The sequence below is a fragment of the Streptomyces sp. NPDC053474 genome, assembly GCF_044544845.1.
In the GTDB taxonomy this organism is placed as follows: Bacteria; Actinomycetota; Actinomycetes; order Streptomycetales; family Streptomycetaceae; genus Streptomyces.
In genome coordinates this window covers 57,672-173,014 of the sequence record NZ_JBITXV010000015.1, presented here as the reverse complement: position 1 = coordinate 173,014, position 115,343 = coordinate 57,672, and the positions used below count along the sequence as shown (strand labels likewise).

General features: G+C 74.6%; 57 protein-coding genes, 1 tRNA gene and 1 pseudogene (2 of these 59 cut by a window edge). 38 read left to right on the top strand and 21 right to left on the bottom strand.

Annotated features, from left to right (window positions below):
* The 8 genes and pseudogenes from pabB to ACIG3E_RS31210 all read left to right on the top strand — a co-directional run.
* Positions 1-397, top strand: partial view of an aminodeoxychorismate synthase component I gene (gene pabB, locus ACIG3E_RS31245; RefSeq protein WP_399622922.1) — the final stretch only. Its footprint begins 1,691 nt before the window's first position; only the last 397 of its 2,088 coding nucleotides appear in the window; its start codon lies off the left edge, out of view; its stop codon occupies positions 395-397.
* Entirely contained in the window at positions 394-1,260 is an 867-nt protein-coding gene (locus ACIG3E_RS31240) for an aminotransferase class IV (protein WP_399622921.1), read from the top strand. Before pabB ends, ACIG3E_RS31240 begins: the two co-directional genes overlap by 4 nt.
* A 142-nt stretch (positions 1,261-1,402) precedes the next feature.
* Entirely contained in the window at positions 1,403-2,632 is a 1,230-nt protein-coding gene (locus ACIG3E_RS31235) for a cytochrome P450 (protein WP_399622920.1), read from the top strand.
* A 135-nt stretch (positions 2,633-2,767) separates the two neighbouring features.
* Positions 2,768-13,609: pseudogene (locus ACIG3E_RS31230) on the top strand (type I polyketide synthase); the annotation flags it as partial.
* Positions 13,610-13,628: 19 nt separating this feature from the next.
* Complete coding sequence (locus ACIG3E_RS31225; protein WP_399622985.1) at positions 13,629-20,168, top strand: SDR family NAD(P)-dependent oxidoreductase; 6,540 nt, start codon at positions 13,629-13,631, stop codon at positions 20,166-20,168.
* A gap of 87 nt (positions 20,169-20,255) precedes the next feature.
* Positions 20,256-27,074 (top strand): type I polyketide synthase, encoded by a 6,819-nt coding sequence (locus ACIG3E_RS31220; RefSeq protein WP_399622984.1) that lies wholly within the window; start codon positions 20,256-20,258, stop codon positions 27,072-27,074.
* A 27-nt stretch (positions 27,075-27,101) separates the two neighbouring features.
* Positions 27,102-27,803, top strand: coding sequence for a class I SAM-dependent methyltransferase (locus ACIG3E_RS31215; protein WP_399622919.1), 702 nt, complete (start codon positions 27,102-27,104; stop codon positions 27,801-27,803).
* Positions 27,804-27,962: 159 nt separating this feature from the next.
* Positions 27,963-29,150, top strand: coding sequence for a thiolase family protein (locus ACIG3E_RS31210; RefSeq protein ID WP_399622918.1), 1,188 nt, complete (start codon positions 27,963-27,965; stop codon positions 29,148-29,150).
* Positions 29,151-29,166: 16 nt separating this feature from the next.
* Here ACIG3E_RS31210 and ACIG3E_RS31205 read toward each other — a convergent pair whose 3' ends face one another.
* The 4 genes from ACIG3E_RS31205 to ACIG3E_RS31190 form a co-directional block, all read right to left on the bottom strand.
* Positions 29,167-29,358 carry a hypothetical protein gene (locus ACIG3E_RS31205; RefSeq protein ID WP_399622917.1) on the bottom strand — a complete coding sequence of 64 codons (192 nt, stop codon included), beginning with the start codon at positions 29,356-29,358 and terminating at the stop codon, positions 29,167-29,169.
* Positions 29,359-29,555: 197 nt separating this feature from the next.
* A complete protein-coding gene (locus ACIG3E_RS31200) occupies positions 29,556-31,604 on the bottom strand; it encodes an MDR family MFS transporter (RefSeq protein WP_399622916.1) in 2,049 nt (682 codons plus the stop codon).
* Between the two features lie 65 nt (positions 31,605-31,669).
* The gene (gene cobF, locus ACIG3E_RS31195; protein ID WP_399622915.1) at positions 31,670-32,446 is read right to left on the bottom strand and encodes a precorrin-6A synthase (deacetylating); all 777 of its coding nucleotides are present in this window, start codon (positions 32,444-32,446) and stop codon (positions 31,670-31,672) included.
* Positions 32,447-32,458: 12 nt separating this feature from the next.
* Positions 32,459-32,989, bottom strand: a complete 531-nt coding sequence (locus tag ACIG3E_RS31190; protein WP_399622914.1) for a DUF309 domain-containing protein — start codon at positions 32,987-32,989, stop codon at positions 32,459-32,461.
* 137 nt (positions 32,990-33,126) lie between these two features.
* Between ACIG3E_RS31190 and ACIG3E_RS31185 the strand changes: the two genes are divergently transcribed.
* Positions 33,127-33,200: transfer RNA gene (locus ACIG3E_RS31185), tRNA-Pro, on the top strand.
* A gap of 455 nt (positions 33,201-33,655) precedes the next feature.
* On the opposite strand, the gene ACIG3E_RS31180 is transcribed toward ACIG3E_RS31185, so the two are convergent.
* Together ACIG3E_RS31180 and ACIG3E_RS31175 are read right to left on the bottom strand one after the other, a co-directional pair.
* On the bottom strand, positions 33,656-34,387 hold the full coding sequence (locus tag ACIG3E_RS31180) for a 5-formyltetrahydrofolate cyclo-ligase (protein ID WP_399622913.1): 732 nt from the start codon (positions 34,385-34,387) through the stop codon (positions 33,656-33,658).
* Positions 34,388-34,406: 19 nt separating this feature from the next.
* Positions 34,407-35,642 carry a helix-turn-helix domain-containing protein gene (locus ACIG3E_RS31175; protein WP_399622912.1) on the bottom strand — a complete coding sequence of 412 codons (1,236 nt, stop codon included), beginning with the start codon at positions 35,640-35,642 and terminating at the stop codon, positions 34,407-34,409.
* 399 nt (positions 35,643-36,041) lie between these two features.
* Between ACIG3E_RS31175 and ACIG3E_RS31170 the strand changes: the two genes are divergently transcribed.
* The 7 genes from ACIG3E_RS31170 (at position 36,042) to ACIG3E_RS31140 (ending at position 44,232) form a co-directional block, all read left to right on the top strand.
* Positions 36,042-36,533: an ATP-binding protein gene (locus ACIG3E_RS31170; RefSeq protein ID WP_399622911.1), complete on the top strand. Its 492-nt coding sequence runs from the start codon at positions 36,042-36,044 to the stop codon at positions 36,531-36,533.
* A gap of 214 nt (positions 36,534-36,747) precedes the next feature.
* On the top strand, positions 36,748-37,842 hold the full coding sequence (locus ACIG3E_RS31165; protein WP_399622910.1) for a substrate-binding domain-containing protein: 1,095 nt from the start codon (positions 36,748-36,750) through the stop codon (positions 37,840-37,842).
* A gap of 269 nt (positions 37,843-38,111) precedes the next feature.
* Positions 38,112-39,440 carry an ABC transporter substrate-binding protein gene (locus ACIG3E_RS31160; protein ID WP_399622909.1) on the top strand — a complete coding sequence of 443 codons (1,329 nt, stop codon included), beginning with the start codon at positions 38,112-38,114 and terminating at the stop codon, positions 39,438-39,440.
* Positions 39,441-39,471: 31 nt separating this feature from the next.
* Entirely contained in the window at positions 39,472-40,452 is a 981-nt protein-coding gene (locus ACIG3E_RS31155; RefSeq protein WP_399622908.1) for a carbohydrate ABC transporter permease, read from the top strand.
* On the top strand, positions 40,449-41,312 hold the full coding sequence (locus tag ACIG3E_RS31150) for a carbohydrate ABC transporter permease (protein ID WP_399622907.1): 864 nt from the start codon (positions 40,449-40,451) through the stop codon (positions 41,310-41,312). Before ACIG3E_RS31155 ends, ACIG3E_RS31150 begins: the two co-directional genes overlap by 4 nt.
* 23 nt (positions 41,313-41,335) lie before the next feature.
* Complete coding sequence (locus tag ACIG3E_RS31145) at positions 41,336-42,316, top strand: hydroxyacid dehydrogenase (RefSeq protein ID WP_399622983.1); 981 nt, start codon at positions 41,336-41,338, stop codon at positions 42,314-42,316.
* Entirely contained in the window at positions 42,313-44,232 is a 1,920-nt protein-coding gene (locus ACIG3E_RS31140) for a DUF2264 domain-containing protein (RefSeq protein ID WP_399622906.1), read from the top strand. Before ACIG3E_RS31145 ends, ACIG3E_RS31140 begins: the two co-directional genes overlap by 4 nt.
* 94 nt (positions 44,233-44,326) lie before the next feature.
* Here ACIG3E_RS31140 and ACIG3E_RS31135 read toward each other — a convergent pair whose 3' ends face one another.
* Positions 44,327-45,208 carry an alpha/beta fold hydrolase gene (locus ACIG3E_RS31135; protein ID WP_399622905.1) on the bottom strand — a complete coding sequence of 294 codons (882 nt, stop codon included), beginning with the start codon at positions 45,206-45,208 and terminating at the stop codon, positions 44,327-44,329.
* Between the two features lie 539 nt (positions 45,209-45,747).
* On the opposite strand from ACIG3E_RS31135, the gene ACIG3E_RS31130 reads away from it, so the two are divergent.
* The 6 genes from ACIG3E_RS31130 to ACIG3E_RS31105 are packed head-to-tail and all read left to right on the top strand — an operon-like array spanning position 45,748 to position 50,059.
* Positions 45,748-46,329 (top strand): bacilysin biosynthesis protein BacA, encoded by a 582-nt coding sequence (locus ACIG3E_RS31130; protein ID WP_399622904.1) that lies wholly within the window; start codon positions 45,748-45,750, stop codon positions 46,327-46,329.
* Positions 46,326-47,624 (top strand): DUF6421 family protein, encoded by a 1,299-nt coding sequence (locus ACIG3E_RS31125; protein WP_399622903.1) that lies wholly within the window; start codon positions 46,326-46,328, stop codon positions 47,622-47,624. The genes ACIG3E_RS31130 and ACIG3E_RS31125 overlap by 4 nt, the downstream gene beginning before the upstream one ends.
* A 35-nt stretch (positions 47,625-47,659) precedes the next feature.
* The gene (locus tag ACIG3E_RS31120; protein ID WP_399622902.1) at positions 47,660-48,094 is read left to right on the top strand and encodes a nuclear transport factor 2 family protein; all 435 of its coding nucleotides are present in this window, start codon (positions 47,660-47,662) and stop codon (positions 48,092-48,094) included.
* Positions 48,091-49,020 carry a branched-chain amino acid transaminase gene (locus tag ACIG3E_RS31115; RefSeq protein WP_399622901.1) on the top strand — a complete coding sequence of 310 codons (930 nt, stop codon included), beginning with the start codon at positions 48,091-48,093 and terminating at the stop codon, positions 49,018-49,020. Before ACIG3E_RS31120 ends, ACIG3E_RS31115 begins: the two co-directional genes overlap by 4 nt.
* Positions 49,017-49,745 (top strand): AzlC family ABC transporter permease, encoded by a 729-nt coding sequence (locus ACIG3E_RS31110; RefSeq protein WP_399622900.1) that lies wholly within the window; start codon positions 49,017-49,019, stop codon positions 49,743-49,745. The genes ACIG3E_RS31115 and ACIG3E_RS31110 overlap by 4 nt, the downstream gene beginning before the upstream one ends.
* Positions 49,742-50,059 (top strand): AzlD domain-containing protein, encoded by a 318-nt coding sequence (locus tag ACIG3E_RS31105; RefSeq protein WP_399622899.1) that lies wholly within the window; start codon positions 49,742-49,744, stop codon positions 50,057-50,059. The genes ACIG3E_RS31110 and ACIG3E_RS31105 overlap by 4 nt, the downstream gene beginning before the upstream one ends.
* A gap of 24 nt (positions 50,060-50,083) precedes the next feature.
* Here the strand turns inward: ACIG3E_RS31105 and ACIG3E_RS31100 are convergent, their stop codons facing one another.
* The 3 genes from ACIG3E_RS31100 to ACIG3E_RS31090 form a co-directional block, all read right to left on the bottom strand.
* The gene (locus tag ACIG3E_RS31100) at positions 50,084-53,371 is read right to left on the bottom strand and encodes an AfsR/SARP family transcriptional regulator (RefSeq protein ID WP_399622898.1); all 3,288 of its coding nucleotides are present in this window, start codon (positions 53,369-53,371) and stop codon (positions 50,084-50,086) included.
* A gap of 95 nt (positions 53,372-53,466) precedes the next feature.
* Positions 53,467-53,805, bottom strand: a complete 339-nt coding sequence (locus tag ACIG3E_RS31095) for a nuclear transport factor 2 family protein (RefSeq protein ID WP_399622897.1) — start codon at positions 53,803-53,805, stop codon at positions 53,467-53,469.
* Between the two features lie 71 nt (positions 53,806-53,876).
* Entirely contained in the window at positions 53,877-54,302 is a 426-nt protein-coding gene (locus ACIG3E_RS31090) for a nuclear transport factor 2 family protein (protein ID WP_399622896.1), read from the bottom strand.
* A 436-nt stretch (positions 54,303-54,738) separates the two neighbouring features.
* Here ACIG3E_RS31090 and ACIG3E_RS31085 point away from each other — a divergent pair, with 436 nt between their 5' ends.
* Positions 54,739-55,278 carry an FABP family protein gene (locus ACIG3E_RS31085; protein ID WP_399622895.1) on the top strand — a complete coding sequence of 180 codons (540 nt, stop codon included), beginning with the start codon at positions 54,739-54,741 and terminating at the stop codon, positions 55,276-55,278.
* A 239-nt stretch (positions 55,279-55,517) separates the two neighbouring features.
* Positions 55,518-56,003 (top strand): phospholipase, encoded by a 486-nt coding sequence (locus tag ACIG3E_RS31080; RefSeq protein WP_399622894.1) that lies wholly within the window; start codon positions 55,518-55,520, stop codon positions 56,001-56,003.
* A 31-nt stretch (positions 56,004-56,034) separates the two neighbouring features.
* Here ACIG3E_RS31080 and ACIG3E_RS31075 read toward each other — a convergent pair whose 3' ends face one another.
* The gene (locus tag ACIG3E_RS31075) at positions 56,035-57,174 is read right to left on the bottom strand and encodes an alpha/beta hydrolase family protein (RefSeq protein ID WP_399622893.1); all 1,140 of its coding nucleotides are present in this window, start codon (positions 57,172-57,174) and stop codon (positions 56,035-56,037) included.
* A 315-nt stretch (positions 57,175-57,489) separates the two neighbouring features.
* Between ACIG3E_RS31075 and ACIG3E_RS31070 the strand changes: the two genes are divergently transcribed.
* The gene (locus tag ACIG3E_RS31070; protein WP_399622892.1) at positions 57,490-57,954 is read left to right on the top strand and encodes a hypothetical protein; all 465 of its coding nucleotides are present in this window, start codon (positions 57,490-57,492) and stop codon (positions 57,952-57,954) included.
* 279 nt (positions 57,955-58,233) lie between these two features.
* Positions 58,234-59,058, top strand: a complete 825-nt coding sequence (locus tag ACIG3E_RS31065) for a S1 family peptidase (RefSeq protein ID WP_399622891.1) — start codon at positions 58,234-58,236, stop codon at positions 59,056-59,058.
* A 191-nt stretch (positions 59,059-59,249) separates the two neighbouring features.
* Here ACIG3E_RS31065 and ACIG3E_RS31060 read toward each other — a convergent pair whose 3' ends face one another.
* The gene (locus tag ACIG3E_RS31060) at positions 59,250-59,681 is read right to left on the bottom strand and encodes a VOC family protein (RefSeq protein WP_399622890.1); all 432 of its coding nucleotides are present in this window, start codon (positions 59,679-59,681) and stop codon (positions 59,250-59,252) included.
* 265 nt (positions 59,682-59,946) lie between these two features.
* On the opposite strand from ACIG3E_RS31060, the gene ACIG3E_RS31055 reads away from it, so the two are divergent.
* From ACIG3E_RS31055 to ACIG3E_RS31040, 4 genes are all read left to right on the top strand, one after another.
* Positions 59,947-60,966, top strand: a complete 1,020-nt coding sequence (locus ACIG3E_RS31055) for an alpha/beta hydrolase family esterase (RefSeq protein WP_399622889.1) — start codon at positions 59,947-59,949, stop codon at positions 60,964-60,966.
* 113 nt (positions 60,967-61,079) lie between these two features.
* Positions 61,080-61,877 (top strand): 3-hydroxybutyrate dehydrogenase, encoded by a 798-nt coding sequence (locus ACIG3E_RS31050; protein WP_399622888.1) that lies wholly within the window; start codon positions 61,080-61,082, stop codon positions 61,875-61,877.
* Between the two features lie 60 nt (positions 61,878-61,937).
* The gene (locus ACIG3E_RS31045) at positions 61,938-63,362 is read left to right on the top strand and encodes an MFS transporter (RefSeq protein ID WP_399622887.1); all 1,425 of its coding nucleotides are present in this window, start codon (positions 61,938-61,940) and stop codon (positions 63,360-63,362) included.
* A 27-nt stretch (positions 63,363-63,389) separates the two neighbouring features.
* Positions 63,390-65,324 (top strand): helix-turn-helix domain-containing protein, encoded by a 1,935-nt coding sequence (locus ACIG3E_RS31040; RefSeq protein ID WP_399622886.1) that lies wholly within the window; start codon positions 63,390-63,392, stop codon positions 65,322-65,324.
* Here the strand turns inward: ACIG3E_RS31040 and ACIG3E_RS31035 are convergent.
* Both ACIG3E_RS31035 and ACIG3E_RS31030 read right to left on the bottom strand, forming a co-directional pair.
* Positions 65,305-67,266, bottom strand: a complete 1,962-nt coding sequence (locus tag ACIG3E_RS31035) for an ATP-binding cassette domain-containing protein (protein WP_399622885.1) — start codon at positions 67,264-67,266, stop codon at positions 65,305-65,307. The two genes, ACIG3E_RS31040 and ACIG3E_RS31035, sit on opposite strands and share 20 nt — an antisense overlap.
* Positions 67,267-67,565: 299 nt before the next feature.
* Positions 67,566-68,657 (bottom strand): medium chain dehydrogenase/reductase family protein, encoded by a 1,092-nt coding sequence (locus ACIG3E_RS31030; RefSeq protein ID WP_399622884.1) that lies wholly within the window; start codon positions 68,655-68,657, stop codon positions 67,566-67,568.
* A gap of 191 nt (positions 68,658-68,848) precedes the next feature.
* Between ACIG3E_RS31030 and ACIG3E_RS31025 the strand changes: the two genes are divergently transcribed.
* Positions 68,849-69,736 (top strand): GNAT family N-acetyltransferase, encoded by an 888-nt coding sequence (locus tag ACIG3E_RS31025; protein ID WP_399622883.1) that lies wholly within the window; start codon positions 68,849-68,851, stop codon positions 69,734-69,736.
* A gap of 12 nt (positions 69,737-69,748) precedes the next feature.
* Here ACIG3E_RS31025 and ACIG3E_RS31020 read toward each other — a convergent pair whose 3' ends face one another.
* Positions 69,749-71,869, bottom strand: coding sequence for a glycoside hydrolase family 3 N-terminal domain-containing protein (locus ACIG3E_RS31020; RefSeq protein ID WP_399622982.1), 2,121 nt, complete (start codon positions 71,867-71,869; stop codon positions 69,749-69,751).
* A 316-nt stretch (positions 71,870-72,185) separates the two neighbouring features.
* Between ACIG3E_RS31020 and ACIG3E_RS31015 the strand changes: the two genes are divergently transcribed.
* Complete coding sequence (locus ACIG3E_RS31015) at positions 72,186-74,069, top strand: ABC transporter ATP-binding protein (RefSeq protein WP_399622882.1); 1,884 nt, start codon at positions 72,186-72,188, stop codon at positions 74,067-74,069.
* Positions 74,070-74,147: 78 nt separating this feature from the next.
* Here the strand turns inward: ACIG3E_RS31015 and ACIG3E_RS31010 are convergent, their stop codons facing one another.
* Positions 74,148-74,744, bottom strand: a complete 597-nt coding sequence (locus ACIG3E_RS31010) for a dihydrofolate reductase family protein (RefSeq protein ID WP_399622881.1) — start codon at positions 74,742-74,744, stop codon at positions 74,148-74,150.
* A gap of 172 nt (positions 74,745-74,916) precedes the next feature.
* Here ACIG3E_RS31010 and ACIG3E_RS31005 point away from each other — a divergent pair, with 172 nt between their 5' ends.
* Positions 74,917-75,486, top strand: a complete 570-nt coding sequence (locus ACIG3E_RS31005) for a TetR/AcrR family transcriptional regulator (RefSeq protein WP_399622880.1) — start codon at positions 74,917-74,919, stop codon at positions 75,484-75,486.
* Between the two features lie 190 nt (positions 75,487-75,676).
* On the opposite strand, the gene ACIG3E_RS31000 is transcribed toward ACIG3E_RS31005, so the two are convergent.
* Together ACIG3E_RS31000 and ACIG3E_RS30995 are read right to left on the bottom strand one after the other, a co-directional pair.
* On the bottom strand, positions 75,677-76,423 hold the full coding sequence (locus ACIG3E_RS31000; protein ID WP_399622879.1) for a 4'-phosphopantetheinyl transferase: 747 nt from the start codon (positions 76,421-76,423) through the stop codon (positions 75,677-75,679).
* Positions 76,420-77,760: a glycosyltransferase gene (locus ACIG3E_RS30995; RefSeq protein ID WP_399622878.1), complete on the bottom strand. Its 1,341-nt coding sequence runs from the start codon at positions 77,758-77,760 to the stop codon at positions 76,420-76,422. Before ACIG3E_RS30995 ends, ACIG3E_RS31000 begins: the two co-directional genes overlap by 4 nt.
* 1,276 nt (positions 77,761-79,036) lie before the next feature.
* Here ACIG3E_RS30995 and ACIG3E_RS30990 point away from each other — a divergent pair.
* On the top strand, positions 79,037-81,886 hold the full coding sequence (locus tag ACIG3E_RS30990) for an AAA family ATPase (RefSeq protein WP_399622877.1): 2,850 nt from the start codon (positions 79,037-79,039) through the stop codon (positions 81,884-81,886).
* A 105-nt stretch (positions 81,887-81,991) separates the two neighbouring features.
* Here the strand turns inward: ACIG3E_RS30990 and ACIG3E_RS30985 are convergent, their stop codons facing one another.
* A complete protein-coding gene (locus ACIG3E_RS30985; protein ID WP_399622876.1) occupies positions 81,992-82,738 on the bottom strand; it encodes a hypothetical protein in 747 nt (248 codons plus the stop codon).
* A 561-nt stretch (positions 82,739-83,299) separates the two neighbouring features.
* On the opposite strand from ACIG3E_RS30985, the gene ACIG3E_RS30980 reads away from it, so the two are divergent.
* Positions 83,300-84,928, top strand: a complete 1,629-nt coding sequence (locus tag ACIG3E_RS30980) for a flavin monoamine oxidase family protein (protein ID WP_399622875.1) — start codon at positions 83,300-83,302, stop codon at positions 84,926-84,928.
* An 83-nt stretch (positions 84,929-85,011) separates the two neighbouring features.
* On the opposite strand, the gene ACIG3E_RS30975 is transcribed toward ACIG3E_RS30980, so the two are convergent.
* On the bottom strand, positions 85,012-85,827 hold the full coding sequence (locus ACIG3E_RS30975; RefSeq protein ID WP_242726766.1) for an ABC transporter permease: 816 nt from the start codon (positions 85,825-85,827) through the stop codon (positions 85,012-85,014).
* Positions 85,824-86,768, bottom strand: a complete 945-nt coding sequence (locus ACIG3E_RS30970) for an ABC transporter ATP-binding protein (RefSeq protein ID WP_399622874.1) — start codon at positions 86,766-86,768, stop codon at positions 85,824-85,826. The genes ACIG3E_RS30975 and ACIG3E_RS30970 overlap by 4 nt, the downstream gene beginning before the upstream one ends.
* A gap of 308 nt (positions 86,769-87,076) precedes the next feature.
* On the opposite strand from ACIG3E_RS30970, the gene ACIG3E_RS30965 reads away from it, so the two are divergent.
* From ACIG3E_RS30965 to ACIG3E_RS30955, 3 genes are all read left to right on the top strand, one after another.
* Positions 87,077-102,313 (top strand): type I polyketide synthase, encoded by a 15,237-nt coding sequence (locus ACIG3E_RS30965; RefSeq protein WP_399622873.1) that lies wholly within the window; start codon positions 87,077-87,079, stop codon positions 102,311-102,313.
* 124 nt (positions 102,314-102,437) lie between these two features.
* Positions 102,438-112,073 (top strand): type I polyketide synthase, encoded by a 9,636-nt coding sequence (locus tag ACIG3E_RS30960; RefSeq protein ID WP_399622872.1) that lies wholly within the window; start codon positions 102,438-102,440, stop codon positions 112,071-112,073.
* Between the two features lie 55 nt (positions 112,074-112,128).
* Positions 112,129-115,343, top strand: the beginning of a protein-coding gene (locus ACIG3E_RS30955) for a type I polyketide synthase (protein ID WP_399622871.1). 11,815 nt of this gene lie beyond the right edge of the window; only the first 3,215 of its 15,030 coding nucleotides appear in the window; the start codon lies at positions 112,129-112,131; its stop codon lies beyond the right edge, outside the window.

Here is a 115,343-nt window from a genome sequence, read left to right as displayed (position 1 = left end):
CGCGACGGTCCACCAGCTCGTCACCACGGTCCGCGGGCGGCTGCGGCGCGACGTGGACCCCGTCGCCTGCGTCCGGGCGTGCTTCCCCGGCGGCTCGATGACCGGCGCCCCGAAGCTGCGGACCATGGCCATCATCGACCGCCTCGAACAGGAGGCCCGGGGCATCTACTCCGGCACCATCGGCTACTTCGGGCTGTGCGGCGGCGCCGACCTCAACATCGTCATCCGCACGGCGGTGACCTCGGCCGCGGGCACGGTCATCGGCGCGGGCGGCGCGATCGTCCTCGACTCGGACCCGGACGACGAGTTCGACGAAGTCCTCCTCAAGGGCCAGGCCCTGGTGCGGGCGCACGCCCAGCTCGACGCGGCGGGCGACCCCGAGCGGAGCACCCCGTGACGGCCCCGCGCACCCCCGCCCCGGCCGCCGCGCCCCGGGCCCCCGTGGCCGTCACCCGCGTCGACGGCAGTCCCGCGACCTCCGGCGACCTGGCGGGCCTCGCCCTGTACAACTACGGCCACTTCACCACCCTGCGCGTCGAACAAGGCCGTGTGCGCGGGCTCGGGCTGCACCTGCGCCGCCTCGCCGACGACTGCCGCACGCTCTTCGGCACGGACTCCGACACCGTCACCGGGCTCACCGCACAGGTCCGCGCGGCGCTGCGGCGCGTCGCCCGCGCGCACGAGGCGCCCGTGACGGTCCGCGTCACCGTGTGCGCGCCGGACACCACCCTCGAAGGACCTGGCACGGCCACTCCGACCGCGCTGCTCAGCACCCGGCCCGCGCCCGCCGCGCAGGCGCCACCGCTGCGCCTGACGACCGCCACGTACGTACGGGAGCTGCCGGAGGTGAAGCACACCTCGCTCCTCGGCACGCTGCGCCTTCGCGCGGACGTCCGGCGGCGCGGCTTCGACGACGCCCTGCTGCTCGACCACGAAGGCCACGTCCTGGAGGGCACCACCTGGAACATCTGCTTCTGGGACGGGGCCCGGCTGCTGTGGCCCCAGGGGCGCTGTCTGCCCGGCGTGACCGCGCGCCTGCTGCGGGACGCGGCTGCCGGGGCGGGCGTGACGGTCGGCGGCGCGACCGTCACCCGGGCCGGACTCGGCGCGCTGCGCGGCGCGTTCGCGACCAACGCGGCCTTCGGCGTACGGCCCGTCGCCTCCGTCGACGAGGTGACGTTCGCCCCGGACCCGGACGTCGCGGCCCTGACCGCCACGCTCACCGCCCGCTACGCCGACGTGCCCGCCGACCTCCTGTGACGGGCGCCCCGACCAAGATCCAAGTCGGCTCCAAGAAGGCGCCAAGAGCCCCTGAACACAATGCGGTGCGGCAGCGCGCCCTTCCCCTTCGAAGCACCCCCGAGCAGCCCCGCCTCCCCGATCCGCGAGAAGAGGACCGAGCATGACGACCGTCGAAGAGACCGAGACAGCCTGGGAGAACCTGCCGTTCCTGGACATCACCGACCCGGCGTTCGTGTGGGACTCCGCCGAGGTCGCCGAGGCCAGGGAGCGGTCCTGGATCGCGGGCACCCCCCTCGGCCTGCTCGTGCTGCGCTACGCCGAGGCGCACAGCCTGTCCCGTGACCCGCGCCTGGTCTCCGGCTTCCGCGAGGTCGTGGACCTCGTCGGCCCCTCCGAAGGCCTGGTGCGCGAGTTCATGCGCGACTTCATGCAGAGCCTGGAGGGGCCCGACCACCGCCGCCTTCGCGGCCTGGTCACGCACGGGTTCACCTCCCGCCGCATCAACGCCCTCAAGCCGTTCATCCGCGCCACCGCCGAGCGCCTCGCCGACGAGCTCGTGGCGGCCGGGGGCGCGTGCGAGTTCGTGTCCGCCTACGCCGACCCGCTGCCCGCCGCCGTGGTGTGCGAGATGCTCGGCTTCCCGCCGGAGGACCACGCCGTCGTCGGCCGCTGGTGCAAGAACACCAACCTGGTCCTCGCGCTCGGCCCCGACCAGAGCCGCGTCTCCGAGGTGGAAGAGGGCCTCGCGGGCATGTACGGCTACTTCGAGAAGGTCGTACAGAAGCTCAAGGAGAACCCCGGCGACGACCTGTTCTCCGACATCCTGCGCGCCCAGCGGGAGGACGACGCGCTCGACGACCGCGAGCTGCGCACCCTCATCGCGACCCTGCTCGTCGCCGGGTACCAGACGACGAGCCACCAGCTCGGCCACGCCATGGTGGCGTTCTCCCAGTACCCCGAGCAGTGGGTCCTGCTGCGCGAGCGGCCCGAACTCGCGCCCCAGGCCGTCGAGGAGGTGCTGCGCTGGTGCCCGACCACGACCGTGGTCGCCACCAAGGCGGCGGCCGAGACCTTCACCTTCAACGACCTGCTCATCCCGGCGGGGACCCCGGTGTGGCTGTGCGCCCACTCCGCGCAGCGCGACCCCCTGGTGTTCGAGGACGGCGACCGCTTCGACATCACCGTCAAGCGCGACGCGGGCACCCTGGCCTTCGGCGGCGGCACGCACTTCTGCCTGGGCGCGGCCCTCGCCCGCCTCGAACTCGCCGAGGCCCTCCAGGTGTTGTCGGCCCGGCTCGACGCGCCCCAGGTCACCGGGCCGATCACCTGGCGGCCCTCGACCGGCGTGTCCGGCCCCGACGCCCTGCCGCTGCGCTTCGGCGGGGCGTGACCGCGGGGGCCCCGCTGCGCACACGCCGAAGGCGCCGCGACGGGCCCCGCCCACGAGGTCCGACATCTTCCCGGGAAGGGCAGCACGTTCGACATGACCGATGACGACAGGACGCTCGACTACCTCAAGCGCCTCACCGCCGAGCTGGGCCAGACCCGGGAGCGGCTGCGGGCCGTCCGGGCGGCGGGCCGGGAGCCGATCGCCGTGGTGTCGATGGCCTGCCGCTTCCCGGGCGGCGTGACGTCCCCCGAGGAGCTGTGGCGACTCGTCGGCTCGGGCACGGACGGGATCTCCGCGCTCCCCACCGACCGGGGCTGGGACACCGAGGGGCTCTACGACCCCGACCCGGACCGGCCGGGCACCACCTACGCGCGCGAGGGCGGGTTCCTCGCCGACGTCACGTCCTTCGACGCGGGCCTGTTCGAGATCAGCCCGCGCGAGGCCCTCCTGATGGACCCCCAGCAGCGGCTGCTGCTCGAAGTCTCCTGGGAGACCTTCGAGCGCGCCGGGCTCACCCCCGACGCGCTGCGCGGCAGCCGCACCGGGGTCTTCACCGGGATGATGGGCCAGGACTACACGGCACGGCTCCCCGGCACGCTCACGGAGTACGAGGGGCAGCTGGAGACGGGGCGCGCGGCCAGCGTCGCCTCCGGCCGCGTCGCCTACACCTTCGGCCTCGAAGGCCCCGCCGTCACCCTGGACACGGCCTGCTCCTCCTCGCTCGTGGCCCTGCACCTGGCCGTGCAGGCGCTGCGGAACAACGAGTGCGACCTCGCCCTCGCCGGCGGCGTCACGGTGATGTCGAGCCCGGCCACGCTCCTGGAGTTCAGCCGCCAGCGCGTGCTCGCACCCGACGGCCGCTGCAAGGCGTTCGCCTCGGGCGCCGACGGCACGGGGCTCGCCGAGGGCGTCGGCATCCTCCTGGTCGAGCGGCTCTCCGACGCGCGGCACCACGGCCACCCCGTGCTCGCCGTCGTCACCGGCAGCGCCGTCAACCAGGACGGCGCGTCGAACGGGCTCACCGCGCCGAACGGCCCCTCCCAGCAGCGGGTCATCCGCGCCGCCCTGGCGAACGCCGGACTCACCGGGGCCGACGTCGACGCCGTGGAGGCGCACGGCACCGGCACCAGCCTCGGTGACCCCATCGAGGCCCAGGCCCTGCTCGCCACGTACGGACAACAGCGGGACCCGGGACGGCCGTTGTGGCTGGGGTCGCTGAAGTCGAACATCGGGCACTCCCAGGCCGCCGCGGGCGTCGCGGGCGTCATCAAGACCGTCATGGCGCTGCGGGCGGGCACGCTGCCCCGGACCCTGCACGCCGACGAGCCGAGCCCGCACGTGGACTGGTCCCAGGGCGCCGTGCGGCTCCTGACCGAGGCCAGGCCGTGGCCCCGGGACGACCGGCCGCGCCGGGCGGGCGTGTCCTCCTTCGGCATCAGCGGCACCAACGCCCACGTCATCGTCGAGGAGGCCGCGGACGCGTCCGATGGGCCGGATGTGCCCGATGGGCCGGACGCGCCAGATCGGCCGGACGTGCCGGACGCCGGGAGCGCCGTGGGCACCGGGAGCGCCGCCCCGCCCCCCGTCCCCTGGGTGCTCTCCGCCCGCACCCCCGAGGCGCTGCGCGCCCAGGCGGCCCGGCTGCGCGACCACGTGCGCGAGCGCCCCGGCCTGCGCCCCCTGGACGTGGCGTACGCGCTGGCGACCACGCGCGCGCCGCTGGCCCACCGGGCCGTCGTCGTGGGCCGCCACAGCGACGAACTGCTGCGCGGCACCGCCGCGCTCGCCGCCGGGGAGCCGGGACCCGACCTGGTCGAGTCCGTGGCCCGCGACCTCGGCAAGGCCGTCTTCGTCTTCCCCGGCCAGGGCTCGCAGTGGCCGGGCATGGCCGTGGAGCTCATGGACGCCTCCGCCGTCTTCCGCGAGCGGCTGCTCGCCTGCGCGACCGCGCTCGGACCGTACGTCGACTGGTCGCTGCCCGACATGGTGTCCGCCGCGGCCGACGCCGAGGTCACCGACCGCGTCGACGTGGTCCAGCCGGTGCTGTGGGCGGTCCTCGTGTCCCTCGCCGAGCTGTGGCGCGCCCACGGAGTGGAGCCCGCGGCCGTGGTCGGGCACTCGCAGGGCGAGATCGCGGCGGCCTGCGTGGCGGGCGCACTCTCGCTGGACGACGGCGCCCGCGTGGTGGCCCTGCGGTCCCGCCTGATCGCCGGGAAGCTGGCCGGTGCGGGCGGCATGGTCTCGGTGGCCGCCCCGGCCGCCGACGCCCGCGCCCGCCTGGAGCGGTGGGGCGACCGCGTCGCCCTCGCCGCCGTCAACGGCCCCTCGTCCGTTGTCGTCTCCGGCGACCCGGCGGCCCTGGACGACCTCATGGCCGACTGCGAGCGCGACGGCGTCCGCACCCGGCGCGTCGCCGTGGACTACGCCTCGCACTCCCCGCAGGTCGAGCTGGTGCGCGACGAGCTGCTCGCCCAGCTCGCGCCGCTGCGCCCGCGCGCGGGGAAGCTCCCCCTGTACTCGACGGTCACCGGTGACGTCCTGGCGGGCGAGGAGCTGACCGCCGACTACTGGTTCCGCAACCTGCGCCGGACGGTACGGCTCTCCGACGCCGTCGAGCGCCTCGCCGCCACCGGGCACGGGGCGTTCATCGAGTGCAGCCCCCACCCCGTCCTCGCCCTCGGCCTCACCGAGACGCTCGGCGAGTTCGGAGCGGACGCCCTCGTCACGGGCACGCTCCAGCGCGACGACGGCGGCCTCGACCGCTTCCTGCGCTCCCTCGGCGCCGTGCACGCCAGTGGGCGCTCGCCCGACTGGCAGCGCCTCTTCGCCGGGACCGGCGCCCGCCGCGTGGACCTCCCCACCTACGCCTTCGACCGGCGGCGCTACTGGCTGGACGCCGCCCCCGCCGCCGCCGACGCCACGGCCGTCGGACTGAGCCCGCTCGACCACCCGTGGTGGGGCGCGGCCACCGAACTGCCCGACTCCGGCGCCACCTTGCTCACCGGGCGCGTGTCCCGCGACACCGGTCCCTGGCTCGGCGACCACGCGGTCGGCGAGACCGTGCTCCTTCCGGGCACGGCGTTCCTGGAGCTGGCCGTCCGGGCCGCCGAGCAGACCGGCTGCGACCGCGTGGCGGAACTGACCCTCCAGGCGCCGCTGGTGCTCCCGCCGCGCGGCGGGGTCCAGCTGCGCGCCCTCGTCGGCCCCGCCGACCCGCACGGCGCCCGCGCGCTCACCCTGCACGCCCGGGCCGAGGACGCCCCGGACGCGCCCTGGACCACCCACGCGGCGGGCTCCCTCGCCCCCGCCGAACAGGGCGGCGGCCGGGCCCTGGAGGCCTGGCCGCCGCCGGGCGCCGCCCCCGTCGCGGTGGAGCGGGCGTACGCGGACCTGGCGGAGCTCTCCCTGAACTACGGCCCCGCCTTCCAGGGGCTGCGGGCCGCCTGGCGCCTCGGCGACGCGCTCTACGCCGAGGTCGCGCTCGCCGACGACACGGAGCCGGAGGGCTTCGCGGTCCATCCCGCGCTGTTCGACGCCGCGCTGCACGCGGTGGCCCTCGACGACGCCGGGGCGCGCGCGGGCGCGGGCCCGCGCCTTCCGTTCTCCTGGTCCGGCGTCGAGGTCCACGCGGTCGCCGCCACCCGGCTGCGCGTACGGATCACCCGGCTCGGCCCCGACGCCGTCGCCCTGGAGGCGGCCGACGCGACCGGCGCCCCCGTCGTGTCCGTGGAGTCCCTCGCCGTACGGCCCGTACCCCTGGACGACCTGCGCCCGGCCGAGGCGAAGCCCACGGACGCGCTGTTCGCCGTGGACTGGGCCCCGGCACCCGCTGCCGCCGCCGCGCCGCCCCGGTCGTGGGCGGTCCTCGACGGCCTCGACGCGCTCGCCCCGGCCCTCGCGGCCACCGGCGCCGCCGTGCGCCGCGCGTCGGACCTCGCGGCCGTGGCCGCCGGTCCTGGCGACGTCCCGGACGTGGTGCTCGCCCCGCTGGCGCCCTGCCCCGGCGACCTGCCCACGGCCGCCCGGGAGGCCGTCGGCGCGACCCTGACGCTCCTTCAGGAGTGGCTCGGCGGCGACCGGTTCGCCACCGCCCGGCTCGTCCTGGTGAGCCGGGGCGCCGTCGCCACCGACGACGACGGGACGGCGGACCCCGCCCTCGCGGCGGCCTGGGGCCTGGTGCGCTCGGCCCAGGCGGAGCACCCGGACCGGCTCGTCCTGATCGACTGGGACGGCCAGGAGTCCTCGGCCGCCGCGCTGCCCGCCGCCCTGGGCGGCGACGAGCCGCACCTGGCCCTGCGGGCCGGGCAGACGCACGTCCCCCGGCTCCGCAGGGTCCCCGTGGCCACGGCTCCCGCCGCGGCCGAGGCGCCTGGCCGCTTCGACGGCGACGGCACGGTCCTGGTGACCGGCGCGTCCGGCGTGCTCGGCCGGGCCGTCGCGCACCACCTCGTCGCGGCCCACGGCGTACGCCACCTGCTCCTGGTGAGCCGCCGGGGCGCCGCCGCGCCCGAGGCCGCCGAACTGACCGCGCGGCTCACGGAGTCGGGCGCCTGCGTGCACTGGGCCGCCTGCGACCTCGCCGACCGCGCGGCCCTCGCCGCCGTCCTCGCCGACGTACCCCACGACCGGCCGCTGCGCGGAGTCGTCCACGCCGGTGGCGTCCTCGACGACGGCGTCGTGTCGGCCCTGACCGGGCAGCGGCTCGACACCGTGTTCCGGCCCAAGGTCGACGCGGTGGTCCACCTGCACGAACTGACCGAGGACGCGGACCTCACGGCGTTCGTCGTGTGCTCCTCGGCGGCCGGTACGTTCCCCGCCGCGGGCCAGGGCGGCTACGCGGCCGCCAACGCCTTCCTCGACGCGTTCGCCCGCGCCCGGCGGGCCCGCGGCCTGCCCGCACTGTCCCTGGCCTGGGGCCTGTGGGAGCAGGCCAGCGCCCTGACGGCCCGGATGTCGGACACCGACCGCGACCGGCTGCGCCGCTCAGGCGTCACCGGTCTGACCGCCGAGGACGGCCTCGCCCTCTTCGACGCGGGCCTCACCGGCGGCCTGCCCGTCGTCGTCCCCACCCGCCTCGACCTGTCCGCCGTGCGCGCCCGGGCCGCCGCCGACGGCGTGCCCCCGCTGCTGCGCGCCCTGGTGCGACCCCCGGCCCGGCGCGCCGCCGCGGGCACCGACGACGACTGCGCCCTGACCCGCGACCTCGCCGCGCTCGCGCCAAAGGACCGGGCCGCGAAGGTCCTCGACGCCGTCCGCGCCCAGGTCGCGGCCGTCCTCGGCTACGCGGGGCCGACCGCCGTCGAACCGGGCCTGGCGTTCAAGGAGTTGGGCTTCGACTCGCTCACCGCGGTCGAGCTGCGCAACCGCCTCGCCCGGGTGACGGGCCTGCGCCTGCCCGTCACGCTCGTCTTCGACCGGCCGACCCCGCGGGCCCTCGCCGAGCACCTCCTCGACCGCCTCACCGGGCAGGGCGCACCGGCCCGGACGCCCGTGCGGGAACCGGCCGTGGCCCCGGCCGACGAGCCGATCGCCGTCGTCGGCATGGCCTGCCGGTTCCCGGGCGGCGTCGGCTCGCCCGAGGACCTGTGGGACCTGGTGGACCGGGGCGGCGACGCCATCTCCGCCTTCCCCACCGACCGCGGCTGGGACCCCGGCTCCGCCGCGCACGCCGCGCAGGGCGGATTCCTGCGCGACGCCGCGGGCTTCGACCCCGAGTTCTTCGGCATCAGCCCGCGCGAGGCGGTGGCGATGGACCCGCAGCAGCGCCTCCTCCTGGAGGTCTCCTGGGAGGCCCTGGAACGCGCGGGGTTCGACCCCACCACCCTGCGGGGCAGCCGCACCGGGGTGTTCGCGGGCCTGATGTACCACGACTACACGACGCGGCACGCGGGCGTCCCGGACGACGCGGGCGGCGGCTACCTCGGCACCGGCGGTTCCGGCAGCGTCGCCACCGGCAGGATCGCGTACACCTTCGGCTTCGAGGGCCCGGCCGTCACGGTGGACACGGCCTGCTCGTCGTCGCTCGTGGCGCTGCACCTGGCCGTGCAGGCGGTGCGCGGCGGCGACTGCGACCGCGCCCTCGCGGGCGGGGTCACCGTGATGTGCACGCCGCACGCCTTCACCGAGTTCAGCAGGCAGGGCGCGCTCGCCGCCGACGCCCGCTGCAAGCCGTTCGCGGCCGCCGCCGACGGCACGGTGTGGGGCGAGGGCGCCGGTGTCCTCCTCGTGGAGCGGCTGTCGGACGCGGTCCGCGCCGGGCGCCGCGTCCTCGCGGTGGTCCGCGGCTCCGCCGTCAACCAGGACGGCGCGAGCAACGGCCTCACCGCCCCGAACGGCCCCTCCCAGGAACGCGTGATCCGCCAGGCCCTGGCCGCCGCCCGGCTCGCGGCGGCCGACGTCGACGCCGTCGAGGCGCACGGCACCGGCACCACCCTCGGCGACCCCATCGAGGCCCAGGCGCTCCTCGCGACCTACGGCCAACAGCGGCCCGCCGACCGGCCCTTGTGGCTCGGCTCGGTCAAGTCGAACCTGGGGCACCCGCAGGCCGCCGCGGGCGTCGCCGGGGTCATCAAGACGGTCATGGCGCTGCGCCGGGGCGTGCTGCCCCGCACCCTGCACGTGGACGCGCCCTCGCCGCACGTCGACTGGGCGTCGGGCGCGGTGGAACTCCTCGCCGAGGCCCGCCCCTGGCCGGAGACGGGCCGCCCGCGCCGGGCCGCGGTCTCCTCGTTCGGCATCAGCGGCACCAACGCGCACGTCGTACTGGAACAGGCGCCCGCCACGCCGGACGGCGGAGCCCCGGTGGCTCCCCACGGCCCCGCCGGGCCCGTCCCGCTGACGGTGTCCGCCCGGAGCGAGCCCGCGCTGCGCGCCCAGGCGGCCCGGCTGCGCGAGCGCGTCGCCGCCGACCCGCGGCTCGACCCGGTCGACGTCGCGCACTCCCTTCTGACCACGCGGGCCGCCCTCGCCCACCGGGCCGTGGTCCTGGGCGGCGACCGGGACGCCCTCCTCGCGGGCCTCGCCGCCGTGGCCCAGGGGCGCGAGACGCCCGGCGCCGTGGAGGGGCTCGCCGGTGACCCGGGCAGGACGGTGTTCGTCTTCCCCGGCCAGGGCGCGCAGTGGCCGGGCATGGCCGCCGACCTGTGGGAGAGCGCGCCGGTCTTCCGCGAGCGCCTGGCCGCGTGCGCCGACGCCCTCGCCCCGTACGTCGACTGGTCCCTGGTGGACGTCGTACGGGGCATCCCGACCGGTGTCGACCCGGACCGGGTCGACGTCGTCCAGCCCGCGCTGTGGGCGGTCATGGTGTCGCTCGCCGAGCTGTGGCGCTCCTACGGCGTGGAACCCGCCGCCGTGGTGGGCCACTCGCAGGGCGAGATCGCCGCGGCCTGCGTCGCGGGCGGCCTCTCCCTGGCCGACGGGGCGCGCGTGGTCGCCCTGCGCAGCCGCGCCCTGACCGCGATCGCGGGGCGCGGCGGCATGGTCTCCCTCGCGCTGTCCGCCGCCGAGGCCGAGAAGCTGGTCGCCGCCCAGGAAGGCCTCTCGCTCGCGGCGGTCAACGGCCCCGCGTCGGTGGTGGTCTCGGGCGACACGGCGGCCGTCGACGCGCTCCTCGCCCACTGCGCGGAGACCGGCGCGTGGGCGCGCCGGATCCCCGTGGACTACGCCTCGCACTCGCCCCACGTCGAGGCGGTGCGCGAGCGGATCGGCCGCGACCTGGCCGGGCTGCGCCCGCGCTCGGGCGACGTCGCGTTCTTCTCCACGGTGACGGGCGGCTTCCAGGACACCGCCGGGCTCGACGGCGCCTACTGGTACCGCAACCTGCGCGAGCCGGTGCGGTTCGAGCCCGCCGTGCGGGAGCTGTTCGCCCGCGGCCACGGCGCCTTCGTCGAGGCGAGCCCGCACCCCATGCTCACCGTGGGCGTGGCCGAGACCCTCGCGGAGCAGCCCGAGCGGACGGGCGTGGCCGTGGGGTCCCTGCGGCGCGACCAGGGCGGCCTCGACCGGTTCTCGGCCTCCGTCGCCGAGGCGTACACCCGCGGCGTCGCCGTCGACTGGGCGGCCGCGTGGGCGGGGTGCGCGCCCCGCGCCGTGGACCTGCCGACGTACGCCTTCCAGCGGCGCCGGTTCTGGCTGGACACGCCCGCGGGCTCCGGCGACGTCACCGCGGCGGGCCTGGGCGGCGCGGCGCACCCGTTGCTCGGCGCCCGCGTCGAGCTCGCGGGCTCGGCGGAGACCGTCCTCACCGCGCGCTGGTCCCTGGACACGCACCCGTGGCTGGCCGACCACGCCGTGGGCGACACCGTGGTCGTGCCGGGCACCGCCTTCCTCGAACTGGCCGCCCTGGCCGGGGCCGAGGCCGGGTGCCCGCGCGTCGGGGAGCTCCTCCAGGAGGCGCCGCTGGTCCTCGGCGAGCGCGGCGCGGTGCGGATCCAGGTCCGCGTCGCGGCCCCCGACGACGACGGCACGCGGGCGCTCGGCGTGTACGCGCGCCGCGAGGACGCGCCCCCACAGGACCCCTGGACGTGCCACGCCCGCGGCGTGCTCACCGAGGAGGGCCCCGAGGCGCCCCCCGCCCTCGACGGCGCCTGGCCGCCCCCGGGGGCCGAGCCCGTGGACCTCACGGAGTTCTACGACCGGATGGAGGACATCGGCCTGTCGTACGGGCCCGCGTTCCGCGGCCTGCACACCGCCTGGCGCCTGGGCGGGGAGATCCTCGCCGAGGCGGCGCTGCCCGCCGACGACCAGGCGGGGGCGGACCGCTACCGCGCCCATCCGGCGCTGCTCGACGCGGGGTTGCACTCCTGTCTGCTGCGCACCCCGGACACCGGCGGCGCGGCCATGCCGTTCGCCTGGAACGACGTGGACTTCCACGGCCCGTGCGGACCGGCCGTGCGCGTACGCGTCTCGCCCGGCGCGTCCCAGGACGTGTCGGTCCTGGTGACGGACGCCGACGGCACGCCCGCGGTGAGCGTGCGCTCCCTGGTCGCGCGCCCCGTCGAGCCCGAGCGGCTCCGGGCCGCGGGCGGCGCCGGGGGCTCCTCCCTCTACCGGCTCGCCCGGGTGCCCGCCCCCGCCACCGAGCCCGCCCCGCCCGGAGCGTGGGCCGTGCTCGGTGACGAGGCCACGGAACTGCCCGCCCCGGCGGGCACGTTCGCCGACCTGGCCGCGTACCGCACGGCCCTCGCCTCCGGCACACCCGCCCCCGACACGGTCCTCGTACCGCTGGACGCGGCGGAAGACGCGGACGACGACGCCGCCCGGGCGCGGGCCCTGACCTGCCGGACCCTGGAGCTGCTGCAGGGCTGGCTCGCCGAGGGCGGGGCGGCGGAGGCGGGCCCCGCCCCCGCGGCCCGGCTCGTCCTCGTCACGCGCGGCGCCCCGGCCTCGCCCGACCCCGACGACGAGGGCCTCGTGGACCCCGCCGTCGCGGCCGTCCAGGGCCTGGTGCGCTCGGCGCAGGCGGAACACCCCGGCCGGTTCGTGCTCGTCGAGTCGGACGGTCACCCGGAGTCCACCGCCGCCCTCGCCACCGCGCTGGCCACGGACGAGCCCCACCTCGTGCTCCGGGCGGGCCGGATCCTCGTGCCCCGGCTCGAACGCGTCCCCGCCACGCGCGGGGGAGAGGCGCCCTGGGACGCCGACGGCACCGTGCTCGTCACCGGCGCCTCCGGCACCCTGGGCCGCGCGGTCGCCCGGCACCTCGTCACCACGCACGGCGTGCGGCACCTGCTGCTGGTGAGCCGTCGCGGCGGCGCGGCCGAAGAGGCCGGGCCGCTCGGTGCCGAACTGGCAGAGCACGGCGCGGAGGTGACCTGGGCGGCGTGCGACGTCGCCGACCGGGCGGCGCTCGCCGAGGTGCTGGGCGCGGTGCCCGCCGCGCACCCCCTGACCGCCGTCGTGCACGCCGCGGGCGTCCTGGACGACGGGGTGATCCCGGCGCTGGCCCCCGGCCGCGTCGAGACGGTGTTCCGGCCCAAGGTGGACGCCGCGCTCCACCTCGACGAGCTGACCCGCACGGCACGGCCCGTGGCGTTCGTCGCGTTCTCCTCCGCCGCCGCCACTCTGGGCAGCGCGGGCCAGGGGAACTACGCGGCGGCCAACGCCTTCCTGGACGCGCTCGTCCTGCGCCGCCGCCGACAGGGCCTGCCCGCCTGGTCGCTCGGCTGGGGCCTGTGGGCCGACACCAGCGCCATGACGGCCGGGCTCGACCGGGCGGGCCGGGCCCGCCTGGCGCGCTCGGGCCTGACGGAACTGGCCACCGACGAGGGCCTGGCCCTCCTCGATACGGCCCTGGCGGGCACCGAGCCGCTGCCGCTGCCCCTGCGCCTGGACACGGCCGCGCTGCGGGCGCGCGGCGACGCCCTGCCACCGGTCCTGAGCGGCCTCGTCCGGGCCCGCGACCGGCGCGGCGCGACCCGGGCCGCGGGGGCCGCGGCGCTGCGCCGCCGCCTGGCCGCGCTGGCCCCGGCGGAGCGCGACCTGCACCTGATCGACCTGGTCCGGGCCGAGACCGCCACCGTGCTCGGCCACCCGTCACCGGAGGCGGTGGGGCGTGACCGGGCCTTCAAGGACCTCGGGTTCGACTCCCTGACGGCCGTGGAGCTGCGCAACCGGCTCACCGCGGCGACCGGCCTGCGGCTGCCCGCCACGCTGGTCTTCGACCACCCCACGCCCGCCGCGCTCGCCGCGCGCCTGGCCGCCGAACTCGCCCCGAGGGACGGCGCGGACGAGGCCCGGCGCGACACCGAGGCCGCGGTGCGCGCGGCCCTGGCCGCGATCCCGCTGCCCCGGCTGCGGGACGCGGGCCTCCTCGACGCCCTGCTGGAGCTCGCGGGCCGCCCGGCCGGGCAGGAGGAGTCGCCGCCAGCACCGGACGAGCCGGGCTCGATCGACCGCTTGGACTCGGAGGGGCTCCTCGCCATGGCCCTGGACAACGGAGCGCACGCGAACACGGAGGACCACGATGCCCCCTGGTGACGAGCGGTTCGTCGAGGCGCTGCGGGCCTCCCTCAAGGAGGTCGAGACGCTGCGCGCACGCAACCGGGAACTGACCGCCGCGGCCCGGGAGCCGATCGCCGTCGTGGCGATGGGCTGCCGCTACCCGGGCGGCGTCCGCTCCCCGGAGGACCTGTGGCGCCTGGTGGAGTCCGGCACCGACGCGATGGGGCCCTTCCCCGCGGACCGGGGCTGGGACACCGACGCGCTGTACGACCCCGACCCCGACCGGCCGGGACGGACGTACGCCCTCGAAGGCGGCTTCGTCGACGGCGCGGGGGACTTCGACGCGGACCTGTTCGGCATCAGCCCGCGCGAGGCCGCCGCCATGGACCCCCAGCAGCGCCTCCTCCTGGAGGTGGCCTGGGAGACCTTCGAACGGGCGGGCATCAGCCCCGGCGCACTGCGCGGCGAGCCCGTCGGGACGTTCGTCGGCTCGGTCCTCATGACCGTCGGCAACGGCGTCCCGGCGACCGAGGGCAGCGAGGGCCACCAGGTCACCGGCGGCGCCGCCAGCGTCCTCTCGGGGCGCCTGGCCTACGCGTTCGGCCTCGAAGGCCCGGCCATGACCGTGGACACCGCCTGCTCGGCCTCGCTCGCGGCGGTCCATCTGGCGGCCCAGTCGCTGCGCCAGCGCGAGTGCGACCTGGCCCTGGCCGGGGGAGCCGCCGTGCTGACGACCCCGGGCATCTTCGTGGAGTTCAGCAGGCAGCGGGGCCTTGCGCCGGACGGGCGGTGCAAGGCGTTCGCGGCGGCGGCGGACGGCACCGGCTGGGGCGAGGGCGTGGGCCTGGTCCTCCTTGAGCGGTTGTCTGAGGCGCGGCGCAAGGGTCACCCGGTGCTCGCTGTCGTACGGGGCTCCGCCGTGAACCAGGACGGCGCCTCCAACGGTCTGACCGCGCCCAACGGCCCCTCCCAACAGCGCGTCATCCGCCGCGCCCTGGCCACGGCCCGCCTCTCCGCCGACTTCGTGGACGCCGTCGAGGGACACGGCACCGGCACCACCCTGGGCGACCCCATCGAGGCGCAGTCGCTCATCGCCACGTACGGCCAGGAGCGCGAGGCCGGACGGCCCCTGTGGCTGGGCTCCGTCAAGTCGAACCTGGGCCACACCCAGGGCGCGGCGGGCATCGCCGGGCTGATCAAGATGGTCATGGCGATGCGGCACGGCGTGCTCCCCAGGACCCTGCACGTGGACGAGCCCACCCCGCACGTCGACTGGTCGGCGGGCACGGTGCGGCTGCTCACCGAGAACCGCGCCTGGCCCGAGACCGGCCGCCCGCGCCGCGCGGGCGTCTCCTCCTTCGGCATCAGCGGCACCAACGCCCACGTCATCCTGGAACAGGCCCCCCAGGACGCCGAAGCGGCGCGGGCCGAGGCCCCGGCGCCCGCCGCGACCACGGCCCCCGCCGGACCCGTGCCGCTGGTGGTCTCCGCCCGGGGCGAACAGGCCCTGCGCGACCAGGCTGAGCGCCTCGCCGCACACGTACGCGCCAGGACCGAGGTCAGGGCCGTGGACCTCGGCCTGTCCCTGGCGACCACACGCGCCGCCCTCGACCAGCGGGCCGTGGTGTGGGCCGCCGACCGACAAGAGCTGCTCACCGCCCTCGCGGCCCTGGCCGATGACCGGCCCGCGCCGGGCCTGGTGCGGGGTACCGCGGCCGACGGCGAGACGGCGTTCCTCTTCTCGGGCCAGGGCAGCCAGCGCCCGGGTATGGGCCGCGAACTGGCCGCCGCCTTCCCGGAGTTCGCCCGCGCGCTCGACGCCGTGGCCGAGCACCTGGACCCGCACCTCGAACGGCCGCTGCGGGAGGTCCTGTTCGCCGCCGAGGGCACACCGGAGGCCGCGCTCCTCGAACGCACCGCGTACACCCAGCCCGCCCTGTTCGCGTACGAAGTGGCCCTGTACCGGCTGCTCACGCACGCGGGGCTCACCCCCGGCCTGCTGCTCGGCCACTCCATCGGGGAGCTGGCCGCCGCGCACGTCTCGGGGGTCCTGTCTCTGGAGGACGCGTGCACGCTCGTCGCCGCGCGCGGCAGGCTGATGCAGGACCTGCCCGGCACGGGCGCGATGGTCGCGGTGCGGGCCACCGAGGCGGAGATCGCGCCGTGGCTCGCGGACCATCCGCACGACGTGGCCCTCGCCGCCGTCAACGGCCCGTCGTCGGTGGTCGTGTCCGGCACCGAGAGCGCCGTGCTCGCCCTCGCCGGACACTTCGAGGGCGAGGGCCGCAGGACGCGCAGGCTGCGCGTCAGCCACGCCTTCCACTCGCCCCAGATGGACGCGATGCTCGACGAGTTCGGCCGGGTCGCGCAGAAGCTCACCTTCCACCCGCCGGGCATCCCCGTCGTCTCGGACGTGACCGGCGACATCGCGGGCGCGGACCAGCTGTGCTCGCCCGCGTACTGGGTGCGCCACGCCCGGGCGACCGTACGATTCGACGACGGCATGCGCCGGCTCCTGGCGGCGGGCGCCCGCACCTTCGTGGAGGTGGGCCCGGCGGGGACGCTCACCGCCCTGGCCCAGGACTGCCTCGCCGAGGAACCCGCGGCCACCGGCGCCGTGCTGATCCCGACGGCCCGCTCCCGCAGGCCCGAGGCCGACACCGTGCGCACGGCCCTCGCCACGGCCTACGCGCACGGCGCACGGGTCGACTGGACCCGGTTCCTCGCCGGGGCCCGCGCGGTGGACCTGCCCACCTACCCCTTCCAGCGCCGGAGCTTCCCCTGGACCGGGTCCGGCGCGGCCGCCGACGTGACCGCGGCCGGGCTCACCGGGCTCGAACACCCGCTGCTCGGCGCCTCCTTGGAGCTCGCCGACGCCCAGGGCATCGCCCTCACCGGCACGGTGTCCCGGCGCACGGAGCCCTGGCTCGCCGACCACGTCATGCTGGGCTCCGTGCTCGTCCCGGGCACCGCCGTCGTCGAGATGGCCCTGCGCGCCGGAGCCGAGGCGGGCTGCCACCGCCTGGCCGAACTGACGCAGGAGGCCCCGCTGGTCCTGCCCGAGCGCGGCGCCGTCCACCTCCAGGTGCGCGTCGGCGCGGAGGGCGAGCAGGGCCGCCGTACGTTCGGCGTGTACGGGCGGCCCGAGGACGCCGCGCCCGACGAACCCTGGGTGTGCCACGCGCGCGGCGACCTCGCCCCCGAGGCCGCCCCCGCGCCGCCGGGCCCCGGGCAGACCTGGCCGCCCGCCGGAGCCGAACCCGTCGCCCTCGACGGCTTCTACGACGGCCTGGCCGACGCGGGCTTCGCGTACGGCCCTGCCTTCCGGGGCCTCGCGCGGGCCTGGCGGAAGGACGACGAGCTGTACGCGGAGATCGCGCTCCCCGCCGGTGCGCGGCCAGCCACGGGCGGATACGGCCTGCACCCGGCCCAGCTCGACGCCGCACTCCACGCCGCCCTCCTCCGCGACGGCGCGGCGGGACAGAGCGGCCGCGTGCGGGTGCCGTTCTCCTGGCGGGAGGTGTCCTTCCACGGCCCGGGCGCACCGACCCTGCGGGCGCGTCTGACCCCGGCGGGCACGGACACGGCGAGCCTGTCCCTGTGGGACGAGCGGGGCACCCCGGTGGCGTCGGTGGGCGCGCTGGCGACCCGGACCGTCTCCGCCAAGGAGCTGCGCGCGACCCGCACCCACGACACCCTCTTCCACGTCGGCTGGCTCCAGACGCCCGGTGCCCCGGCCGAACCGGCCCCGCACTGCGTCGTCCTGGGCGACGACCGGCTCGCCGCCGCGCTCGACGTGCCCGCGCACGCCGACACCGGGGCGCTCCTGGCCGCGCTCGACTCCGGCGCGCCGGTCCCGGACCTGGTGCTCCTGCCGAGCCACGGCGAGACCCCCGAGGCCGGGGAGGCCTCAGGGGCCGACGGACCGGCGGGCGCCGCCCGCGCCCTCGCCTCGTCCGTGCTCGCCGTGCTCCGCACCTGGGTGACCGAGCCCCGGCTCGCGCCCGCCCGCCTCGCCGTCGTGACCCGCGGCGCCGTCGCGGCCACCGCCGACGAGCGGATCACCGACCTGGCCGCCGCCGCGCTGTGGGGCCTGGTGCGCTCCGCGCGGTCGGAGCACCCCGGACGGTTCGCCCTGGCCGACGCGGACGGCACGCCCGCGTCGACCCAGGCGCTGCGCACCGCGCTCGCCGGGGACGAACCCGACGTGGCGCTCCGGTCGGGCCGGACCCTCGTGCCGCGCCTCGCCCGCGGCGTACCGGCGGGCACCCTCGTGCCCCCGCCGGGCGTGCCGCACTGGCGCGTCGACCTCACCGACGGGGGCGCGGCCGACGACCTGGCCCTCGCCCCGAGCCCGGCGGCCGCCGCGCCCCTGGCGCCGGGTCAGGTCCGGGTCGCGGTGCGCGCGGCCGGGCTCAACTTCCGCGACGTCGTCATGGCCCTGGGCATGGTCGCCGACCAGCGGGCCCTGGGCGGCGAGATCGCGGGCGTCGTCAGCGAAGTGGGCCCCGGCGTCGAGGGCTTCGCCCCGGGCGACCGGGTGTTCGGGCTCGCCAGCGGCTGTCTCGGCCCGGTGGCGGTCGTCGACCACCGCCTGATCGCCCGGATGCCGCGGGGCTGGTCGTTCACCGAGGCCGCGTCCGTGCCCGTCGCGTTCCTCACCGCGTACGAGGGCCTGGTGGACCTCGCGGACGTACGGCCGGGGGAGAAGGTGCTCGTGCACGCCGCGGCGGGCGGCGTCGGCATGGCCGCCGTGCAGCTCGCCCGGCACCTCGGCGCCGAGGTGTTCGCGACGGCGAGCCCCGCCAAGTGGGACGCCGTGCGCGCCCTCGGCGTCGACGACGCGCACCTCGCCTCCTCCCGCACCGACGCGTTCGAGGCGCGCTTCACCACGGCCAGCGGCGGCGGCGTGGACGTCGTCCTCAACTCCCTGGCGCGCGACCTCCTCGACGCGTCGCTGCGCCTGGTGCGGCCCGGCGGCCGGTTCGTCGAGATGGGCAAGACCGACGTCCGCGACCCCGCCGAGGTCGCCGAGCGCCACGAAGGCGTCGCCTACCGCGCGTTCGACCTGATGGACGCCGGGATCGAACGGGTCGGCGCGATGCTCGCCGAGGTCGTCGGACTGTTCGGGGCGGGCAGCCTGCGCCACCTCCCGGTGACCACCTGGGACGTGCGCGACGCGCCCGCGGCCTTCCGCTTCCTCGCCCAGGCCCGGCATGTGGGCAAGATCGTCCTCACCCTGCCCGCCGCGTGGGACCCCGAGGGCACCGTCCTGGTCACCGGCGCGTCCGGCGCGCTCGGCGGCGCGGTGGCCCGCCACCTGGTCCGCGCCCACGGGGCCCGGCACCTGCTGCTCGCCAGCCGCAGGGGAGCCGACGCGGACGGCATGGCGGACCTCGTGGCCGAACTGACCGGCCCCGTCACGGCGGGCGCGACGACCGTACGGGCCGTCGCCTGCGACGTGGCCGACCGGGACGCGGTGGCACGGCTCCTCGCGACGGTGCCGGACGAGCATCCGCTGACCGCCGTGGTGCACGCCGCGGGCGTGGTCGACGACGGCGTCCTTCAGGCCCTCACCCCCGAGCGCCTCGGCACGGTGTTCGCGCCCAAGGCCGACGGCGCCTGGCACCTGCACGAGCTCACGCGGGACGCCGACCTGGCCGCGTTCGTCCTCTTCTCGTCCGCGACGGCCGCCGTCGGCGCCCGCGGCCAGGCCAACTACGCCGCGGCCAACGCCTTCCTCGACGCCCTCGCCCGGCACCGCCACGACACCGGCCTGCCGGGGACGTCCCTGGCCTGGGGCCCGTGGGCGGGCGGCGGCATGGCGGCCGCCCTCGGGCAGCGGGACCGGGAGCGCATGGGCCGCTCCGGCGTCGGCGAGCTGTCCACCGAGGACGGCCTCGCGCTGTTCGACCTCGCCCTCGCCACCGGCGCGGCGGGCCTCGTCCCGGTGCGGCTCGACACCTCGGCCCTGGGCGCCGCCGCCGCGGCCGGGGAGCTGCCCGCGGCGCTGCGCGGCCTGGCCCGCACCCCCGCCGCGCTCCCGGCGGCAGGCGCGGGGGACGCGCTGCGCGAACGCCTCGGGCCGCTCGCGCCCGAGGAGCGGAGCGCGGCCGTCCGCGACCTGGTGCGCGCCCAGATCGCCCTGGTCCTCGGGCATCTGACGCCCGAGAGCGTGGATCCGCAACGCCCCTTCCAGGACCTCGGGTTCGACTCGCTCACCGCCGTCGAGCTGCGCAACCGCCTGGGCGCCGCGACCGGCCTGACCCTGCCGACCACGCTCGTCTTCGACCATCCGACCCCGGCCGCCCTGGGCGACCACATCGGGGCCGAGCTGCTGCCCGGCCTCGGCTCGCGGGTCGACTCCTTCCTGTCCCGGCTCGACGACTGGGCGGCGTCCTTCGACGGGGACGGGCTCGACGACGACGAGCGGGACCGGGTCGCGGCGCGCCTGCGGGCCCTGGCTCAGCGCTGGGGCGACGGGGCGCGCGGCAGGGCCGAGGAGTCCGGTCGTACGGCCGTCGCGGCCGGTCTCGACGAGGCGAGCGACGACGAGGTCATCGACTTCATCAGCAAGGAGCTCGGCATCTCCTGACGGCGGACACGGCCCCCGCCCACACCGCGGCGCGTCCCGAGCGCGAGCGGACATTCGGTGACGTCTCGACGAGGTGGATTACAGATGGTGACGGAAGACAAGATCAGGTACTTCCTGAAGCGGGTGACCGCCGATCTGCACGAGACGCGCGAGCGCCTGCGCGACGTCGAGGAGGCCGCGGGGGAGCCGATCGCCGTCGTGGCGATGGGCTGCCGCTACCCGGGCGGCGTCCGCTCCCCGGAGGACCTGTGGGACCTGGTCGCCGCCGGGCGGGACGCGGTCGCGCCCTTCCCCGACGACCGGGGCTGGGACGTCGAGGGGCTCTACGACCCGGACCCGGACCGGTTCGGCACGAGCGTCGCGCGCGAGGGCGGCTTCCTCGACGACGTGGCGTCCTTCGACGCGGGCCTGTTCGGCGTGACCCCGCGCGAGGCCCTGACCCTCGACCCCCAGCAGCGCCTCCTCCTGGAGGTGGCCTGGGAGACCTTCGAGCGCGCGGGCATCACCCCGGCAGCCCTGCGCGGCAGCAGGACCGGCGTCTTCGTCGGCACCAGCAGCCAGGAGTACGCGATGCTGCTCCAGGGCGCCGAGGAGAACTTCGAGGGCTACTCCACGGGGTTCCTCGCCAGCGTCCTCTCGGGGCGCCTCGCCTATACGTTCGGCCTCGAAGGCCCGGCGATCACCGTGGACACCGCGTGCTCCGCCTCGCTGGTGGCCCTGCACCTGGCCGTGCAGTCGCTGCGGCAGCGCGAGTGCGCCACCGCGCTGGTGGGCGGCGCGGCGGTGATGCCGACGCCGAGCATGTTCGTGGAGTTCAGCAGGCAGCGGGGGCTCGCCCCGGACGGGCGGTGCAAGGCGTTCGCGGCGGCGGCGGACGGCACCGGCTGGGGCGAGGGCGTGGGCACGGTCCTGCTTGAGCGGTTGTCCGAGGCGCGGCGCAAGGGTCACCCGGTGCTCGCTGTCGTCCGCGGCTCCGCCGTGAACCAGGACGGCGCCTCCAACGGCCTGACCGCGCCCAACGGCCCCTCCCAACAGCGCGTCATCCGGGCGGCCCTCGCCAACGCCCGGCTCTGTCTGTCCGACGTGGACGCCGTCGAGGCGCACGGCACCGGCACCGCGCTCGGCGACCCGATCGAGGCCCAGGCCCTCCTCGCCACGTACGGGCAGGAGCGCGAGGCCGGACGGCCCCTGTGGCTCGGGTCGTTGAAGTCGAACATCGGCCACACCCAGGCCGCCGCGGGCGTCGGCGGCGTCATCAAGACGGTGATGGCGCTGCGCCGGGGCGTCCTGCCGCCCACCCTGCACGTCGACGAGCCGACCCCGCACGTCGACTGGTCCCCGGGCACGGTACGCGTCCTCACCGAGGGCCGCGCCTGGCCCGAGACCGGGCGCCCGCGCCGCGCGGGCGTCTCCTCCTTCGGCATCAGCGGCACCAACGCCCACGTCATCCTGGAACAGGCCGACCACGACGGCTTCCCGGCCCCGGCGACGGACCCCGCGGATCCAGCGGCGGCCGACGCCACCGCCGCAGCCGCGGGCCCCCTGCCCTGGCTGGTCAGCGCGCGCGGCGACCAGGGCCTTCGGGAGCAGGCGGCCCTGCTGCGCGACCACGTACGGGAGCGCCCCGAGCTGTCCCCGGCCGACGTCGGCCACGCGCTCCTCGCCTCGCGCACCGCCTTCGACCACCGCGCGATCGTCCTGGCCGACGACCGCGACGGCTACCTCGCCGGGCTCGACGCCGTGGCCGAGGGCAGGAGCGCGCCCGGCGTGGTGACGGGCGTCGCCCGGGAGCCGGGGAAGCCGGTGTTCGTCTTCCCCGGCCAGGGCGCCCAGTGGGCGGGCATGGCCGCGGACCTGTACCGCGACTCCCCGGTCTTCCGCGACCGGCTGCGCGCGTGCGCCGCCGCCGTCGCCCCCCACGTCGACTTCTCGCTCGTCGACGTCGTGTGCGGGGCCGAGGGCGCCGCCCCCCTCGACCGCGTGGACGTGGTGCAGCCCGCGCTGTGGGCCATGATGATCTCCCTGGCCGAGCTGTGGCGAGCCCACGGCGTCGAGCCGGGCGCCGTCGTGGGCCACTCGCAGGGCGAGATCGCCGCCGCGTGCGTGGCGGGCGCGCTGACCTTGGAGGACGGGGCGAGGATCGTCGCGCTGCGGTCCCGCCTCGTCGCCGAACGCCTCGCGGGCAGCGGGGGCATGGCCTTCCTCGCGCTGCCGCAGGACCGGGCGCGCGAGCGGCTCGCCGCGTGGGGCGCGCGCCTTGCCGTCGCCGCGGCCAACGGCCCCTCCTCCGTGGTGGTATCGGGCGACGCCGAGGCCCTCGACGAACTCCTGGCGGCCGCCGAGCAGGAGGGCGTACGGGCGATCCGCGTCGCCGTGGACTACGCGTCGCACTCTGCGCAGGTCGAGTCCCTGGAGGCCGAACTCCTCGCCGTGCTCGCCGACATCACGCCCCGCCCGGCCGCGATCCCCTTCTTCTCGACGGTCACCGGCGACCTCCTCGACACCGAAGGGCTCGACGCCGCCTACTGGTACCGGAACCTGCGGCGGACGGTCCGCTTCGACCCGACCGTACGCGGCCTCATCGCGGCGGGCCACCGCACGTTCGTGGAGGTCAGCCCGCACCCGGTGCTCGCCGTGTCCGTGCACGAGATCCTCGAGAGCGCCGCCGCCGAAGGCACCGTCCTCACCTCGCTGCGGCGCGGCGAGGGCGACGCCCGGCGCGTGGGCACCTCCCTGGCCGAGGCGCACGTCCAAGGCGTACGCGTGGACTGGTCGGGGCGCATCGGGCCGGGGGCGCGCCTGGTGGACCTGCCGACGCACGCCTTCCAGCGCCGCCGCTACTGGCCGGACGGGGCACAGGCCGCCGTGCGGGGCCGGGAGGGCGACGACAGCGCGGCCGCCGGTTTCCGCCGACGCCTGGCGGAACTGCCCGACGGCGCCGGGGAACGCCTCGTCCTGGAGACGGTGTGCGAGCACGCCGCCGCCGTGCTCCACCAGGACCCGGCGGACCTCGACCCCACCCGGGCCTTCACCGACCTCGGCTTCGTCTCGATGACGGCCATGGAGCTGCGCAACCGGCTCGCCGCCGCGACCGGCGTCCGCGTCTCCCCGGCGGCCGTCTTCGACCACCCCACGGCCGAGCGGCTCGCCGCCCACCTCCGTACGCTCCTGACGGGAAGCCAGGAAGGGCCCGCCGCCCCGGTGATGACCGGGCCCGCCGCCGACGAGCCGGTCGCGATCGTCGCCATGGGCTGCCGGTTCCCCGGCGACGTGGCGTCGCCGGACCAGCTGTGGGACCTGGTCGCCTCGGGGCGCGACGCGACCTCGTCGTTCCCCGCCCACCGCGGCTGGGACGTCGAGGAGCTGTACGACCCCAGCCCCGGCACACCGGGACGCACTTACGTCCGCCGCGGCGGCTTCCTGCACGACGCCGACCGGTTCGACCCGCTCCTGTTCGGGATCAGCCCGCGCGAGGCCCTGGCCATGGACCCGCAGCAGCGCCTCCTCCTGGAGGTGGCGTGGGAGACGTTCGAGCGGGCGAAGCTGGCGCCCGACGCGGTGCGCGGCAGCCGCACCGGCGTGTTCGTGGGCCTCAGCGGCCAGGACTACCTGCCGTTGCTCACCGCCGACCCCGACGAGAGCGCGGGGCACCTGATGACCGGCACGTCGACGAGCGTCGCCTCGGGGCGGCTCGCCTACACCTTCGGCCTCGAAGGGCCCGCCGTCACCGTGGACACCGCGTGCTCGTCGTCCCTGGTCGCCCTCCACCTGGCGGTGCAGTCCCTGCGGCAGGGCGACTGCACGGCCGCCCTGGTGGCAGGCGTCACGGTCCTGTCCACGCCGGGCGCGTTCGTGGAGTTCAGCGCGCAGGGTGCGCTGGCCCCCGACGGCCGGTGCAAGGCGTTCGCCGCGGCGGCCGACGGCACCGGCTGGGGCGAGGGCGTCGGCGTGCTCCTGGTGGAGCCCCTGTCGAAGGCCCGGCGCGAGGGCCACGAGGTCCTCGCCGTGATCCGCGGCTCCGCGATCAACCAGGACGGGGCCAGCAACGGCCTGTCCGCGCCCAACGGCCTCGCCCAGCAGCGCGTGATCCGCCAGGCCCTGGCCCAGGCCGGGCTCGAACCCCGGGACGTCGACGCCGTCGAGGCGCACGGGACCGGCACCACACTCGGCGACCCCATCGAGGCGGAGGCCCTCCTGGCCACGTACGGCCAGGGGCGGCCCGCCCGGTCGCCCCTGTGGCTGGGGTCCCTGAAGTCCAACATCGGGCACACGGCGGGCGCGGCGGGCGTCGGCGGCGTCATCAAGACCGTGCTCGCGCTGCGCCGGGGCGTCCTGCCGCCCACCCTGCACGTGGACGACCCCACCCGGCACGTGGACTGGTCCTCGGGCGCCGTGGAACTCCTGACGGAGGCCAGGCCGTGGCCGGACACGGGCCGGGCGCGGCGCGCGGGCGTCTCGTCGTTCGGGATCAGCGGCACGAACGCGCACGTGATCCTGGAACAGGCACCCACGGAGCCCCGCAGGCCCACGGAGCCCGACACACCCACGGAGCCCGGCACGCCCGCCGAGGTCCTCGCGTCCGGCGAGGAGCCGCGGCCGGTCGCCGCGCTGCCCGTCGTGCCCTGGATGCTCTCCGGCAAGACGGAGCAGGCCGTACGCCACCAGGCCGAGCGGCTGCGGCAGTTCACGGCCGAGCGCCCCGACCTCGCCCCGGCCGACGTCGCGCGCTCCCTGGCGAGCACCCGGGCCGCCCTGGACCACCGGGCCGTCGTCCTCGGCGAGGACCGCGCGTCACTCCTGGCGGGCCTAGCACTGATCGCGGCAGGCGCGGATGGCGCGGAGACAGGGGAGAGCGGCCCGGACGCCCCCCACGTTCTCCGGGGCGCGGCCCGCGCCCGCGGCAGGCTGGCGCTCCACTTCACCGACGGAGACACCCACGCCGACGCGGCCGCCCCCTCAGCCGGGGTGACCTCCCCCGCCGAGACCGCCGCCCCGCCCAGCCCCGCCGACCCCGCGTACGCTCATCTCCCGGTCCACGCCGCCGCCCTGGCGGAGGTCGCCGCCGCGTGTGCCGCGCACCCCGGCGCGCCCGCGCCCGGCGCGTCCCGGGCGCTGGCCCGCTTCGCCGCGGACGTCGCGCTGTTCCGCCTCCTTGAGCACTGGGGCGTCACCCCGGACCACCTCCTTGGCCACGCGGTGGGCGAGGTGGCCGCCGCGCACTGTGCGGGCGCCCTGTCCCTGGCCGACGCGGTGGCCCTGGCCGTCGCCCTCGACCGGGAACCGAGCGGCGCCGAGTCCGGCGACGGCGTGCACCGCGTCACCAAGGAGCTGACGTTCCGCCCGCCGGTGATCCCCCTCGTCTCCGGCCGGACCGGCCGCCCGGTCCCGTACGAGGAACTCTCCACCCCGGAGCACTGGTCCCGCCTCGCCCGGGAGACGGGCACGCCCGACGAGGCGGTGCGGTGGCTCGACTCCCAGGGCGTACGCGACCACCTGGAGCCGGGCCGCGACGGCGCCACGGTGCGCGCGCTCCTGGCCGCCCTGGCCCGGCTGCACGTCGGCGGCACGGCCGTGGACTGGGACACGATGCTCACCGACGTCGGCGCCACCCTCGTGGAGCTGCCCACGTACGCGTTCCAGCACGAGCGCTACTGGCCCGAGCCGACCGGCTCGCCGCTCGGCGCCTCCAGCCCCGGACGCGGCTCCGCACGCGCGGAGCAGGGACGGGAGTTCCGCGCGCGCCTGACCGCCGCGGCCACCGAGGACGAGCGGCGGGAGCTGCTCGTCGACCTCGTGCGCACCCAGGTCGCGGCCGTGCTCAAGCTGGCCGACGCGGCCGAGGTCGCCGACGACAGGAACCTGCCGGAGCTGGGGTTCGACTCGCTGACCGCGGTGGACCTGCGCAACCGGCTCGGCGCGGCCACCGGGCTCCGGCTGCCGCCCGCCCTGGTCTTCCAGCACCCGACCGTCCCCGACGTGGCCCGGTTCCTGGCGGAGCAGGGAGAGCCGACGAACCCCGAGGGCGCGGCCGCGCCCGCCGCCGGGGCGCGGTTCACCCTGGGCCCGCTGCTCGCCCGCGCGGGCGAGCTCGGCCGCACCGAGGAGTTCCACGACCTCGTGCGCGGCGTCGCCCGGTTCCGCCCCACCTTCGACGCGCCCGACGAGCGGCTGCGCCCGGCGCGCGTCCGCCTCGCCCGCGGCTCCGCGGCCGCGGGGCCCGACCTGGTCTGCTTCCCGACGTTCGCCGTCGGCGCGGGCGCGCCCCAGTACGCGCGCCTCGCCGCCGCGGCCGAGGGCGAGCACGACGTATGGGCCCAGCCCGTCCCGGGCTTCGACTGGCGGGAGCCGCTGCCCGCGTCCGTGGACGCCCTGGCGCACCTCCTGGCCGACGGGGTCGGGGCCCGCGCCGACGGCGGCCGGGCCGTGCTGCTCGGCTACTCGGCGGGCGGCTGGATCGCCCACGCCACCGCCGCCGTCCTCGAAGAGCGCGGGGCGGGCCCGGCCGCCGTGGTCCTCCTGGACAGCTACTGGCCCGGCAGCGCGATGATCCCGCGGCTGCACGCCCGGATCGACCGGGCCCGCGCCACCGGCGCGCCGGACGTGCTGTGGACGGAGGACACCGGCGACGACGCCTACCTCACCGCCCTGGCGCACTACGCACAGCTCTTCGAGACGTGGAGCCCGCGCGAGATCGGAGCCCCCACCCTGCTCGTCCGCGCCACGGAACCGGCCTTCGACGCACCGGCCCCCGCCGGGACCGTCGCCGGGACCCCCGACGACTGGCGGCCGCGCTGGCACCTGCCGCACACCGCCGTCGACACGGCGGGCACCCACTTCTCGATCATCCGCGAGCACAGCGAGCCCGCCCTGCGCGCGGTGCGGGACTGGCTCGGCGGCCTTCACTGAGGCACGGCACCCGACCACCCTAGGAGCATGATGACGTCCCACGGCACCGGCGGCAGCAAGCCCATCGACGACCTCGACCAGGCCGTCATCGACGGACAGTCGGGGTACTCCAAGCCGTTCCTCAACCTCTACGACCTCACGGTCTACCGGGGCACCGCCCCCCTCCTGTGGCGGTGCCCGCCCGCCGTCTCCCGGAAGCTGTACGACACCGAGGTCGGCGCGCGCCACATGGACATCGGCGTGGGCAGCGGCTATCTGCTGCACCACGCCCGGTTCCCCGTGCCCGACCCCCGGATCACCCTGGTCGACCTCAACCCCAACTCCCTCGCGCACACCGCCCACCGGCTGCGGCGCTACGAGGTCTCCACGGTCCGCGCCAACGTCCTGGAGCCCCTGCCCGTACCGGAGCGCTCGCACGACTCGGTCGGCATGAGCTATCTGCTGCACTGCGTCCCGGGGAGCCTGCGCGAGAAGGGGATCGCCCTCGCGCACGCCGGGGCCGTCGTCCGCCCCGGCGGTGTCGTCTTCGGCACCACGGTCCTCACCGGCGGCGTCCCGGTGACCCGCTCCGCCCGCCGGGCCCTGCGGGCCCTGAACAAGCGCGGCGCCTTCCACAACGAGGACGACCACCTCGACGACCTGCGCGCACAGCTCGACGAGCACTTCGACCGCTTCGACCTGACCGTACGGGGGTGCGTCGGCATCTTCCGCGCCTGGACGCCCACCTGAGGCCGGGGCGGCGCGAAGGTCTTCCCGGGGCCGCCCGCGCGGGGCCCCGGGGGAGCGGCCGTGCCGTCCGTGCTTCCCCCCTGACCCGGGTGCCACGTACACTCCGAAACTAGCAGCGCTAATTAACCGCTTGTCGGCCGTACACGCTCCGGAGTCGCCGTGCGCACCGTTCACTTCGCCGCCGCCCGCCGCACCCCCATCGGGAGGCTCCGCGGGGCCCTGTCCTCCGTCCGCCCCGACGACCTCGCCGCCACCGTCGTGCGCGGCCTGCTCGACGGCGTGCCGGACCTCGACCCGGCCCGCGTCGACGACGTCTACTGGGGCGCCGCCAACCAGGCGGGCGAGGACAACCGCAACGTGGCCCGGATGGCCGCGCTGCTCGCGGGCCTGCCCGAGTCCGTGCCCGGAGCCACCGTGAACCGCCTGTGCGCCTCGGGCCTCGAAGCCGTCACCACGGCGGCCCGCGCCATCGCCGCCGGTGAGGCGGACATCGTCGTCGCGGGCGGCTCGGAGTCCATGAGCCGCGCCCCGTTCGTCTTCCCGCGCCCCGACGAGGCGCTGCCGCACCGCATGGAGGCCGTCGACACCCGCCTCGGCTGGCGCCTGGTCAACCCGCGCATGCGGGAGCTGCACGGCCTGCTGTCCATGGGGGAGACCGCGGAGGAGGTGGCCGAGCGCCACGGCGTCTCCCGCGAGCGCCAGGACGCCTTCGCGCTGCGCAGCCACCAGCGCGCCGCGGCCGCCCGCAAGGACGGCCACTTCGACGCCGAGCTGCTGCCCGTCAGCACCCCGGAGGGCACGGTCATCGACGCCGACGAGGGCATCCGCGAGGACACCTCGTACGAGAAGCTCAGCAAGCTGCGCCCGGTGTTCCGCGACGGCGGCAGCGTCACCGCGGGCAACGCGTCGCCGATGAACGACGGCGCCGCGGGCCTGCTGCTCGTCAGCGAGGAGGCGCTGCGCGACCTCGGCCTCACCTCGCTCGGCCGGTACGCGGCCGGGGCCAGCGCGGGCGTCCACCCGGACGTGATGGGCATCGGCCCCGTGCCCGCGACGCGCAAGGCCCTGGCGCGGCTCGGCTGGTCCGTCGCGGACGTGCAGGAGGCCGAGGTCAACGAGGCCTTCGCGGCCCAGGCGATCGCCTCCGTGGACACGCTCGGCATCGACCCGGACCTGGTCAACCCGGACGGCGGCGCCATCGCCCTGGGCCACCCCCTGGGCTGCTCCGGCGCCCGGATCCTCACCACGCTCCTGCACCGCATGGGCCGCACCGGCGCCACCCGCGGCCTCGCCACGATGTGCGTCGGCGTGGGACAGGGCAGCGCCGTGCTCGTCGAGCGCGACTGACCCCGGGCCCGCGCCGCTACATGAGCGTGACGGCCACGGTGAGCGCCAGCGCCAGGCAGGCGAGTCCCACCGCCGTCACGCCCCACGGCCGTGCGGGGCGGGCCGGGGCGCAACAACAGCACCGCGGATGCTGGAGGTAGGGGGAGTCGAGCCAGTACGCCCCGACGAGCCGGGCGTGTACCTGGTGGATTGCGCCGTCGGTCTCCATGCCCACCCAACGGCCCGGCCCTTGGCCGGGCCACGGCGGGGTCAATCAGGCCGTCCTGATACCACGGATATGGCGGATGCCCCGCGCGGAAACGTTTGGCGTGGGCGCCGTGGGGAAGGGGTCATCGGTTGTCTGCGGCTCCGTCGTGGCTGGTCGCGCAGTTCCCCGCGCCCCTTCGGGGCGCGTACCCCCGGCCCCTACGGGGTGCTGAGGTCCTCCGCGAGCAGGCGCTTCGCGATCGTGTCGACCGCCGTCGTCAGGGCGGCGTCGTCCTCGCTGGCCCGGCCGTCCTTCGCCAGTTCCTCGGTGAGCCAGCGGGTCCACTCCTTGCCGATGACCCCTGCCTCGCGCTCGCCCGCGGGAGTGTGCTGGAAGAGGGTGCCGCTGCGGCTGAGGTAGCCCTCCTCGACCATGCGGTCGAAGACCGGCACCAGGACCTCGGGCGGCAGCCGCCGCCGGGCCGCGATGAGGTTCAGGTTCGCGTGTCCCACCAGGCGGGTGAAGAGCGCCACCTGCATCACCGCCCAGGCGCCCGCCGGGTCGAGGCGTGTGTCGGACCTGCTGATGACGGCGCGCGCGGTGCCGACGCCCTTGCGCCGCAGGATGTTCCCGACGGCCAGCTCCAGGAGCCGCGCCGAGTCGCCCGTGGACGACGGCGAGGCGAACCCCTCGCCCATGTCGTTGGAGCTCAGCCGCGCGCTGTCGCGCAGCTCCACCTGCTTGAGGAAGAGCGCCACGACGAACCCGACGGCGGCGACCGGAACCGTCCACAGGAACACGGTCTGGAGCGTGTCCGCGTACGCCTCGACGAGCGGCGCCGCCGCCGCGCCCGGCAGCTCGTGCAGCCCCTCCGGGCTCTGCGCGGCCTTCGCGATCGCCTCCCGCGGCGCGGCCCCGGTCCGCGTCGCCTCGGCGATCCCGCCCCGGAGGTTCGGGGCCAGCGTGTTGGCGTAGATGGTGCCGAACACGGCCGTGCCGAAGGAGCTGCCGAGCGTGCGGAAGAACGTGACGCCGGACGTGGCGGTGCCCAGGTCCGCGTAGGCGACGGTGTTCTGCACGGCGATCGTGAGGACCTGCATGCACAGGCCGATGCCGACGCCGAGCACGAACATGTACAGCGACTCCAGCCACGCGCTGGTCGCGCTGCCCATCAGGGACATCAGGAACAGGCCGAGCGCCATCACCAGGGCGCCCACGATCGGGAAGATCCGGTACGTGCCGGTCCTGCTGACCACGTTGCCGCTGAAGATCGAGGCGATGAGCAGGCCGACGACCATCGGCAGGGTCCGCACGCCGGAGATCGTGGCCGAGTCCCCGTCGACGTACTGGAGGTACGTCGGCAGGAACGTCATCGCGCCGAGCATCGCGAAGCCCACGATGAAGCTGAGCACCGAGCAGACCGTGAAGACGGGGTTCGCGAACAGGCGCATCGGCAGCATCGGCTCGGCCGCGCGCGTCTCCGCCCAGCAGAAGCCCGCGAGCGCGGCGAGCCCGCCCGCGAACAGGCCGATGACGACGCCCGAGCCCCACGCGTACTCGTTGCCGCCCCAGCTCGTCGCGAGGATCAGCGCGCTGGAGCCGATCGCGACGAGCGCGATGCCCAGGTAGTCGATGACGGGCCGGGCCGCCGACTTCACCGACGGGATGGTGCGGGCGGCGGCCACGACGACCAGGATCGCGATGGGCACGTTGACGTAGAAGGCCCAGCGCCAGCTCAGATGGTCGGTGAACAGGCCGCCGAGCAGCGGGCCGATGACCGTGGACACGCCGAAGACGGCGCCGATCGCGCCCTGGTACTTGCCGCGCTCCCGCAGCGGGATCACATCGGCGATCAGCGCCATCGACGTGACCATCAGACCGCCCGCGCCGATGCCCTGCATCGCCCGCCAGGCGATGAGCAGCGACATGTTCGTGGCCAGGCCGCACAGGAACGAGCCGGTGATGAAGACGACCGCCGACACCTGGAAGACGACCTTGCGGCCGAACAGGTCACCGAACTTGCCGACGAGGACCGTCGCCACGGTCTCCGCGAGCAGGTACGACGTCACCACCCACGACATGTGCGCGGCGCCGCCCAGGTCCGACACGATCGTCGGCAGGGCCGTGCCGACGATCGTCTGGTCGAGGGCGGCGAGCAGGACGCCCAGCATGATCGTGACGAAGACGACATTGCGGCGGCGCCGGTCCAGGACCGGCGGGCCCTGCTCCGGCGCCCGCGCGGCCTCGGCGTGCTCGGTGACGGTCACAGGCACACCCTCACACCGCTGCCGGGCGTGTGCATGCCGGGCCGTCCGGTCCGGTGACGGACCGCTCAGTCCCGCGGGCGCCGCCGCAGCAGATACGTGTCCATGATCCAGCCCTTGCGCGCGCGGGCCTCGGCCCGCAGCCGCGCGATGCGCCCGGCGGCCTCGGGCAGCGCCCCGGAGACGAGGATCTCGTCGGGCGTGCCGAGGTAGGCGCCCCAGTAGATGTCGAGGTCGTCCCGGTCGGCGCAGCCCTGGAAGGCCTGCCGGGCGTCCAGCATCACCACCACGTCGTCCACGCCCTCGGGGAAGCCCTCGTCGCTCAGGCGGCGGCCCGTGGTGACCTGGAAGGGGCGCCCCACGCGGTTCAGGCCCACGCGGTGCCGGGCGGCGAGCGCCGACACGCTGCTGACCCCGGGCACCACGTCGTAGGAGAAGGCGACGGCACCGCGCCCGATGACCTCCTCCAGGACCGCGATCGTGCTGTCGTACAGGGCGGGGTCGCCCCACACCAGGAACGCGCCGGTGCCCTGCGCGCCCAGCTCCTCGGCGATCAGGCGCTCATAGATGTCGGCGCGGCGGCCGCGCCAGTCGTCGACCGCGCCGGCGTAGGCCACGCGGTCCGCCTCCTGTGCGCGCCGCGGGTCGCGGGCCTCGACGACGCGGTACGCCCCGTCCGGGCGGTGCGCGTCGAGCATCCCCCGGCGCAGCGCGACGAGGTCCTCCTTGGCCTCGCCCTTGTCGAGGACGAAGAACACGTCGGTGTCCTTCATCGCCTTCACGGCCTGCAGGGTGAGCTGGTCCGGGTCGCCCGCGCCGATCCCGATGACATGAATCCTTCGCACGTCAGGAGTCTGTCACCCGTCCCCGGGCGCCGCGTGGGGGGCCAGCGTCGGCGCGGCCGCCGCCGCGTCCAGGGGCACCTCACCCCCCTCGACGCGCGCGGCCAACCCTCGCGCCCACGCCACCAGTTCCGCCACGCCGATCCCGTAGGGCCGCTCGCGCCCCGGCCCGGCCGCGCTCCACTCCGCGACGGCGCCCGCGCCCCTGCGCAGCAGCCGCGCCCCGCCCGTCGCGTTGCCGCGCGCCGCGTGCGTCAGGCCGACGGCCAGCTGCGCGAGCCCCTGCCACAGGCCGCGCTCTTGCTCGGGCCCCGACTTCCAGGCGTCCTCGAAGACCTCGTGCGCGTGGAAGGGGCGCCCGGCGTCGAGCAGCGCCTGCGCCTCCGCGAGGGTCCGGGCGGGCGTGCGGGCCACGCCCTCCGGCTGGCGCGCCACGCCCTCGGCCCCGTACGGCAGCGGCCGCCCGAGCCCGTCCCGCGGCCGCGCGCTGCGCGCCCGGCCCTCCGCGTCCCGGTCCCGGCCACCTGGTCCAAGTGCGCTCGTCATGCGGCGATTCTCCCGCCCCGGGCCCGCACCCCGCCGCCGGGCGGTGACCTGCGACGGCGACGGCCCGGACCACCCCCGCACGTGGGGTAGAGTTCTACCTGCGTGATCACGCGGAACACCCACCGCGAGGAACGCACCGGGACGTGGCGCAGCTTGGTAGCGCACTTGACTGGGGGTCAAGGGGTCGCAGGTTCAAATCCTGTCGTCCCGACTAGGCAGGGCTTATGGGAACCGTTGGCACCAACGGGCGCGGGCCTGCCAAGGTCGGTTACGAGGGCGGCATGCTTCACACGAAGCGTGCCGCCCTCGTTGTTGTATCCGGGCCGCCACCGGGGCCAGCAGCGCCGTAGACGGCTGCGTGTCGGCCTGGCCGGGGTCAGTGAGCACGTACAGGGCGGTCCGGAAGACCTGTCGCCCGGCCTCTGGCGCCCCGTCCACATCAGCCAGTTGTGCGGTGGCGGTAGCCCGTTCTGCCTTTACTTTGCTCATGGCCTTGCCGAGCCGTTCCCGGACCTACTCGGGATTACCAATCAGGTCGTACAAACCGTTTTCGCGGGCATCGAGTTTGAGCGAGCTGTTGTTTTAGCTGTTCGCGGATGTGCTGCGACAGGGACTGCTTGGAGGAAATAGCCTCGTCCACGGCGCCCGCCATGGCGGTACGAGTCTCTAGATCTGGTTCTTTGGGTGACGTGCTTGCAGGGCGGGGATTGCGGCGACGGTTTCCGCTTGGAGGTGTTCCCAGATGATGCCTGTCGGGCGTTGTTGGGGTGGGCATGTGATGGTGTCATCGGGGGTGATGATGAGATCGACGCGGAAGTCGTGGATGGTTTCGGGGATGTCGGTCTGCACGATTTGGAGCGGGTGCACGGTGGTGGCGATGAGGGTGTGTTTGCCGATGAGTCCGGCCTCGGCAAGGAGGGCGACTTCGATGTCGGAGTATCCGGCGCCTTTCCCGAGGCGGGCACCGTCGCGGTTAACAGCCACGCTGCCGCAGACGATGAGGTCCACTGGCCGCATCTCGTCCGGGCCGACTGGTTGGGAGACTGTGGCGGCCGTGCGGTGGGCAGCGGCCTGCTCCGGCGGCACCATCAGCGTCTCGGGGTCCAGGAGATAGAACGGTTTGGCCGCTGCCAGCCGTGGGGCGGCCATGTAGACGGTCTTACCGTCTCGGAGAGCGCGGGCGCGTACAGGTTGCTGTGCGAGGTCGGGGACCGCTTTGATGATGCGGGCGGCCTGCCAGGCGGGCACCTGCGCGAGGCGGGCGGCGGCCTCGTCGGCGCCGTAGAAGGCAGGGATATGGCCTGCCACGCCTTCGGGTGCGGCGCGTTCGGCCTCCAGCAGTTCCCATATCTGGTTTCGGATGCGCTGTTTGGCTCGCTGGGTTGCTCCGTTGGTCACCGGGCCCCCTTTGGCTGGGTTAGGCGGCTGTCATGAGGGTGAGCAGCCTGTCATACACGTCGCCGACGGCCGTGGTGGTCCGCCAAGGCTTGAGGGCTAGCCCGGCCGAGAACGCGACGCTCATTCCCCCGCCGCCGCGATGCTGTTCGACCACGTCCAGGGCCGCGTGCAACGCGGCGACGGCTTCATGAACGTGGCCTTGCCCAGTGTGGGCAAGTGCCAGGTTGGCGTGCACGATGGCCGAGGCTTTGGAGCCGTCGTGGGAATCAGCGGCAGTTTCCTCCAGAAGGGCTTGGGCGCGGGCCGCATCGTTGAGCGCCAGGTAGCAGGACCCGGCCAGACGCCCGAACTGCGTGGAGGCATAGAGCGGCGCCGCCGCGTCACTTCCGTCCACCCGGCCTAGGCGGGTTTCGGCTTGACTCAATGCCCGCTCGCATTGGCTGCGGGCTCCGGTCATGGCGTGGGCTTCGGCGGTGTGCAGCACCGCAAGCCCGGTCAACACGTGGCTTGTCGTGCCGGTGATAGTCGCCGTGTGCTGGGCCAACTCCAAACCGGCTTTTGGGTTTCTGTCTCCGTACAGGGCCACAAAGGAGGTGCGCAGCAGTGCGAGCCCTTCGGCTACCGGGTCGCCCAACTCCCGTGCGGCCGTGGCGGCGTGCGTGAAATAGGCGCGCGCGGTGGCATGGTCCCGGCGTCCGGAGGCATCCCATACGAGCTGCCCCATGAGGGTTGCGGCTTCGGCGTAGGCGGCGTGCAGGTCCCGGCGGACTTGGTGGGTGAGCGGGTAGGTGTGCCAGTGCGCCACCTGTCCCAAATGCTGCCCGCACTGTGCCACGAGCGCCGTACTTGGCTCGGTTTCGTAGCGGGCGTCCAAGTTCTGGATTTCCTTGCGGAGCTGCGCTACGGCCACCAGGTCCAGGGCGCCGGGGTTGGCGTGGATGTAGCTCTGGCGCTCCCGTGCCTCAAAGCCCGGGCCGGACTGGGCGGGAATATCGGCAGCCCTGCGGACCATCCCAGCAGCCAGAGTGTGCACGGGCTCTGTCTCGGATAGCAGGGCGTCCAACTCGCCCAGGCTGAGATGCAGGGCGGTAGCGATTGTGGGACGGGTCCAGGGCTGCGGGTCACGTTCACCGGTTTCCCATCGGCCCACCGTCGTGCGGTCCACCCCCAGAGCGTGGGCGAATTCTTCCTGGCTGAAACCCATCGCCGCGCGGCGTTTCGCCAAAGCGCGTCGTCTGCCCGCACTGGTGCCCATGGTGCGCCTGTACCCGCCTACCCTCCGGATTCACCCCTGGCCGTGAGAGGGTCTTTGGCCTGGTCAAGGGTGCCGATGCGGCAAGTATGCCGCCCAAGGGCCGAGTTGATGCCGTGGAGGCAGACAATGCACTCCGGTTGGGTGGTGGGCCCCAATAGCGAGCTGCCGGAGGCGCTTCGTGTACTGCTCACTCCCCACCGGACTACCAGCCCGGCCCCTCATGCGGGGACCCAGTGCCTGTATGGCCGTGAGGCAGGCCCGCCGCAGGCCCAGCGACCCGCACACCCACCACCCACTCGGCCGGGCCTACCGCGCCCGCTCAGGCATCCCGGCGGCCCTGGTCACTAGGCGACGCACCGGGACCGGGGTTTGCCATGTGCCGCCATGGCGGTACCCGCGATGAGCGCACATCTGTTCGGCAACCCGCCCGGCCCGCACCAGCCGCCGTTTTGTAGCCGCCTGGAACTCGCCGCCCTCGCCGATGCTCCAGGGTGGGCCCGGCGTCACACCCGCCAGGTGCTCCAGGCATGGAGCGTGACCGGAGAGGCCGCTGACATCGCCGTACTCGTGGTGTCCGAACTGGTCACTAACGCCGTACGGCACTCGGGAGGCTCCCTATTCGAGTCGCCCGGGCCAGTGTCGTATGTGGTCATCCACGAGCATGAGCTGGAACGCGTGGTGCTCGCCCTGTGGAAATCGCCGAGCCGTCTGCTGATCGAGGTTGCCGACGCCGACGACTGCCCACCGGTCCCAGAGTGTGATCTGGCGTGGGACGCCGAGTCCGGCCGGGGCCTGATGCTCATCGAAGCCATCGCCAAACAATGGGGCTACTACCAGCCCCCGATCGGCGGCAAAATCGTCTGGGTCGAAGTCGAACTCGACGCCTGCTAGCCACACATGCCAAGGGCCGGAGCCGACCGCAGGGCCCGACCCTTGGCGTGTGTGCGGCTGGGGCTTTCGCCGCCGGATGCCGTTGTGGGCTATGAGCCGCTTCACGGTCCGCAGACCGACGTCGTACCGTTCCGCGACCGCTGGTTATGCTGCCGCCGTGCGAAGCGCTCAGGGAAAGCGCTCAAACGAACGGTCGGGGCGAGGGGGCAGCAGCATGCGCGAACCGGTGGACCTCAGGCGGCAGCGGATCCTCGCCGCGGTGCGGTCGCGCGGTGCGACCCGGGTCAGTGATCTCGCGGCGGAGCTCGCGGTGTCGGTGGTGACCCTCAGGCGCGACGTGGAGGAGCTCGCCCGCGAGGGCAAACTGCGCCGCGGCCACGGGGTGGCCCGGCCGGTCGCGGACGAGGCCGAGCGGTCGGCGACCCCCGAGCCCACGGCCGACGGCGGGCCGGTCGCCGTCGTCGTGCCGGAGCGCCACTCGTATCTGTACGAGACGCTGCACGGCGCCCGTGCCGCCTTCGAGGAGGCGGGCGTCCGCATCGCGCTGCACATCGCCCCGGCCGCGCCCGGCGCCGAACAGCCCCTGGTGGAGCGGGCGTTGGCGGACGGTGCGCGAGGCCTGCTCATCGCGCCGCGCTGGCGCGACCGGGCCACCGAGGAGGCCGACTACGCCTGGCTCGCGCGCGTGCCCGTACCGCTGGTCGTGATGGAGCGCAGGCCCCGCCGCGGCAGCGCGCTGCACGCCGTCGACGCGGTGTGCACGGACCACTGGTACGGCGTCCACCTCGCCGTCGAGCACCTCACGGGGCTCGGGCACCGGCGCGTCGTGCTCGCCGCGCGCGACGACAGCCCGACGGCCCGCGCCCTGCGCGCGGCGTTCGCCGAGATCGCGGCGGACCACCCGGGCGTGGACGAGTGGGCGCTCGCCCTCAGCTCCGCCGGGGCCGTTGCCGACCCGGCGGCACCGGCCGCCGAGCAGCCGGTCGACCTGCCGTCGCTGCTCGCCGAGACGGGCGCGACCGCCGCCGTCCTGCACGGCGACGTGGACGCGCTGATGCTGGTGCAGGCGCTGCGCGACAGCGGGGTGCGGGTGCCCGAGGACTGCTCCGTGATCGCGTACGACGACGTGGTCGCGGCGCTCGGCAGCACGCCCCTGACGGCCGTGTCCCCGCCCAAGGCGGACATCGGCCGGGCGGCGGCCGAGCTGTTGCTGCGCCGTCTCGCGCTGGGCGCGGGGCCTGTGCGGCGCCTTGAGCTGCTGCCCGAGCTGAAGGTCCGCGGCTCCACCCGACCGCTGCGCGGGGCTTGAGCCGTGTGGGGGCTGCCGCGCCGGGTCGTCCTTCGTCTGCGGGCCGCCAGGGGCTGGTCGCGCCCGCGCGGCGGAGCCGCAGATGAGCACAGCCCCGCGCCCCTTCGGGGCGCTCCCCGGTGCGGCGCGCGTGGACGGTCTGGGCGCAACTGCCGCACCGCGATGAGCGTTTGATCGGTTTAGCTTCTTCTGGGCGTTCTATTGACCAGGTCCGCTCAGGCGATCAGTATTCCCGTGACTCGGACACGCAGGAGCCCCGGGAGGCGCCCATGCCTGGTCGACACAGCCGTCCCAGCCGTCGGGGAGTGCTCGCCGTGCTGCCGCTCGCAGGTGCGCTCGCCGCTTGCGGCGGGGCCGAGAGGGGCACCAGGCGCACCAAGGGCGTCACCACCCTCACCTTCTGGTCCGCGCTGCGCGGCAGCCAGCAGGTCGTGGACGCGTTCAACCGGACGCACGACCACATCCAGGTCGACTTCGAGCAGGTGCCGTCCGGCAACCACGGCGGCTACGCGAAGCTGAGCAACGCGGCCCGCGCGGGCAACGCCCCCGACGTCGCCACGATCGAGTACCCCCAGGTGCCGGGCTTCGCGATAGACGGAGTCGCCCGCGACATCACGCCGCTGCTCGGCGCCGGGCTGCGGGCCAAGCTGCTGCCCCAGGCGCTCGGCCTGACCACGTTCGAGCGGCGCACGTACAGCGTGCCGCTCGACGTCGAGCCGATGGTGCTGCACTACCGCCAGGACCTCTTCGAGAAGTACGGCTTCGAGACCCCCGCCACCTGGGAGGAGTTCGCCGAGCTCGCCCGGAGGGTGCCGGGCCGCGGCGAGGGCCGCAGGGCGGCGGTCTTCGCCACGGACGGCGCGACGCACTTCGCGGCCTGGGCCTGGCAGGCGGGCGCCCAGTGGTTCGACACCTCCAAGGGCGCCTGGAACGTGTCCCTCGCGGACGCCCCGACCCGGCGCGTCGCGGCGTACTGGCAGCGTCTGATCGACGAGGACCTCGTCCACGTCAACGCCGTCGAGAGCCGCCTCTTCGACGCCCAGATCGCGGACGGCCTGGTCCTGACCCGGTTCAGCGGCGCCTGGGAGGCGGGCGCGCAGATGAACGCGCGCCCGGCGCAGAAGGGCCTGTGGCGCATCGCGCCGCTGCCCCAGTGGGACCCCGACCGGCCCGCCATCGGCACGCACGGCGGCTCCACGTTCGCCGTGACGAAGGACAGCAGGCACCCCGAGGCCGCCATGGAGTTCATCGAGTGGCAGGTGTCCCACCCCGACGCCCTCAAGGCCCGGCTCTCCAGCGGCGCGAGCAGCCAGTACCCGGCCGCGACCGACCTGGTGGCGGTCGGCCGCGCGGCCTTCGACCGCGGCTACTACGGCGGACAGGACGTCTACGCGCTCTTCGACGAGGAGGCCCGCAAGATCCGCGACGGCTGGGTGTGGGGCCCTCGGATGACCGCCACCAGCAAGGTCATGCAGGACGCCTTCGCCCGCGCCGGAGGCGGCTTGGGCACCGTCCTGTCCTCCGTGCGCGCCGCGCAGGACGCCACGATGCCCGACCTCAAGGCGCTCGGCCTGGCCACCACCCAGCACTCCACGTGAACGCCCGCACCCCGAAAGGCAGGTGACACCCATGACCGCGACCGCCCACGCCCCCGCCGCGACCGCCCCGCGGCGGGCCGCCGAACGGCCCGGGCGGAAGGCGAAGCGCCGGGCCGCGCGCCGCGGACGCACCGCGGCGGGCGTCCTGATGGCCCCCTTCTTCCTCCTGCTCGCCGTCGTCTTCCTCGTCCCCGTGGGGACCGCGGTGTGGCTGAGCTTCTTCAGCGACGACCAGCCGGGCCTCGGCTTCGGCCCCGAACGCACCGTGTTCGTGGGCGCGCGCTCCTACGCCGCCGTGCTCAGCGACCCGACGTTCCTGTCCGGGCTCGGCACGGTCGCGCTGTACTGCCTGCTCTACATCCCGCTGATGGTGCTCGGCTCCCTCGCCCTCGCGCTGCTCCTCGACTCCGGCGTCGTACGGCTGCGCGCGTGGGCCCAGCTCGGCCTGTTCCTGCCGCACGCGGTGCCCGGCATCATCGCCGCCCTGATCTGGCTGTACCTGTACACGCCCGGCATCAGCCCGGTCATCGACGTCCTCAACAAGGCCGACATCACGGTGGACTTCCTCGGCCTGCACACCACGCTCCCGTCGATCGTGAACATCGCCCTGTGGAGCAACCTCGGCTACAACATGGTCGTCTTCTACGCCGCCCTGCAGGCGGTCCCGCGCGAGGTCGTCGAGGCGGCGGTCGTGGACGGGGCGGGGCCCGTGCGCATCGCGCTCCAGGTGAAGACGCCGCTCGTGCGCTCCTCGGTCGTGGTGGTCGCGATGTTCACCCTGATCTGGGCGCTCCAGCTGTTCACCGAGCCGATGCTGCTCAGCCAGTCCTCACAGATGATCAACTCCCGCTTCTCGCCCAGCATGTACATCTACGACGCCGCCTTCACCCGCAACAACTACTCCCTCGCGGCCGCCGCCTCGGTGATCCTGCTCGCCCTCACCGTCGCCGTGTCCTACGGCGTCACCCGCTGGACGAGCCGCGCCGAACCGGCCGAGGGGGCCGCCCGATGAGCGCGTCGCACTCCGCCCCGCCGCGCCCGCGCCTGCTCGGCCGGGCGACGGTCAACGCGGTCGTCGGGCTCTTCGTCCTCTACACGCTCCTGCCCGTCCTGTGGCTGGTGCTCGCCGCGACGAAGACCCGCGACGCCCTGTTCAGCAGCAGCCTGCTGTCCTTCGGCGACTTCTCCCTGGTCCAGAACGTCCAGGACGTGTTCGCGATGGACGGCGGCCTGTACGGACGCTGGTACGGCAACAGCCTGCTCTACGCCGTCCTGGGCGCGGCTCTCGGCTCGCTGATCAGCGTGGCCTGCGGATACGCCTTCGACAAGTACCGCTTCCGGCACAAGGAGAAGCTGTTCGGCCTGGTGCTCGCGGCGGTCATGGTGCCGCAGACGGTCCTCGCCCTGCCGCTGTACCTGCTGGCCTCCGAGGCCGGTCTGGTGAACACCTTCTGGGCGGTCTTCGTCCCGGTCCTCTTCAACCCGTTCGGCGTGTACCTGGGGCGGGTCTTCAGCCAGGGCTACGTGCCCGACGAGGTCCTGGAGGCGGCGCGCGTCGACGGCGCGGGCGAGCTGACGACCTACGCCCGGGTCTGTCTGCGGATGCTCGGCCCCGGCCTCGTCACGGTGTTCCTCTTCCAGCTCACCGCGATCTGGAACAACTTCTTCCTGCCCATGGTGATGCTGTCCGACCAGGACCTGTACCCGGTGAGCCTCGGCCTCTACCAGTGGAACAGCCAGGCGACCGTCTCGCCCGAGTACTACCCGGTGGTGATCACCGGCTCGCTGCTCGCGATCGTCCCGCTCATCCTCGCCTTCGCCCTCCTCCAGCGGTTCTGGCGCTCGGGGCTCACGGCGGGGGCGGTCAAGTGACCGGGCCCCGCACCGCGCTCGCCATGTCCGCGCGGGCCGCGGCGGCCGTCTTCGCCCCGCGCGCGCTCGCCGCGCTCGCCGAGGTGTGCGACCTGGCGCCGCCGCCCGCGCTCGACGACCTGACGACCGCCCGCGCCCGGACCGTGCTCGCCGACGTCGAGGTCCTGGTGACGGGCTGGGGCTGCCCGCCGCTCGACGCCGCCGTGCTCGCGGCGGCGCCACGCCTCAAGGCCGTGGTGCACGCCGCCGGTTCGGTGCGCGGGCACGTCACCGACGCCTGCTGGGAACGGGGCCTCGCGGTGTCCTCGGCCGCCGCCGCCAACGCGCTGCCGGTCGCCGAGTACACCCTCGCGATGATCCTCCTGCACGGCAAGCACGTCCTGGAGCGGGCCCGCGACTACCGCCGCGCCCGCGAGCGCGGCGACTGGCTGCTCACCCCCCACCACGTCGGCAACTACCGCCGCACCGTGGGCATCCTCTCCGCCTCCCTGATCGGCCGCCGGGTCATCGAGCTGCTGCGGCCCTTCGACTTCGAGGTGCTCCTCCACGACCCGTACGTCACCGCCGCGCAGGCCGCCGAGCTCGGCGCGGAGCGGGTGACCCTGCCCGCCCTCTTCGCCCGCGGCGACCTGGTGAGCGTGCACACGCCGCTGCTTCCCGCCACTCGCGGCCTGGTCGACCGGGAGCTGCTCGCCTCGATGCGGCCGGGCGCCACCCTGATCAACACCTCGCGCGGCGCCGTCGTCGACCAGGCCGCGCTCACCGACGTGGTGCGGGCGGGCCGGATCCGGGCGGTGCTCGACGTGACGGACCCCGAAGTCCTGCCCGCCGCCCACCCGTTGTGGGACTGCCCGAACGCCCTGATCACCCCGCACCTCGCGGGGTCCCAGGGCAACGAGTGGCAGCGCCTCGCCGACACGGCCGTCGGCGAGGTGGCCCGCTGGGCCGCGGGCGAGGGCCTCGCCCATCCCGTACGACGCGAGAGGCTGGCGTATCTGGCATGAGCATCCCCTTAGACCTGCCCGCGGAGGACCGGGGCGTGAGCCCGCACACCGGGTACACCCGCGCGCACTGGGAAGCCGTCGCCGACGGGCTGCTCACCGCCGCGTGGCGCTGGGCCACCCCGCGAGGCGCCCTGCTCGGCCTGCCGGGCCGCCCCTCCGCGTCCGGCGTCCGCTCGGACGGCCTCGAGGGCTACGCCCGTACGTTCCTCGCTGCGGGCTTCCGGGTCGCGGGCGCGGGCGGCGCGGACCCGCACGGCTGGCTGGAGCGGTACGCGGAGGGCCTCGCCGCGGGCACCCGTACGCCCGGCCGGGACGACACCGAGTCGTGGCCGCTGATCCTCGACCACCACGTGCGGGGCCAGCCCATGGTCGAGTCGGCGTCCGTCGCGCTCGGCCTCGCGCTGACCCGGCCGTGGCTGTGGGACCGCCTCGACGACGGCGTACAGGACCGCGCGGAGCGCTGGCTGCGCGACGCGCTCACCCATGTGCCCGCGCCCAACAACTGGTACCTGTTCCCCTTCATGGTGGCGTCCTTCCTGGAGTCCGTCGGCCGGGGCGACGCGGCGACCGCCCGCGCCATGGAGCGCGCGCTCGGGCTCCTGGAGACGTGGTACCGGGGCGACGGCTGGTACGCCGACGGCGACGGGCGGGCCTTCGACCACTACAACGGCTGGGCCCTGCACCTGTATCCGCTGCTGCACGCGCACCTGACGGGCGACACGGACCTCGCCGACCGGCTCGGGCCACGGCTGCGCACGCACCTGGAGGGCTACGCGCTCCTCTTCGGCGGGGACGGCGCGCCCGTCCACTTCGGGCGCTCCCTCACCTACCGCTTCGCGGCCGCGGCGGCCGTCGGCGTCGGCGCGGTCACCGGCCACACCCCGCTCCCGCCGGGCACCTCGCGCCGCATCGCCAGCGGGGCCCTGCGCCACTTCCTCGACCGCGGCGCGCTCACCGCCGACGGGCTGCTGAGCCTCGGCTGGCACGGGCCGCACCCGGCCACGCTCCAGCCCTACTCGGGCCCGGCGTCCCCGTACTGGGCGGCCAAGGCCTTCGTGGCGCTGCTCGCCCCCGCCGACGCCCCGCTGTGGACGGCGCCCGAGGAGCCCGCGCCGAGCGAGACCGCGGACCGGGTGCTCGCGCTGCCCGCGCCGGGCCTCCTCGTGCAGTCGACCCGGGCGGACGGGATCGTGCGCCTCCACAATCACGGCAGCGACCACGTCCGGCCGCACGAGGGCGAGGCCGCCGCGGAGGACGACCCGCACTACGGGCGGCTCGCCTACTCCACGCACACCGGCCCCACCGCGCCCCCCGACGCCGCCGACAACCACCTGGCGGTGGTGGTCGACGGCGTGGCCAGCGTGCGGCGCCGCATCCGTCCGCTCGGCGCGGGGCACGGCGACGGGTGGGGCTGGGCGGCCTCCTGGCACCGGCCGGTGTTCGGATCCGGGCCGCCGATGGTGCCCGGGCTGCGCGTCGAGAGCGTGACCGTGGCGCGCGGGCCGTACGAGCTGCGGGTGCACCGGGTGGTGGGGGCACCGCCCGGGGCGCGGGTGACGCTCACCGGGTGGGCCGCGGGGGCGCTGCGCTCGGGGCTTGTCGGGCTGTACGGCTGGGGCGGGGCGGACGAGGTGTCCGCCCCCGCGGGTACCGCCTACGAGCCGTGGGTGCGGATGCCGCGGCTCTCGGCCGCCGTCGAGGGTACTCGGGTGTTCGTGGCCCTGGCCTCGTTGGGCGCGGGGGCGCTGGCGCTCGCTTCCGCCGTATCTGAGGTCGTCCTTTCTGAGGGTGAGGCGTGGGTGGGCTGGGCGGATGGGGAGTGGACCGGGGTTGGCTTCGATCCGCCGCGGGTCCGTCCCGGTGGGGCGGCGGTCGATCGGCCTTCGGCCTCGTCCTCAAACGCCGGACGGGCTTGATCATCGCGCTCCGCGCTCGTCCTCAAGCGCCTCGTCCTCAAGCGCCGGACGGGCTGGGTGGGTGCGCCGCTCGTTCTCCGGTGTCGGGTGGGGCTCAGGTGGTTTCCAGGACCTCGCGGAGCTTCGTCGCGAAGGGCTCCGGCTCGCCGTGTTGGCCGTACTCGCCGCCCATGAAGCCCCCGTGGTGGCTGGGGAAGACCTCGGGGGAGGTGCCGAGGCGCTCGGCGATCGCGAGGCCTGCGCGGGAGGCCAGTTCGCCCTCCGACTCCTTGCCGACCGCGATGACGATCCGCGTCGGCGCGGCGGCGAGGGCGTCGAAGTCGAGCTGGTAGCCGCAGCAGCCGAGGAGGTTCTGGCCGAGGAGGGCGTCGTCGCGGGAGCCGTCGTCCTCGGTCGGGAGGCCGAAGGCGGCGGGGTCGGGCCCCGGCGCGTCGGCGTAGCCGTCCGGAAGGAGCCCCTTCTGCATCGTCAAGGCGATGAACTTGGCCATGGCGGGGCCCATGCCCTGGCTCTGGTACGTCCGGTGGATGCCCTGGACGGCGGCCCACGCCTGCTCGTGGTCCGGCACGGTCCGCACGGCCGGTGGCTCGTGCGCCACGAGCGTGCGCACCAGGCCGGGGTGGCGGGCCACGAGGGCGAGGCCGTTCACCGCGCCGCCGCTGCTGGCGAACACGTCCACCGCCCCGACGCCGAGCGCCTCGATCAGCTGCCGCAGGTCCTCGGCGTGCTGGTCCGGCGTCAGCGGGCCCTTGTCGTCTTTCCGGACACTGCGCGCGGTCCCGCGCGGGTCGTAGGTGACGACGACCCGGTCGGTGAGGTGCGAGGCGAGCGTCGTGAACCCGACGGCGTCCATGGGCGAACCGATCAGGAGCAGGACGGGGTGGTCCGCGTCCGCGTCCCGCAGCTCGCCCCGGACGTCGTACGCGAGGGTCGCGCCGGGCGCGTCCAGGGTGTGGCTCTCGGGCTTCGTGGTCATGGTGTCTCCTCGGGTCTCCTCGGTCGGCTCGGCCGCTCTCCTTGATAAGACCGCCGGACTCGCCGAATCTCATCGCGGACGGAGCGTGAACATGCCGGGGCGGGCGGGTGACCGGCCGGTGACCGGGCCCTCCCTGACGCTCCGGCGTGACGCGATGCGTGCGCCGGAACCCCTATGTGTGGATGAAAGCACGGCCTGCGTCACCCCCAACAGCGGCGTTTGTCGCGGGATTTCGGGACAGCCGGGCGGGCCGAAATGGCCAGGGTGTGGAAATCCCGTCGGTGCGTCACCAGCGCGCTGGCCGCGCCGGGCCGGGGCTGCTTAGGATCGCCGACGCGGGCCAGTAGGCGCGGTGCGCGCACCGCGTGCCGCGCCGGTCGGCACCCGGAGAATTCCGACGCCATGGATATATGCAACCGCTATGCGCCCGAGCCGCACGGGATGCGCGTGAGGCGCGTACGGGATCTGCGCGGTGAGATGCGTACGGGATCTGCGCGGGGGACATTGCGGGGGACATTCAGGAAACTCAGGAGAGTGGAATGATGACGGGGGAACACACATGCGTCGACACGCTCGCGTCGGCGTCGATCGGCGCCATTCGCTATCTGCACACGCTCGGCCCGACCGGCACCAATCTGGAGTCGGCGGCCCACCTCTGGCTCCAGCGCCACGGACTTGAGGACGAGGGGCAGGTCGTCCTGCACCCCTCCCTGGAGGAGGCCATGGCGAGCGTGCCGAGGACCGGCGCCCACGCCCTGGTGGCCTGCGCCGTCTACCCCGAGCTGCACACGCTCGTCTTCGGCAACCTCCACACCTGCCGGATGGTCGACTGCTTCCTGTGGCCCACGTACGAGATGGTGCTCGCCGCCGCGCCCGGCACGCGCGGCGAGCCGCGCACCGTGGCCACCCACCCCGCCCCGGCCGGGCTCGTGACGCCCGTCACCGAGCGGCAGCTGGTGACCAGCAACGCCCAGGCGGCCATCGACTGCGCCGACGGCAAGGCCGAGGGGTGCGTCACCACCGTCGTCGCGGCGCGCGCCCACGGCCTGCGGGTCGTCCGCAGCTTCGGCGAGGTCCCCATGGTCTACACCGTCCACCAGATGCGGGAGGCCGCCCGATGAGCGGCGCGCGCGGCGGGGTGCTCGGCCCGGCGGGCGCCGCCCACGGCCTCCACGACGACCTCCTGGGGGAGGCCGCGCGGCTCGGCAGCGGCCTCCTGCCGCGCGTCAACGCCTTCCGGTGCCGTCAGCGCGACGACGGCACCGTGCCCGCCCCGGACGACACGGACCGCCGCGCCCTGCTCGCCGTCAAGGACGAGGCCACCCGCTTCTTCGCCGGGCACGGCAGGACCGCGCAGGCCGACGCGCTGGCCGCCGACGTCGAGGGCTGGCTGGCCGCCGGGCTCGACACGCCGCCGCACTTCGCCCGCAGCCGTGACGCGCTCACCGCCCCGGCCGACGGGGACTGGGCGGCGTTCCTGGCCCCGGTCCAGACCACCAACAGCGTCCCGCCCGTCGGCAAGCGCCTGGAGTTCTTCCTCGTCCGCCGCAAAGAGCCCGACGCGCTGACCGGCCTCGCCGAGCACTATCCGCACCCGAAGAACAACTGCCAGGCCACCGTGCTCCTCGCGGGCAGCGAAGGAGTGGCCGACGGCAACTGCATCGTCTTCTTCCCGGAGAACGTCGCCGCCCACGACAAGGTCGTCGAACAGGCCTACGCGATCTTCTTCTTCAGCAAGTTCCGCAGGATTCACGAGACGTACGCCGTGCCGTCCGCACGCGCCGTCCTCACTCCCGAATCGGTGCCCCGGGCCTCCACTGGAATGGACCCCGAAGCCTGCTACCAGGCCCGGGCCGTGTGGGGATATCTGCACGACTACTTCCACCACCAGGGGCGGTGGCCGCTCGACCAGCACATCAAACTCAAGATGAACTGGTTCGTCGGCCTCCTGGAGGAGCTGAAGGTCGACGCGAGGACCGCGCTCGCCTGCCACGCCGACCCCGCGGTGCCGTACGCCGACGAGCAGATCGCCATGATCCTCCTGGAGCGGATGTTCCGGTACCCGCTGGACGCCCACGCCGTGCGCAACTTCGACGCGGGCACCGGCGTGTTCCTCTACTCCTGGCTGCGCGAGCGCCGCGCCCTCGCCCCCGGCCGGGCGGGGCTCCTCCACCTGGACCACGACCGGGTGATCGCGGGCCTGCGGGAGTTGGTCGACGCCATCGAGGGTATGGAAGCGGCCGTCAGCACTCCCGCGGAGTACCGCGCGGCCGCCAAGGCGCTCGTACGGACCCGGCTGCGCGAGGGCGCCGAGGGCGACCGGTACGCCTTCACCGACGACCAGCGGGCGCTCCTGCGAGCGCGGGAGCGGCTCGCCGCGGTGCCGCCCCTGCGCTTCGCACCGGCCGCGCTGTGAACGGGACGAGCCGAGCCACGAAAGGGCGTACCCCCATGGGTGAACTGAACCGAGCCGCGATGGAGGCCGCGGTGCGGCAGTACTTCGAGGCGTGCAACAAGGTCGACCGCGACCTGTTCGCCGCGTGTCTGTCCGAGGACGTCGTGCACTACCTGGCCCACGGCATGGCGGGGCCCGTGCACGGCATCGACCCGATCGTGGAGCGCTGGGGCGCCGACGTACGGGCCAACGACTCGCACTGGGCCGTCGACGCCGTCTACGCCGACGAGCACACCCGCACGGCCGTCTGCGAGTGGACCGCCTTCAAACCGCGGCTCGGCAAGGTCCTGCGCGGCGCGGAGGTCTACCGCTTCGACGCCTCCGGACTGATCGACGAGGTCCGCATCTACTACGCCTCCGCGCGCGACGACACCCGCGCCGCCAACGAGCTGGAAGGGTTCCCCTACGCCGACCGCGGGTTCGCCACGTGACCGGCGCCGCCTTGCCGCTCGACGACCGGGACGGCGTCGTCTGGGTCGACGGCGCCCTCGTGCCCTGGCGCGCGGCCCGCCTGCACGTCCTCAGCCACGGCCTGCACTACGGCGGTAGCGTCTTCGAGGGCGAACGGGTCTACGACGGCCGGGTCTTCGCGCTCCACGACCACAGCGCCCGGCTCGTCGCCTCCGCCCGGCACCTGGGCTACGAACTGCCCTGGACGGCCGACGAGATCGACGCCGTCACGTGCGAGGTCGTCGCCGCCGCCGGCCTCACCGACGGCTATGTGCGCCCCGTCGCCTGGCGCGGCGCCGACACCCTGCGCCTGGTGGCCCCGGACAGCCGCGTCCACCTCGCCGTCGCCGCCTGGCCCTGGCCGCGGATCTTCACCGACGGGCCGCGCGGCATCCGCCTCGGCACCTCGCGCTGGCGGCGCCCCGCACCCGACACCGCCCCGATCCGCGCCAAGGCGGCCGCCCTGTACGCCATCGGCGCCCTCGCCGGGCAGGAGGCGGAGGCGGCGGGCTTCGACGACGCGCTGCTCCTCGACCACCGGGGCCGCCTCGCCGAGGCCACCGGCGCCAACCTCTTCCTGGTGCGCGGCGGGGAGCTGCACACCCCGCCGCCCGAGTGCGTCCTTGACGGCATCACCCGGCGCACCGTCATCGGCCTCGCCCGCGGCCTCGGCCTCCCGGTCGTCGAGCGCCACCTCGCCCCGGCCGCACTCGACCACGCCGACGAGGTGTTCCTGACCGGCACGGCGTACGAGGTCCAGCCGGTGACCGGCATCGACGACAGGACCTACCCGCTCGGCGAGGTCGGCGCCGCCCTCACCGAGGCGTACGCGCGCGCCGTACGGGCCGGGGCGGACGAGCGGGCGGCGCGCCCGGCCCCGGCGGCCGCGTCGAGCGACGCCGGATGACCGGTTCCGGATCCACCGGCTCGCCCCGGCCCGCCCGCGACCCCGGCACGGACGGCGGGCGGCGGGCCGCCTGGGCCGAGGGGGCGCGGGCGGCCGTGCCCTTCACCGTGGCGATCTTCGCCTTCGGCGTGTCCTTCGGCGTCCTCGCCAAGGGCGCGGGCTTCCCCGCGCTCGCCGCGACCTCGATGTCGGGCCTCGTCTTCGTGGGCTCCTCGCAGTTCGCGGCGGTCTCCGTGATCGTCAACGGCGGCGGCTGGGCGGCCGCGGCCGTCGCGGGGACGCTCCTGAACCTGCGGTACCTGGTGATGGGCTTCGCGATCCTGCCCGCCCTGCGCGGCGGCCGGGCGCGCCGCGCCGTCGAGTCGCAGCTCGTCATCGAGGAGTCCTGGGCCATCGCCAGCGACGCCGACGGACGGTTCGACCGGGTGCGACTGCTCTCCTCCGGCGTGGTGCTCTGGCTCGGCTGGGTCCTGGGCACCCTGGCGGGCGCCATCGGGCCCTTCCGGGCGGTGGACGTCCTCAACTACGGCCTGGACGCGGTGTCCCCGGTGCTGTTCTTCCTGCTGCTCGCCCCCCATCTGGGCACCGCCCGCAAGCGGACGGCGGCCGCGACGGCGGCGGTGGCCGCCGCCGTCCTCACCGCCGTCGCGGTGCCCGACACCGCCATCGCCGTGGCCTGCCTCATCGCCGTCCTGTGGACCTGGCGGGCCGGGAGGAAGCCGTGAGCAACGACCCGTGGATCGTCGTCGGCGCCCTGGTGGTGACCACGTTCCTCATCAAGGGCGCCGGTTCCCTGGTCCTCGGCGACCGCGAACTGCCCGCCTGGTTCCCGCGGTTCGTGGAGTACCTGACGCCCGCGCTGCTCGCCGTCCTGGTCGTCACCCAGCTCGTGGGCTCGGCGGGCGCGCACGGCATGACCTTCGACGCCCGCGTCGCCGGGTTCGCCGGAGCCCTGGTGGCCTGGCGGCTCAAGGCGCCCGTACCGCTCGTCGTCCTGGTGGCCGCGGCGGTCACGGCGGGCGTACGCGCGCTTCAGTGACGCCCGGCGCCGCCGCGCCCGCGCTCAGCCCGCGTCGGCCTGAGGGGGTCCGGCCGCCGCGGCCCCGGCGCGCTCCACGGCCGCGGCGACCTCCAGGGCCTCGGCGAGGCCGGTCCTGTGGCCGGTGGCCCGGTGCAGGCGCACCGAGCGCTCGGCGGCCCGGGCGGCCTTGACGTGCTGGCCGAGGGCCAGGTGGACACGGGCGAGCTCGGTGAGGGCCGCGCCCTCGGCGAGCCCGAGCCCCGTCTGCCGGGCCATGCTCAACGCCTGCCTGGTGCACGCCAGAGCCTCGCGGCTCTCGCCCCGCTGCCGGTGCACGGCGGCGAGGCCCAGGCACGCCTCGGCCTCGGCCCTGCGGCAGCACGCCGCGCGGGCCGCGTCCAGGGCGCGCCGGTGGTGGTCGAGGGCGCCGGGCACGTCGTCCAGGCGCAGCAGCACCGTGCCGATCGTGTTGAGGGCGTCCGGCTCGACCAGGCGGCGGCGGGTGCGGTGGGTGACGCCGAGCGCGTCCACGGCGTACTTGAGCGCGAGCCGCGGGTCGCCGAGGTCGCGGCAGACCACCGCGAGCGCGGTGAGGGCGCCCTCCGCCGCGTACGTGGCCAGGAGCCTGCCGTCCACCGCGAGCGCCCGGGTGAGCAGGCGCTGCGCCTCCTCCAGGGCGCCGAGCGCGTGCTGCACCAGCGCGCGGCCCCACAGCGACAGCATGACGGTGTGCTGGTCCGCCGAGGCCTCGGCGCACGCCCCGGCCGCCGCGAAGTGCCCGCGCGCGGCGTCCAGGCGGCCCTGGTCGAGCCGGGCGCAGCCGAGCAGGAACAGGGCCCAGGCCTCCCCGGCGGGCTGGGCGCCCTCGCGGTAGAGGGACAGGGCCCGTTCGGCGTCGCGGGCCGCCTGCTCCAGGGCGCCCCGCTCGCGGTGGGACGCGGCGAGCCCGAGGACCGCGCCCGCCCGCTCCACGGGCTGCCCGGCCCGCGCGAACAGCTCGTCGGCGGCGGCGCTGTGCTCCAGCGCCTCCTCGTGCCGGGCCAGCTCCCACAGGACGTAGCACAGGCTCCAGTGCATCACCGCCCGCGCGTGGTCGTCGTGTTCGGCCTCGGCCGCCTTGAGGCCCGCGTGCGCGGCCCGCAGCCAGTCGGTGCGTCTGCCGTGCTCCATCAGGTGCCCGTGCACGGCCAGGGCGGACTTCCAGGCGAAAGGGCGTGGCCCGTGGCGCACCGCGTGCTGCGCGCAGGCGAGCAGCGCGGGCCGCTCGTCGTCGAGCCAGGCCAGGGCCGCGGTGTCGTTCCGGAAGGCCAGGGGCGCGGTGGGGGAGCCGTCGGGCTCCGGCGGCCGGGCGGCGTACCAGGAGTAGAAGGTGCCGTACAGGCGGCAGGCGGCCTGCTCGGCGGTGCCCAGGTACCAGGTGAGCAAGCGGCCCACGGCTTCGTCGCGCACGGTCGGGGCGTCCTCGGCCACGGCCCGCTCCCCGGCGAACAGGCGTACGAGGGCGTGCAGATGGAACCGGCCGGGCCGGTGCGTCTCCAGCAGGCTGCGGGCGGCGAGCTGGTCGAGGAGGCGGGTGGTGGCGGGCACCGCCGCGCCGGTGAGGGCGGCCGCCGCGGGGACGGACACCTCCGGGCCCGGGGCGAGCGCGAGCAGCCGCAGGGCCTCGCGCTCCGGGGCGGGCAGGGAGCGGTAGGACAGCGCGAGGACGCTGCGCACGCCGGTCTGCCGCTCCTGGTCGAGGGCGAGTTCGCCCAGGCGGTCGGCGCGCAGCTGGCCGACGATCCGCGCGATCGGCAGGTGCCGGTCGCCGATGAGGTGGGCCGCGACGATCCGGACGGCGAGCGGCAGCAGACCGCAGAGCCGGACGGCCTCGGCGGCGGCCTCCGGCTCGCCCCGCACCCGGTCCGCGCCGATGACGCGGCCGAGCAGCGCGAGCGCCTCGTCCTCGGCGAAGACCGCGAGGCTCACCCGGTGGGCGTCGTGGAAGGCGGTCAGGCCCCGCAGGTCGTTGCGGCTGGTGACGACGACGAAGCAGGTCGGCGAGCCGGGCAGCAGCGGCCGCACCTGTTCGAGCCCGGCCGCGTCGTCGAGCAGGATCAGGACGCGCTTGCCCGCCAGGAGCGAGCGGTAGAGGGCGGCCTTCTCGTCGGTGCTCTCCGGCAGGTGCCCGGTGCCGACGCCGAGCGCGCGCAGGAGCTGGCCGAGGGCCTCGTCGGCCGTGGTCGGGGGCTCGGCGGCGTGGCCGCGCAGGTTCGCGTAGAGCTGGCCGTCGGGGAAGCGGTCGGCCACCCGGTGCATCCAGTGCACGGCCAGGGCGGTCTTGCCGACGCCCGCCATGCCGGAGACGGAGGAGATCACCAGGGTCTGCCCCGGGCCCGTGTCGTAGCGCGCGAGCAGGGTGTCGAGCTCCCGCAGCTGGTCGGCGCGGCCGGTGAAGCTGGCCACGTCGGGCGGGAGCTGGCGGGGGACCGGACGCGCGGCGGGCGGTGCCGCGGGGGCCGGGGAGCGCTCGGGGGCGAGGGAGGGGTCGCCGACGAGGACGCGCTGGTGCAACTCCTTGAGCTGGCGGCCCGGTTCGATGCCCACCTCGTCGTCGAGGAGCTGGTAGAACTCCCGGTACGCGGCGAGGGCGTCGGCCTGGCGGCCCGAGCGGTACAGCGCCAGCATCAGCTGGCGGCGCAGCCGCTCGCGCAGCGGGAACGCCCGGACGAGGGTGGTGAGTTCCGCGAGCGACGCCTCGTAGCGGCCCAGTTCGATGAGGGCGTCGACGCGGTCCTCGCGGGCCACCAGGCGCAGCTCTTCGAGGCGGTCGGTCTCGGCGAGGGCGAAGCTGCGGTCGCTGACCCCTTCGAGCGCGGGCCCCGTCCACAGGGCCAGGGCCTCGTCGAGGAGGGTGACCACGGCGGCGGCGTCGCCGTCGGCCGCGGCCTTGCGGGCCTGGTCGGTGAGGTGGACGAAGCGCAGCGCGTCGACCTGGTCGTCGGCCACCTGGAGCGTGTAGCTGGTGTTGCTGCGGGCGCCCGCGCTGACCAGGACCTCGAAGCCGGAGGTGGCCCGCCGGCCCGGCTCCAGGATGCGGCGCAGATGCAGGATGTGGGTGCGCAGCGAACTGATCGCGCCGTCCGGGATCTCGCCCTCCCACAGCAGCTCGGCCAGGCGCGAGGTGCTGACCGGGCCGCGGGCGAGCGCCAGGGCCGCGAGGAGCGCGCGCTGCTGTGGTCCGAGGCCCACGTGGCGGCCCTGGACCTCCACGCTCACCGGGCCCAGGAGCCGGATGCGGACCGACTCCTTCGGCGCCTGCGCCTCCTGGGGCTCCGAGATGCGGCTCACTCGACTCCCTCTGCTTCCCGGTTGGCGGTCCATGCTCTTGTGGTCGCTTTTCCGCCCCCGTCCGGTTGCCGCCGCGGCGCTGATCGTGTTCCGGCTCAATCGGATCCGGACTCGTCGGGGCCGGTGACGAAGCGCCGGATCACACCGTCCGACACCGTGAACTCCCAGGCGGTGTCGATGTCGTTCCAGATGTCGTTGTGGAAGCGGGCGCTCACGGACAGGCCGTCGGGCGACTCGCGCACGACCTCCATCCGCGCGTGCGAGGCGAACAGCTCCCGCTCCACCCACGCGTGCAGGTCGCGCTCGGTGCCGACGTCGATCACGGTGGCGTCCTCGGCGAGGACGGTCCAGAGGGCTTGCTGGTCCTGGGCGTTGACCGCGTCGACGAAGGCGCGTACCGCCGGGTGGGAAGGCCTGGCGCTGGGGGAGGTCATCTCCGGTGCTCTCCTGGTGGTTCCTGGTGGTGCCCGACCGGGGCCTGGCCGTGGTGGAGCGGGGCGGCCGGTCAGCCGTCGGTGACGGCCCGGTGCAGGGCGTGGGTGTCCTCGAACAGGTGGTAGCGCGCGACCCGGCCGTCGACGACCGTGAGGTGCGCGGCGAACGGCGTGGTCAGCGGTTTGCCGGTGGCTTTGACGGTGTCCCGCAGATGGCCGATGATCACGCCGTGCTCGCCGTCGACGACGATGTGCGTGACGGTGAACTCCTCCGGGTGGAGATACTCGTGGAGCGTGGTGAAGAAGTGGGACACGCCCTGGTGCCCGGTGTGGTGCCCCGACCACGGCACCGCCGGGGAGCCGGGGGCGAGGAACTCCGCCGACTCGGAGAACAGCCGCACCGCACCGTCCAGGTCCCGGTCCGCGAGCCGGGCCAGATAGGCGTCGATCACTTCTCTGGTGGCCCGTGCGGACGCCTCGGGGGAGTGCGTGGACATCTCACCAACTCCTCGTCTGTCGCTGACGGCAGGACCGGCCGCACGGCCTGCCCCGCCGCTGGTCGTGGAGTCCCAGTGTGGTGCGCCTGTGGCGGGGAGCGTAAGGCAGTCGCTGGTTTCGCGCCATGAGTTGGCGGTGCGCCGTGGGTGGCTCCGCGTGTCGGCAGGTGGGGGAGGGGACCGGAGGCAGGGGGGTACCCCCGGACGGGGGTGCCGCGCCGGGCGGGCGGGCCGGACGCCGGGCCGCGCCGGGCGGGAGGCTCGGGGCCCCGCTCCCGAAGGCCCGGCTGATGGCGTGACGGCGTGACGGCCCGACGAGTCGCCGCACCGGCGGGCGGGCTGACGGGGATCGCGGGGGCGACGCCCTAGCCTGTGGTCCCGGCCTCGCACCGGCCCCCGCACCGGCCCTCGTACCCACCTTGGAGCGCACACCGCCATGCAGCCCGTACCGGAACTCCCGTTCCCCGACGCCCACCGACCGGACGACGCCCCCGCGCCGCACCCGCTGCTCGCGCCCGTGACGGATCTGCTCGGCACCTGGCACGGCCTGGGCGACGGCGGATACCCCACGCTCGACGGGGACTTCGCGTACGCGCAGGAAGTCACCTTCCGCCACGACGGGCGGCCCTTCCTGCGGTACGAGGCCCGGGCCTGGATCCTCGACGCCGACGGCGCGCCGCTGCGCCCGGCGGCCCGGGAGAGCGGCTGGTGGCGGCTCCAGGCCGACGGCCACGTGGAGGCGGTCATCTCCCAGCCCACCGGCATCGTGGAGATCGCGACCGGCGTCGCGGCCGACCGCACCGTCGACGTCTCCACCCACCAGGTGGCCCTCACGCCCACCGCCAAACGGGTCGACGCCACCCGTCGCCGCTACGCCCTGGCCGACGACGGCACGCTCACGTTCACCCACGACCTCGCGGCGGTCGGCCAGCCGCTCCAGCACCACCTTTCGGCCACGCTGCGCCGCGCCCGCTAGCCGCGGTGGGGGGGCGTGCACGCGGTTTCGAGGTTTCAAGCCAACTCCCGTGTCGCATAGCTCAGATGCCGACGCAGCCATTCGGCCATCAGGTCGCAAGGCCCGCGCGGTGCGTACGACCCCTGGCCGTCAGGTCAGGGGTCATCAATGAGCAGGCGGCACCGAGCGCTCGGGGCACGGTGCCGTGGCACACCCCCACAAGAGGCCCCCCACGGGCCCGCACAGAGGAGGACCCCCCCATGCGTCGTCGACTCGCCACCCTGGCCGTGAGCGCCGCCGCCCTCACGCTCGGGACGGGCCTCGCGGCCGCCCCGGCCTCCGCCGTCCCGGCGGACAAGACGCAGGTGCTCAGCCGCTGGACGCAGACCGACGCGGGCAGCTACAACGCCTGGGCCGCGGCCCGCGCCAACCAGGGCGCGTGGAGCGCGTACCAGTTCAACTGGACCACGGACTACTGCTCCTCGTCCCCGGACAACCCCTTCGGCTTCCCCTTCCAGAGCTCCTGCGCCCGGCACGACTTCGGCTACCGCAACTACAAGGAGATGGGCGCCTTCAGCGCCAACAAGGCGCGGATCGACAGCGCCTTCTACGCCGATCTGAAGAGAGTCTGCGCGAGCTACAGCGGCGCGAAGAAGACCGCCTGCGACGCGACGGCCTGGACGTACTACCAGGCCGTCGACAAGCTCGGCAGCGTCGCGCCGACGCACACCGAGTCGGCGGCCTGACCCGGGGCCCTAGGGGGCGGGGTTCCGCCCCCTAGGGCCGGTGGAACCGCACCTCGGGGAAGCGGGCGGAGGGGCCCGTGAGCAGGGGCGCGTTCCGTCCCCGTAGGTGGGTGTCGACGAACGCGGTGACGTACGCGCGCGTGACGGCGTCGGCGCGGTCGCCGTCCAGGCGCTGCTGCGGCAGGCCGAGCCGCTTGCCCAGCGGCGCCAGGTCGGTGAACGAGGTGTGCTCGGTGTCGTCCACGGTCAACCAGCGCTTCCAGCCGGTGCATTCGGTCCAGGTCTCGTCCCAGGTCGGGTCCGGGCCGCCGGGGACGTGGCTCGGCCTGCCCAGCATCAGCAGCGGCCGGTCGAGAGGCGTGTCGTTGGGGAAGTGGAAGTTGCCGTCCATGTCGACCGCGGCCCGCACGCGGGCGTCGCGCAGCATGGCGGGAACGGTGCTGAAGCCGCCCGCCGAGTGTCCGACCATGGCGACGCGGCCGGAGTCGAGGCGCGGGCCGCCGCGCCACGCCGGGCGCTCGCCGGTGAGTTCGTCGAGGACGAAGGAGACGTCGGCGGCCCGCACCGCGCCCACCTTGAGGTAGTCCCGGTGCGCGCACGCCACGCAGGTCGTCGGGGGCCCGTCGGGGAAGGAGATGCCGTCGGCCTCGTAGTTGTGCCCGATCGCGGCGACGGCGTAGCCGCGGCTCGCCAGCTCCTCGGCGAGCCCCGTCAGGGTGGCCCGGGGCATGCCGAAGCCCGGCGAGAGCACGACCAGGGGCAGACCGCCGCGCGCCCGCACCGGCGCGGCCCGGACGGTGGCATGGGTGACCACCGTGCTCAGGACCTCCTTGGGCACCTCCGGCGGAAGGTCCTCCGCGCCCCCCAGGTACGTCCTCGACTCGTCGGCCGTCATGTACGGGGCGCGCGTGCCCGAGGGCTTCGCGGCCGGGTACCAGACGGAGACCATCAGCTCCCGCCGCTGCCCGGGCACCCACGGGTCCGCCCGGTCCGCGTCCTTGAGGTGCACCGCGGCCATCCCGACCGGGTGCTTCCCGGTGGGCGCGGGCAGCTCCGGCGCGGCCGCGCGCGGCGGTGGCGACGGGGCTTCGGCGCGGGCCGCCGCCGCGGGGGCGGAGACGGTGAGCGTGGCGGCGAGGGCCGCGCAGGCGGCGAGGAGAGTGCGTCTCATGGAGGACCTTTCGACCGGCGTCCCTTCACGACGGGAGCGTCGTGAAGCGCTGCCCTCACGCTAGGCACGGGCGGGCTCGCGGCCATCGGCCCCTGGCTGACACTCCCGGCGCCCCGGTACACCCGTGGGGCTACGGCCAGGGGTGACGCGCTCCCGTGGCGGGCCGCGAACCCCTGCCCGACCCCTAGGTGGCGAGATCGGCACGGCGACAGGTGCGCAACCCCCTATGGCCGCTGACAAGCCTGGTGACCGCGTGTTTGGGTGGGCCGCCCGTGCTGTACAGGCCCCGTGACCCGGGGCGGAGAAGGGGGATCCATGACGTTCGCCAAGGTGTCCACGCGCGTCCTCGCGCCGCTGGCCGGAGCCGCGCTCGCGGCCGTGACCCTGGTGTCGCCCGCGGCGGCCGCGCCCGAGCACTGGGTCGCGGGGGAGGCCCACTACGCCAACTCCCGGCAGGTCATCACCCCGAACCACGGCACCCAGGGCGCGCGGATCGTGGCCCGCGTGGACTGGGAGGCGGGCAAGGGCGGTGTCTACGGCAACCTGTGGGACATCATGAGGGACGGCAACGACTCCCGCATCGAGGCCGGGTACTCCTATCTGAGCGGCGGCACCTGGAAGCCGGTCGTCCGTACCCTCAACACCGTCAAGGACACGAGCGACAGCGGGGTGCACACCAATCTGCACACCGACCCGGGCGTGAAGATCAAGGACCTCAAGATCAGGGCCTGTTCCGTCAACAGCGCGGGTGCCTACGTGTGGTGCGGCGACTGGGTGTAGCCCGGCCGGGGCCCGCGGTGACCCGCGGGCCCCGGCCCCTAGCGGATGCCCGCGCCGTACGCCGTGAGGGCCCCGGTGACGGGCTGGACGTACCGTACGGGGGTTCTCCCTACCCCGGGTCGGCCGGGTGGCCCGAGTCCGCATGGGCCCGCTGGCCGGATGGATCAGTTCCACTTGATGGCGGAGGCTGAGCACATCGCGATGTTCGACCGGCACAGCCCGACCGGACACCGCGGCATCTCGACCGAACTGTGTCATGTTCGACCGCTAGGAGACCCTGTGTTCAGCCTCAAGTCCTCGCGCCGCACGGTGGCGCGCGCCGCCGCGGTGGCCCTCGCCGGAGCGGCGTGCGCCGCCATGATGACCGGCAGCGCCGAAGCCATCGTCAACGGGAAGGACTCCACCCAGCGCTACCCGGCCATGGTGTCGATCCCGGTGACAGTCGCGGCCGACCCCACGCTCAAGGGCGTCTGCGGCGGATCGCTCATCGACGAGAAGTGGGTGCTCACGGCCGCCCACTGCGTGGACCCGACCCTCGTCACCCTGGACGGCACCGTCCGGATCGGCAGCGACTTCAGGAAGTCCGGGGGCACGGTCCGGAAGGTCACGAAGACGGTGTCCCACCCGAAGTACAAGAACGGCGAGGGCGAGGGGCCCAACCGCAACGACCTCGCGCTGATCCGCCTGGACCGCCCGGTCGCCGAGAAGCCCATCCGCATCGCGGACAAGCCGGGGCGGCCCGGCACCCCGACGCGCCTCCTGGGCTTCGGCACCGTCGTCAACGCCTCCGACCCCACCGGGTGGGTCTTCCCCGACCGGCTCCAGGAGCTCGACACGCGCAGGGGAGCGGTCTCCGAGTGCGCGCCCGGCTACGCCGACAGCACCCGCCTGTGCACGATCAGCCAGGTGCCGCACGCCATGGCGTGCAACGGCGACTCCGGCGGCCCGCAGATCCAGCGGGACCGCAAGGGCCGCTGGGAGCTCATCGGCGTCACCACGGGCCCCGGCGCCCCGGGCGTGCCCTGCACCGAGGGGCCGGGGCTCTACACCAGCGCGCCCGCCTACGCGGGCTGGATCCACAAGGCGATGGCCCGCAACAGCTGATCCGCAACAGCTGATCCGCAACAGCTGATCCGCAACAGCTGATCCGCAACAGCTGATCCGCGAGAGCTGATCGGCCACCGCTGATCCGCCGCGGCTGCCCCGGAACGGCTGATCCGGGGCAGCCGACGCGGGCGCGACGGGATCCGGCGCGCGGCACGGCCCGTCACACGGCGCCCGTCACACGGCGCCCGTCACACGGCGAAGACCTGCGAGTCGTCCGCGAACGCCTTGAACTCCAGGGCGTTCCCGGCCGGATCCAGCAGGAACATCGTCCACTGCTCGCCCTTCTGCCCCGCGAAGCGGACATGGGGCTCGATCACGAAGTCGGTGCCCGCCGCGCGCAGCCGCTCGGCCAGCGCGTGGAACGCCGGGACGGTCAGGAGCAGGCCGAAGTGCGGCACCGGCACGTCGTGGCCGTCCACCGGGTTGTGTATGCGCGGCGCGCGCTCCGGCGCGAGGTGCGTGACGAACTGGTGCCCGTGCAGGTTCCAGTCGACCCAGGTGTCCGAGCTGCGGCCCTGTTCCAGGCCGAGCACGCCGCCGTAGAAGCGCCGGGCGGCCTCCAGGTCGTCGACCGGCATGGCCAGGTGGAACCGAGGGGCGGGGGAGTCGAGGCCGGTCATGGGGCCGCCTTTCAGGAGCGTTCGGGTGTTACGGAGCTGACGCTGCGACTCTTCCTGCCCAGGACCGCGCCCGCGAACCCTCCGCCCCGCCGTCGGGCGCGGACGATTTCCGCCCCGCCAACCGCCCTCCAGTGCGGACGCGTCCCGCCCCGCCAACCGCCCTCCAGCACGGACGAGTTCCGCCCGCCCCCCCCATCCACCGCTGCCGCGTTGTGGTCCCGCGCCCCATAGGCCGGGACCACCGCCGCTCCTACAGTCCCCGCGTATGACCGAGACCGGAGCCGCACCGCACGACCGCCGCCGGGCCGGAACAACCGCCCTGGCCGCCGTACTCCTCGTCCTGGCCTTGCTGCCGGGCGTCTCACCCGCCGTCGCCGCGCCGCAGCGCGGCGGCGCCGCGGCCCTCAAGGAAGTCACCGGGTTCGGCACCAACCCGGGCCTGTTGCGGATGTTCCGCTACGTCCCCGACGGGCTGCCCGCGGGACGGCCCGTGGTCGTCGTCCTGCACGGGTGCACCCAGAACGCCGCCGGATACGGCACCGGCAGCGGCTGGACCGAACTCGCGGACCGGTGGGGGTTCTCCCTCGTGCTGCCGCAGCAGCAGCCGGTCAACAACGTCTCCTCGTGCTTCAACTGGTTCCAGACCACCGACACCGCGCGCGGCCAGGGCGAGGCCGCGTCCGTCGCGCAGATGGTCGACCGGCACCTCGCCGACGTCGCGGGCGATCCCCGGCGCGTGTACGTCACCGGGCTCTCCGCGGGCGGCGGGATGACCTCGGTGATGATGGCCACGTACCCGGAGCGGTTCGCGGCGGGCGGCGTCGTCGCCGGGCTCCCGTACGGCTGCGCCCAGGCCGCCGCCTCGCCCTGGGTGTGCATGAGCTCCGGCGGCGGGCTCGGCCCGCGGCAGTGGGGCGACCGGGTACGGGCCGCGCGGCCCGGCTACGGCGGCCCCTGGCCCGTGCTCACCGTGCTGCACGGCACCGCCGACCCGAAGGTGGACGCCGTCAACATGACGGATCTGACGGAGCAGTGGACCGACGTGCACGGCGCCGACCTGACCGCCGACGTCACCGACACCGTCGCGGGCTATCCGCACCGGGTCTTCCGGGGGCCGGACGGAGTCCCCGTCGTGGAGACGTACGGCATCACCGGCATGGCGCACGGCCAGCCCGTCGACCCCGGCACGGGCGGCGAGCAGTGCGGCACGGCCGGGGCCAACCTCCTGGACGTCGGCCTCTGCGCGGCCTACCGCCTCGGCCGCGCCTGGGGCCTGGACACCTGACCCGGGCCGTGCGGCCGCAGGCGTACTCATGGAGTCGGACGCCATGGGGCCGGTGGCGACTGTGGGGGCCGACCCCATGGGCGTGCCTCCGCGCCGACCCTAGGTTTCCGGCTATGACCAGCGGACCTCACCTCAACTCCGCCGCCCGCGGGACCCCTTCGGCGGCCGTGGACCTGCGCGGCCGCACCGCCCTCGTCACCGGCGGCGGCAGCGGCATCGGCCGCGCCTGCGCGGCGGCCCTCGCGGCGGCGGGCGCCGACACGCACGTCGTGGACATCGACGCGGCCGCCGCGAAGGCCGTCGCCGACGCCGTCGGCGGCCACGCGCACACCGCGGACCTCGCCGACGCGGAGGCGATCGCGGCGCTGCCCACCGCCGTCGACGTCCTCGTGAACAGCGCCGGGCTCCAGCACGTCGCCCCGCTCACCGACTTCCCGCCCGCGCGGTTCACGCTCATCCAGCAGGTCATGGTCACCGCCCCGTTCCTGCTCCTGCGGCAGACCCTGCCGCACATGTACGCGCGGCGCTGGGGCCGCGCCGTCCACATCTCCAGCGTCCACGGCGGCCGCGCGAGCGCCTTCAAGAGCGCCTACGTCGCCGCCAAGCACGGCCTCGAAGGCCTCAGCAAGGTCGCCGCCGTCGAGGGCGCCCCGTACGGCGTCACCAGCAACTGCGTCAGCCCCGGCTACGTCCGCACCCCCCTCGTCGAGGGCCAGATCCACGACCAGGCCGCCGCCCACCGCGTCAGCGACGACGCCGTGGTCAGCGACGTGCTCCTGGCCCGCTCCCCGATGAAGCGGCTCATCGAACCCGAGGAGGTCGCCGCGGCCGTCCTGTGGCTGTGCGGCCCGCACGCCGACTTCGTCACTGGGACCTCCCTGCCGCTGGACGGCGGCTGGACCGCGACCTGACCGCACGGCCCCGCACGCCCCCTCCCCATACGTCCCCGTCGAACACCTGGAAGTGGCGCCATGGCCTCCCTGCCCAGCACCCCGCCCCCGCGCACGAGCCTGCCCCGCGTCGTCGCCGCGAGCCTGGTCGGCACCACCATCGAGTGGTACGACTTCTTCCTCTACGGTTCCGCCGCCGCGCTCGTGTTCAACGACCTGTTCTTCCCCACCGCCGACCCGCTCACCGGCACCCTCCTCGCCTTCATCACGTACGCCATCGGCTTCCTCGCCCGGCCGCTCGGCGGCGTCGTGTTCGGGCACTTCGGCGACAAGGTGGGCCGCAAGAAGCTGCTCGTCCTGAGCCTGCTCCTGATGGGCGGCGCCACCTTCGCCATGGGCCTGCTGCCCACGTACGCGGCCATCGGGGTCGGCGCCCCCGTCCTGCTCACCGTGTTGCGGCTCGTGCAGGGCTTCGCGCTCGGCGGCGAGTGGGGCGGCGCCGTCCTGCTCGTCTCCGAGCACGGGGGCGCCGCGCACCGCGGGTTCTGGGCGGCCTGGCCGCAGTCGGGCGCCCCGGGCGGCAACCTGCTCGCCACCGGGGTGCTCGCGCTGCTCGCCGCCGTGCAGTCCGATGCCGCCTTCGAGTCCTGGGGCTGGCGCGTCCCGTTCCTGCTGTCCGGCGTGCTGGTGATGGTCGGCCTGTGGATCCGCGTCTCCGTCAGCGAGTCACCGCTGTTCCTCGAAGCGCGCGCCAAGGCCGAGGCCGCCGCCGCGCGCGGAGCCAAGGAGGAGACGCCCGTCGTCGAGGTGTTCCGCACCAACTGGCGGCAGGTCCTCACCGCCATCGGCACCCGCTTCGGCGAGAACATCTCGTACTACGTCCTCACCTCCTTCGTGCTCGTCTACGTCACCAAGCACCTGGACCTGCCCAAGAGCACCGCCCTGAACGCCGTCCTCATCGGCTCCGCCGTGCACTTCGCCGCCATCCCCGCCTGGGGCGCGCTGTCCGACCGGATCGGGCGGCGCCCGGTGACGCTCATCGGATCGGTGGGGATGGCGCTGTGGGCGTACCTCTTCTTCGCGCTCGTCGACTCCGAGTCGTTCGCCGTGATCGCGGCGGCCGTCACCGTGGGGCTGCTCCTGCACGGCGCCATGTACGGGCCGCAGGCCGCGTTCATCTCCGAGATGTTCGACACCAGGGTGCGCTACTCCGGCGCCTCGATGGGCTCGCAGCTCGCCTCCATCGTCGCGGGCGCGCTCGCCCCGATCATCGCCGTGGAACTCCTGAAGGAGTACGACTCGTCGGCGCCCGTCGCGCTGTACCTGTGCCTGGCCGCCGTGGTCACCACCGTGACGGTGGCCCTCGCCCGCGAGACCCGGGGGCGGGACCTCGGCCGCGCGGAGGGGGATGGGCGGGAGGAGACGGCCACGCGGGGGGAGGCGGAGGGCGCGCGGGGAGAGGCCGGGGGCGCGCCCGCGCCGGTACGCTCCGGCGATCCCTCCTGAAGCCGTACGTCGGAAGGCAGCCGCCCCATGGCATCCGCCCACGCCCGCCCCGGCACCCGCACCGCCCCCGCCCCGGACGGCGCCGCCGCCACGGCCCTGCGGGAACTCATCGACCTGCTCGGACGGCACGCCCCGGCCGAGCAGTTCGCCCGCCCGGCGGCCGCGGCGAGGGCGGCCGGGGCGGGCCGGGCGCAGCTCGCCCTGATCGACGAGGCCGCCGACGCGGCCCTCGCCGTCCGCCGCACCCTCGACCAGCACCGCCGCCGCGAGGCCGAGCTGTCCGCGCTCTTCGACACCGCGGGCGACCTGGCCGCCCTCACCGACCTGGACGCGGTGCTCCGCGCCATCGTGCGCAGGGCCCGGCTGCTGCTGCGCACCGACGTCGCGTATCTGACCCTCAACGACCCCGCCGCGGGCGACACGTTCATGCGCGTCACCGACGGCTGCGCCTCCGCCACCTTCCAGCAGCTGCGGCTCGGCATGGGCGAGGGCCTCGGCGGGCTCGTCGCCCAGACCGCCCGGCCCTACGCCAGCGCCGACTACCGCGTCGACACCCGCTTCCAGCACACCCGCGCCATCGACACGGGCGTCGGCGAGGAGGGCCTGCGCGGCATCCTCGGCGTGCCGCTGCGCGTGGGCAGCCGCGTCATCGGCGTCCTGTACGCCGCCGACCGCAGCCCCCGCGACTTCACCCCCGACCAGATCGCGCTGCTCGCCTCGCTCGCCGACCACGCCGCCGTGGCCATCGACGGCGCCCGCCTCCTGGAGGAGACCCGCGCCGCGCTCGTGGAGCTGAACACGGCGACGGCCACCGCGCACGCGCAGAGCGAGGCGCTGCGCCGCGCCGCCGAGACCCACGACCGGCTCACCGACATCGTGCTGCGCGGCGGCGACGTGGCCGACGTCGCCGAGGAGATCGCCGCGCTCCTCGACGGCGGCCTGGTCATCCAGGACGCCGACGGCACCGAACTGGCCCGCGTGGGCGCCGCCGCGCCGACCCCGCCCGCGCGCGGCGTCGCCGCGTCCCGCTCCGGCGGCCGCGCCGTGAACGTCGACGGGGTCTGGGTCTCCGCCGTGCTCGCCGGGCCCGAACTCCTCGGCAGCATCGCCCTCGGCGGCCGCCCCGACCTGACCGACAGCGACCGGCGCCTGTTCGAGCGCGCCAGCCTCGACACGGCGCTGCTGCTCCTGCTGCGCCGCACGGTGGCCGAGGCCGAGGACCGGGTGCGCGGTGAACTCCTCGACGACCTGCTCACCGCCGCGCACGCCGGTGACCCGCGCCGCGCCGAACGGCTCGCCCTGCGCGCCCGCCGCCTCGGCGTGGACCTCACCGAGCCCACCGCCGTGCTCGTCCTGCACGGCGAACCGGACCTGCGCGCCCGACTGGCCGCCCACGCGCTGCGCCACGCCCGCGCCCTGCGCGGCCTCGCGGGCCCGCAGGGCGGCCACGTCGTGCTGCTCGCCCCCACCGCCGCGCCGGGCCCGCTCGCCGAGCGCCTCGCCGCCGAACTCGGCGAGGCGCTCGGCGCCCCGGTGACCGTCGGCGCCGCGGGCCCGGCCACCGGACCCGCGCGGCTGCCCGCCGCCCACGCCGAGGCCCGGCGCTGTCTGCGGGCCCTGACCGCCCTCGGCCGCGCGGGCGAGGGCGCGAGCCTGCCGGACCTCGGCTTCGTCGGGGTCCTGCTCGGCGACCGTACGGACGTCGCCGGATACGTGGAGCGCGTCCTCGGGCCCGTCCTCGCCTACGACGCCCGGCGCGGCACCGACCTGGTCCGCACCCTGGAGGCCTACTTCGACCAGGGCGCGAGCCCGGCCCGCGCCAAGGACGTGCTGCACGTCCACGTGAACACCGTCGTGCAGCGCCTGGAGCGCACCGCCCGCCTCCTCGGCGCCGACTGGAACACCCCCGCCCGCGCCCTGGAGCTCCAACTCGCCCTGCGGCTCAACCGCCTGAGCCGCTAGCCGCAGCTCCGTCCGGCCGGGCCGCGCGGTCCCTGCGCGGCTGCGCGGGCACGCCGTCCAGGGTGCCCGTGGGCAGCGGCTCCTGCGCGCACCCCGGTCCGGTGCCGACCGGGTCCGTGCGGTACTGGTGCGACTGGAGCTCGAACAGCTCCCGGAAGACGCCCGGCCCGTCGGTGGCCATGAGCGTGGCGAAGTCGCCGCGCTCGACGAGTCTGCCCTCCGCGAGCACGAAGATGACGTCGGCCTCCTTGACGCTGTGCAGCCGGTGCGTGACCAGGACGATCGTCTGGTCCGCCGAGGCCAGGGCGCGGATCTTGTCGAACGCGTCGATCTCCGCGGCCGGGTCCATGCTGCTGGTGGGCTCGTCGCAGATGAGGATGGCCGCGTCCCGGAAGTAGGCGCGGGCCAGGGCGACGCGCTGCCACTGCCCGCCGGAGAGGTCGACGCCGCCCTCGTAGCCCTTCTCGCACAAGGTGTCCCAGCCGTGCGGGAGTTCGTCGAGGACGCGGTGCGCGTCGGCGTACGCGGCCGCCGCGTCCAGGCGGGCGGCGTCGTGGAACTCGGCCGGGCGGCTGATCGCCACGTTGGCGCGGGCCGTGAACGGCCACCGCTGGAAGTCCTGCGGCACCAGCGCCACATGCCCGAACACGTCGTCGCGCGCGAGGGCGCGCAGATCGGTGCCGTCCCAGGAGACCGTGCCCGTCGACGGCAGGTACAGGCCCGCCAGGAGCTTGCTGAGGGTCGTCTTGCCGGAGCCGTTCGCCCCGACCAGGGCGATCACCTGGCCCTTGCGGACGGTGAGGGACACGTTGTCGAGCGCGTCCCGCTCACGGCCGGGGTAGCGGAACGTCACCCGGTCGAAGGTGATCTCGGCGGGCGGCTCGGGCACCGCCGCGCCCGTGGCCGGGATGGCCCGCCGCCTGGCTTCCTCGCGGGCCCGGATGAGGTCCGTCATGAACAGGCTCTGCTCGTAGAGGTGATGGATGTTCGTCACCAGGCGCCGCAGCCCCGCCGTGCCGCTGGTCAGCGCGAGCACGGCCGTCGCGCCCGAGGCGAGCGGCATGTGGCCGTGCGTCAGGAGCCAGGCGAGCAGGGCGTACGTCGCCGCCGCCGTCAGGCCGGACAGGGCGGATGTGCCGAGGTCGGTCCTGGCCTCCAGCTGCGCCAGCCGCGTCTGCTCGTCCGAGGCCTGGGCCGCCATCTTGTCGAACTGGTCGAGGAGGAAGGGGCCCGCGCCGTGCACCCGGAGCTCGGGCGCCGCGTCCTGCGAGATCAGCAGCCTGCGCAGGGCGCCCAGTTGCCGCACGTGCTCCAGCCACACCTGCACCGACTCGTACGTCCGGCGCGCCGCCCGGACCGTGCCCCACGCCTTCGGTACGACCACGGCGACGAGCAGCGGAAGCAGCGCCGGGTGCAGCACGGCGAGGACTCCGCTGACGGCGAGGAGCGCCATCGCGGCCTCGACGATGCCGAGGGTGTGCTCGATGAGGCGGCGCGCCGCGGTCTGGCCGTGCTGCCCGGAGTCGAGCGCCGCGTGGAAGTCGGCGCGCTCCATGTGCTCCATCTCGACCCGGATGACGTGCTTGAGCATGGAGAGGGCCGCGATGCGCTCCACCTTGGGGCCGAGTCGGCCCGAGGCCGCGAAGGACACGGCCCGCAGCGTCGCCGCGAGGGCGCTCGCGGCGGCGACCCCCAGCAGGGACGGCAGCGCGTCCCGCACCCGGTCGGCCGTCGGGCCCGCCGCGAACAGGGACACCAGGACGCGGTTGGTGGCGAGCAGCCCGAACGCGGTGGCGGCGGCCTGGCCGAGCTGGGCCACCGCGACCACCACCAGGGCGATCGGGTCGGCCCGCCAGCCGAGGACGGCGGTGTGCCCGATGAGCGTGGGGATCTGCCGCAGGATGGTGAAGAACGACGTCCTCAGCTGCGCACCCTCGTGCACGGTCCACCCCCACGCGCTGCGCAACCGCCCCCCGAAGAGGAGCTGTTCGGGCGGTGCGTGCCCGGGCGGCGGGGTGGGGCCCGCGCCCTCCCGGCCGCCCCGCCGCTTGCGCGCGCGGGCCCGTGCTGGATGGTGCTGCCGCACATTGCCTCCCCGGTGTCCGTGGTCCCGTCGGGTGCTGGGACCACCTTCCCCGGGGAGCGGCCCCGGCGGGGTGCCATGGGCGCAATCTGCGCGGGATGGGGTGAAATCGGCCTGGAATGGCGGTAGTCGGGGCCCGAAGTGCGCTCGTGCGGCGGTCACGTGTCGGAGGCATCGCCCCGCGGCGGGGCCGCGTCCGGGACCAGGACGACCTTGCCCGTGACGGTGCCGGACTCGGCCAGGCGCAGGGCTTCGGCCGCCCGGGACAGCGGCACGCGCGCGGCGACCTGGGCGGTCAGGCTGCCGTCGGCAAGGAGTGCGAAGACCTGCTCCAGGTCCGTGCGCAGCCGTGCGCGGAAGGCGTTGGCGCGGCGCCGCCCGGCCCAGATGTTGTAGAAGTGCGCGCGCCGGGAGTTCGGCAGCGCCTGCCACAGCGCGAGGCGCGCGAACAGCTTCAGGACCGGGGCCTTCGAGGACCCCGCCACGTCACGGGTGGACGCCGTGCCGTACGACACGAGGGTGCCGCCGGGCGCGAGCAGCCGGAACGACTGAACGATCCCCTCGCCGCCCACGTGGTCGAAGACCGCCCGCACCCCGTCCGGCGCGAGCCCGCGCAGGCGTCCGTACAGCTCGGGGTCGCGGTAGTCGACGGGCGTGACGCCGAGGCGGCGCAGCGCGTCGTGGTGGCGGGGCGATGCGGTGCCGAGGACGCGGGCGCCCGCGATCCGGGCGAGCTGCGCGAGCGTGGAGCCGACGCCGCCGTTCGCGCCGAGCACCACGACGGTGTCGCCCGCCCGGACCTTCGCGGTGCGGTGCAGCATCTGCCAGGCGGTGACGCCGTTCACCACGAGCGTCTCGGCGTCCGCGGACGCGACGGACTCCGGTACGGGCACGAGGTCGGCGGCGGCCACCGCGACGTGGCTCGCCCAGCCGCCGGTCTTGGTCAGCGCGGCGAACCGGCCCCCGACGAGCGCGGGGTCGACGCCGGGCCCGGTGGCCACCACGCGCCCCACCAGGTCGTAGCCCGGCACGAAGGGGAACGGCGGCTGGTCGAAGTACTTGCCGCGGCGCATCTGCTGCTCGGCGAAGGAGACGCCGGTGGCCTCCATGGCGAGCAGCGCCTGGCCCGGTCCCGGGGCCGGGGCGGGCCGGTGGCGCACGGTGAGCCCGTCGGGCTCGACGACGCCGGGCAGGACGACCTCGGTGGCCGTGGCCATGGCCGGGGCAGTGGGTGAGGTGGTCTTGACCATGGGTGGGCCTCTTTCAAAGGAGTGAAGAGCGTGCTGTAGTTATAAGCTATAACGTAAGCATGCACTTCTATCGGGCCGGCCGTCAAGGAGGGCGATGCCCACCGGGCCGATCCGCGGCGGCCTACGCGGGGCAGGATGGGAGGGCCGCGCGGACGCGAACCGCGTGGGACCCGTCCAAGGAAGGTGCGGCGATGGAGAACCCGGCCCCCGGCCAGCTCACCCCCGAACAGCACACCCCCGGCGGGCTCGCGCTCGCCACCGCCACGCCCGACGACTGGCGCGTCGTCACCGGCTGGGCGGCGGACGAGGGGTGGAACCCCGGGCTGCGGGACGCCGAGCCCTTCTTCGCCCAGGACCCGGAGGGCTTCTTCATCGGCCGCGTCGACGGCGAGCCGGTGTCGGCGGTCTCCGTGGTCAACTACGGCGCGGCGTACGCGTTCCTCGGCTTCTACCTCGTCCGTCCCGACGCCCGCGGCCAAGGCCACGGCATCGCCACCTGGCGCGCCGCGCTCGCGCACGCCGGGAACCGCACGGTGGGCCTGGACGGCGTACCGGCGCAGCAGGACAACTACCGCCGCTCCGGCTTCGCGCACTGCCACGACACCATGCGCTACGTAGGACCGGCGAGGGCGTCCGGTCCGGTGCCCGCGCACGTGCGCCCCGCCGCCGAGGTCGGGCACGCGGCCCTGCTGGCGTACGACAGCTCCTGCTACCCCGCGGACCGGCCGAGGTTCCTCGCCGCCTGGCTGGGCACGCCCGGACACCGCGCGCTCGCCCGTGTCGACGGCGGCCGCGTCACCGGCTACGGGGTGGCGCGCCCGGCGCGCGACGGCGTACGGATCGGGCCGCTGTTCGCCGACACCCGCGCGGACGCCGAAGCGCTCCTGGACGCGCTGACCGCCGATCTCGACGGGGCGCTCGTCTCGATCGACGTGCCCGAGTCCCACGCGCCCGCGGTCGCCCTCGCCGAGGCCCGCGGCATGAAGCCGACGTTCGCGACGGCCCGCATGTACACCGGTCCGGTACGGGAGTTCGCGCGGGACAAGGTGTTCGGGATCACCACCCTGGAGCTGGGCTGACGGGCGCGCGGGTCAGGTCACGGTGAGGCGCCGCTTGCCCTTGGCCGTGGAGCTGTTGCCCACGTAGACGTCGAACGCGCCCCGCTCGACGAGGAACTCGCCGCGCGGGTCGTTCGTCCAGAAGCCCAGGTCGCGGGCGCCGAGCCGGAAGCGCACGGTCCGTGAGGCGCCCGCGGCGAGCGTCACCCGGCGAAAGCCCCGCAGCCTGCGCACCGGCTGCGCGATGCTCGCGGCGAGGTCGTGGACGTACAGCTGCACCACCTCGTCACCCTCGCGCGCGCCGGTGTTGGTGACCGTGACGGACACCTCGACGGTGTCGCCCGCGCGCAGCGCGCGGGCCGGTACGTCGGCGCGGCTGAGCCGCGGCTCGCCGAGCGCGAACGTCGTGTAGCTCAGCCCGTGGCCGAACGCGAACTGCGGGTCCGGCGGCAGGTCAAGGTACTTGGAGGTGTACTTGTTGTCGGCGGCGTACGGGCGGCCCGTCGACTCGTGGTTGTAGTGGACCGGGATCTGACCGACCGCGCGGGGGAAGGAGACAGGCAGTTTGCCGCCCGGGTTGACCTTGCCGAACAGCACGTCGGCGATGGCGTTCCCGGCCTCCAGGCCCGGATGCCAGGCCTCCAGGACGGCGGGCGCGCTCTCCAGCCAGCCGCCGACGGTCAGCGGGCGGCCGTTCACGAGCACCACCACGAACGGCTTGCCCGTCGCCGCGACGGCCTCGATCAGCTTCTCCTGCGCGCCGGGCAGACCGATGTCGGCGCGCGCCGCGGCCTCCCCGCTCAGGGCGGGCGGCTCACCCACGACGACGACCGTCACGTCGGCGCCCCGCGCGGCCGCGACCGCCGCCGGGATGCCGCTGGTGTCCTCGCCCCCGGCGTCGACCCCGAGGGCGTACGTCACCCGCGCGCCGGGCGCCGCCCGCCGGACCGCGTCGAGGACCTTCACCGCCGGGTACTTCTTCGCCGCGGCCGGGACCACCCAGGTGCCGAGCAGATCGTCGGAGTCGGCGAAAGGCCCGACCACGGCGAGGGACGCCACCGAGCTCTTCAGCGGCAGCGTCGCCCGGTCGTTCTTCAGGAGCACCAGACAGCGGGCGGCCGTCGCCCGCGCCGCCGCGCGCGTCGCGGGGGTCGGCCCGGTCACGGCCGCGCCCTCGTTGACGTAAGGGTCGTCGAAGAGACCGAGGGCGAACTTCAGGCGCAGGATGCGCGCCACCGCGTCGTCCAGGCGGTGTTCACTGATCCCGCCCTCGCGCAGCAGCTGCCTGCCGTGCTCGCGCAGGGTGGTGCTGACCATCTCCATGTCCACGCCCGCGGTGAGCGCGAGCCGGGCCGCCGCCGCGCCGTCCTCGGCGAAGCCGTGCGCGACCAGCTCCTGTACGCCGGTCCAGTCGCTGACGACGAACCCGTCGAAGCCCCACTCCTTCCTGAGCACGTCCGTGAGCGTGTGCGCGTTGCCGTGCGCCGGGACGCCGCCGACGGTGTTGAAGGAGGCCATGACGGTGGCCACGCCCGCGTCCAGGGCGGCCTTGAACGGCGGCAGATACAGATTGCGCAGCCGCGACTCGGACACGTCCACCGTGTTGTAGTCGCGGCCGCCCTCGGCGCCGCCGTACGCGACGAAGTGCTTGGCGCAGGCGGCGATCCGGTCCTTCGCCGCGTAGTCCCGGCCCTGGTAGCCCCTGACCTTGGCGGCGGCGAACTCGGCCGTGAGGTAGGGGTCTTCGCCGCAGCTCTCGGCGATGCGGCCCCAGCGCGGCTCGTGCGTGACGTCCATCATCGGCGAGAACGTCCAGTGCACGCCGTTGGCACGGGCCTCCCGCGCGGAGACCTCCGCGTCGGCGGCCGTCACCGCGGGGTCGAAGCTCGCCGCCTGCGCCAGCGGGATCGGGAACGTCGTCCAGAAGCCGTGGATGACGTCGAGCCCGAAGAGCAGCGGGATGCCGAGCCGGGACTCCTCGACGGCGACGCGCTGCAACGCGTTGGTGGTCTTCGCGCCGAAGACGGACAGGACGGAACCGAGGCGGCCCGCCCGCGCCGCGTCCTCGACGTCCTTGGTCGCGCCGCCGCCGGGCCCGGTGTCCCAGGCCCATGCGAGCTGCTGGAGCTGCCCCAGCTTCTCTTCGACCGTCATACGGCCGAGCAGCTCCTCCACCTCGCGGCCGCGGCGGCCGGGCCGGGGCGCGGCCTCGGCGACCGTGCTGTTCAGGGCGCCACCCGCGACGGCCGCACCACTCACCACGGACAGTCCGGACAGCAGCGTGCGCCTTCGTAGCTCTCGCATGTGTTCGCCTTCTCACGTCACAGTGGGGGCAAGCGGGGGAGTGGCCACAAGAATTGAAGCGAAAGTACGGGGCGGGTACAGGAGGGTCAAGGGAGGCGGCAGGGGCAGTCGAGTGCTTCCGCACGCCCTTGACCTCAATATTGCTTGAGGTCCTACGGTTTCCCTCATGAGCATGGAAACCACGGCGTGGACGCAGATGTACAGCGTCATGAACGCCCAGCAGGAACGCCGCCCCTTCGCCCGCGCGACACTGCGCCGCATCGCCGCCTTCGCCCGCCCGCACCGCCGCCGCATCACGCAGTTCGTGCTCCTGAGCGTCGTCACCGCGGTGCTCGCCGTGGCGACCCCGATCCTCGCCGGGCACGTCGTGGACGCCATCGTCTCCGGCGCCGACTCCTCGCTCGTCGTCCGCTACGCCCTGTTCATCGCCGTGATCGCGATCGCCGAGGCGGCCCTCGGCATCCTCAGCCGCTGGCTGTCGGCGACGCTCGGCGAAGGCCTGATCCTCGATCTGCGCACGGCCGTCTTCGACCACGTGCAGCGCATGCCGGTCGCGTTCTTCACACGGACCCGCACCGGGGCCCTCGTCAGCCGCCTCAACAACGACGTGATCGGGGCGCAACGCGCCTTCAGCAACACTCTTTCGGGTGTCGTCGCCAACGTCGTCACGCTGCTGCTCACCCTCGGCGTGATGCTCGCCCTCTCCTGGCAGATCACGCTGCTCGCCCTCGTCCTGCTGCCGGTGTTCGTCCTGCCCGCGCGGCGCATGGGCACCCGCATGGCCCGGCTCCAGCGGGAGGCCGCCCACCACAACGCCGCCATGGGCACCCGGATGACCGAGCGCTTCTCGGCGCCCGGCGCGACCCTCATCAAGCTCTTCGGGCGGCCCGCCGACGAGTCCGCGGAGTTCGCCGAGCGGGCCGCCCGGGTGCGGGACATCGGGGTGCGCACGGCCATGGCCCAGTCGGCCTTCATCACCGCCCTCACCCTGGTGTCGGCCCTCGCGCTCGCCCTCGTCTACGGCCTCGGCGGGTACTTCGCGCTCGAAGGCTCCCTGGAAGCGGGCGCCGTCGTCTCGCTCGCCCTGCTCCTGACCCGGCTGTACGCGCCGCTGACGGCCCTCGCGGGCGCCCGCGTCGAGGTGATGAGCGCCCTCGTCAGCTTCGAGCGCGTCTTCGAAGTGCTCGACCTGAAGCCGCTCATCGCCGAGAAGCCGGACCCGGAGCGGGTGCCCGAGGGCCCCGTCGCCGTCGAGTTCGACGACGTCCGCTTCGGCTACCCCGCCGCCGACAAGGTCTCCCTCGCCTCCCTGGAGGAGGTCGCCTCCCTCGACGGACGCGGCGGCGCCGAGGTCCTGCACGGCCTGTCCTTCCGCGCCGAGCCCGGCCAGACGGTCGCGCTCGTCGGCTCCTCCGGCGCGGGCAAGTCCACGATCGCGCAGCTCCTGCCGCGCCTGTACGACGCCGGCGCGGGGGCCGTGCGCGTCGGGGGCGTGGACGTGCGCGACCTGTCCGCCGACTCGCTGCGCGACACCATCGGCATGGTCACCCAGGACGGCCACCTCTTCCACGAGTCCGTCCGCGCGAACCTGCTCCTCGCCCGGCCCGGCGCCACCGAGGACGACCTGTGGGACGTGCTGAGGCGGGCCCGCCTCGACGACCTCGTACGGTCGCTGCCCGACGGCCTCGACACCGTCGTCGGCGAGCGCGGCTACCGGCTCTCGGGCGGCGAGCGGCAGCGCATGACGATCGCGCGGCTGCTGCTCGCCCGGCAGCGGGTCGTCATCCTCGACGAGGCCACCGCGCACCTGGACAACACCTCCGAGGCGGCCGTCCAGGAGGCCCTCGCCGAGGCCCTGTCCGGGCGCACCGCCGTGGTCATCGCCCACCGCCTGTCGACCATCCGCTCGGCCGACCAGATCCTCGTGGTCGAGGAGGGGCGGATCGTGGAGCGGGGCACCCACGAGGAGCTGCTCGCGGCGGACGGCCGCTACGCGGAGCTGTACCGCACGCAGTTCCTCGCCGGGGACGACATGGGAGTGGCGGCCTAACACCCGCCGCATCGCAGAACCCCGCGGACCCGCCCTCAAGAGGGGGCGGGTCCGCGGGGTTTCGAGGCGGGGGTGGGGCTACGCGGTCTTCTTCTCGTACGTCAGGAACACGGTGCCGCTGTCCAGGGCGTCCACCTCGGTGCGCTCCCAGAGGGTGGGGTCGAAGGGGGCCTTCTCGCCGAACAGGGGGATGCCAGCGCCCACCGTGAGGGGAGCGAGCTTGATGACGAGGCGGTCGATCTCGGCGTACAGGGCGCCCGCGAGTGCGCCGCCGCCCACGAGCCACAGGCCCTTGCCGGGCTCGCGCTTGAGGGCGCGGACCCGCTCGGCCGGGTCGGTGGCGACGAGCTCCACGTTCGGGTCGGGGCTCTCGGTGAGGGTCCGGCTGAAGACGAGGTGCCGCAGGTGCGGGTAGCAGTCGGCGAACCCGGCGTCCAGGCCGTTCTGATACGTGTGGCGCCCTTCGAGCATCGTGTCGAAGTGGGTGCCCTCGGCGGTGATGCCGAGCGCGGCCCTGGCCTGGACGGGGAGCGTCTCGGGGTACTTCCCGGCGAGCAGCCCGACGTAGTCCTCGCTCACGGGCCAGAAGCCGTCGGGCCCGGTGGGGTCACCGGCGTCGGGTCCGGCGATGCGGCCGTCGAGGGACATCGCGATGAAGTAGGTGAGCTTGCGCATACGGGCTCCGGAGGTGAGAAGGGGTCGCTGGCCGCGACTTCGGACGGACTGCGGACGGCCCCGGGCGGAGCGCGTGCGGTGCGGCAAAGCACATCGGGTGATGTACTCTGCTTGCAGTGGTTAGAATGTAGTACTTCACTTGAAGTGGTGTCAAGGGAATCGAGAAGACGTCATGAGGCAGAACCCCGCCCGCCGTACCGCCCTCCTGGACGCCGCGATCGAGGTGCTCGCGCGCGAAGGCTCCCGCGGGCTCACGCTGCGCGCGCTCGACGCGGAGGCGGAGGTCCCCAAGGGCACCGCGAGCAACTACTTCGCCAACCGCGCGGAGCTGCTCGCCCAGGCCATGCGGCGCGTTCAGGAACGCCTGATGCCCGCGGAGGACGCGCTCGCCGACACGATGCGCGAGAAGCCGTCCACGGAGCTGGTGGTCACGCTCCTCAGGCAGCTCGTCGAGCGGATGCGAGCCGATCGCAGCAGCCATCTGGCCCTGCTCGAAATGCGCCTGGAAGCCACCCGGCGCCCCGAACTCCACGCCGAGCTCAGCCGGTTCATGGCCGATCAGCTGGCGGGCAACATCGGCTTCCACCTGGACGCGGGCCTGCCCGGCGACCGCACCGGCGTCGTCCTGCTCTACCTCGCCATGCTCGGCCTCATCGTCGACGACCTGACGGTGCCCGAGCTGCTCACGCCGTTCTCCGTCGACACGCTCATCGAGGAGCTGGCCCGGCGGCTGCTGCGCTGACCGCGCGCGAAGGCCCCTGGTAAGGGGCGGTTAGGGGTACTCGGGCGCCGGTGCGCCGCCCTACTGTGGAACGCGGAAGAGCCGCTTGCCGTGCCGCGGGGCTCTTCGGCCAGGGCCGGTTCCCGGAGCGGTGCCTCCTTTCCTTTCCCCCAGGGAAGGATCCGCCGCTCCGGGCCGGTGTGCCGCCCGCTCAGTCCCCGGGGCGCAGCGTGATCGCGGTGAGGACCAGGCCGTCGTACGCCAGCCAGCGGCCCGTGAGCTCCTGGGGAAACCCCAGATCCCGTACGGGCGGCAGGATCCGCGCGGTGAACCCGCCCGCCCCCGGGTCCGCGGACCGGTGGAAGGTGACGTCGGCCTCCTCGAACCCCAGCGGCCTGCGCGTGAGCGGATACCAGGTCTTGTAGACGCTCTCCTTGGCGCTGAACAGGACCCGGTCCCAGCGCACCGCGGGCCACCGCTCCAGATGCGCCCGTACGCGCACCTGTTCCGCGGGCAGCGCCACGGCCTCGAGGACCCCCTCCGGCAGCGGCTCGCCGGGCGTCGCGTCGATGCCGACCGAGCGGACGCGCGCGGCCGGGGCGACGGCGGCACCGCGGTAGCCCGCGCAGTGCGTGATGCTGCCGACGACACCCGCGGGCCAGCCCGGCGAGCCCTTGGCGTCGGGCAGGATGGCCGCGGCGGGCCGCCCCAGGTCCTTCAGCGCGCGGTGCGCGCAGTGGCGGCCCGTGGTGAACTCGCGCCGCCGCGCCGCCACCGACCGGGCGATCAGGGCCTCTTCGTCGGGGTGCAGGACGACGCCCTCCGGGTCGTGGGTGCACTCGCGGCAGCGGACGTCCTCGGGGACGATCCGCGCGAGGAGCGACGGCGGCGCCGCGCGCACACCGGTGTCCGCCGCGCGGCCGCGGCCCGTACCGCCCCGCGGTGCGCCGACGTTCACGGCGTGCCCTCCTTCTCGCGGTCCTGTTCTTCCCGGCCTTCCCTGGTGAGCGCGGTGTCGGCGTGCCTGGTCCGGCCGCGTGCGGGCAGGTAGACGAGCAGTTCGGTGGCGACGAAGCGCACGACGAACGTCGTCAGGAGGGCGATCGTGGTGGCGGGCAGGACCGCCATGTCCGCGCCGTCGACGAGCAGCGCGATGAGGGGGATGCGCAGCAGCAGATCGGCGTTGGCGAGCAGCGCGAAGCGGCCGAGGCGGTCGGCCCAGTGGCGGTGCTCGCGGCGGCCGCGGAAGAGCAGCAGGTCGATGAGGACGAAGTTCCACAGCACGCCGAACTGGTTGGCCACGATCTCGGCCGGGAGGTAGTGCAGCCCCATCGCCGTGAGCCCGGCGAGGCCGAGGAGGTTGGGTACGAAGCCGGTCAGGCCGATGGCGCCGAAGGCGACGATGCGGGCCACGGGGGTCGCGGTGCGCAGGGACACCAGGTGGTTCAGGAAGCGCAGGCCCTCGCGCACGGTCGACTTCGACTCGCCCGCGTACCGCTCCTGGAAGGAGAACGGCACCTCGGCGACCGTGCGCGGGCGGCAGCGGATGGCCAGTTCGAGCAGGATCTTGTAGCCCAGCGGCTTGAGGATGTCGGCCTGGGCGTGCACGGTGGCGCGGCGGATCGCGAAGAACCCGCTCATCGGGTCGCTGATGCCGCGCAGCGCGGAGGGGAAGAGGGACTTGGTCACCAGGGTCGAGGCGCGCGAGACCGCGACGCGGTAGCGCCCGGAGAGCCCGGCGTGGCTGCCGCCGCCCGCGTACCGGCTGGCGACGACGAGTTCGGCCCCCGTGCGGCGCCCCGTCTCGACGAGTTCGGGCAGCAGCGACGGCGGGTGCTGGAGGTCGGCGTCCATGACGACGAGCCACTCCGAAGCGGCGGCCTTCATGCCCTCGACGACGGCCCCGCTCAGGCCGCCCGTCGGGGTGTCCCTGTGGATGACGTTCACGGGGAACGGGCAGGTGAGGGCGGCGCGCTCGATCGCGGCCGGGGTGTCGTCGGTGCTGTCGTCGACGAACAGGGCTTCGCAGTCCAGGTGCCCGGGCAGGGCGGCCGCGAGCCGCGTGAGCAGCTCCTCGACGTTGTCCGCCTCGTTGAACGTCGGGATGATCACGGTGACGGTGGTGCGCGCCCCGTCCGGGGCGAGGGGGGCGAGGCCTTCGGACACCGCCGCGTCGGCGGCTCGTTCGGAGCCGGAGCCGGAGCCGGAGCCGGAGCCGGAGCCGGAGCCGGAGCCGGAGCCGGAGCCGGAGCCGGAGCCGGAGCCGGAGCCGGGGCGGGCGGCGGGCGCGGTCATCGGGGCACGCTCCCGGGTCGGAGCGCGCTCGGTGTCTGCTTCTTCGCCATCGTCGTCCTCTACGGGTCTGCGCGCGTGCGTCCCACGCGAGCGCGTCACATCGGCGTGCCCTGGCCGGCAGGCGTGTCCGGGAGGATCACGGGTGACCGCCCGTGGGGTCGTGGCACCGCGGGGCGCGTCGGGCCCGGGGAGGGCGGGGTCGCCGACGACTGCTGGCGTCACTGTCGTACCGGTGATTCCTCCCGCCGGAGGCTAGCCGTGGCCCGTGGCGCCCTCCACCCCTATCCGTCCCCTAGGGCCTGCCCGATGGGTGGGCCCGGCGTGCGCGGCGGTGAACCCGGGAGTGTGGTCCACCGCACAAAGAATGCTTTGTGGCGGCGGCCGGGGCGTTCGGTCGAGTTCGCGTGTGCCCGGGGCGAGTTGCCCCTCCCGTTCGCGCCGCCAAAGCACGCGGCGGCCCGGAAACGTGGCCGTAACAATGGAGCGCGGTCGGTACGCCGCCGCGCCACCGCTCCCGGCCGCGCGGCAGGGCTTCCGTCGGTAACTCGGTCGGGGCGTCGTTCGGGTCGGTCGCGTCCCAGGAATTTTCACAGGGAATTTTGCCGTCGGATTACCGCTGGATTGTTTTTGGTTTCCGCTGGGGAGGGGCTCCGTTGGTGTGCCAGTGGACGCGTTTGCCTAACGCGTTCTTAACGCCTGTCGTGGCGGAGCCGCGGATGGCCGACTGCCGATGGACCGTCACATCGGTGTGCGCCGCCGCGCTTTGGGTAGCCGGGGCGACGGGGGATCACGGAGCGGCGACCTGCGGGGCGAAGCCCCCGGGGGGTAGCACCGGGTGTGCCGGGCCGGTCGGGGGTGAGCGCTCATGTGGGCTGTGGCCAGGCATGTTTCCGGACAGTGTGGCGCGATGGGTACGGGGGGATAGCGCCATGGCCAGTTGAGCCTTCTCCTTTCTCACAATTGGAGTTGAGAGTTCCGCATGCATCCGGCCGGTCACCCGGGCCTATATCACAGACATGGCCGGAGTGGGGAGGGCTGAACGTTGCGAGTCATCGTGGATTTGGGGGGTGGGCTCACTTCTTTCGGGGCTACCTCGCCGTCAAGTTTCAGTCATAGTTGTGTTGTTGACTGAGTGCCCCAAGAGCCCCGGCGGAGATATTTGGAATATGCCCTGGTATCCTGCTTCAGGCTCCTGAGGCAACTTAGATGAGTGCGATATGCGAATAAGGCGCCCAGTGCAGTTTGCGATAATTTCTTACGGGGAGGAAACCGCACTATGAGCCTGGTCGAGCGAGTCGATGAGTGGGCTCTCTTGGAGGACGTTCTGGAGAACAGCGCGGAGCGGCCTTCCCGTGTTGTGTTGATAAGAGGCCCGGTGGCCACCGGCAAGAGCGAGTTGCTGAACAGCGTCGCCGACGAGGCGGAGGCGCGAGGCCTGACCGTGCTCAAGGCGACGGGTTTACGAGCCGAGCGCACCACGCCCATGGCGGTCTTCGGCCAACTGCTCCTCCACGCCGACCAGGTGGCGGAGCAGGACGCCGGAGCGACCGCGCGCGTGGCGCGGCTGCTCGACGACGCCAAGTTCACCGCCATGCTCCGCGACCCCGACAGCGAGCGCGAGGAGCACGTACGCGCCCATGTGATGCGGTCCCTGACCATGGCCCTGCGGGCCCTGGCCCGCGGCGGACCGCTGGCCGTCCTCGTGGACGACGTCCAGTACGCCGACATCCCCTCCCTCCAGTGCCTGCAGTACGCCATGCGGGAGTTGCGGGCCAAGCCCGTCGTGATCGTCCTCGGCCTGCGGACCGGGCCGCACGCCGAACGGCCCATGTTCAGCGCGGAACTGCTGCGCCACCCCCGCCTGACCCAGCTGCGGCTCACCACCCTCGGCGAGTCCGGCACGGCGGAGCTGCTGCGCGCGCACCTCGACGAGGCCGCGGCGCACGGCCTCGCGCCCGACGTCCACCGGCTCAGCGGCGGCAACCCCCTCCTGGTGCGCGCCCTGATCCACGACCTGCTCGCGCACGGGCCGCTCGACCACGACCAGCGGGCCGCCGAGTCCGGCGCCGACAACGCCCTGCCCACCGGGCGCACCGTGCCCGCGGGCGACGCCTACCGGCAGTCCGTGCTCAGCTGCCTGCACCGGGGCGAGGACGCCGTCCTGGCCGTGGCCCGCGGCATCGCGGTCCTGGACGACGCCGCGTCCGAGGCGACGCTCGCCGACCTGCTCGACCTCGACCGCGAGACCGTCGCGCGCGGCCTGCGCACGCTCGCGGCGGCGGGCCTCACCGACGAGGGCGCCTTCCGCCACCCCCTGGCGCGGACCGCCGTGCTCGACGACCTGGCGCGCGAGGACCGCATCGGCCTGCACCGGCGCGCGGCCGTGCTGCTGCGCCAACACGGTGCCGAACCGCCCGTCGTGGCCCGGCACATCGTCGCCACCGGCGAGGTCGAGGGCGCCGAGTCCCTCGACGTGCTGTGGGAGACGGCCACCCGCGCCCGGCGCGACGAGGACGTCTCGCTCGCCATCGCCTGCCTGCACCTGGCCGACGAGAGCTGCCCGCGCGGGGAGCGGCGCAGCGAGATCCTCGCCGAACTGGCCCGCCTCGCCTGGCGGGTGCGCCCCTCGACCCTCGGACCGCACCTGGGCGCGCTGCGCGCCGCCTTCGACGAGGGCTGGCTCGCCGAGCAGGCCGTGCCCGTGCTGATCTCGGGCCTGCTGTGGCAGGGCAGGTTCGACGAGGCCGCCGAGGTCGCCCGCAAGGGCCAGGTCGCCTACGAGGGCGCCTCCGCCGTCAGCGGCTATCTGGCGTCCGGCGCGGTGCGCACCACCTACCCCACGCTGCGCGAGCGCGTCGGCGCCGACAACTGGCCCGCCCCGCACAACACCTGGGACGTCCTGACCACACCGGGCTGCGACGCCCGCGGCCGCGTCGGCGCCGCCCTGAACGCCGTCCTGTCCCGCGGCGTGGACCCGCACGCCGCCGACCTCGCCGAGACCGTCCTGCAGGGCACCCGGCTGAGCGACGCCACCCTGGAGACGCTCACCGCCGCCCTGTCGGTCCTCATCTACTGCGACCGGCTCGGCCGGGCCGCGCACTGGTGCGACGCGCTCCTTCGCGAGGCCACCCGGCTCGGCGGGCCGGGCTGGCAGGCGCCGCTGTCCGCGGTCAGGGCGACCATCGCCCTGCGCCAGGGCCACGCGCCGGACGCCGTCCGGTACGCGCTCACCGCCCTGTCGTGGATCTCGCCCCAGGGCTGGGGCGTCGGCATCGGCTCGATCCTGGCCACCCTGGTCTCGGCGCACACCGCGATGGGCCAGTACGAGCAGGCCATGGCCTATCTCGACCACCACATCCCCGAGGGCCTGCCGGAGACCCGCTACGGCCTGGAGCTCAGCTACGCGCGCGGCCAGCTGTACGCCGCCATGGGGCGGGTGCGTCCGGCCCTCGACGACTTCCTCACCTGCGGCGAGCTGATGACCCGCTGGGGCATCGACCAGCCGGCGCTGGTGCCGTGGCGGTCGGCGGCCGCGGAGATGCACCTGCGCACGGGCGGCGAGGCCGAGGCCGAGCGGCTCGTCAGGGAGCAGCTGGCCAAGTGCGGCCCCGGGCAGTCCCGCACCCGAGCCCAGACGCTGCGCGTGCTCGCCGAGGTGTCCGGCCTGCGGCGGCACCACCACGCGCTGCACGAGGCGATCGAGGAACTGGAGAAGTGCGAGGACCGCCTTGAGCTGGTCAGGGCCCTGGGGGCGCTGAGCCGTTCCCATCACGCCCTGGGCGACCTGGGCCAGGCGCGGATGATGGCGCGGCGGGCGTGGCGCATCGCGCGGGACGCGCGGGCGGAGGCGCTGTGCGAACAGCTGCTGCCGTACGGCGACGGCGAGGCGGGCGCGGCGGAGCGCCCGGCGCGGGGCGACGAGGCCTGCCCGGCGGAGGAGCTGACCGACGCGGAGCGGCGCGTGGCGTCCCTGGCGTCGTTCGGGCACAGCAACCGCGAGATAGCGCGCAAGCTGTTCATCACCGTCAGTACGGTCGAACAGCATCTGACGCGGGTCTACCGGAAGTTGAACGTCTCCCGCCGCAAGGATCTCCCGCACGATCTGCTGGCGGACACGGCGTGCTGAGCCGCCCGTGGCGTTCTGACAACGTTGTGCTGACCGCTGATGACCACCAGTGGGGGGGGGCGGCCGCGCTCGGCGCCCCGGTGGGCGCGAGGGTGCGGAGCTCCGTCAGCGGGCGGTCGGCAGACAGCCGCGGCGCACCTGCCCGTCACAGACCATGAGCAGACGGTCCGTCATGCGCCGTGCCACCTCCCTGGAGGAAGAGGAGAACACCACGGTCCCGGTCGACGCCGCGTAACGGCGAATGACCCGGTGGAGGATCGTCTCCGACACCTCGTCCACGTCGTCCAGGGGGCGGCACAGCAACAGCAGCCTCGGCACGTGCGACAGGGCGCAGCCGACCGCGGTGCGCGAGCGCTGGCCCGGTGTGAGCCGGGCCACGGACGTGTGCTCCACGGCCCGCAGGCCCAGGGCTTCCGCTAAGTCCGTCGCGCGCCCGGCGGCGGTCTCCGGGGGCAGACCATGGCGCAGACCGGCGGCCATCAGGGCATCGTGGACGGGCACTTCGGGCAACGGCATGCCCGCGGGGACCACCCCGACGAGGCGTCGCAGGGCATCGGGATCGGTCCGGGCGTCCACACCGTGCACGGTCACCCGGCGGTCCGGACCGCCGTCGTCGAGCAGCCGGTCCAGGAAGCGGTCCGCCGAGTCGTCGTCCGAGACGACCGCGAGGCACGCGTGGCGCTCGACCCGCAGCAGGCGCTCGTGGCCGGGCGCCCCTTCGTGCGGGGGCGTCCCGGCGCCGTCCGCGCGCCGCACCTCCAGGGCCATCGGCGCCAGCCGGGCTCCGTCGGGCGCGGCGCCCGGACGGTGGTCGTGCACCGCGAACCTTCGGCTGTCCGGCCCTGGCTGCATGAGGCCTCCTCTGGATAGTGATTGTTGAACAATTCGGCACGCGGGAACTGATCCGGGCGTGTGATGCGGCCACCATAGATCATTTCAAGGCAGCCCCTGACTTTCGTACAGTCTTCAGGATCGAAGCCGCGCTACTAAAGTACTCATTGCGTCCCGTGCAACATTTCGTGCCCCTTGAGAACCCTCGTTCGGGAGCGCGTTACTGTGCTCCGAGCGTGAACGCAACAGTGACCGCGCGCGGTTCCGGGTGTGCCGACGCTGTGCGTCTAGGAGCCGTAAGGGGATGTTGAGGGGTTTCTCCGTCCCCCGAAGGCACCGAGATAATCAAGGGCACCGTCAGACGTGCCGTGTATCGGAGGCGATTCGCGGGCCCGACCGGCCCCCGTGGGGCAGGGTCACGGGCCGTGCTGATCGCGGACCTTCCTCCTGCTGCCGCAGCCCGGCTCCCCCCCCCGCGGCCGTCTGGAACGTCCGCCGGGCCGGCCTCCACCACGGTCAGAGGAGTATCCGTTGGTTGCCCTCAACGGCAGTTCGCGTCTCGGAACAGCAGATTCCATAACCATGCTGGGCCCGGACTTTCCCTTCGCTTACGACGAATGGCTCGCGAGTCCGCACGGCCTCGGCGAAATTCCGGCGGCGGAGTTCGGCACGCCCGTCGCCGTGATCGGGGCGGGGATTTCGGGCCTCGTCACCGCGTACGAGCTGATGCGTCTAGGGCTGCGGCCCGTCGTCCACGAGGCGGGTCCGGTCGGCGGGCGCATGCGCTCCGCCGCCTTCGAAAGCCGCCCGGACGCCGTGGCCGAACTCGGCGCCATGCGCTTCCCCGCGTCGGCGACGGCCCTGCGCCACTACATGGACCTCGTCGGCCTGCGCACCCGGCCCTTCCCCAACCCGCTCACCGAGGCCAGCGGCTCCACCGTCGTCGCCCTCGGCGACGACCGGCACTACGCCCGGCACGCGGGCGAACTCCCCGACGTCTACCAGGAAGTCGGCATGGCCTGGGACAAGGCCCTGCAGGAGCACGCCGAGCTGTTCGCCATGGACGACGCGATCCGCCGCCGCGACACCGCCGCCATCAAAGCCATCTGGAACCCGCTGGTACGCGCCCTCGACGACCAGTCCTTCTACGGCTTCATCGCCCGCTCGCCCGCTTTCCAGTCCTTCAAGTACCGCGAGATATTCGGCCAGGTCGGCTTCGGCGCGGGCGGCTGGGACACCGACTTCCCCAACTCCATCCTGGAGATCCTGCGCGTCGTCTACACCGGCGCGGAGGACGACCACCAGCTCGTCGTCGGCGGCTCCCAGCAACTGCCGCTGCGCCTGTGGTCGCACGCCCCCGCCGACCTCGCGCACTGGCCTGCCGGAACGTCCCTGGAGTCGCTGCACCGCGGCGGCCCCCGCGGCGGCGTCGCCCGCCTGGAGCGCGGCCCGCGCGGCATCACCGTCCACGAGCACGACGGCACCGCCCACACCTACCCGGTGGCCGTCTTCACCCCGCAGAAGCGGACCCTGGTCACCAACGTCCGCTGCGACCGCGCGCTGCTGCCCACCCCCGTGTGGACGGCCGTGGAGCGCAGCCACTACATGGGATCGTCCAAGCTCTTCGTCCTCGTCGACCGCCCCTTCTGGCGCGAGCGCGACCCGCGCACCGGCCGCGAGGTGATGAGCACGACCCTCACCGACCGCATGCCCCGGGGCGTCTACCTCTTCGACGAGGGACCCGAGCGCCCCGGCGTCATGTGCCTGTCGTACACCTGGAACGACGACTCCCTGAAGATGGCCCCGCTGACCGCCGAGGAGCGCCTGGAGGGCGTCCTCGACGCCCTCGCCGCCATCTACCCGGACGTCGACATCCGCTCCCGCGTCATCGCGCCGCCCCGCACGGTGACCTGGGAGACCGACCCCCACTTCCAGGGCGCCTTCAAGGCGAACCTGCCGGGCCACTACCGCTACCAGCGGCGCCTGTTCACCCACTTCATGCAGGACGGCCTCACACAAGGCCAGCGTGGCTTCTTCCTCGCGGGCGACGACGTCTCCTGGACCGCGGGCTTCGCCGAGGGCGCCGTCACGACCGGCCTCAACGCCTACTGGGGCGTCCTTCGCCACCTCGGCGGCGCCACCCAGCCGCTGAACCCCGGCCCCGGCGACCTGTTCGCCTCGCTCGCGCCGATCGACCTGCCCGAGGACTGACGGCCACGGCCGCCACGGCACGCGAAGGGCCCCGGAGCATCCGCTCCGGGGCCCTTGTTCCGTGTGCGCTCGGGGCGCTACGGCTACGACTGGGCGCGCCGCAGGAAGCCGCGGATGCCGATCGCCGCGAACAGCGCGATCGAGCCGACGAGCACGATCAGCGTGATCGGCAGCGGTACGTGCTCCACGTTCGGCGACGTCACGGCCCGCATGCCCTCACTGGCGTACGACAGCGGGTTGGCGCCGCAGATCACCTGGAACCAGCGGACCTCGTCCAGCGCCACGAGCGGGAACTGCGTCGAGCCCGTGAACAGCAGTGGCATCAGGACGAGCGTGAACATCACGTCCACCTTGTCGCTGTTCACGGACGTCCCCAGGCACAGGCCGATCGACGCCCCCGCGAGCGCGCCGAGCGCGGCGATCCCGAGAGCGGGCACCGTCCGGCTGATCGGCCACGACAGATCCAGGAGCACCATGCCGACCGGCGTCATCATCAGCGACGCCACGAATCCGTACAGCGCACCGAAGAGGATCTTCTCCACGGCCACCAGACGCAGCGAGATGGGCGAAAGGAGCCGGTCCTCGATCTCACGCGTGTACGAGAAGTCCACGACGAGCGGCAGCGCCGTGTTCTGCATGCCGCCGAGGAATCCGTTCAGGGCGAGCACACCGGGCAGCAGGACGGAGCTGTAGTCGCCGTCCACATAGCCCGCGTCGCTCAGCAGCACGCCGAACACGAACAGCGTGAAGAACGGCTGGATGATGGCCTGGCCGATGAACGTGGGGAACTGGCGCAGGGCGACGAACACATCCCGCCACATGATGGCGCGGAAGGTGTGTATCTGGCGCGAGGGCCGCGAAGCCTGAGTCGTCGAAGCTGTCGCAGTCGTCGCAGTCATCGCAGATTCTTTCCGGTGAGGTGGAGGAAAACGTCTTCCAGGGAGACCTTTCCGATGCCGACATCCGTGACCCGGTAGTCCCGTTCGGTGAGCGCGGCGAGCGCCGGCTGCAGCGCCTCGACCGGCTCGGTGTCCGTGTAGATGCGGAACCGGCAGGCGTCCGCGGGCGGCGCCTCCGGGTCGGCCTCGTCGACCTGGCGCACCCCCGGCAGGTCGGCGAGCAGCTTGGCCACCGGCGCCGGTCCCTGCGCGGAGCGCACCGTCAGGGCGAGCGTCGAGTGCGCGGGCAGCAGCGTGCCCAGGCCCTCGGGGGTGTCGAGGGCGAGCAGGGTGCCCCGGTCCACGATGCCGACGCGGTCGCAGAGCTTGGCGGCCTCGTCCATGTCGTGGGTGGTGACGACCACCGTCACGCCGCGCTCGGCGAGCTCCGCGACCCGCTCGTGCACGAAAAGGCGTGCCTGCGGGTCGAGTCCGGTCGCGGGCTCGTCGAGGAACAGCACGCTCGGCCGGTGGATCAGCGCCCGCGCGATCATCACGCGCTGCACCTGCCCGCCGGACATGTCGTCGACCTTCGACTTGCGGTAGTCGGCCAGGCCCATCTGCTCCAGGAGCTCATCGGCCCTGCGCCGCCGCTCGGCACGCGGGATGCCGTGGTAGGTGGCGTGGAAGAGCAGGTTCTGCCGCACCGAGAGCGAGCGGTCGAGGTTGTTGCGCTGCGGCACCACCGCGAGCACCCGCTTCGCCTCTCTCGGCCGTGCGACGACGTCCACGCCGTCGATCAGGACCTCGCCCGACGTGGGCCGCACCCGGGTGGTCATCATGCCCACCGTCGTGCTCTTGCCCGCGCCGTTGGGACCGAGCAGGCCGAAGACCTCACCCCGGTGCACCTCGAAGCTCAGACCGTCGACCACGCGGCGTGCGGTGGCCGCGTACTGTTTCACCAGATTCTCAACCCGGACAGCGTATTCCACGCTGCTGACCCTAGAGGCGGGCGGGAATCCCGAACACCCCTGTATCTGCCCGGCCCCACGGCCCCGTAGGGGGTTATTAGGGGTGGGGCTCGCGGCGGCGCGCTGTTACCGTGCAACGGTATTGTGGGCAAATTTATCTGAAGTGCGGTCAGGAATACGCAGATTGATTTCCGGAGCGCACTCCCTGCGTTTGCCCCGCGTACACGGTCGAGGTCATTCCCCGACCGACAGTCAGGCAATTTTGAAAGCCATCACGGCCGGTGCTACGGAGTGGAACAATGAGCGACTTCGAGGAAATCGCAGCCCATTCTCACCCGGAGGCCCGGCCGCACCCGGAAGACGCTTCCCGCGCGGCGGCCCCCGCCGCGGGCGACGCCTCCCACCCGGCGGCGGAACTGCGCGCCGCCCTCGAAGGCCGCCCGCGCGCGGAGCAGGAGCGGCGGCTGCGCGCCGTCGTCACCGGGGAAGTCGTGGCGGTCCTCGGCGGCGCCGACGGCGAGCGCCCCTCCGCCGATCTGTCCCGCCCCTTCCTCGACCTGGGCCTCGACTCGCTGACCGCGGTGGAGCTGCACCGCCGCCTCCAGCGGGCCACCGGCCTCAAGCTGCCCGTCACCGCCGTCTTCGACTACCCCACCGCCGACGCGCTCGCCCGCCATCTGCGCGCCGAGCTGTTCGACAGCGCCGACGACGGCTACGTCCCCGCGGCCCGCCGCGCCGACGACGAGCCCGTCGCCATCGTCGCCATGAGCTGCCGCCTGCCCGGCGGCGTCGAGACCCCCGAAGAGCTCTGGCGGCTCGTCGCCGACGAGGTGGACGCCATCTCCGGCTTCCCCGCCGACCGCGGTTGGGACCTCTCCGCCCTGTACGACGCCGACCCCGACCGACCCGGCACCTCGTACGTCCGCGAGGGCGGCTTCCTGCACGACGCGGGCGAGTTCGACGCCGACTTCTTCGGCCTCTCGCCCCGCGAGGCCCTCGCCACGGACCCGCAGCAGCGCCTGCTGCTCGAAGCGTCCTGGGAGGCCCTGGAGCGCGCGGGCATCGACCCCGCGTCGCTGCGCGACTCCGGCACCGGCGTGTTCGTCGGCGCCGAGACCCAGGAGTACGGGCCCCGCCTCAGCGACGCCGGTGACGGCCTGGAGGGCTATCTCGTCACCGGCGCCGCCGCCAGCGTCGCCTCCGGCCGCATCGCCTACACCCTCGGCCTCCAGGGCCCGACCATGACGGTCGACACCGCCTGCTCCTCCTCCCTGGTCGCGCTGCACCTGGCCGTCCAGGCGCTGCGCCAGGGCGAGTGCGCGCTCGCCCTCGCGGGCGGCGTCGTGGTCATGGCGTCGCCCGGCTCCTTCCTGGCCTTCAGCCGCCAGCGCGGCCTCGCGCCCGACGGCCGCTGCAAGCCGTTCGCGCAGGGCGCGGACGGCACGGCGTGGGGCGAGGGCGTCGGCATGCTCGTCCTGGAGCGCCTCTCCGACGCGCGGCGCAACGGCCACAAGGTCCTCGCCGTCGTACGCGGCTCCGCCGTCAACCAGGACGGTGCCAGCAACGGCCTGACCGCCCCCAATGGGCCCTCCCAGCAGCGCGTCATCCGCGCCGCCCTCGCCGACGCGGGCCTCGCCGCCGCCGACGTGGACGCGGTCGAGGCCCACGGCACGGGCACCACCCTGGGCGACCCCATCGAGGCGCAGGCCCTCATCGCCACGTACGGCAAGGACCGGCCGGAGGACCGGCCCCTGTGGCTCGGCTCGCTGAAGTCCAACGTGGGCCACACGCAGGCCGCCGCCGGTGTCGCCGGTGTCATCAAGATGGTGCAGGCCATGCACCAGGGCGTCCTGCCGAAGACCCTGCACGTCGACGAGCCGAGCCGCCACGTGGACTGGTCGGCGGGCGCCGTCGAACTCCTCACGGAGGCCCGGGAGTGGCCCGAGCGCCCGGACGGGCCGCGGCGCGCGGGCGTCTCGTCGTTCGGCATGAGCGGCACGAACGCGCACCTGATCCTGGAGCAGGCGCCGTCGCCTGCCGAGAACGGCACCGAGCCGGACGGGAGCGGCCCGTCGGACGGGAGCGGTCCGACCGGTGGCTCCGGTGTGCCCTCGGTGATCTCCGGCCGCGTGCCGCTGGCCCTGTCGGCGAAGTCCGAGGACGCGCTGCGGGCCCAGGCGGCCCGGCTGCACGCGCACCTGCTCGCCCGGCCCGGCCTCGAACCGCTCGACGTGGCCTGGTCCCTCGCCGTCACCCGCTCGCGCTTCGAGCGCCGCGGCGTCGTCCTCGGCCGCGACCGCGACGAGGTCCTCGCGGGGCTCGAACGCCTCGCGGACGGGGACCTCGTGGCCGGGGGCGCGGTCACCGGCCGCGCCGTCCCCGGGGCGGCCCGCCCGGTGTTCGTCTTCCCCGGCCAGGGCTCGCAGTGGGCCGGGATGGCCCGTGAACTCCTCGACGACTCACCGGTGTTCGCCGCGCGCATGCGGGAGTGCGCCGACGCCCTGGGCCCGTTCGTGGACTGGGACCTGTTCGACGAGCTGGACGGCGGGAACTTCGACCGCGTCGACGTGGTCCAGCCCGTCCTGTTCGCCGTGATGGTCTCCCTCGCCGCCGTGTGGCGCGCGGCGGGGGTCGAGCCCGCCGCCGTGGTCGGCCACAGCCAGGGCGAGATCGCCGCCGCGTGCGTCGCGGGCGCGCTGTCCCTGGAGGACGCCGCCTGGGTGGTGGCCCTGCGCAGCCAGGCCATCGTCGAACTCTCCGGCCTCGGCGGCATGGTCTCCGTACCGCTGCCCGAGCGGCAGGTGCGCGAGATCCTCGCCCAGTGGGGCGACGACCTGTCCGTGGCGGCGGTCAACGGCCCCGCGCACGTCGTGGTCTCCGGCGCCGCGGCGGCCCTGGAGGAGCTGGTCGCGCAGTGCGTGGCCCGCGACATCCGCGCCCGCACCATTCCCGTCGACTACGCCTCGCACTCCGCGCACGTCGAAGCCATCGAGGAGCACCTGGAGCGGGTCCTCGCCCCGGTCGCGCCCCGCACGCCCGACGTGCCGCTGTACTCGACGCTGACTGGTTCATGGCTGGATGTCCCCATGGACGGCGGCTACTGGTACCGCAACCTGCGCCAGACCGTCCTCTTCGAGCACGCCACCCGCGGCCTCCTCGCCGAGGGCCACGGCCTGTTCCTGGAGATGAGCCCCCACCCGGTCCTCACCGTCCCCGTCCAGGCCACCATCGACGCGACCGACAGCCAGGCCGCCACCCTCGGCTCCCTCCGCCGCGACGAAGGCGGCGCCGACCGCCTCGCCGCCTCGCTCGCCGAAGCCCACGCCCACGGCGCCGAACTCGACTGGCGGGCCCTCCTGCCCGGCCAGCGCACCGTCGTGGACCTGCCCACGTACCCCTTCCAGCGCCGCCACTACTGGCTGACCGAGGAGCGGACCGACGGCAGCACACCGCTCGCCGCCGCCACGGACGAGGCCGAAGCCCTCTTCTGGGAGGCCGTGGAGCGCGAGGACGTCGACGAACTGTCCGCCACCCTCGGCGACGTGGCGCAGGGCGCCCTCAGCGAGGTCCTGCCCGGCCTCTCCGCATGGCGGCGCCAGCGCCGCGAACGCTCCACCATCGACGCCTGGCGCTACCGCGCCACCTGGCAGCCCCTGCCCGGCGCCACCCTGCCGCCCGCCCGCCTGACCGGGCCCTGGCTCGTCGTCCTGCCCGACAGCGCCCGCGCGCACCCGTGGGCGACCGGCGTCACCGAGGCGCTGACGGCGGCCGGAGCCGAACCCGTCGTCCTCAGCCTGCCCACCGGCGAGGCGACGCGCGCACACCTGGCGGAGCTGCTGCGCCGGGCGGCGGACGGCGGCGCGCCCGAACCCGTCGGCGTCGTCTCGCTGCTCGGCCTCGACGAGTCCCCCCTCGACGGGCACGAGGCCGTACCTGCCGGTGTCGCGGGCACCCTCGCCCTGGTGCAGGCCCTCGGCGACACCGGCGCCACGGCACGGCTGTGGGCCCTGACCAGGGGGGCCGTCTCGACGGGGCGCAGCGACCGCCTCGACCACCCCCTCCAGGCCCACCTGTGGGGCCTCGGCCGCGTCGTCGCCCTCGAACACCCCGACCGCTGGGGCGGGCTCATCGACCTGCCCCGCGACCACGACGCGCGGGCGGGCACCCGGCTCGCCGCGATCCTCGCCGCCGCCCGCGACGGAGGCGAGGAGGACCAGCTCGCCGTGCGCGGCTCCGGGGTCTTCGCACGCCGCCTCGTCCGGGGCGAGGCGACCGGCGCCGACCTCACCCGCGACACCCGCTGGACCCCGCGCGGCACCGTCCTCGTCACCGGCGGCACGGGCGCCCTGGGCGGCCACGTGGCGCGCTGGCTGGCCCGCGAGGGCGCCGACCGCCTCGTCCTCACCAGCCGCCGCGGCCCCGACGCGCCCGGCGCCGCCGAACTCCAGGCGGAGCTTGTGGAGTTGGGAGCCGAGGTCACCGTCGCGGCCTGCGACGTCGCCGACCGCGACGCGCTCGCCCGGCTCCTGGACGGCATCCCCGCCGACACCCCCCTCACGGCCGTGATCCACACGGCGGGCGTCCTCGACGACGGCGTCGTCGACGCGCTCACCCCCGAGCGCCTCGACGGCGTACTGCGCCCCAAGTCCCCGGCGGCCACCGCCCTGCACGACCTCACCCGCGACCTCGACCTGGACGCGTTCGTCCTCTACTCCTCGGCGTCCGGCGCCCTCGGCAACGCGGGCCAGGCCAACTACGCGGCAGCCAACGCCTACCTCGACGCGCTCGCCGAGCAGCGCCGCGCCGACGGCCTGCCCGCCACCTCCGTCGCCTGGGGCACCTGGGACGGCGCCGGGCTCGCCGACACGGCGGTGCGCGCCGACCGCTCGCGCCGCGACGGCATGCCGCCGATGCCGCCCGCACCGGCCGTCGCCGCCCTGCGGGACGCCGTCGAACGCGGCGACGCCACCGTCCTCGTCGCCGCCGTCGACTGGGACACCTTCCTGCCCGGCTTCCTCGCGGCCCGCCCCAACCGGCTCTTCGACACCCTCCCCGAAGTACGGCAGCGGTCCGCCGACCCGGCTGCCCCGGAGGCGACCGCGGGCCACGCCGCCACGGGCCCCGACTGGATCCGGCGGCTCGCCCCGCTCCCCGGCGCCGAGCGCGGCACCGCCCTCCTCACCTTCGTGCGTACCCAGGCGGCCGCCGTCCTCGGCCACTCCTCACCCGAGGCCGTCGACCCGGGCCGCGCCTTCCGCGAGCTCGGCTTCGACTCGCTCACCGCCGTCGAGCTGCGCAACCGCGTCCAGGCCGCCACCGGCCTGCGCCTGCCCGCCTCGCTGGTATTCGACTACCCCAACTCCACCTCCCTCGCCGCCTACTTGGGCGAGGAGGCCTTCGGCGCCACACCGGAGACCGATGGCGCACCCGCACCGGTGGCCACCGCCGCAGACGCGGACGGCGACCCCATCGCGATCGTCTCGATGAGCTGCCGCTTCCCCGGCGACGTCCGCTCGCCCGAGGACCTGTGGCGGCTCGTCGCCGACGGCCGCGACGCCATGGGCGAGTTCCCCGCCGACCGCGGCTGGGACCTCGCGGAACTCTACGACCCCGACCCCGACCGGGCGGGCAAGAGCTACGTCCGCGAGGGCGGGTTCCTGTCGGACGCCGGCGAGTTCGACGCTGACTTCTTCGGCATCTCCCCGCGCGAGGCCCTCGCCATGGACCCGCAGCAGCGCCAGCTCATGGAGACCTCCTGGGAGCTGTTCGAGCGCGCGGGCATCGACCCGACGACGCTGCGCGGCACCCGCGCGGGCGTCTTCGTCGGCTCCAACGGCGACGACTACATCTCCCGCATGGCCGCCGTCCCCCAGGACATCGAGAGCCACGTCCTCACCGGCAACGCCGTGAGCGTCATGTCGGGCCGTCTGTCGTACGCGTTCGGGCTCGAAGGCCCAGCGGTGACGGTCGACACCGCCTGCTCGGCCTCCCTGGTCGCCCTGCACCTCGCGGCGCAGGCGCTGCGCCAGGGCGAGTGCGACATGGCCCTGGCGGGCGGCGTCACGGTGATGGCGTCACCGGACACCTTCGTCCAGTTCAGCCGCCAGCGCGGCCTCGCCACCGACGGCCGTTGCAAGGCGTTCGCGGAGGCGGCGGACGGCACGGGCTGGGGCGAGGGCGTGGGCCTGCTGCTCCTGGAGCGCCTGTCGGACGCCCGCCGCAAGGGGCATGAGGTCCTGGCGGTCGTACGCGGTTCCGCCGTGAACCAGGATGGCGCGAGCAACGGCCTGACCGCCCCGAACGGCCCGTCGCAGCAGCGGGTCATCCGCGCGGCCCTCGCCAACGCCGGGCTTTCCGCCAGCGACGTGGACGCGGTGGAGGCCCACGGCACGGGCACGACCCTGGGCGACCCGATCGAGGCCCAGGCCCTCCTCGCCACCTACGGGCGGGAGCGCCCCGAGGACCGGCCGCTGTGGCTGGGCTCGGTGAAGTCCAACATCGGTCACACCCAGGCCGCTGCCGGTGTCGCCGGTGTCATCAAGATGGTGATGGCGATGCGTGAGGGCGTCCTGCCGCCGACCCTGCACGTGGACCGGCCCAGCTCGCACGTGGACTGGTCGGCGGGCGCGGTCGAGCTTCTGACGGAGGCCCGTTCGTGGGCCGAGCGCGGGGACGCGCCGCGCCGCGCGGGTATCTCGTCGTTCGGCGTGAGCGGCACGAACGCGCACGTGATCGTGGAGCAGGCGCCGGTCGAGGAGCCCGCTGAGGTCGTGGAGTCGGTCGCGCCGGTGACGGCCGTGCCGTGGCTGGTGTCGGGCCGTAGCGAGGAGGCCTTGCGGGCGCAGGCCGAGCGCCTTCGGGATTACGTTGAGGGCGACGAAGGCCTTGACCCGGTCGACGTGGGCTGGTCGCTGCTGTCGGGGCGTGCGGTGCACGAGCACCGGGCGGTGGTTTTCGGTCGGGAGCGGGAGGAGTTCCTGTCCGGCCTCGAAGCGCTCGTGCCCGGGTCGGTGGTCGAGGGCCGCCTCGGCGTGGTCTTCACCGGTCAGGGCAGTCAGCGGATCGGGATGGGCCGTGAGTTGTACGAGACGTTCCCGGTGTTCGCGGATGCTTTGGACGAGGTGTGCTCCCATATTGACCAGTGGATAGAACGTTCGCTCCAGAGCGTGATGTTCGGTGCGGACGCGGACCTGCTGGAGCAGACCGGTTACGCCCAGCCCGCGCTGTTCGCCGTCGAGGTCGCGCTCTACCGTCTCGCCGAGTCCTTCGGCGTACGCCCGGAGATTGTCGGCGGGCATTCGATCGGTGAGCTGGCTGCGGCGTATGTGGCGGGGCTGTGGTCCCTGGAGGATGCGGCTCAACTGGTCGCGGCACGTGGCCGTTTGATGCAGGCGCTGCCCGAGGGCGGGGCGATGCTGGCCGTGCAGGCCACGGAAGCCGATGTGCTGCCGCTGCTGTCAGACAGTGTGGGTGTGGCGGCGGTGAACGGCCCCGCTCAGCTGGTGCTCTCCGGTGACCGCGCGGCTCTCGAAGGCCTGGAGCAGACCCTGCGCGATCAGGGCCGGAAGGTGAAGTGGTTGAAGGTCAGTCACGCCTTCCACTCGCCCCTGATGGACCCGGCGCTGGATGACTTCCGTAAGGTCGCGGCCAAGCTGACGTACCAAGACCCCGTCCTGCCGGTCGTCTCCAATCTCACCGGTGAACTGGCGGAGCCCGCAGAGCTGAAGGACCCCAAGTACTGGGTCCGTCACATCCGTGAAGCGGTCCGCTTCCACGACGGCGTGAAGGCACTGGCAGGGCAGGGCGTCTCGACCCTCCTGGAGCTGGGCCCCGACGCGGTGCTCACCGCGATGGCCCACGACACGCTCACTGAGCCCACCGAGCAGGCGGGCTTGGTCGCGGCTGTCCGCAAGGGCCGCTCGGAGGCCGACACGTTCCTGAGGGCCCTCGCGCAGCTGCACGTACGCGGCATCAGCGTCGACTGGACCCCGGTCTACGCCCCGGTCGAGTCCCGGCGCCGCGTCGAGCTGCCCACGTACGCCTTCCAGCGTGACCACTACTGGCTGGATCTCACGGAGTTCGCGGTCACCGGCGCCGGAGTGGGCGGGGTCGCCCCCGATGAGGTGGAGGCGCGGTTCTGGGAGGCCGTGGAGCGGGAGGACCTGGAGTCGTTGAGTGCCGAGCTGGGCGGCGGTGCCGACGGCGGGGCGCTGGGCGAGGTGCTTCCGGTCCTTTCGTCGTGGCGGCGGCAGCGGCGCGAGACCTCCACGGTCGCGCGGTGGCGGTACCAGGAGGCGTGGAAGCCGCTGACCGGCCTCGCCCCGGCGGCCTTCGACGGCGCGTGGTGGGTGGTCGTACCCGCCGACGAGGACGCGTACCCCTGGGTGGCGGCGGCGGTCGCCGGTCTGGAGGAGCGCGGCGCACGCGTGACCCGGATCGCGGTCGCCCCGGACGAGGCCGACCGCGAGGCGCTGGGCCGAAAGCTGCGTGAACTCCTCGACGGACAGGGCGAGTCGGCGCGGCCATTGGGCGTCCTGTCGCTGCTCGCTCTCGACGACAGCGAGGGTTCCACGCACCCGACCGTGCCCGTCGGGCTCGAAGGGGTGCTCGCCCTGCTCCAGGCCCTGGGCGACGCCGACGTGGCGGCACCGCTGTGGGCCGCCACGTGCGGCGCGGTGGCCACCGGCCGCTCCGACCGCCTGACGGCGCCGCGCCAGGCGCTCGTGTGGGGCATGGGCCGGGTCGCCGCCCTTGAGCAGCCGCAGCGCTGGGGCGGCCTCGTCGACCTGCCGCCGCTCCCCGACGAGCGGGCGCGGCTGCGGCTCGCCGACGCCGTCGGCGCGGCCACGGGCGAGGACCAGCTCGCGGTGCGCGGCTCGGGAGTGTTCGTACGCCGCCTCGTGCGCACGGTGGCCGGTGACGCCCCGGCGGGGGAGTGGACGCCGAGCGGCACGGCCCTCGTCACGGGTGGCACGGGTGCCCTCGGCGGTCACGTGGCGCGCTGGCTCGCCTCCCAGGGGGCCCGGCACCTCGTCCTGACCAGCCGCCGGGGTGCGGACGCGCCTGGTGCGGCCGAACTCCGGGCGGAGCTGGAGGAGTTGGGGGCCGAGGTCACGATCGCCGCCTGTGACGTGGCCGATCGTGACGCGCTGGCGCGGCTTCTCGCGGAGATCCCGGAGAGCGCGCCGCTGACCGGCGTGTTCCACACGGCAGGGGTCCTCGACGACGGCGTCCTGGACGGCCTGACGGCCGAGCGGTTCGCCACCGTCTTCCGGCCCAAGGTCCAGGCGGCCGTGAATCTGCACGAGCTGACGCGCGACAGCGAACACCTCACCGCCTTCGTCCTGTTCGCGTCCGTCGCGGGCTCGATGGGCATCGGCGGACAGGGCAACTACGCGGCGGCCAACGCCTTCCTGGACGCCTTCGCCGCACACCGCCGCGACCTCGGCCTGCCCGCCCTGTCCCTGGCCTGGGGCCCGTGGGCGGGCGGCGGCATGGCGGCCGACGGCGGTGTGGTGGAGCAGCGCGTACGCGACAGCGGCATGCCCGCGATGGAGCCGGACCTCGCCGTCGCCGCCATGGCCGCCGCACTCGCGGCCACGGCGACCCCGGGCGGCGCGGCGGCGGTCACCCTCGCCGACGTCGTCTGGGAGGAGTACGCGCCCGGCTACGCGACGGCGCGCCCCTGCCACCTGTTCGACCAGCTCCTCCCGGCCGAACCAGCTGAACCGTCCGGAAAGCGGGGGCCGGAGCGGGCCGGTGACCGCTCCACGGCCTCGCTCGCGGAGCGACTCGCGGCCCTTCCCGAGGCGGAGCGGGAGCGGGCGGTCCTCGACCTCGTGCGCGACCGCGTGGCCACCGTCCTCGGCTACCCGGCGGGCAAGTCCGTGGACGCCGCCCGCCCCTTCAAGGACCTGGGCTTCGACTCGCTCACGGCGGTCGAGCTGCGCAACCTCGTCGGCGCCGCCAGCGGACTCCACCTCCCGGCGACGCTCATCTTCGACCACCCGACCCCGGCCGCCCTCGCCCAGTACCTGCGCGGCGAACTCCTCGGCGGCCTCGCGCCCGCAGACGCCCCGACCGCAGCCCCGGCGGGAGCGGGCGCGCCGGACGACGGCGACCCGATCGCGATCGTGTCGATGAGCTGCCGCTTCCCCGGCGGCGTCCGTTCACCCGAGGACCTGTGGCGGCTGCTGCGCGACGGCAGGGACGCCATGGGCGACATGCCCGACGACCGCGGCTGGAACGTGGCGGAGCTCTACCACCCCGACCCCGACCACCCCGGAACCAGCTACGTCCGCGAGGGCGGCTTCCTCCACGACATGGCCGAGTTCGACGCGGACTTCTTCGGCATCTCGCCGCGCGAGGCGCTCACCATGGACCCGCAGCAGCGGCTCCTCCTGGAGACCGCGTGGGAGGCCTTCGAACGGGCGGGCATCGACCCTGCGACCCTGCGCGGCAGCCGCACCGGCGTCTTCTCCGGCACCAACGGCCAGGACTACGAGCACGTCCTGCGCGCCGCCCCCGACGGCGGCGAGGGCTACCTCGGCACCGGCAACGCGGCGAGCGTCGTCTCCGGCCGCGTGTCGTACGCGTTCGGGCTCGAAGGCCCGGCGGTGACGGTCGACACCGCCTGCTCGTCCTCGCTGGTGGCCCTGCACCTGGCGGCGCAGGCGCTGCGCCAGGGCGAGTGCGACATGGCCCTGGCGGGCGGTGTCACGGTGATGTCCACGCCGGACACGTTCATCGAGTTCAGCCGCCAGCGTGGCTTGGCCGCCGACGGCCGTTGCAAGGCGTTCGCGGAGGCGGCGGACGGTACCGGCTGGGGCGAAGGTGTGGGCCTGCTGCTCCTGGAGCGCCTGTCGGACGCCCGTCGCAAGGGCCACCGGGTCTTGGCGGTCGTCCGTGGTTCCGCCGTGAACCAGGATGGCGCGAGCAACGGCCTGACCGCCCCGAACGGGCCGTCGCAGCAGCGGGTCATCCGCGCGGCCCTCGCCAACGCCGGGCTTTCCGCCAGCGACGTGGACGCGGTGGAGGCCCACGGCACCGGCACGGCCCTCGGCGACCCCATCGAGGCGCAGGCCCTCCTCGCTACCTACGGTCAGGAGCGCCCGGCCGAGCGGCCCCTGTGGCTGGGCTCCATCAAGTCGAACATCGGCCACACTCAGGCGGCCGCCGGTGTCGCGGGCGTCATCAAGATGGTCCTCGCCCTGCGTGAGGGCGTCCTGCCGCAGACGCTCCACGTGGACCGGCCCAGCTCGCACGTGGACTGGTCGGTGGGTGCTGTCGAGCTTCTGACGGAGGCCCGTGAGTGGGCCGGGCGCGGGGACGCGCCGCGTCGCGCGGGCGTCTCGTCGTTCGGTGTCAGCGGTACCAACGCCCATGTGATCGTGGAGCAGGCGCCGGTCGAGGAGCCCGCTGAGGTCGTGGAGTCGGTCGCGCCGGTGACGGCCGTGCCGTGGCTGGTGTCGGGCCGTAGCGAGGAAGCCCTGCGGGCGCAGGCCGAGCGCCTCCGGGATTACGTTGAGGCCGACGAAGGCCTTGACCCGGTCGACGTGGGCTGGTCGCTGCTGTCGGGCCGTGCGGTGCACGAGCATCGGGCGGTGGTTTTCGGTCGGGAGCGGGAGGAGTTCCTGACCGGCCTCGGAGCACTCGTGCCCGGGTCGGTGGTCGAGGGCCGCCTCGGTGTGGTCTTCACCGGTCAGGGCAGTCAGCGGATCGGGATGGGCCGTGAGTTGTACGAGACGTTCCCGGTGTTCGCGGATGCCCTGGATGAGGTGTGCTCCCATATTGACCAGTGGATAGAACGTTCGCTCCAGAGCGTGATGTTTGGTACGGACGCGGACCTCCTTGAGCAGACCGGCTACGCCCAGCCCGCGTTGTTCGCCGTCGAGGTCGCGCTCTACCGTCTCGCGGAGTCCTTCGGTGTACGTCCGGAGATTGTCGGCGGGCATTCGATCGGTGAGCTGGCTGCCGCGTACGTGGCTGGGCTGTGGTCTCTGGAGGATGCGGCTCAACTGGTCGCGGCGCGTGGACGGTTGATGCAGGCCCTGCCCGAGGGTGGCGCGATGCTGGCCGTGCGGGTGCCGGAATCGGATGTCCTGCCGCTGCTCGAAGGCCTCGCGGACCGCGTCGGCGTAGCGGCTGTGAACGGGCCGTCCCAGGTCGTGCTGTCCGGCGAGCGTGCCGCTCTCGATGGCCTGGAGCAGACGCTGCGCGGCCAGGGCCGGAAGGTGAAGTGGCTGAAGGTCAGCCACGCCTTCCACTCGCCTCTGATGGAGCCCGTCCTGGACGACTTCCGGCGCGTGGCGCAGCAGTTGACGTATCAGGAGCCGACGCTGCCGGTGGTCTCCAATCTCACCGGTGAACTGGCGGAGCCCGCAGAGCTGAAGGACCCGGAGTACTGGGTCCGTCACATCCGTGAGGCGGTCCGTTTCCACGACGGCGTGAAGGCGCTTCAGGGGCAGGGTGTCTCGACGTTCCTGGAGCTGGGCCCCGACGCGGTGCTCACGGCCATGGCGCACGACACCGTCACCGAGCCGGAGGACCAGGCAGGGCTCGTCGCGGCCGTCCGCAAGGATCGCGCGGAGCCGGACACCTTCCTGGCCGCCCTGGCGCAGCTGCACGTGCGCGGCGTCGAGGTCGACTGGGCGCCGCTGTACGCCCCGGCCGGGGCGCGTCGCCGGGTCGACCTGCCGACGTATGCCTTCCAGCGCCGGACGTACTGGCCGCGTGCGGCCGTCGGCGTGCCGGGGGACATGGCGGCGACCGGTCTGGTTGCGGCGGGGCACCCGCTCCTGGGGGCGGCGGTGCCGCTGGCCGGTGGTGACGGGTACCTGCTGGCCGGGCGGCTTTCGCTGGCGACGCATCCGTGGCTGGCGGATCACGCGGTGGCGGGCCGGGTGTTGCTGCCGGGTACGGCGTTCGTGGAGCTGGCCGTGCGGGCCGGTGACGAGGTCGGCTGCGGCGTCCTTGAGGAACTGACGCTGGCGGCCCCGCTGGTGCTGCCGGAGCGTGGTGCCGTACAGCTCCAGGTCGGCGTGGGCGCCGAGGACGCCGACGGGCGCTTCCCGGTGAGCGTGCACTCCCGCGACGAGCAGGACCCCGAAGGGCCCTGGACGCGGCACGCGTCCGGCTTCCTGGCCGCCGTGGACGGCGAGGCGGAGCCCGAGGGCCTCACCGTCTGGCCGCCGCGCGACGCGGAGCCGATCGACGACGCGGCCTCGCTCTACGACCGGCTCGCCGAGACGGGGTACGGCTACGGCCCGGTGTTCCAGGGGCTGCGTGCCGCCTGGCGGCGCGGCGACGAGGTGTTCGCCGAGGTCGCGCTCCCGCAGGAGCAGGCGGCGGACGCCACGGCGTTCGGGCTGCACCCCGCCGTCCTCGACGCCGCCCTGCACTCCACCCTGCTGCTCGGCGAGGAGCGCCAGGGCCTCGGCCTGCCGTTCGCCTGGAGCGGGGTCCAGCTACACCGGGCGGGCGCCGCGACGGTCCGCGTCCGGCTGGCCGCGGCGGGCACGGACGCCGTGTCCCTGACCCTCGCGGACCAGAGCGGCCAGGCGGTCGCCACCGTCGACTCGCTGGTGTCGCGCCCGGTCTCGGCCGAGCAGCTCGGCGGCGGGGCGGTGAGCGACTCGATGTTCCACGTGGAGTGGCGGCCGCAGGCCCTGACGCCGCCCGGCGAGCCGCTTTCGTACGTCTCGTACGAGGCAGTGGCCGCCGGTGGTGACGTGCCGGAGGCCGTGGTGTGGCACGGCGGTGTCTCCGCTGGTGAGCTGCGGCCCGAGGCGGTGTCGGCGCGGCTGGCCGAGGCGCTGGGCGTGGTGCAGGACTGGCTGGCCGACGAGCGGTACGCGTCCGCGCGGCTCGTCGTCGTGACGCGGGGCGCGGTCCCCGCCGACGGCACCGAAGAGGTCCTCGACCCCTCGGGCGCGGCCGTGTGGGGTCTCGTGCGGTCCGCGCAGGTCGAACACCCGGGGCGCTTCGTCCTGGTGGACACCGACACGGGCACCGATGTGGACACCGACGCGGCCACGCTCGGTGCCGTACTGGCGTCGGGCGAGCCGGAAGCAGCGGTCAGGGACGGCTCCGTACGAGTGCCCCGGCTGACGAAGACCACCGCCGCCCCGGCCGGTACCGACGCCGCGCCGTGGGGCGAGGGCTCCGTCCTCGTGACGGGCGCCTTCGGCGGCCTCGGCCGCCTGGTGACACGGCACCTGGCCGAGCGCCACGGCGTGCGCGACCTGCTCCTCGTCTCCCGCAGGGGAGAGGCGGCGGCCGGTGCCGGTGAACTGCGCGACGAACTCCAGGCCCTCGGCACGAAGGTCACGGTCGCCGCGTGCGACGTGGCCGACCGGGACGCCGTGGCCGCGCTGCTCGACGAGCGCGGCGCGGACCTGTCGGCCGTCGTGCACGTGGCGGGCGTCCTGGACGACGGCGTGGTCACCGCCCTGACCCCGGAGCGCGTGAACGCCGTGCTGCGTCCGAAGGTGGACGCGGCGCTGCACCTGCACGAGCTGACCGCAGGCCTGGACCTGTCGGCCTTCGTCCTGTTCTCCTCCGCCGCAGGAGTCCTCGGCAGCCCGGGCCAGGCCAACTACGCGGCCGCCAACAGCTTCCTCGACGCCCTGGCCGCCGTACGCCGCGCTCAGAGCCTCCCGGCGGCCTCGCTCGCCTGGGGTGTATGGGCGCAGGAGAGCGAGATGACGGAGGCCCTCGGTGACGCGGACCTCCGGCGCATGGCGCGCGGCGGCGTCGCCCCGCTGTCCACGCGCGAGGGCCTGGCGCTCCTGGACACCGCCGTCGCCCTGACCGGGCCCGACGCGCCCGCCGTGCTCGTGCCGCTGCACCTGGACACCGCGTCCCTGCGCGCCTCCGCAGGACCCGACGGCGTACAGCCCGTGTTCTCCGACCTCGTGCGCACCCCGGCCCGCCGGGTGGGCAGGGCGCTCGCCCGCTCCGGCGGCGCGGCGGAGGCGAACGCCGCCGGGCCCGCGCTCGTCCGGGAATTGGCGGGGCTTTCCGGAGCGGACCGGGAGCGGGCCCTGCTCGACGCGGTACGCGGTAATGTGGCGACGGTGCTCGGGCATTCCGGGCCCGAGGCGATAGGCGCCACCCGCGGATTCCTTGAACTGGGGGTCGACTCGCTCACCGCGGTGGAACTCCGGAATAGGCTGAACTCCCTTTCCGGACTGCGGCTCCCGGCGACGCTCATCTTCGACTACCCGTCGCCCGCCGCGCTCGCCGCCCACCTGGGCGAGGCCCTGCCCCGCGACGGCGGCACGGCGGACGGGGCCGAGGGGCCGCGCCCCGGCGGGCTCGCCGCCGAGCTCGCGGGCCTGGAAGCGGCCCTGGCAGCGGGCCCGCTGGCGGACGACCAGCGGACGGAGGTACGCGGCAGGCTGCGGGCCCTGCTCGGCAAGCTGGACGCCGGGGAGCAGGGCGAGGCCGACGCGGCCGGTATCGCGGAGAAGCTGGAGGACGCCGACGACGATGACATGTTCGACTTCATCGACAATGAACTCGGCGTTTCCTGACCGCGCTTCGCGGTAATGCGCGGAAATTCGTAAAGGGGCCCGTAGGGGGAGGGTAGGGGTTGTTGCCCTACTCTCCCCCGGATGTGATGGGTGCGGCCCTCTGCGTTGAAGGAGTCGCACCGAAATGGCGAACGAGCAGAAACTCCGCGAGTACCTCAAGCGAGTTACCGCGGATCTGCACCAGACCCGGCAGCGTCTACAGGACGCCGAGTCCGTGAGCCGGGAGCCCATCGCCATCGTGGCGATGAGCTGCCGCTACCCCGGCGGCGTCGCCGGGCCGGAAGACCTGTGGCAGCTCGTCGCCGAGGGCGGGGACGCGATCTCCCCCTTCCCCGACGACCGGGGCTGGGACGCGGACCTGCACGACCCCGACCCCAGCCGCCCCGGCAAGAGCTACGCGCGTGAAGGCGGGTTCCTGCACGAGGCCGCCGAGTTCGACCCGGCGTTCTTCGGCATCTCGCCGCGCGAGGCGCTCGCCATCGACCCGCAGCAGCGGCTCCTCCTCGAAGCGACGTGGGAGGCGTTCGAGCGGGCGGGCGTCGACCCGCTGTCGGTGCGCGGCTCCCGCACCGGCGTCTTCGTCGGCGTCATGTACGGCGACTACGGCAACCGCATCCTCAGCAACCCGCGGGGCCTCGAGGAGTTCGAGGGCTACCTCGGCAACGGCAGCGCGGGCAGCATCGCGTCCGGCCGCGTCTCCTACACCTTCGGCCTGGAAGGCCCCGCCGTCACCATCGACACGGCGTGCTCCTCCTCGCTCGTCGCCCTGCACCTCGCGGCGCAGGCCCTGCGCCAGGGCGAGTGCTCCCTCGCGCTCGCGGGCGGCGTGACCGTCATGTCGACGCCGGACACCTTCGTGGAGTTCAGCCGCCAGCGCGGCCTCGCCGCCGACGGCCGCTGCAAGGCCTTCGCCGAGGCGGCGGACGGCACTGGCTGGGGCGAGGGCGTGGGCCTGCTGCTCCTGGAACGCCTCTCCGACGCCCAGCGCAACGGCCACAAGATCCTTGCCGTTGTACGGGGCTCCGCCGTCAACCAGGACGGCGCGAGCAGCGGCCTCACCGCCCCCAACGGGCCCGCGCAGCAGCGCGTCATCCGCGCCGCCCTCGCCAACGCCGGTCTCGCGGCCGTCGACGTGGACGCGGTCGAGGCCCACGGCACCGGCACCACCCTGGGCGACCCGATCGAGGCGCAGGCCCTCCTCGCCACGTACGGTCAGGACCGGCCGGAGGACCGGCCGCTGTGGCTGGGTTCGGTGAAGTCCAACATCGGTCACACCCAGGCCGCTGCCGGTGTCGCGGGCGTCATCAAGATGGTCATGGCGATGCGCGAGGGGACCCTCCCGCGCACGCTGCACGTCGACCGGCCGAACTCCCTCGTGGACTGGGAAGCCGGAGCCGTCGAACTGCTCACCGACGAGCGGACCTGGCCCGAGGCCGACCGGCCGCGCCGCGCGGGCGTCTCTTCTTTCGGCGTCAGCGGCACCAACGCCCATGTGATCGTGGAGCAGGCGCCGGTCGAGGAGCCCGCTGAGGTCGTGGAGTCGGTCGCGCCGGTGACGGCCGTGCCGTGGCTGGTGTCGGGCCGTAGCGAGGAAGCCCTGCGGGCGCAGGCCGAGCGCCTCCGGGACTACGTCACGGCCGACGAAGGCCTTGACCCGGTCGACGTGGGTTGGTCGCTGCTGTCGGGGCGTGCGGTGCACGAGCATCGGGCGGTGGTCTTCGGTCGGGAGCGGGAGGAGTTCCTGAGCGGCCTCGAAGAACTCGTGCCCGGGGCGGTGGTCGAGGGCCGCCTCGGTGTGGTCTTCACCGGTCAGGGCAGTCAGCGCCTGGGGATGGGGCGTGAGTTGTACGAGACGTTCCCGGTGTTCGCGGACGCGCTGGATGAGGTGTGCTCCCATATTGACCAGTGGATAGAACGTTCGCTCCAGAGTGTGATGTTCGGTGCGGACGCGGACCTGCTTGAGCAGACCGGTTACGCCCAGCCCGCGCTGTTCGCCGTCGAGGTCGCGCTCTACCGTCTCGCGGAGTCCTTCGGAGTACGTCCGGAGGTCGTGGGCGGGCATTCGATCGGTGAGCTGGCTGCGGCGTATGTGGCTGGGCTGTGGTCGCTGGAGGATGCGGCTCAACTGGTCGCGGCGCGTGGCCGGTTGATGCAGGCCCTCCCGGAGGGTGGGGCGATGCTGGCCGTGCAGGCCACGGAAGCGGATGTGCTTCCCCTCCTGACGGACCGTGTGGGCGTGGCTGCTGTGAACGGCCCGTCCCAGCTGGTGCTCTCCGGTGACCGCGCGACTCTTGAGGGCCTGGAGCAGACCCTGCGCGATCAGGGCCGGAAGGTGAAGTGGTTGAAGGTCAGCCACGCCTTCCACTCGCCGCTGATGGATCCGGCGCTCGATGACTTCCGTAAGGTCGCGGCCAAGTTGACGTACCAGGACCCGACGCTCCCGGTCGTCTCCAACCTCACCGGCGCGCTCGCGAAGGCCGCAGAGCTGAAGGACCCCGAGTACTGGGTCCGCCACATCCGCGAAGCGGTCCGCTTCCACGACGGCCTGGGCGCCCTCACCGACTTCGGTGCCGCCACGCTCCTCGAACTCGGCCCGGACTCCGTCCTGACCGCGATGGCCCACGACACGGTCACGGACCCCGCCGCGCAGGCGGGCCTGGTCGCCGCTCTGCGCAAGGACCGCCCCGAGGCCGACGCCTTCCTGGCGGCGCTCGCGCGGCTGCACGTGCGCGGCAGCGCCGTCGACTGGACCCCGCTGTACGCCCCGGTCGAGTCGCGGCGCCGCGTCGACCTGCCGACGTACGCCTTCCAGCATCAGACGCTCTGGCTCAACCCGCTGACGGAGGGCTCGGCCGAAGCGGCCGACCCTGTGGAGGCCGGTTTCTGGGAGGCCGTGGAGGCCGAGGACCTGCGGGCGCTGACGGGCGCGCTGGAGGTCGACGAGGAGGCGCCGTTCCGGTCCGTGCTGCCCGCGCTCACGGCGTGGCGGCGGCAGCGGCAGGAGCGGTCCGAGCTGGACCGGTGGCGCTACCGGACCGCGTGGAAGCCGCTCGGCAGGACGGCGCCGGGCCGTCTGACGGGAACCTGGCTCGTCGTCGCCGGTGCCGGAGCCCCCGAGGAGGCGTGGGTCGACGGGGCCGTACGGGCCCTGGAGCAGGGCGGGGCCCGTGCCCGCGTGCTGCGTGTGGGGGTACGGGACGCCGACCGCGACACGCTGCGCGAACTGCTCAGCCATGCCCTCACCGGCCCCGGCGAGGAGCAGGGCGAGCCGGCCGCCGGGGTGCTGTCCCTGCTGGCCTGCGCGCCCGCGGCGGTCGAGGCGCCGACGGCCGGGGACGTACCGGCCGGTGTCCTCCTGACGCTCGCCCTCGTCCAGGCCCTGGGCGACGAGCGCGTGGACGCGCCGCTGTGGGTGGCGACGCGGGGCGCGGTCTCCGTGAGCGCCTCCGACCGCACGGCCGACGCCGACGCCGCGGCGGTCTGGGGCCTCGGCCGGGTCGCGGCCCTCGAACTCCCGGAGCGCTGGGGCGGTCTCGTCGACCTCCCCGAGGCCGCGGACACGCGTGCCGTGGCTCGCCTCGCCCAGGTCCTCGCGGCCCCGGCGGCCGAGGACCAGGTGGCCGTGCGCGGCTCCGGGGTGTTCGCGCGCCGTCTGGAGCGGGCACCGCTCGACGCCGTCACGGCGGGGGAGTGGACGCCGAGCGGCACGGCCCTGGTCACGGGTGGCACGGGCGCCCTCGGCGGTCACGTGGCGCGCTGGCTCGCGGAGCAGGGTGCACGGCACCTCGTCCTGACCAGCCGCCGGGGTGCGGACGCGCCTGGTGCGGCCGAACTCCGGGCGGAGCTGGAGGGATTGGGGGCAGAGGTCACGATCGCCGCCTGTGACGTGGCCGATCGTGACGCTCTGGCGCGGCTTCTCGCGGAGATCCCGGCGGAGGCGCCGCTGACGGGTGTGTTCCACACGGCAGGGGTCCTCGACGACGGTGTCCTGGACGGCCTGACGGCGGAGCGGTTCGCCACCGTCTTCCGGCCCAAGGTCCAGGCGGCCGTGAATCTGCACGAGCTGACGCGCGACAGCGAACACCTCACCGCCTTCGTCCTGTTCTCCTCCCTCACCGGCACGGTGGGCGCACCCGGCCAGGGCAACTACGCCGCCGCGAACGCCTTCCTCGACGCGCTCGCCGAGCGGCGCCGTGCGGCGGGGCTGCCCGCGGTGTCGCTCGCCTGGGGGCCGTGGGCCGGTGGCGGCATGGCCGCCGACGACGACTCCGAGGAGCGCATGCGCCGGGCGGGCCTGCCCGTCATGGACCCGGCTCGGGCCACCCAGGCCCTGCGTCTGGCGGCTGCCCACGGCGGACAGGCCGCGCTCGTCGTGGCCGACGTGGTGTGGGACCGGTTCCTCGACGGGTTCACGGCCACCCGGCACAGCACGCTCTTCGACGACCTGCCCGAGGTGGCCGCCCTGCGCGCGGCCCGCCCCGCCGGGCCTTCCGAGGCGGAACAGCCGGACCTCAAGCGCCAGTTGGCCGCCCTGCCGCGCCCCGACGCCGAGCGGGCGCTGCTCGACCTCGTACGGACCCACGCCGCCACGGTGCTCGGGCACGGCGGGGTGGACGCGGTGCCCTCCGACGGCGCGTTCAAGGGGCTCGGGTTCGACTCGCTCACCTCGGTGGAGTTCCGCAACCGCCTGGGCGCCGCGACCGGTCTGACGCTCCCGGCGACCCTCGTCTTCGACCACCCCTCGCCGCACGCCGTCGCCGACTACCTGTCCGGCCTCCTCATCGGCGACGAGATCACCGACGCCACCCCCACGGCGCCCGTTCCGTCCGTCCGTGCGGACGACGAGCCCATCGCCATCGTGTCGATGAGCTGCCGCTTCCCCGGCGGCGTACGCGGCCCGGAGGACCTGTGGCGGCTCGTCGCCGACGGCGTCGACGCGCTGGGCGAGTTCCCTGCGGGCCGCGGCTGGGACACGCGGTCCCTGTACGACCCGGACCCGGCCACCCCCGGCTCCACCTACGCCCGGCAGGGCGGATTCCTCTCCGACGCGGGCGATTTCGACGCGGACTTCTTCGGCATCTCGCCGCGCGAGGCCCTGGCGATGGACCCGCAGCAGCGGCTCCTCCTGGAGACCTCCTGGGAGCTGTTCGAGCGGGCGGGCATCGACGCGGCGGCCCTGCGCGGCAGCCGCACCGGTGTCTTCGCGGGCACCAACGGCCAGGACTACCTCGACCTCCTCAAGGACGCGCCCGACGGCGCCGAGGGCTACATCGGCACGGGCAACGCCGCGAGCGTCGTCTCCGGCCGCCTGTCGTACGCCTTCGGCTTCGAAGGCCCCGCCCTGACCGTCGACACGGCCTGCTCCTCGGCCCTCGTCGCCCTGCATCTGGCGGCGCAGGCGCTGCGCCAGGGCGAGTGCGACATGGCCCTGGCGGGCGGTGTCACGGTGATGTCCACGCCGAGCGCCTTCATCGAATTCAGCCGCCAGCGTGGCCTCGCGACGGACGGCCGCTGCAAGGCGTTCGCGGAGGCGGCGGACGGCACCGGCTGGGGCGAGGGTGTGGGTCTGCTGCTCCTGGAGCGCCTCTCCGACGCCCGCCGCAACGGCCACGAAGTCCTCGCCGTCGTCAGCGGTTCCGCCGTGAATCAGGACGGTGCGTCGAACGGCCTGACCGCCCCCAACGGCCCCGCCCAGCAGCGCGTCATCCGCGCGGCCCTGGCGAACGCGGGCCTGAAGCCGGGCGATGTGGACGCCGTCGAGGCCCACGGCACCGGCACGGCCCTCGGCGACCCCATCGAGGCGCAGGCCCTCCTCGCCACCTATGGCCAGGACCGCCCGGCCGAGCGGCCCCTGTGGCTGGGCTCCATCAAGTCGAACATCGGTCACACCCAGGCGGCCGCCGGTGTCGCGGGCGTCATCAAGATGGTGATGGCCCTGCGGGAGGGCGTCCTGCCGCCGACCCTGCACGTGGACCGGCCGAGTACACATGTCGACTGGACTTCGGGTGCCGTCGAACTGCTCACGGCGGCGCGCGCGTGGCCCGAGCGGGACGCGGCGCCGCGCCGGGGAGGCGTGTCCTCGTTCGGCATCAGCGGCACCAACGCCCACGTGATCGTCGAGCAGGCCCCCGTCGAGGAGTCGACGGAGCCCGTAGAGCCGGTCGTGCCGATCACGGCCGTGCCGTGGCTCGTGTCGGCCCGGAGCCCGGAGGCCCTGCGTGCCCAGGCCGAACGCCTGCGCGCGCACGTGGCCGACCGCGACGGGCTCGACCCGGTCGACGTGGGCTGGTCGCTCCTGTCGGGCCGTGCGGTGCACGAGCACCGGGCGGTGCTCTTCGGCCGGGAGCGCGACGAGTTCCTGACCGGCCTCGACGCGCTGGTCTCCGGCGGCCCGGGCGTGGTGTCCGGTGCCACGACGGGCGGCCGCCTCGGTGTCGTCTTCACCGGCCAGGGCAGCCAACGCCCCGGCATGGGCCGCGAGCTGTACGAGACGTTCCCGGTGTTCGCGGACGCGTTGGACGAGGTGTGCTCCCATATTGACCAGTGGATAGAACGTTCGCTCCAGAGCGTGATGTTCGGTGCGGACGCGGACCTCCTTGAGCAGACCGGTTACGCCCAGCCCGCGCTGTTCGCCGTCGAGGTCGCGCTCTACCGTCTCGCGGAGTCCTTCGGTGTACGTCCGGAGATTGTCGGCGGTCATTCGATCGGTGAGCTGGCTGCCGCGTACGTAGCCGGGCTGTGGTCGCTGGAGGATGCGGCTCAACTGGTCGCGGCGCGTGGACGGTTGATGCAGGCTCTGCCCGAGGGCGGGGCGATGCTGGCCGTGCAGGCCACGGAAGCCGATGTGCTGCCGCTGCTGACGGATCGCGTGGGCGTGGCCGCCGTGAACGGCCCGTCCCAGCTGGTGCTCTCCGGCGAGCGCGCGGCTCTCGAAGGCCTGGAGCAGACGCTGCGCGGCCAGGGCCGGAAGGTGAAGTGGCTGAAGGTCAGCCACGCCTTCCACTCGCCCCTGATGGAGCCCGCCCTCGCGGACTTCCGCAAGGTCGCCGAGGGCCTGGAGTACAGGGAGCCGAACCTGCCGGTGGTCTCCAACCTCACCGGTGAGCTGGCGGATCCCGCCGAGTTGAAGGACCCGGAGTACTGGGTGCGGCACGTCCGTGAGGCGGTCCGCTTCCACGACGGTCTGAAGGCGTTCCAGGGGCAGGGTGTCTCGACGTTCCTGGAGCTGGGCCCCGACGCGGTGCTCACCGCCATGGCCCACGACACGTTCACCGAGCCCACCGCGCAGGCGGGCTTGGTCGCGGCTGTCCGCAAGGACCGCTCGGAGGCCGACACGTTCCTGAGGGCCCTCGCGCAGCTGCACGTACGCGGCATCGAGGTCGACTGGGCGCCGCTGTACGCCCCGGTCGAGACGCGGCGCCGCGTCGAGCTGCCCACCTACGCCTTCCAGCACCGGACGTACTGGCCGCAACCGACGCAGTCCGGTGTGCTGGACGCGGAGGCCGGGGCCGTGGACGCCGAGTTCTGGGACGTCGTACGGCGGGAGGACCTGGACGGGCTCGCCGGGGCGCTGGACCTCGACCAGGAGGCGCCGCTGAAGACGGTGCTCCCGGCGCTGGTCGCCTGGCACCGGCGGCAGCAGGAGCGGCACGAGGTGGACGCCCTGCGGTACGGCGTCACGTGGACGCCGCTCGCCGGTACGGCCGGGCAGGACGCCGGTACGGGCCTGAACGGCACGTGGGCGCTCCTCGTCCCGGCCGACGCGGCCGGACACCCCTGGCGCACGGCCGCCGAGGAGGCGCTCGCGCAGGCCGGTGCGCGGGTCCGGTCCGTCGTCGTCGGTGACGAGGCGGCCGACCGTACGGCGATGACGCGGATCCTGCGGGAGACCGGCGAGCCGACCGCCGTCGCGGGCGTGCTGTCGCTCCTCGCCCTGGACGAGCGCCCGTACCGCCACCCGGAGACCGACACCCCTGGCGCCGCTCTGACCTGGGGCATGGCCGCGACCCTCGCGCTCACGCAGGCCGTCGTGGACGCCGGGACCGGCGGGCGGCTGTGGGTCGCGACGTCCGGCGCGGTGTCCGTCGGAGCCGCCGACCCGGTGCGCGCCGCGGCACAGTCGCAGGTGTGGGGCTTCGGCCGGGTCGTGGGCCTGGAGCACCCGGAGGTGTGGGGCGGCCTCATCGACCTGCCGGAGGCCACCGAGGCCGACCCGGCCGCGAGCGGCCCGGGTTCCGTGCGGGCCCGCCTCGCCGCGCTCCTCTCCCGCGCCGGTGCCGAGGACTTCACCGAGGACCAGCTCGCCCTCCGCGCGTCCGGCGTCCTCGTACGCCGTCTCACGCGGGCCCCCGGCGGCCCCGTGGTCGGCGAGGGCTGGCAGCCGCGCGGCACCGTGCTCGTCACCGGCGGCACCGGCGCCCTCGGCGCGCACGTGGCCCGGTGGCTCGCGGGCCACGGCGCCGCCCACCTCGTCCTGACGAGCCGACGCGGCCCCGAAGCACCCGGCGCCACCGAACTCCAAGCCGAACTGGAGGAGTTGGGGGCCGAGGTCACCATCGCCGCCTGCGACGTGGCCGACCGGGACGCGGTCGCACGGCTCCTCGACGCGATCCCCGCGGACGCGCCACTGAGCGCCGTCGTGCACGCGGCGGGCGTGGGACAGGACCTGATGATCGCCGAGACCGGGCCCCGGGACTTCGCCGCCATCGTGACGGCCAAGACCGCGGGCGCGGCACACCTGGACGACCTGCTCGGCGACACGCCGCTGGACGCCTTCGTCCTCTTCTCGTCCATCGCCGGAGTGTGGGGCAGCGGCGGCCAGGCCGCCTACGCCGCCGCCAACGCCTTCCTCGACGGCCTCGCCGAGCGGCGCGCGGCCCGCGGGCGGACCGTGACGTCGATCGCCTGGGGCCCGTGGGCGGGCTCCGGCATAGCCGGGGACGACGAGGCGGCCGCGCACCTGCGCAAGCGGGGCCTGCCCGTCATGCGGCCCGACGTGGCCGTCGCCGCCCTGCGGCGCGCGCTCGACGGGCCGGGGCCGCTGGTGACCGTCGCCGACGTCGACTGGGAGCGGTTCGCCCCGGCCTTCACCGTGCGGCGCCCGAGCCCGCTGCTCGACGACCTGCCGGAGGCGCGCCGCGCGCTCACCGCCGCGCCGGACGCCACCGCTGGCGGGGCCGCCGAGGGCGACGCGGCGACCGCGCTGCGCGACCGGCTCGCCGCCGCGTCGCCCGCCGACCGCGAGCGGATCGTCCTGGAGCTGGTGCGCACCGAGGTCGCCGCCGTCCTCGGACACACCGGCACGGCGGCGGTGCGCGAGGACCGCGCGTTCAAGGAGTTCGGCTTCGACTCGCTGACCGCCGTCGAGCTGCGCACCCGGCTGAACGCCGCGACCGGTCTGAGCCTGCCCAGCACCCTCGTCTTCGACCACCCGACCCCCGGGGAGCTCGCCCGCGAACTCCTCGCCGAACTCCTGCCGGACGCCGCACCCGGCGACGTGGACGACGCCTACGCCGTCCACGTCGCCGACGGCGCGGCGGACCACCCCGTGGACGCCGACGTCCGCAGGGCCCTGGCGGCCGTCCCGGTCGCCCGCATCCGCGAGGCGGGCCTGCTCGACGCCCTGCTGCGGCTCGCCGCACCGGACCCGGCGGCGGCCCCGGCCACCGCCGCGCCGGATGACGACGACGCGGACGCCTCGATCGACGCCATGGACGTGGCCAACCTGATCCAGATGGCCTTGGACAACGGTGATTCCTGATGCAGCGATTCCTGACGCAGCGATTCCTGACGCAGCACGAAATGTGGAGCCGGACATGACGAGGCCTTCGGACACGGTCGTCGACGCGCTGCGCGCGTCTCTGAAGGAGACCGAGCGGCTGCGACGGCAGAACCAGCAGCTGGCGGCGGCTTCCCGGGAGCCGATCGCGATCGTCGGCATGAGCTGCCGCTTCCCCGGCGGCGTGGCGAGCCCCGAGGACCTGTGGCGGCTCGTCGCCGACGGCGCCGACGCCATCGGCGACCTGCCCGACGACCGGGGCTGGGACGTCGACGCGCTCTACGACCCCGACCCCGACAAGCGCGGCACCTTCTACGCCCGCCAGGGCGGCTTCCTGCGCGACGCGGGGGAGTTCGACGCCGCGTTCTTCGGCATCTCGCCGCGCGAGGCCCTGGCGATGGACCCGCAGCAGCGGCTCCTCCTGGAGACCGCGTGGGAGGCCTTCGAGCGTGCCGGGATCGACCCGGCGACCCTGCGCGGCACCCGCGCCGGGGTGTTCGTCGGCTCCGGCTACCAGGGCTACGGCGAAGGCGTCCGGCAGGCCCCCGAAGGCGTCGAGGGCCACCTGCTGACCGGCAACACCACCAGCGTCATGTCCGGTCGCCTCTCCTACGTCCTCGGCCTCCAGGGCCCGGCGGTCACGGTCGACACGGCGTGCTCGTCCTCGCTCGTGGCCCTGCACCTCGCGGCGCAGGCCCTGCGCCAGGGCGAGTGCACCATGGCCTTGGCGGGCGGCGTGACCGTCATGTCGTCCCCCGAGACGTTCGTGGAGTTCAGCCGCCAGCGCGGTCTCGCGGTAGACGGCCGCTGCAAGGCGTTCGCCGAGGGCGCGGACGGCACCGGCTGGGGCGAGGGCGTCGGCATGCTCCTCGTCGAGCGCCTGTCCGACGCGCGCCGCAACGGCCACAAGGTCCTCGCGGTCGTCCGCGGCTCCGCCGTCAACCAGGACGGCGCGAGCAACGGCCTGACCGCCCCCAACGGCCCCTCCCAGCGCCGCGTCATCCGCGCGGCCCTCGCCAACGCGGGCGTGACCGCCGCCGACGTGGACGTCGTGGAGGCCCACGGCACCGGCACCACCCTCGGCGACCCCATCGAGGCCCAGGCGCTGCTCGCGACGTACGGCAAGGAGCACTCGGCGGAGCGTCCGCTGTGGCTGGGCTCGCTGAAGTCCAACATCGGCCACACGCAGGCCGCCGCCGGTGTCGCGGGCGTCATCAAGACGGTCATGGCGCTGCGCCACGGCGTCCTGCCCAAGACACTGCACGTGGACGCGCCGACCTCCGAAGTGGACTGGTCGGCCGGGAGCGTCGAGCTGCTGACCGAGGCCCGCGAGTGGACCGAGCGCGAGGCCGGACAGCCCCGGCGCGCGGGCGTTTCCTCCTTCGGCATGAGCGGCACCAACGCCCACGTCATCGTGGAGCAGGCGCCGCCGGTCGAGGAGCCGACGGCCGAGGAGGACTCCGCGACACCCGTGCTCCCGGGCGTGGTGCCCCTCGCCCTGTCAGGGAAGACGTCCGCCGCCCTGCGGGCCCAGGCGGCCCGACTGCACGCGCACCTGCTGGCGAACGCCGAGGTGGACGCGGACGACCTGGCCTGGACCCTCGCGGCGGCCCGTTCGCGGTTCGAGCAGCGGGGCGTCGTCCTCGGGCGCGACCGGGACGAACTCCTCGCCGGGCTTGAGCGCCTTGCCGAGGGCGAGGGCACCGCTCAGGGCGTGATCACCGGGCGCGCGCTGGGCGGGACGGTCCGTCCGGTGTTCGTGTTCCCGGGTCAGGGGTCGCAGTGGGCCGGGATGGCCGTGGAACTGCTGGAGTCCAGCCCCGTCTTCGCCGAGCGAATGCGGGAGTGCGCGGACGCGCTGTCGGAGTTCGTGGAGTGGGACCTGCTTGAGGAGTTGGGCGGCGACCGGTTCGACCGTGTCGACGTGGTCCAGCCGGTGTTGTTCGCGGTGATGGTGTCGTTGGCTGCCGTGTGGCAGGCGGCTGGGGTGAAGCCTGCCGCTGTGGTGGGTCACAGTCAGGGTGAGATCGCTGCCGCGTGCGTCGCGGGCGCGCTCTCACTGCGGGATGCCGCTCGCGTGGTGGCGCTGCGGAGCCTGGCCATCCGCGAACTGTCGGGCAAGGGCGGCATGGTGTCCGTGCCGCTGCCCGAGGCCGAGGTGCGTGAGCTGATCGTGGGCTGGGAGGGCCGGATTGAGGTCGCGGCCGTCAATGGCCCGGCCCAGGTGGTCGTCTCGGGTGAGCCGGAGGCCTTGGAGGAGCTGGTCGCTCACTGCACGGGTCAGGACATTCGCGCCCGTACGATTCCGGTGGACTACGCGTCGCACTCCTCGTACGTGGAGGAGATCGAGGCGCAGATCGGCCAGGCGCTGGAGGGTGTGAGCCCGCAGGCCGCCGAGGTCCCGCTGTACTCGACCCTGACCGGCGCCTGGCTGTCCGATGACACCCTGATGGACGCGGGCTACTGGTACCGCAACCTCCGCCAGACCGTCCTCTTCGAGCACGCCACCCGCGGCCTCCTGGCCGAGGGACACGGTCTGTTCCTGGAGATGAGCCCCCACCCGGTCCTGACGGTCCCGGTGCAGGCCACCATCGACGCGACCGACAGCCAGGCCGCCACCCTCGGCTCGCTCCGGCGCGACGAAGGCGGCGCGGCCCGCCTCGCGGCCTCGCTCGCCGAGGCCCACGCGTACGGCGCCGAGTTGGACTGGAAGGCCCTCCTCCCCGGCGCCCGCGCCACCATCGACCTGCCCACCTACCCCTTCCAGCGGCAGCACTACTGGCTGCGTGCCGACTCCGGGGCCGGTGACGTCACCGTGGCCGGGCTCGATGACGCGGGGCACCCGCTGCTCGGCGCGGCGGTGCCGCTGGCCGAAGGTGACGGGCATCTGCTCACCGGACGGCTCTCGCTGCGCACGCACCCCTGGCTGGCCGACCACGCCGTGGCGGGGGCCGTGCTGCTGCCCGCGACGGCGTTCGTGGAGCTGGCGACGCGCGCGGGCGACCAGGTCGGCTGCGACCTGGTCGAGGAACTCACCATGGAGACACCGCTCGTCGTCCCCGAAACGGGCGGCGTACAGCTCCAGTTGACCGTGGGATCCGCCGACGCCTCCGGGCGGCGGTCGCTGGCCTTCCACTCCCGGCCCGAGACCGGGCCCGACGCGGGCGGCGCGGAGGCCGAGCCGTGGGCCCGGCACGCCACCGGCATCCTGGCCGTGAGCACGGCGGACGCCCTGCCCGGCGCATCCGACCT

Excerpts from the sequence above, each read along its gene's own strand:
- ACIG3E_RS31235 (WP_399622920.1), top strand. The coding sequence starts at position 1,403 with ATGACGACCGTCGAAGAGACCGAGACAGCCTGGGAGAACCTGCCGTTC.
- ACIG3E_RS31215 (WP_399622919.1), top strand. The coding sequence starts at position 27,102 with ATGATGACGTCCCACGGCACCGGCGGCAGCAAGCCCATCGACGACCTC.
- ACIG3E_RS31205 (WP_399622917.1), bottom strand. The coding sequence starts at position 29,358 with ATGGAGACCGACGGCGCAATCCACCAGGTACACGCCCGGCTCGTCGGG.
- ACIG3E_RS31190 (WP_399622914.1), bottom strand. The coding sequence starts at position 32,989 with ATGACGAGCGCACTTGGACCAGGTGGCCGGGACCGGGACGCGGAGGGC.
- ACIG3E_RS31175 (WP_399622912.1), bottom strand. The coding sequence starts at position 35,642 with ATGGGCACCAGTGCGGGCAGACGACGCGCTTTGGCGAAACGCCGCGCG.
- ACIG3E_RS31170 (WP_399622911.1), top strand. The coding sequence starts at position 36,042 with ATGAGCGCACATCTGTTCGGCAACCCGCCCGGCCCGCACCAGCCGCCG.
- ACIG3E_RS31165 (WP_399622910.1), top strand. The coding sequence starts at position 36,748 with ATGCGCGAACCGGTGGACCTCAGGCGGCAGCGGATCCTCGCCGCGGTG.
- ACIG3E_RS31160 (WP_399622909.1), top strand. The coding sequence starts at position 38,112 with ATGCCTGGTCGACACAGCCGTCCCAGCCGTCGGGGAGTGCTCGCCGTG.
- ACIG3E_RS31155 (WP_399622908.1), top strand. The coding sequence starts at position 39,472 with ATGACCGCGACCGCCCACGCCCCCGCCGCGACCGCCCCGCGGCGGGCC.
- ACIG3E_RS31150 (WP_399622907.1), top strand. The coding sequence starts at position 40,449 with ATGAGCGCGTCGCACTCCGCCCCGCCGCGCCCGCGCCTGCTCGGCCGG.
- ACIG3E_RS31145 (WP_399622983.1), top strand. The coding sequence starts at position 41,336 with ATGTCCGCGCGGGCCGCGGCGGCCGTCTTCGCCCCGCGCGCGCTCGCC.
- ACIG3E_RS31140 (WP_399622906.1), top strand. The coding sequence starts at position 42,313 with ATGAGCATCCCCTTAGACCTGCCCGCGGAGGACCGGGGCGTGAGCCCG.
- ACIG3E_RS31135 (WP_399622905.1), bottom strand. The coding sequence starts at position 45,208 with ATGACCACGAAGCCCGAGAGCCACACCCTGGACGCGCCCGGCGCGACC.
- ACIG3E_RS31130 (WP_399622904.1), top strand. The coding sequence starts at position 45,748 with ATGATGACGGGGGAACACACATGCGTCGACACGCTCGCGTCGGCGTCG.
- ACIG3E_RS31125 (WP_399622903.1), top strand. The coding sequence starts at position 46,326 with ATGAGCGGCGCGCGCGGCGGGGTGCTCGGCCCGGCGGGCGCCGCCCAC.
- ACIG3E_RS31120 (WP_399622902.1), top strand. The coding sequence starts at position 47,660 with ATGGGTGAACTGAACCGAGCCGCGATGGAGGCCGCGGTGCGGCAGTAC.
- ACIG3E_RS31110 (WP_399622900.1), top strand. The coding sequence starts at position 49,017 with ATGACCGGTTCCGGATCCACCGGCTCGCCCCGGCCCGCCCGCGACCCC.
- ACIG3E_RS31095 (WP_399622897.1), bottom strand. The coding sequence starts at position 53,805 with ATGACCTCCCCCAGCGCCAGGCCTTCCCACCCGGCGGTACGCGCCTTC.
- ACIG3E_RS31090 (WP_399622896.1), bottom strand. The coding sequence starts at position 54,302 with ATGTCCACGCACTCCCCCGAGGCGTCCGCACGGGCCACCAGAGAAGTG.
- ACIG3E_RS31085 (WP_399622895.1), top strand. The coding sequence starts at position 54,739 with ATGCAGCCCGTACCGGAACTCCCGTTCCCCGACGCCCACCGACCGGAC.
- ACIG3E_RS31080 (WP_399622894.1), top strand. The coding sequence starts at position 55,518 with ATGCGTCGTCGACTCGCCACCCTGGCCGTGAGCGCCGCCGCCCTCACG.
- ACIG3E_RS31075 (WP_399622893.1), bottom strand. The coding sequence starts at position 57,174 with ATGAGACGCACTCTCCTCGCCGCCTGCGCGGCCCTCGCCGCCACGCTC.
- ACIG3E_RS31070 (WP_399622892.1), top strand. The coding sequence starts at position 57,490 with ATGACGTTCGCCAAGGTGTCCACGCGCGTCCTCGCGCCGCTGGCCGGA.
- ACIG3E_RS31060 (WP_399622890.1), bottom strand. The coding sequence starts at position 59,681 with ATGACCGGCCTCGACTCCCCCGCCCCTCGGTTCCACCTGGCCATGCCG.
- ACIG3E_RS31055 (WP_399622889.1), top strand. The coding sequence starts at position 59,947 with ATGACCGAGACCGGAGCCGCACCGCACGACCGCCGCCGGGCCGGAACA.
- ACIG3E_RS31050 (WP_399622888.1), top strand. The coding sequence starts at position 61,080 with ATGACCAGCGGACCTCACCTCAACTCCGCCGCCCGCGGGACCCCTTCG.
- ACIG3E_RS31045 (WP_399622887.1), top strand. The coding sequence starts at position 61,938 with ATGGCCTCCCTGCCCAGCACCCCGCCCCCGCGCACGAGCCTGCCCCGC.
- ACIG3E_RS31040 (WP_399622886.1), top strand. The coding sequence starts at position 63,390 with ATGGCATCCGCCCACGCCCGCCCCGGCACCCGCACCGCCCCCGCCCCG.
- ACIG3E_RS31030 (WP_399622884.1), bottom strand. The coding sequence starts at position 68,657 with ATGGTCAAGACCACCTCACCCACTGCCCCGGCCATGGCCACGGCCACC.
- ACIG3E_RS31025 (WP_399622883.1), top strand. The coding sequence starts at position 68,849 with ATGGAGAACCCGGCCCCCGGCCAGCTCACCCCCGAACAGCACACCCCC.
- ACIG3E_RS31020 (WP_399622982.1), bottom strand. The coding sequence starts at position 71,869 with ATGACGGTCGAAGAGAAGCTGGGGCAGCTCCAGCAGCTCGCATGGGCC.
- ACIG3E_RS31015 (WP_399622882.1), top strand. The coding sequence starts at position 72,186 with ATGAGCATGGAAACCACGGCGTGGACGCAGATGTACAGCGTCATGAAC.
- ACIG3E_RS31010 (WP_399622881.1), bottom strand. The coding sequence starts at position 74,744 with ATGCGCAAGCTCACCTACTTCATCGCGATGTCCCTCGACGGCCGCATC.
- ACIG3E_RS31005 (WP_399622880.1), top strand. The coding sequence starts at position 74,917 with ATGAGGCAGAACCCCGCCCGCCGTACCGCCCTCCTGGACGCCGCGATC.
- ACIG3E_RS30995 (WP_399622878.1), bottom strand. The coding sequence starts at position 77,760 with ATGACCGCGCCCGCCGCCCGCCCCGGCTCCGGCTCCGGCTCCGGCTCC.
- ACIG3E_RS30990 (WP_399622877.1), top strand. The coding sequence starts at position 79,037 with ATGAGCCTGGTCGAGCGAGTCGATGAGTGGGCTCTCTTGGAGGACGTT.
- ACIG3E_RS30985 (WP_399622876.1), bottom strand. The coding sequence starts at position 82,738 with ATGCAGCCAGGGCCGGACAGCCGAAGGTTCGCGGTGCACGACCACCGT.
- ACIG3E_RS30980 (WP_399622875.1), top strand. The coding sequence starts at position 83,300 with ATGCTGGGCCCGGACTTTCCCTTCGCTTACGACGAATGGCTCGCGAGT.
- ACIG3E_RS30975 (WP_242726766.1), bottom strand. The coding sequence starts at position 85,827 with ATGACTGCGACGACTGCGACAGCTTCGACGACTCAGGCTTCGCGGCCC.
- ACIG3E_RS30965 (WP_399622873.1), top strand. The coding sequence starts at position 87,077 with ATGAGCGACTTCGAGGAAATCGCAGCCCATTCTCACCCGGAGGCCCGG.
- ACIG3E_RS30960 (WP_399622872.1), top strand. The coding sequence starts at position 102,438 with ATGGCGAACGAGCAGAAACTCCGCGAGTACCTCAAGCGAGTTACCGCG.